Here is a 111,381-nt window from a genome sequence, read left to right as displayed (position 1 = left end):
CCGCCCACCAGCCCGGCGGCTTCGTCGGACAGGATGTCGCCGAACATATTGGTGGTGACCACGACGTCGAAGTTGTGCGGGTCGCGCACCAGGCGCATGGCCATGGTGTCGACGATGACCTCGTTGACGGTGACGTCGGGGTAGTCCTTGGCGGCCTTGTGGCACTCTTCCACAAACATGCCGCAGCCGAGCTTGAACACCGTGTTCTTGTGCACCAGGGTCAGCAGCTTGCGGCGCGAGCGCGCCAGCTCCAGCGCGACGCGCGCCACCTTCTCGCTGGCGGCGCGCGTGATGACGCGCACCGACAGCGTGATCTCGTCGGTGGGCCGGAACTCGCCGGTGCCCAGCAGCATGTTGCGGTCGGGCTGGAAGCCCTCGTTGTTCTCGCGCACGATGATCAGGTCCACGTTGTCGTAGAGGCAGCCGATGTCGGGGTAAGAGCGCGTGGGCCGCACGTTCGCGAAAAGGTTGAAGTGCTTGCGCATGATGGGGTGCGGGTTGATGGCGCCCGCCCCCTTGGGGTAGTCGCGGTGGCCTATGGGCCCCAGCACAAAGCCGTCCATCTTCTGCAGCGCCTCCAGCGTGCCCTCGGGCAGGGTGGAGCCGTGCGTATCGAGTGCCCTGCGGCCCACGGGCATGGGCCGCCAGTCAATGCTGAGCCCTTGCAGGGCGGCGGCGGCGGTCGCCACTTCCACCGAAGCCGGAACGATTTCATGGCCGATGTCGTCGCCGTTCAGGGCGCCGAGGACGAGGTGGGGTTTGTTTGTCATGCGGGCTTTGTCTCTGGGTGACCCGGCTGAGCGCGCGCTTGCCAGGCTGTTTTGGAAAGGCCGGGGGCCGGCCGGAGTGCCCGATGATGCTTGAGCACTTTGTCTATGTAAATTGCAAAGATGCTGAAGTTTGATGCAGCGCGCGCATCAACCCCGGGGCGCCTTGGGCGCCCGCAAGCTCAGGCTTCGAAGCCGCAGGCCCGCCGTGTCGCGGCGTTGCCGGGGCTGGCCAGCATGGCGATGAGCTCACCTGCGGCCTGCGCGTTTTGCGAAGCGGTGCATACCGCCGCCGTGTAGACGGTCGCCAGTTCAAAGGCCTTGGGCAGGGCGGCCACCAGTTCCACGCCGGGCGTGAACAGGATTTCGGTGACCTGGGTGCAGCCGAGCAAGCCGGGCTCGTTGCAGTCCGCCATGGCTTTCATGGCGGCCGCGCCGTTGGGATAAGGCCGCAGCCGGCCGGCCAGTTCGGCATCCAGCCCCAGTTCCCTGAGCACTCGCATGAAGTGGATACCGGCCGTGGCCTTCATCGGGTCGGGAAAATAGAGGCCGCACGCGGCCTGCAGTGCAGCCTTGAGGGCGGCGGCGCTGCCCACGTCGACCGCGGGCTCACCGGTCTTCACGGCCACGCCGGTTTTGACGGCGCCCAGCGGGCGCTCGCTGGCCGCCTGCACATGCCCGCTCTCCGCCAGTTGCGAAATCAGTGCCTGGCTCAGGATGATCACGTCACAGGGCTTGCCTGCCAGCAAGCCGTCCTTCATCAGGCCCACGGCCCCGAAGGTGCCGGCGATCTCAAAGTGGTGTTGCGAGCGAAAGCGGTCCTGCAGTTGCGTGACCAGCCCTTGAGCGGCGCCGCCGCTGAGGAGGTGCAGTATGGAAGGGGAGGGATGCGCCATCGAGCCGCCCTCAATCGACGGTGATGTGGGCGGCCTTGATCACGCCCGCCCATTTGGCGATGTCCTCGCGGGTGTATTTGTCAAAGGCTTCGGGGCTCATCACCATGGGCGTGGCGCCCTGTTTTCCCCAGAGCTGCCTGATCTCCGGCTGGCCGGCGATTTTCGACACGGCCTCGTTGAGCTTGTCGACCACCGCCTTGGGCGTGCCGCGCGGCGCCATCAGGCCCAGCCAGATCGTGGCCTCGTAGCCGGGCACGCCGGCTTCGTGCAGGGTCGGCACATCGGGCAGCACCTCGGAGCGCTGCTTGCCGGTGGTGGCCAGCGCTTTCACCTTGCCGGCCTTGACCTGTTCGGCCATGGTGGTGACGGCGTCGAACATCACGTCGACCTGGCCGCCGATGACGTCGGTGCGCGCGCCGCTGCTGCCGCGGTAGGGGATGTGTACCAGGTACACGCCGGCCATGCTCTTGAAAAGCTCGCCGGCCATATGGTAAGGCGTGCCAGGGCCGGACGAAGCGTAATTGAGCTTGCCGGGCCGCGCTTTGGCATCGGCAATCAGCGCCTTCAGCGTCGAATCCGGCAGCGCCGGTGTGGCCACCAGCACCAGGTCGGAGTAGTTGATGGGCGCCACCGCCACAAAGTCGCGCATCAGCTGAAAGGGCTTGCTGGCGATCAGCGTTTCATTGACAGTGTGCGCATTCGACATCAGCAGCAGGGTGTAGCCGTCGGGCGCGGATTTCGCCGCCGCGTCGGTGCCGATCACCGAGCCCGCGCCGGGCCGGTTGTCCACCACAAACGATTGCCCCAGCGCGTCCTGCAGGCGCTGCGCCATGAAGCGCGCATAGACGTCGGCCGGCCCGCCCGCGGCAAAGGGCACGATGATGCGCACCGGTTTGGCCGGGTAGCTTTGCGCCAGGGCCGGCGTGAGCGCGGCCGTGGAGGCCAGGCCGAATGCGAGAAGAAGGCCGCGAAAGAAGTGCTTGCTCATGGACGTCTCCCAGGATGAAAGAAGCTACTCGACCTTGCCTATGCGTTTCACCACGTCGGCCATGCGCTTTGCGTCGGCCTGCACATACTTTTCAAAGTCCGGGCTGTCCTGGTACAGCACCGGGCTGCCGGCGCCCAGGATCACTTCCTTGACCTTGGCATCCAGCGCGGCGGCTCTGGCCGCGGCGCGCAGGCGCTGTGCGATAGGCTCCGGCGTGCCGGCGGGGATGAAGAGGCCCGACCACTGCGCGTATTCCGCATTGAAACCGGCATTCTTGAGGCTGGGCACCTCGGGCATGGAGGGCAGCACGTCGCTGCCCCAGTGCGCCAGCACGCGCAGCTTGCCGGCCTTGACCTGCTGCAGCACGGTGGCCGGGCCTGAGGACACCGCGTCTATCTGCCCACCCAGCAGCGCCACCACGGCCGGGCCGGCGCCGGTGAAGGGGATGTGCGTGAGCTTGATGCCTGCGTTCTGCGCCAGGATCTCCATGGGCACGTGCATGGTGCCGTAGTTGCCCGACGAGCCGTAGTTGATCGCGCCGGGGCGCTTTTTGGCATCGTCGACAAACTGCTGCACCGTCTTCCAGGGTGCGTCGGCGCGCACCGCGAGCACGGTCGGGTCGGCGGTGTAGCGCGCGATGGGGCGCAGGTCGGTGAGCGCGAACATCGGGGCACGGCCCAGCAGCGCGTCGGCTTCGGGGATCACCGTGAGCGAGGAGAGTGCCATGACAACGGTGTAGCCGTCGGCTTTGGCCTTGGCGGTGTAGCCCATGCCGATGCCGCCGCCCGCGCCGGCCTTGTTTTCGATCACGACCGGCTGGCCGAGGTCGCGCGACATGGCTTCGGCCACCGGCCTTGCCACCAGGTCGGCCAGGCCGCCGGGCGGAAAGGGCACGACCATGGTGATGGGTTTGGCCGGCCAGGCGGATGGGGTGGATTGGGCGGCGCACCAGCCGTGGGATGCCAACAGCAGGGCGGCCAGCAGAAGCGGGCGGGATTTCATGCATTGTCTCCAGACGTGCCGCCGTCAAGGTGCGGGGCTGCTGGAGATACTAGCGACGAGCGGCCGGTTCAGCCTCATCGCAATCCCTATGTGTACGTAGTACCTATCCGATTTATCCGGCTTTACACGACCAGCGGCGTCTCCTGCATGGCCTCGGTCTGCTCTTCGAGCATGTCGACCTGGCCTTTCCAGTAGTCGCTGGAGCCGAACCAGGGGAAATTGATCGGGAAGATGGGGTCGTGCCAGCGCTGCGCCAGCCAGGCGCTGTAGTGCACCAGGCGCAGGGTGCGCAGCGGCTCGATCAGCGCGAGTTCGCGCCGGTCGAATTCGCGGAACTCCTCATAGCCGTCCACCAGCGCGCCCAGCTGCCGGGTGGACTGGGCCCGGTCGCCGGAAACCAGCATCCACAAATCCTGCACGGCCGGGCCGCTGCGGGCGTCGTCGAGGTCGACAAAATGCGGTCCCGCCAGCGGCAGGCCTTCGGGTGTCCACAAGATGTTGCCGGGGTGGCAGTCGCCGTGCAGGCGCAGGGTGCGCACGTCGCCCACGCTTTCAAAAACGGTTTGCGCCACCAGCATGGCTTCGTCAAAGGCCTTGCGCCAACGCGACTCCATGTCCAGCGGGATGTAGCCGTGGGCACCTGGGCCGCCGCCCAGCAGGATGTCGCGCGGGGCAAAGCCGAAAGTCTGCAGGTTGAGTGCCGGGCGATGGGTAAAAGGCTTGGCGCTGCCCACGGTGTGGATGCGCGCGAGGAAGCGGCCAATCCATTCCAGCACCTCGAGGTTGTCGAGTTCGGGCCGGCGCCCGCCGCGGCTGGGCGAGACGCTGAAACTGAAACCGCCGAAGTGGTGCAGTGTGGCGCCGTCCAGCACCAGCGGGCCGACGACGGGAATTTCAGCGGCCATCAGCTCGGCGGCGAAGGCGTGTTCTTCGGTGATCTGCGCGTCGCTCCAGCGGTCGGGGCGGTAGAACTTGGCGACGACCACGTCGCCGGCCAGGTCGGCATCACCCACCGGGCTTTCCAGGTGCACCTGGTAGACGCGGTTTTCGTAGCTGGACAGCGCCATCAGGCGGCCGTCGCCCAGCAAGCCCACGCTGGCCAGCGCGTCGAGCACGCGGTCAGGGGTCAGCGTCTCGTATGCATGCAGCGCGGCGCTGGCGGGGGCTTGGCTTTTGTCGGTCATGCCCTGATTGTCGGCGCAGATGCCGGCCCCAGCCAGCGCGGCTTGTAAACGCCTGTGCGGGCGGGGGCTGCGCGCCGCTCAGGGCTGCAGGATGTGGCCGGTGCGCGGGTCGCCCTTGCCGGTGAGCACTTCGCGGTACACCGCCTCCAGCGATGCCTGGCCGGCATGCCGCTGGGGAACCAGCCAGGGCGGCTGTGCGCCGGTCACTTGCAGCGTGAAGTCCTGCCAGGCTTGCGCCAGTTGCCGGCCGAAGGCTTCGGCGCCCCAATCGGCGACGCGTTTTTTGACCTGGGCCGGCGCGAAAAACAGCACAGGCCTGGGGCCCGGCAAATCCCGGCTGCCGCCCTTGGCCGCCAGTTCGTCGACATGGGTGCCGCCTATGGAGCAGTTGTAGCGGAGCTGGCCAAATCGGCCGTGGATGCGCTGGCGCAGCCCGGCATTGCCCGCGAAGTCGACGTAAATACAGGGCGTATCGGCGGCGATGCCGTCCAGCTCTTCATACGCCAGCACGCGGTGGTAGCAGCCCAGGCTTTCACAAAAGGCCTTGTTGCCCCGCGAAGTCAGGCCCACAACCTCCAGGCCAGTCCGCCTGGCGAGCTGGAAGGCCGTGCCGTAAGCGGTCTTGCTCGATGCGCTGGACAGCAGCAGCGTGGTGCCCCCGCCGAAGAAATCGTTGTCCGCCAGGAAATCGTCAATCAGGAAGGAAGTGATGAACAGCGGGCGCAGCAGCGACTGCACGTCCTCGGTGGCCGCGTCGTAAAACGGGTCCGTGCTGCAGCGCATGTACTGGTTGTAGACCACCGGCAGCGCCTGCCGGTGCGCGGCGCCGTCAAAGAAACCTGAGGGCGTGACGCGTGCCGGTTGCACCACCAGCTCGCTGCCCATGGGGTAGTAGCCGTAAAACTTTTCCCCCACGGCAAGGCCTTCGCATAAGGATTCCGTCACCACGGCGAAACCCCAGACCGGGATGCAGCCCCAGCCCTCTTCGCCGGTCGGGAAAAACTGCCAGTAATTCATCGCCTCGCCGAAAGCCGCGTAGGTGATGTTGTTGGCGGTGAGGGCGAAGGACTCAATGCCGAGCCGCGCCTGGCCGGGCGCCAATGGCATGGGTGCGGTGGCTTGCCAGCGGGTTTGGGACAAAGCGTCTTTGCGGACCTGGAATGTGCTGGTGGTGACTGCGGTGTTCATGCACGACACCGTAAATGAAACGGCCCGCCGGTTCAACACCGGCGGGCCGCTTTGGTGACAGCAAGTTGCCTTGCCCGTCGGTTTGATTACTTGAGGGTAATCGTGACGTCGATGTTGCCGCGGGTCGCGTTGGAGTAAGGGCAGACTTGATGCGCTGCGTCGACCAGGGCCTGGGCGGCGGCGCGGTCCATGCCGGGCAGGGTCACGTCCAGGCGCACGGCGATGCCGTAGCCGTTGGGGATCTTGCCCAGGTCAACGCTGGAGTCGATGGACACGTCGGCGGGCACGTCGATCTTCTTCATGCCGCCGACAGCCTTCATCGCGCCGATGAAGCAGGCTGCGTAGCCGGCCGCGAACAGCTGCTCAGGGTTGGTGCCGGTGCCCGAGGTGCCGGGCGAGCTCAGCGTGACGTCCAGGCGGCCGTCGTCGGTCTTGGATTTGCCGTCACGGCCGCCGGTGGTGTGGGCGTGGGCGGTGTAGAGAACTTTTTCGAGCGTGGTCATGGTGGCTTCCTTTGGAGATACCCCGGTTCGGGGCGGGTTAAAAATCAGTGAGAGGGTGAAAGGGATCAGGCGGTGAGGCGCTTGCGGAAAGACTGGACCTGCTGCGTCAGCGACACGAGTTCCGGGATCGAGCATTGCGTGGCGCTCAGGATGCAGCCGGGGATCTTTGCGGCCTTGGCCTTGAGCTTGCGGCCCTCGGCCGTCAGCGTGATGTGCACGCGGCGCTCATCCTGCACGGCGCGCAGGCGCGAGACCAGGCCGGCGGTTTCCATGCGTTTGAGCAGCGGGGTCAGCGTGCCTGAATCCAGGTACAGGCGTTCGCCGAGTTCGGAGACCGTGAGGCCGTCCTGCTCCCACAGCACCAGCATCGCGAGGTATTGCGGGTAGGTCAGGCCCAAGTCCTCGAGCAGCGGCTTGTAGAGCTTGGTCATGGCCAGCGAGGTGGAATACAGCGCGAAACACAGCTGGTTGTCCAGCTGCAGCATGGCGTCCACGGTGTCGGTTTTGTTTGGCATGGGTTGAATTGTAGCTCACAATTAAATTGTGTGCAAGTTAATTTGTTGGAAGATGTTTCAAGCGTTTCTGGCGTGCCGGGACTCGGCTATCGGTACAGGGCGGAGCCCCAAAAGAAAAAGGCCTCAAAACCGGAGTTTTGAAGCCTTTCGGGCTTTGCTCAGCGCGAAGCTGAGAGAGCGGGTGTACAGCGGCATCTCTGCCGCTGACGGGGTTTGCAGGGCTTAGTAGCCGCCGCGGCCGCCGCCACCACCGCCGTAGCCGCCACCGCCGCCGGAACGGCCACCACCGCCGCCGCCGTAGCCGCCACCGCCGGAGCGATCGCCACCACCGCCACCGCCGCCGTAGCCGCCACCACCGCCGCCGAAGCCGCCGGTACGGGGAGGACGTGCCTCCATCGGACGGGCTTCATTCACGGTGATGCTGCGGCCGCCGAGGGACTGGCCGTTCATGCCGGTGATTGCAGCTTGCGCTTCGGCATCGTTGCCCATTTCGACAAAGCCAAAGCCCTTGGAGCGACCGGTGTCGCGTTCCATCATGACTTTAGCGCTGGTGACAGCGCCGAATTGACCAAAAGATTGTTGCAGATCTTCGTCGCGAACCGAGTAAGGCAGGTTGCCGACGTAAAGTTTGTTGCCCATGGAGGGACTCCTCAAAAACACATAAAAACAAAAAGCGATGGGGTCCCGAAAGCACAACAAACCAAAAAGTACCGCCGTAGCGCGCGAAACTGACCGATCACCAACTTGTACGGGTTTTTGCAACCCGAACTGGTGGATTATGCGCCTATAACAGGCTGAGCGCCTTTTTTCGTCGTTTTTTGGCTGTTTCCGCTTCCCTCGCCCTCTGGGAGAGGGCGTCATGGCCGGTCAAAAGGCTTTTGCACCGCCTGGGATAAGGCCCTGCAGCGCCCCACTAAACTTGGGGCCATGCAGACCCCCAGCACCGCGCGCGCCGCAAAACCTTCAAAAAATGCCGGAAAACCCGCACCCGCCGCCCAGGCCATTGAAGAGCTGCGCCCGGGGCAGTCGATCGAGCTGCTGAAAGAGCTGCACATCCTCACGCGTGAGGGCAAGCTCAACCAGGACACCCGGCGCAAGCTCAAGCAGGTCTATCACCTGTATCAATTCATAGAACCCCTGCTCAATGAAGTCGCGGCCCAGAAATCAAACTTCACGCTGGCCGACCACGGCGCCGGCAAGTCCTACCTGGGTTTTATCCTTTACGACCTGTTCTTCAACGTGGCGCACGCAGGCGAGCCCATGGCCGGCCATGTTTACGGGATTGAGACTCGCGCCGAGCTGGTCGACAAATCACGCAGCCTGGCCGCGCGCCTGGGTTTTGCGCGCATGTCTTTCCTGAACTTGACGGTGCAGGAGGCCACAACGTCGACCGAGCTGCCGCCCACCATCGACATCGTCACCGCGCTGCACGCCTGCGACACCGCCACCGACGACGCAATCGCCTTCGGTTTGGCCAAAGGTGCGCGCCACATGGTGCTGGTGCCCTGCTGCCAGGCCGAGGTTGCCGGCGTGCTGAAGAAAAGCCGCGCCCTTTCGCTGGCCAAGACCCCGCTGGCCGAACTTTGGCGGCATCCGCTGCACACGCGCGAATTCGGCAGCCAGATCACCAACGTGCTGCGCTGCCTGCAGCTTGAAGCCAACGGCTACCAGGTCACCGTGACTGAGCTGGTGGGCTGGGAGCATTCGATGAAGAACGAGCTGATCCTGGCCAGCCGTCCCACCCAAGCCCAGGCCGGCAAAACCCGCGCGGCGCAAGCGCGCTTGCGCGAGGTGCTCGACGAGCTGGGCCTGGGCGAGCTGACGGCGCGCTTCGCCGTCACAGCCGAAGCCGCCTAGGCCAGGCTGCGGCGTTCCGCGGCCAATTGCCGGATATTCGCGATCAAGGCCTGCTGCGCTGTCGTAGGTGCCATGTCGGCGCGCAAGGTCAGCCCCACCAATTCCTCCGTCCCGGCCATGCTCATGGGCAACTGCAGCAGCGCACCGCTGTCCAGGTCCGGCCGTACCGCGCCCAGCGGCGAGACCCAGACCGCGTCGCTTTGCAAGGTGTAGCCGCGCGCAATCGACACCGATAGCGTCTCGATGGTGCGCGCCGGCAAGGCCAGGCCGCGCGTCAGGAAAAACCCGTCCGCCGTGTGGCGGATCGCCGTGCCCTGTGTGGGCAAGATCACCGTGAAGGCCTGCAGCCCCGCCAGCAGATCGATTTTGGGGGCGCCTTGCGCCTGCAGCGGATGGCCGGGGCGCACTGCCAGCACCAGCGGGTCGGCATACAGGTGCTCAAAACTCAGGCCCAGCATGTGGGCCGGCTCAGCAAAGCGGCCTATGACCAGGTCCAGTTCGCGCTGCCGCAGCCGCGCCAGCAGTTCGGGGTTGGCGCCGGTGTGTATGCGCAGGCTGGTGTGCATGTCCGCCTGGGCTTCGGCATCCTGCCGCAGCAGCAGTTGCGGCAGCAGCCAGGGCGCGACCGTGGGCAGCACGCCGATGGCGACCACGGCATTGCCCTGGCGCCGCGTTTGCGCCACGCTGGCCACGGCTTCGCGCAGCGCACTCACACTGGCGCCGGCGTGGCGCAAAAAAGCCTCGCCCTCGCGCGTAGTCACCGCGCCCCGGCGCCCGCGCTCAAACAGGCGCACGGCCAGCAGGTCTTCAAGTTCTTTCAGGGTTTTGGAGACGGCCGGTTGGGTGATCGCCAGCACGTCGGCCGCCTTTTGCAGACTGCCATGCTGCGCCACCGCCAGGAAACACTGCAAATGCCGGTATTTGATGCGTTCATCGACCATGCCGAGATTTAACCACCATCGGCCAATTTGGTTATGGATAAGCCGAAAAAATGTCAATATACATAACCATTCGGTGCGATTAAAGTGGCTCCAGCGCCGGAAGTCGCCGCCTAAGGCATCCAGGCAGCCCATCTGACCCACGGAGACACCCACCATGAAACCCGACCTGAACACCAGCTTTCTCGCCCCGCGTGACTGGACCAGCCATTCGCCCCATATCTACCCGGGCTACAAGTCCACCCTGCTGCGCGGCCCCAAACAGCCGCTGGTCCCGATCAAGCAGGCGCTGGCCCAGCTCAATGCGCCGGTCTACGGCATCGAACAGTTTGGCCCGCTCGACAACGACCTGACGAAGAACGCCGTCATGAACGGCGACCCGCTGGGCGAACGCATCATCGTCACCGGCCGTGTAATGGACGAAGACGGCCGGCCCGTACGCAACACACTGGTCGAAGTCTGGCAGGCCAACGCGGCCGGCCGCTACGTGCACAAGGTCGACCAGCACGACGCGCCGCTGGACCCCAACTTCCTGGGCGCCGGCCGCTGCATGACCGACAACGAAGGCCGCTACAGCTTCAAGACCATCAAGCCCGGCGCCTACCCCTGGGGCAACCACCCCAACGCCTGGCGGCCGCAGCACATCCACTTTTCGCTGTTCGGTGATTACTTCGCGAGCCGCCTGGTCACGCAGATGTATTTCCCCGGCGATCCGCTGCTCAGCTACGACCCCATGTACATGGGCGCGCCCGAAGGCGTGCGCGATCTGATGGTCTCCAAATTCAGCCTCGACGTGACCCAGCCCGATTACGCGCTTGGGTATGTGTTCGACATCGTGCTGCGCGGCCCCAAGGCCACGCGTTTTGAATAAGCGGCAGGAAGACATCACCATGAGCCAACTCAAACAAACCCCTTCGCAAACCGTCGGCCCCTTCTTTGCCTACGGCCTCACGCCCACGCAATATGGCTACGACCTCAAAAGCCTGTTCACGCCCGTGCTGGCCCAGCCCAACGCGCAGGGCGAACACATACGCATCACCGGCCAGGTGTTTGACGGCGCCGGCAACGCCATCATGGACGCCATGGTCGAGATCGCCCAGCCCGACGGCAGCGGCCAGCCCATCACCTCGGTGGCGGATGCCGAAGCGCGCGGCTTCACCGGCTTCGGCCGTTGCGGCACCGGCACCCTGCCGCAAAGCCACTACGAATTCTTCACCGTCAAGCCCGGCGTGGCGGCGGTGGGCCAGGCGCCCTTCATCAATGTCTGCGTGACCATGCGCGGCCTGCTGGTGCATACCTTTACGCGCATCTACTTTGAGGATGAGGCGCAAGCCAACGGCAAGGATGCGGTGCTGGCGAGTGTGCCGGCGGCACGGCGGGGGACCCTGGTGGCTAAGCGTGCAGTGACGGGTGCCGGGCCGCAGTACCGCTTTGACATCCATATACAGGGCGACAGGGAAACGGTGTTCTTCGACCTCTGAGCGCGTGGGGACTTGTGAGGCCCCGGTGTGACAGGCCGGGTGCGAAAGGGCTATAAAAACGGTTTCCCCCAAGGGAGACCTGCATGACGATTGAACTCGACCACACCATCGTTTCAGCCCGCGACAAGGTGGCCTCGGCCCGGCAGCTCGCGGAACTGCTGGGCGTGCCCTGGGCGCCCACGGCCCTGGGACCCTTCTCCGCCGTCTACGTCAACGAAGGCCTGACACTGGACTTCATCGACACGGACGAGGACTTTCCCGTCCAGCACTTCTGCTTTCGTGTCAGCCCGCAAGAGTTCGACGCCATCCTGGGCCGAATCCAGGCGGCCGGCATTCCCTATCGCAGCACGGTGCGCGGCCCCATGGACAGTCAGGTCGACACGCAGTTCGGCGGCAAGGGTGTTTACTGGAACGAGCCCGAGGGCCACCAGTGGGAAATGCTGACAGTGAGTTATGCCCGGCAGTGAAGGGGCTCAATCCTCGCCGTAATCATGGTCCGGGTGATTGACGGTGCCCAGTTTCCAGTAACCGCGGCCCACAATGCGGCTGCGCTCCACGCCGAGTTCTTCAATCAGCAACTGGCGTAAGCGACGCATGGCCGCGGCCTCGCAAGCCAAATAGATACGCGCATCGGCCGCGGGCGCGCCGGTCTTGCGTAGGGCGGCTTCCAGCGCGGTGCCGGCCTGGGTGTTGTCGGCGCCGCGCGCCACCCAGCGGGCGTCCACCTTCGCGGCGCTTTGCAGCAGCCGCTCTTCGGCAGCATCGACCACTTCGACCAGCACCTGCGCCTGCGCACTTGCGGGCAAGGCGGCCAGGATGGTTTCAAACGCGGGCAGGGCGCTGTCGTCGCCTATCAGCAGGTGCAGGGGCGCATCCAGCGCGAGTTTGTAGCCGGGGCCTGGCCCCATCAAAAACAGCACCTGGCCCGCCTGAGCCTGCGCGGCCCAGGTGGAGGCGGGGCCGTCGCCGTGCAGCACAAAGTCGACGTCGACCTCGTGCACGTCGGCGCGCACGGCCAGCGGCGTGTAAGTGCGCATGGACTTCGGCCTAGGCCCGTCGGGCAACGGGCGATCCGGCTCTGTCTGGCCGGGCTCGGGAAAAATCAGCTTCATATAGCTGGCCGGGTCGTTGACCTCAAAGCCTTCAAGTTCCGCGCCTTGCAAGGTGATGCGGCGCATCAGCGGGCTCAAAGTCTGCACACGGGTGACCTGCACGCGGCGCGGCGGACGGCGTTTGCGCGGGGCGGCCTCGGGTGCGGGAGCGGATGGGGAAGCGGGTAGGGTGGACATACGGGTCTTTCGGGTGGCGGCACATCAAGGCCGCTGGAGGTGAAGTGTTCTAGTTGAGAATAATTATCATCTGACGGCAATATCCGGTCCTGGGCAAGGGCAAACGTCCTACCCAGGCGCGCGGGGCCGGTGCAGTAAAGTAAGCCCAGGTGCCTGCCATTGCCGTCGCCTTTCCCACTTCCCTCTTCAGCGCTTACCCATACCTCTATCTATGACAACTTTCGGAACCCCCTTGTCCCCCCATGCCACCAAAGTCATGCTGCTCGGCTCCGGCGAGCTGGGCAAGGAGGTGCTGATCGCGCTGCAGCGACTCGGTGTGGAGACCATCGCCACCGACCGCTACGAGAACGCGCCGGGCCAGCAGGTGGCCCACCATGCGCGCACCATCACCATGAGCGACCCGGCCCAGCTCAAGGCTCTGATTGAAAAAGAAAAACCCGACCTGGTCGTGCCCGAGATCGAGGCCATCGCCACGGCCATGCTGGAAGAACTCGAAGCCGCCGGCACGGTACGCGTGATCCCCACGGCCCGCGCCGCGCGCCTGACCATGGACCGCGAGGGCATACGCCGCCTCGCCGCCGAAACCCTGGGCCTGCCGACCAGCCCCTATGTGTTCTGCGATTCGCTGGAGGAATTGCAGGCCGCCATCGATTCGACCACCGGCTACCCCTGCATCGTCAAACCGGTGATGAGCTCCTCGGGCAAGGGCCAGAGCAAGATCGCCGGGCCGGCCGACGTGAAAAAAGCCTGGGACTACGCCATGGCCGGCGGCCGCGTGAGCCACGGCCGCGTGATCGTCGAAGGGTTTATCGACTTCGACTACGAGATCACCCAGCTCACGGTGCGTGCGATGGGCGCCGACGGCAAGATTGAAACCCACTTCTGCGAGCCGATCGGCCACGTCCAGGTCAGCGGTGATTATGTGGAAAGCTGGCAGCCGCATCCCATGCGCCCGGCCGCGCTGCAAAAAAGCCGCGACATCTGCAAGGCCGTGACCGACAACCTGGGTGGACAAGGCCTGTTTGGCGTCGAACTGTTCGTCAAGGGCGAGGACGTCTGGTTCAGCGAAGTGAGCCCGCGCCCGCACGACACCGGCATGGTCACGATGTGCACCCAGTGGCAGAACGAGTTCGAGCTGCACGCGCGCGCCATCCTCGGCCTGCCGGTCAACACCGCGCTCAAGAGCCCGGGCGCCAGCGCCGTGATTTACGGCGGCGTCGACGCCGAGGGCATTGTGTTCGACGGCGTGGCCGAGGCGCTGCGTGTGCCCAACTCCGACATCCGCCTTTTCGGCAAGCCCGAGAGTTTTGTGAAACGCCGCATGGGCGTGGCGCTGGCTTTCGACGCCGACGTGGAGACGGCGCGCATCAACGCCAAAACCGCCGCTGCCCTGGTGCGGCCGCGCAAGGCCGGCTGACACGGGAGGCAGAGGGCATGACCGGAACCGTCGCGCCATGAATTTCGGTGAACTCCGCCTTCTGGAGGACGCCGCCTGGCGCGTGCTGTTCTCGGCGGTGGTGGCCGTGGTGCTGGCCTTGGTGGTGCACCGCGTCGGCGCGGCGGTGATCTGGCGCATCACGCGCAAGCTGCCGATTTCCAGCGCGGTGGCGCGCCGCAGCTGGCGGCCCACGCGTTTTGTGCTGCCGCTGATCGCGCTGCAGGCCGTCTGGCAGGCAGCGCCCGACGCGCTGCCGCTGATTTCGCAGGTGCGCCACGGCAACATCCTGCTGCTGCTGGCCACCATCACCTGGCTGGCGCTGCGCGCCATCGACGGCGTGGCCCAAGGTGTGGTCGGCCAGCATTCGGTCGAGGTGGAGGACAACCTCAACGCGCGCCGCATCCATACCCAGACGCGGCTGCTCGCGCGCACGGCAGGCTTCATGGTGCTGATCGCGGGCCTGTCAATGATGCTGATGACCTTCCCCGGCGCGCGCCAGCTGGGTGCCAGCCTGCTGGCCTCGGCCGGTGTGATCGGCATCGTGGCCGGTATCGCGGCCCGCCCGGTGTTCAGCAACCTGATCGCCGGCCTGCAGCTCGCGCTGGCCCAGCCGCTGCGCATCGACGACGTCCTCATCGTGCAGGGCGAATGGGGCCGCGTCGAGGAAATCACCGGCACCTACGTGGTGCTCAAGATCTGGGACGAGCGGCGCATGATCATCCCGCTGCAGTGGTTTATCGAAAACCCCTTCCAGAACTGGACGCGCAACAGCGCGCAGATCATAGGCACCGTGTTCGTCTGGGTGGACTACCGCATGCCGCTGGAGCCTTTGCGCCAGGCCGCGCGCCGCGCCTGCGAAGCGGCGCCCGAATGGGACAGGCGCCTGTGCCTTTTGCAGGTGGTGGAGGCCGGCGAGCGCAGCATGCAGCTGCGCCTGCTTGTCACCTCGGGCAACTCCGGCCTCAACTGGGACTTGCGCTGCAAGTTGCGCGAGGCGCTGGTGGACTTCATGCAGCGCGAGTACCCGCAGTTTTTGCCGATGATGCGGGCCGAGATCACGCAAGCCGGCGAAGGCTCGCAGGGTTCAAAAGCCACCGGCGAACTGCCCACGCAGGCCTGAATCCAGAAGCTTTTTTTCAGGCCGCCGCATCCAGGCAGCCGGCAAACACCGCGCTGCTGACCAGTTCGAACTCCTTGGCTTCCGGCAACTGGTAATGCCACCACTCCATGGGGTGGTGCACAAAACCGGCCTCCAGCATGATGGTCAGCAGCTTCATGCGGTTGAGCTGCACCGCGGCCGGCAGGTCGGCATAGAAGTGGTGCGAGGCCGCCGTCATGGTGTCGACCGGCGTGCCCATGTCCAGCTCCTGGCCGTTGGCGTCCAGCAGGGTCAGGTCCACCGCCACGCCGCGCGTGTGGTTGGAGCCCTTGGCGGGGTCGGCCACATACCCCGGCACCGGCAGCACCGCCCAGAGCGCTTCCTGCGCCTCGTGCGGGCGGAAGGCGTCGAAAATCTTGAGCTTGTAGCCGAAGCCGCGTGCGCCGGCCACCGCGCGGCGCAGGCAGGCTTCGGCCTCGGGATGCAAAAAGCAGAAGCTGTGGCCGTAGATCACCTGGCCGGTGAAGTTGTCGGGCCGCGCGTACATCATGTCGATGACGACGTCGTGCGTGGCTTCCCTGATCTGGACGAGGGGCGCTGGGCTCATGGCGGCCGGGTCTACTGGAAGGCCACTTCCGAGAAGCTGCGCAGCTTGCGGCTGTGCAGCTGCGTGATGCCCTCGGCGCGCAGCAGCTCGATGGCGCGTATGCCGATGCGCAGGTGCTGGTCCACACGTTCGCGGTAGAAGTGGTTGGCCATGCCCGGCAGCTTGATCTCGCCGTGCAGCGGCTTGTCGCTCACGCACAGCAGGGTGCCGTAGGGAACGCGAAAGCGGAAGCCGTTGGCGGCGATCGTCGCGCTTTCCATGTCCAGCGCCACCGCGCGGCTCTGGCTGAAGCGGCGCTGCGGCTGGTTGCCGGGCAGCAGTTCCCAGTTGCGGTTGTCGGTGGAAGCCACGGTGCCGGTGCGCATGATGCGCTTGAGGTCGGGCCCGACCGCATGGGTCACGTCGGCCACGGCTTTTTCCAGCGCGACCTGGATCTCGGCCAGCGCCGGGATGGGCACCCACAGCGGCAGCTCTTCGTCCAGCACGTGGTCCTCGCGCACATAGCCGTGGGCCAGCACGTAATCGCCCAGCTGCTGGCTGTTTCGCAGGCCCGCGCAGTGGCCCAGCATGATCCAGGCGTGCGGGCGCAGCACCGCGATGTGGTCGGTGATGTTCTTGGCATTGGCCGGGCCGACGCCGATGTTGACCATGGTGATGCCGCTGTGGTCGGCGCGCAGCAGGTGGTAGCCCGGCATCTGCGGCAGGCGCGGCGGCGGCACGCCGAGCTCGTCGCCCTCGGCGGCGGGCAGGCCGGTGCGCCGCGTCACCACATTGCCGGGCTCGACGAAGGCGATGTACTCGCTGTCCGGGTCGGCCATGGCCTCGTGGCCCAGGCGCACGAACTCGTCAATATAGAACTGGTAGTTGGTGAACAGCACGAAGTTCTGGAACCAGTGCGGCGAGGTGCCCGTGTAGTGGCGCAGGCGCTGCAGCGAATAGTCGACGCGCGCCGCGGTGAACAGAGACAGCGGCTGTGGCTCGCCGGGCAGGGGCTCGTAGGTGCCGTTGGCGATGCCGTCGTCCATGGCGGCCAGGTCGGGCAGGTCGAACACGTCGCGCATCAGCATGCGGCGTGCCGCCGTCATATTGCCTTCGATGTGGTCGTTTTCCGCGAACGAAAAGTGGATGGGGATGGGCTGCGCGCTGGTGCCGATCTCGAGCTCCACGTCATGGTTCTGCATCAGCAGGCGGAACTGTTCGAGGTAGTAGTTGCCGTAGAGGTCGGGGCGGGTCAGCGTGGTCTCAAAGCGGCCGGGCCCGGCGACAAAACCAAAGCTCAGCTGCGAGATGTCCGGTGTCTCCAGGATGGCGCGCGCCACCGTGTCGGTGTGGATGCGCACAAAAGGGTAGCAGGCGCGCACGTGGCCGGGCAGGGTTTCGCCGGCCACATAACGCTGCATCGCGTCACGCAGGTGGGCGATCTGCTGGTCGTAAATCGCGCGGACCTGGGCCAGCGCGGCGGCCGGGTCGCTGTAACGGGTGGGGGCGATGAAAGGGGGGAGGTAGGGCATGAAAAGGGGGCCTGTCTTTCTACGTATGGCCCCATTGTGCGGCAACTCCCCGGCACCTGCTCTTCATCTCCAGACCCTAGAATGCATCGATGAACCATTCCAAGCCCTTCGGGCCATTGCGTGCATTGCTGGGCGCCCTTCTGGGCGCGCTTTGCCTTCAGGCCGCTTACGCCCAGACCCCCGCGCCGGCACGCGGCGCCCCGGGCGCAGCCCCTGCCGCGGCGCCGGCCCAGATCTCCCGCGACGCCCAGCGCGCCTATGAAACCACCCGCGACAAGCTGGTGCAGATACGTACCCTGCTGCGCAACTCCAACACCCAGGCCAGCGTCGGCTCGGGCTTTTTTGTCTCGGCCAACGGGCTCATCATCACCAACTTCCACGTGGCCAGCCAGCTTGCGCTGGAGCCCGAGCGCTACCGCGGCGTCTACGTGCCGGTGGACGGCAAGGAGGCCGAGGTCGAACTGCTGGCCTTCGACGTGCGCAACGACCTGGCCCTGCTGCGCGTGAAGGCGCCCGCCACGGGCATGCCGCAGCTGGCCTTTCGCGGCGCCGACAGGCCGCTGGCGCGCGGCGAGCGCATCTACTCGCTGGGAAACCCGCTGGACATCGGCTTTGCCGTGACAGAGGGCACTTACAACGGCCTGGTGCAGCGCAGTTTTTACCCGCGCATCTTTTTCGGCGGCGCGCTCAATCCCGGCATGAGCGGCGGCCCGGCGCTCGACGACGCGGGCCAGGTGGTCGGCGTCAACGTCTCCAAGCGGCTGGACGGCGACCTGCTGAGCTTTTTGATCCCCGCCGAGTTCGCCCAGGCCCTGCTGGCCAAGTCCGCTACGGCCCAGCCCATCACCAAGCCCGCGCATGCCGAAGTGGCGCGCCAGCTCGGCGAACACCAGGCCCTGCTGACGCAGCGCTTCACCGCCGCGCCCCTGACCGCGCAAAAGCACGGCGGCTACAGCGTGCCTGTGCCCGACGACGCGCTGGCCCGCTGCTGGGGCCGCGGGCGCGAGCCCGACTTCAAGGCATTCGACCTGGAGCGCACCGACTGCCAGATCGACAGCCATGTGTTCGCCGGCGACTTCAACACCGGCTACATACGCCTGCGCTACGAGGCCTACAACGCGCCCAAGCTCGGGCCCCTGCGCTTTTCCGCGATGTATTCGCAGAGCTTTGCCAATGAATATTTCGCCACGCGCGGCTCGCGCAAGGCCACGCCCGCCGAATGTTCGGAACGCTTCATCGAGACCGGCGGCATGCCCATGCGCGCCGTGGTCTGCATGAGCGCCTACCGCAAGTTGCCCGGCCTTTACGACGTGTCGGTGCTGACCATGTCGGTCAACCAGTCCACGCGCGGCGTGCAGGGCCGCATGGATGCGCAGGGCGTGAGTTTCGAGAACGGCCTCAAGCTGGTCTCGCACTACCTCGCCGGCTTCAAGTGGGAGGCCGCCAAATGAGCGCCACCCCCATCCTGGGCCTGCTGCAGGCCACCGACCGCAACGGCGCCACGGTTGCCCGGCTCGATATTCGCCACTGGCCCGTCACCGTGGGCCGTGCGCTCGCGGCCGACCTGGTGCTGGACGACAGCCACGTGGCCGGCGAACACCTGCGCATCAGCCGCACGCCCGAGGGCGGCGTCAGCGTGCAGGTGCTGGACAGCGTCAACGGCGTGGCCCTGGGCCGCGCCCGGCATGGCCGCGGTGCGCAATTCGACTGGCCCGCCGGCGAGGCGCTGGTTTTGGGACGCCTCAAGCTGGGCCTGCGCCTGGCCGAAGCGCCCGTGCCGGCCGAAGAGTTGTTGCCGCACTTCCCCTGGCGCACCACCGGCTGGACGCTGCTGGCCCTCGCCGGCATGCTGGCCCTGGTGCTGGGCCAGTCCTGGCTCACGTTGACCGAGCCCTCGCAACTCGCGCGGCAGCTGCCCGGCCTGCTGGGCGCGGTGGCGCTGGGAATCACCATCTGGGCCGGGCTGTGGGCGCTGGCCACCAAGCTGTTCACCGGCCACCTGCAGTTCTGGCGCCACGTGCGCATCGCTTGCTTCAGCACGCTCGCGGTGCAGGTGGTGTCCACACTGGCCGGCCTGCTGGCCTTTATGTTCTCGCTCGAAAGCCTGGCGCGTTTTGAAGGGCTGCTGGTGCTGCTGGGCGGAGCGGCCGCCATCTATGTGCACCTCACGGTCATCGTCCCGCAGCGCCGCCGCGGCCTGGCCGCGCTGGTGGCCGGCATCGCCGTGCTCGGCACGGTCGCGATGCTGGGCACCAACTGGCTGCAGAACAAGCGCCTGTCCAACAAGCTCTACCTGTCCACGCTGTACCCGCCTTCATTGCGCATGGCACCCGCGGTGCCGGTGCCGCAGTTTCTGGAGGAGGCTGGTTCGATTCGCAAGCGGCTGGATGAGCGGCTCAAGGATCGAGAGCCCGATGCCGATACGCCCGAAGATCCCGACGCGGACTGACGCCACAAATCCGCCGAAAAGGACGAACCAGACTACCTGGCTTTCAATCTGTGTAAATCTGCGTAATCTGCGGATAAAGAGATTCATCCACAGATTACGCAGATTGACGCAGATGAAGACAGGGATCAAGTCCTCAGTACAAATGCCTTCTCGTCAATCTGCGTTTATCTGCGGATAAATTCAGATCCACAGATGGCTGCATCAATAGCGTGAACAGGCCTAGTCTTTGACCGGTTCCCGCATGGTGACGAATTCTTCCGCCACCGTGGGGTGAATCCCGATCGTGCTGTCAAAAATTGCCTTGGTCGCTCCGGCCTTCATGGCCACGGCAAAACCCTGGACGATCTCGCCGGCATCCGGACCCACCATGTGCAGGCCCACCACGCGGTCGGTGGCGTCCTCGACCAGCAGCTTCATGAGCGTGCGCTCGGTGCTGCCGCTCAGCGTGTGCTTGAGGGCCTTGAAGTCGGCGCGGAACACTGTGACCTTGCCGAACTTCGCGCGCGCATCGGCTTCTGAATAACCGACCGTGCCGATGTTGGGGTGGGTGAAGACGGCCGTCGGCACAAACTCATAACTCATGTTGCGCCGCTTCTTGCCGGCTGCCGGGCCGAAGAGCTGGTCCACCACCACCATGGCTTCGCCCAGCGCGACGGGCGTCAGCTGCATGCGCGCCGTCACGTCGCCCAGCGCATAGATGGACGGCACCGAGCTTTGGTAGTGTTCGTTCACTTGTATCGCGCCGGCCGCGTTCACCGCCACACCCACGGTTTCCAGCCCTATGCCGTTGGCGTTGGGCACGCGGCCCGTGGCATAGAGCACCGCGTCCACTTCCAGGCCGGCGCCGCCCCCCTTGAACGCGATTTGCAGGCCGGTGTCCGTCTTGGTGATGGACTCCACTTCGGTTCCCAGCTGCAGCTTGACGCCGGTCTTGCTCATCTCGGCGGCGATAAAGCGGCGCACGTCTTCGTCAAAACCCGTGAGCAGCATGTCGCGGCGGTGCACCTGCGTGACCTCCGCGCCCAGGCCGTTGAAGATGGAGGCGAATTCGCAGGCGATGTAGCCGCCACCCACCACCATCAGGCGTTTCGGGAAAGGATTGAGGTCGAACATGTGGTCCGAAGTCAGCACATGCTCACGGCCCGGCAGCGCGGGCACGGTGGCGGTGCCACCGGTGGAGACCAGGATGTGTTTGGCCGTGAATTTCTGGTCGTCGACCTCGACGGTGTGTTCGTCGAGCAGCCGGGCCCAGCCCTTGATGATCTTCACGCCCGCGCTTTCAAGCAGCTGCACATAGATGCCGTTGAGCCGCGCGATCTCGCGCGCGCGGTTGGCCTTCAGGATGTCCCAGTCGAAGACAGGCTTCTCGCCGGTCCAGCCGAAGCCATGCGACTCTTCAAAGCTGTCGCCGTAGTGGGCGGCGTAGCTGTAGAGTTTTTTCGGGATGCAGCCCACGTTGACGCAGGTGCCGCCCATGGCCGCGAACTCGGCCAGGCCGACACGCGCACCGCGCTGGGCGGACATGCGCGCGGCGCGCACGCCGCCGCTGCCGCCGCCGATCACAAAAAGGTCAAAGTCAAAAGTCTGCATGCGCTGTGTTCCTTGTTTTCTTATCTGGTGCCTGAATGCCGGCCCTCAAGGCTGGAACTCCTGGAGTTCCGTTTTCATCCACTCAATGAACACCCGCGTGCGCATGGGCAGCAGCCGGGCGTGCGGGTAAACGATGTTGATCGGCCGGGGCGGCGGCTCGAAATCCTCCAGCACGGTGCGCAATTGTTTGGTCTTCAAAAACGGCGCCACCTGGTAGGAAAAAAACGAGCCGAATCCCGCGCCCGCCGCGCAGGCCGCCACGGCCGGTGCGATCTGGTTGAACTCCAGATTACCACTGACGGCGAGCCGAAGCGGCCGGCCCCCGTCATTGAACGGGCCCCATGTGGGGGAATGGTCGGTGATGCGCACGCAGTTGGCCTTGAGCAGGTCCTTCGGGTGTTGGGGCACGCCGTGGCGGCGAACCCAGGCCGGGCTGGCCACCACCAGGCGCCGGATGCTGCCCACCTTCTGCGCCACCAGGCTGGAGTCCTCGGGCTCGCCTATGCGTATGCCCACGTCTATGCCTTCCTCCAGCAAATTGACCACGCGGTCCAGCAGCACCATGGAGCAGCGCATCTTTTCGTGCTGCTGCACAAAACGCGTGACGGCCGGCGCCACGTGCATCTGGCCGAACAGCATGGGCGCGGTAATCGTCAGGTGGCCCGCAGGCTCGGCCGCGTCGGCCGTCAGCGCCGCCTCGGCATCGGCCAGCGCGGCCAGCAGCTGGCGGCAGCTCTCCAGGTGGCGCCGGCCTTCCTCGGTCAACGAGATACGGCGCGTCGTGCGGTTGAAGAGGCGCACGCCCAGCTGCGCTTCAAAGCCGGCCAGCGTGCGCACCATGGCCGGCAGCGACGACTCCATGACCTGGGCCGCGGCCGTGAGGCTGCCTTGTTCGGCAATGTGAATAAAGGCCTGCATGGCCCGGAGTTTGTCCATGGCGACATGCTACGCCTGTTGCCGGGATTCATCCAGTTAATGGATTAGTTAAATGTCTTGAAAGCCATTTATTCAAAATAACGGTTCAAACAGAATCCATTCCGAGAGCCCTCTTTCATTCAATTTTTTCAACCTGACGAAAGCCCGACCATGAGCACACCCGCCGCCAAAGCCCAGCCCGCACAGCCCATACGCCTGTACCGCGTCGCCATTTCCGGCCATTCGCACAGGGTGGAACTGTTCCTCTCGCTGCTAGGACTGCCCTTCGAGCGCATCGAGATCGACCTGGCCACCAAAGGGCACAAGACGCCGGCCTTCCTGGCCATGAACGCCTTCGGCCAGGTGCCGGTGATCCAGGACGGCGAGGTCACGCTGGCTGACTCCAACGCGATCCTGGTCTACCTCAACGCACGCTATGCACCGGATGCCGAGCAATGGCTGCCGCGCGACCCGCTGGCCGCCGCGGCGGTGCAGCGCTGGCTGTCGGTCGCGGCCGGGCAGCTCGCCTACGGCCCGGCCGCCGCGCGCGTGATCCAGCTGTTCAAGCGGCCGGAAAGCCCCGAAGCCATTGAGCGCGCGCACGCCCTGTTCGCGGTGATGGAGCAGCAACTGGGCCAGTCGGCCTTTCTCGCGGGCAGCACGCCCACGCTGGCCGACATCGCCAACTACAGCTATTCGGCCCATGCACCCGAGGGCAAAGTTTCACTGGAGGCGTACCCGCGCATACGCGCCTGGCTGGCCCGCATCGAGGCCTTGCCGCGCTTTGTGCCCATGGTCAGGACGCCCATAGGGCTGGCCGCATGACTGCCGCCACCTTCCATGAAGGCGAGCGCGCGGTGCAAGCCCGCGTGGGCGCTGCGGTGCGCGCGCGCATGGCGGAAATCGGCCCGCGCGTGATTCGCGACTTCATGCCCGACCAGCACCGCGAGTTTTTTGAGCAGCTGCCTTTTGTGGTCGCAGGCACGGTGGACGCGAACGGCCAGCCCTGGGCCTCGGTGCTGGCCCAGCCGCCGGGGTTTATCCACTCGCCCGACGCGCGCCACCTGCTGCTGCGCGCACAGCCACTGGCAGGTGACCCCCTGCAAGCCACGCTGGCAGACGCCGCCGCGATAGGCCTGCTGGGCATAGAGCCGCACACGCGCAGGCGCAACCGCATGAACGGCATTGTGCGCGGCGTCAATGATTCGGGCTTTGCGGTGGAGCTGAGCCAGAGCTTCGGCAACTGCCCCAAATACATCCAGGCACGCGAGCCGGTGTATGTGGAGCGTCCCGTGCCCGCAACCGGGCCGGTGCTGCATGCGTCGGCGCAGCTCAATGACGCGGCGCGCCGCATGATTGAGCAGGCCGACACGCTGTTCATCGCCACCGCCTATGCGGGCGACGGCGAACAGGCCGGCCGTGCCGGCGGCGTTGACGTCTCGCACCGCGGCGGCAAGCCCGGCTTTGTGCGTGTGGAGTCCGACGGCACGCTGACCGTGCCCGACTTCGTCGGCAACTACTTCTTCAACACCCTGGGCAACCTGGTCGTCAACCCGCGTGCCGGCCTGCTGTTCATCGACTTCGACACCGGCGACCTGCTGTACCTGGCCGTCACGGCCGACATCATCTGGGACGGCCCCGAGGTGGATTCCTTCGCCGGTGCCCAGCGCCTGATGCGCTTCAAGGTGCAGGCGATGCGGCTGGTGGAATCTTCCTTGCCGCTGCGCTGGGGTGAGGCAGAGCTGTCCCCGGTGCTGGAAGCTACGGGCAATTGGAGCAGCCGGCCCTAGCCTATGGCTTCGAGCGCAAGTTCGCGCTCCAGCCAGGCACGGAATTTCTGCACCGCTGGCCGGTCCGTGCTGTGGGCCGAAGTCACGATGCGGTAGGCCAGGCCGTCCACCGTCTGGCCCGGCAAGACCACCGTGAGTTGGCCGCTGCGCAGCTGCGGCAGCATCAGCGGCGTGCGGCCTATGGCGATGCCGGCGCCCTGCACGGCGGCGGTCAGCACGTGTTCGTATTGCGAGAAATACAGGCAGGGCTGCTGCGCCGACTGCTTGAGGCCCAGGCGTTCATACCAGTCCGGCCACGACATCCACGGAAACCGCGTGGCCGGGTCGTAGTAGACCAGCAGCGGCGTGTGCAGGATGTCGGCCGCTGAATGGATGCGTGCCGCGACGGCAGGCGCGGCCACCAGCAGGGCCTGCTCCTGCAGCAGGGGCGGCGGGCCCTCGTCGCCCGGCTGCACCCGATAGAGCCGCACGGCCAGGTCCATGCCTTCGCGCTCCAGGTTGACCCGGTCTTCCGAGGCGTCGACACGCACGTCGATGGCGGGCTCCAGCAACTGGAATTTTGCAAGCTTGGGCGCCAGCCACAGCGCGGCGAAGGAGGGCGTGGTGGTGACCGCCACCGAGACCCTGTCCACCGCCAGCAGGCGATCCACAGCCGAAGCCAGTTGCGCCAGTGACGCGCGGGCCGCCTCATACAGTTCACGGCCTTGGGGCGTGAGGCTCAGGCCCTTGCCGCCGCGCAGGAACAGCGCCGCACCCAGTGCGTCCTCCAGGCCTTTGACCTGTTTGCTGACCGCCGACTGCGTGATGCACAGCTCCTCGGCCGCCGCGGTAAAGCTCAGGTGGCGCGCCGCTGATTCAAAGCCGCGGATCGCGTCCAGCGACATGGCGCGCAGCGCGTGGGAGGAAGAAGGGCTCAGCATGGCATGAACAACATGAATGGCATGAACGGTGGGAATACCCCGGATGACAAACCATCCGGCCGCGCGGGCCGGGACCAGGGAAGAATCAAACCACACTTTTGAAAGGCGTGGCCATGAACATCCCACAAACCCTGCAAACCCCACAAGCTTCATTGACGCTCGGGTCCGTCCCCCGGCCCCTGCGCCTGCCGCGCGGCCAGGTCCTGGCCTGCACCGGGGGCTGCCTCTGGATCACCAGCGATGCGCTGGCCGGGCGCCGCGACAGCGACATCGTGCTGGAGAGCGGCCAGTCCTTTGTCACGCCGCAAGCCGCGACTTATTTTGTCGGTGCCCCGCGCGGTAGCGGCGTGCTGTCGTTTTCGTCCCTCGACACCCCTGTTTGATTCCCTGGAGACAGCATGCTGATAGAAAGCGAACGCCACGGCCAACACGCGGTGCTCATCCTGAACCGCCCCGAGAAACTGAACGCGCTGAGCTACGAACTGATAGACGAACTGATGGACAGGCTCAATGCCCTGGAGCTTGACGACAGCGTGCGCTGCCTGGTGTTGACCGGCGCGGGCGAAAAAGCCTTCAGCGCCGGCGCCGACATTGCGGGCTTCGCACCCGACATTGCCGCCTCGCCCGAAACCGCCTGGCGCAATTTCGTGATGCGTGGCCAGGCCATGACGCGGCGCATCGAGAACTACCCCAAGCCTATCATCGCGGCCGTCAACGGCATCGCCTTCGGCGGCGGCTGCGAAACCATGGAAGCCTGCAGCATCGCCATCGCGGCCGAACACGCGAGCTTTGCCAAGCCTGAGATCCGGCTTGGCTTTCCACCGCCCTTCGGCGGCACGCAGCGCCTGCCGCGCCACATAGGCCGCAAGCGCGCCAACGAAATGATCCTGACCGGCGACGCCATCAGCGCCGAGGAAGCTTTGCTGATCGGCCTGGTCAACCACGTGGTGCCGGCCCATGAGCTGCTGCCGGCCTGCCTGCGCATGGCCGACCGCATCGCCGAAAACTCCGCCGTGGCCGTGGCAGCCTCGCTGCGCGCGGTGACGCGCGGGCTCAACGTCTCCATCGACGAAGGCCTGGCCATGGAGGCCGCGCAGTTCATGGTCGCGGCCGCTTCGCGGGATGTGCGCGAGGGCACGGCTGCGTTTGTGGAGAAACGGAGGGCGGTTTTTGAGCACCGCTGAAGCAGTGTTGCACCGCCATGCGCGGCGGCTTGCACGTCGAAGCCGGCCACTTTAGATCCGGCGTGTGCAGTCTTCCGGCCGCACCGAAGCCATGATGGCGTCGATGAGGTGCCGTGAGAACGCGTCGCCCAGCGCGGACAGCGGTGACTTCTCCAGCGAGGCGATACCCAGCTGGTAGGCGATGCGGGGGCGAAACGGGCGGCTGCTGAAATTCATGTCGCGGCAGTAGCTGGCCAGCAGCGCGTTGACGATGGACACGCCCAGGCCCTGCGCGACGAAAGCGCAGGCCACGCCGACAGAATGCACTTCGGCGCCAATGCGCGGCATCACGCGAGCCTGCCGGAACGCCATGTCGATCTCGTGGCGGATCAGCCGTTGGCGGCCCAGCAGGACCAGCGAGACACCGGCCAGGTCCAGCACGCCGACGGTTTCCAGTTTCTCCAGGGGGTGGCCCCGGGGCATGATGCACACGGCCTCGGCTTCCAGGCTGGCTTTGGCCTGAAGGCCTGCCATCTCCATCGGCAGCCTGACCAGCCCCATATCAGCCTCACGGCTCAACACGGCGCGTTCCGCATCCGAATACGAGCCGGACAGTACCTCAAGCACCGCACCCGGATGCAGCCGCATAAAGCTGTCCACCACCGACGGCATGAGTTGCTGGGACAAGGTGCCGGGCACGGCGACCTTGAGCAACTGGCGGTTGAACCCGCCCAGGCGCAGCTGTTCGGTGTGGCGGCGAAAACATTGTGCGGCGTCGACCAGCCCCTGGGTGTCCTGGAGCAGGGCCTGGGCTTCGCGCGTGGGAAGCAGCCGCCCCTTTTCACGCACGAAAAGGCGCAAGCCCAGGTCTTCTTCAAACTGCGCCAGCAGCCGGCTGACCGCCGACTGCGACAAGTCCAGCCGCTGCGCCGCGCCCGTGGTCGAGCCGGAGGCCATGACCGCCTGGAAAACCTCGAGTTGCTTGAAATTCATGGCATGGGGCCCGATTGGAGATGCATGTCACCGGCCATCTGTTCGTGCTGTCCGGGCCATGCTATTGCGTTGGCGGACACACCGCCAGTTCTTTGTGAATCGCATAGCCCAATGCGGATTCATCATACTGTTGCGGGCCTCGAACCCGCGCACCAGAATCCCGTCGCAGCGGACCTGAGCAACACCTGTGCCACACATCTGCAACGTTTCAATCTAACGACGGGAGATTTTTTTTATGAACCTTCATGCGTGCGCGATCCTTCTCGGCGGCCTCCTGCTCGCCGCGGCCGCTGTGCCGGCGGCCGGCCAGAACCTCATCTATGGGCAGGTGCGCCTGACCCTCAACAGCACCAAGGCCGCTCCCGCGGGAGAGGTGACGGAAATGCGCGACAACGCCTCGCGCCTGGGTATCCGGGGCGCCGAAGACCTGGGCGGCGGCATGGCGGCCCTGTTCGGGATGGAGATGGGAATCGAAGCGGATACCGGGGCCGCTACCGTTCCGGCCTACCGCAACAGCTACGTCGGGCTGCGCGGCGGCTGGGGCGCCGTGGCGCTGGGACGCCTGGATTCCGCCAACCCCACCGGCTCGCCCCTGTATTCGCAGGTGACCGCCATCACCAGTTTTGCCGCCAACGATGCCGGCGCCACCGCCATCGGCACCTCGATGCTGAACGCGCGCAACCGTACCTCCAATGCCGTGGGTTACGCCAGTCCCAAGCTCTCGGGCTTTGACTTCCGTGCCCGCTACTACTTGCGCGGCGCGGTGGCCACACCCGATGTCGAGGACGGCTCCAAATCGCTGGACCTGGGGCTCAACTATGCAGACGGGCCGCTGAAGGCCGGGATCGGGTTCGGCAAAGACACGCGCCCGTCGGGCTTGCTGGCCAATGAGTTTTCCGGCAAATGGCAAGCCGGTGCGCGCTATGACTTTGGTGCCATCGAACCCTATGTGCTGGCAGGCCAAGACAAATACCAGAATACCGCGCTCACGCGCCGCTACGTGAACTACTGGATAGTGGGCGCCAAGTACAGCCAGGGCGCCCATGCACTGGTGTTGAATCTGTTGCGGCGGGATGTACAGGCTTCACCGTCCGGCGTTCGCAGGCGCCACCAGCTGGCCTATACCTACGCCTTGTCCAAGCGAACCGAACTGCAGGCCTTCTATGACCGGGATGGAGTTGATTCAAGCAAGGTCAACGCAGCCATTCGCTCGGTGGGTGCCGGTATCCGCCACGATTTCTGATGCCAAGGGCTGTGAGCCCGATGTTTCCTGCACCTTTACATCCCTACGTCCCTACACCCTTACGTCCTCTTCTCCCGGAGAATACTTTCATGCGCAAACGCTTCTTCCTGTTGACCGCTGCTTTCTTCAGCCTGGCCCTGGCCGTAGCGGGGGCCGCCAAGGCCGCCGGCTACCCCGACAAGCCCGTGCGCATCATCGTCCCGTTTCCACCGGGGGCCGCGGCGGACAACGCCATGCGCGTGGTCACGCGCAAGCTCTCGGAATACTGGGGCCAGCCCGTCATCGTCGACAACCGACCGGGCGTTCCGGGCATGCAGGCTGCTGCTGCGGCGCCTGCGGACGGCTACACCCTATTGCTGGGCGCCGGTTCCGGCATCGTGACCACCCCGCTTTTGAACAGCAAACTGCCCTACAACCCATCCCGGGATTTCACGCCCGTGGGCAAGGTACTCACCAACACCCCGGTGCTGACCACCCATCCCTCGGTCGGGGTGAAATCCGTCAAGGAGCTGATCGCGCTGGCAAAAAGCAGGCCGGGGCAGCTCAACTACAGCTCCAGCGGCACAGGCGGCCCAAACCACCTGGCCATGGAGATGTTCCTGGCGATGACCGGGATCGAGATGGTCCACGTGCCTTACAAGGGCGCCGCGCCTTCCGTCACTGAACTGGTCGGCGGGCATGTCCAGCTGGGCATCAACGCGATACCCAGCGTGGCCCATCAAATCAGCACCGGCAAGCTCACGGCCCTGGCTGTGGCCAGTCCCAGGCGTTCCCCATTGCTGCCGCAACTTCCCACCATGGCCGAAGCGGGCGTGCCCGGTTTTGAGTACGACATCTGGTATGGCTTGTTTGCGCCGGCCCGTACGCCGGCCGCGCTGGTGGAAAAGGCCAGCGCGGACTTGCAGCGGGCGCTGCGCGACCCCGAAGTGATCAGGCAGCTGGTGGCGCAGGGCAGCGAGCCGGCATCCGGCAGCGCGCAGGATCTGGCCCGCTACATCCGGGAAGACACGGCGCGTTGGACCAAACTGATCGCCGAGCGCAAGCTCAAGATCGACTGAGCGGGGAAGCGCGACATGAACGATTTGAAGCAAGGGCCGCAAGCGGCTCCCGACGCTTCGGCGCCACCTGCCGCAGCGGATCATGAGGTGGCAAGCCGGCGTGACGTCATGGTGATGATGCGCGACGGCATACACCTGGCCACCGACGTGTACCTGCCGGCTCGCGATGGCCGGGCGCTGCCGGGTCCGTTTCCGGTGCTGCTGGAGCGCACGCCCTACGGCAAAAGCAACGAAACCGTCCGCGAGCGCACGGCGCGCGATCCACGTCCCGTTTCGCGCGCGGAGGTCGCGGTGAGGTTCGCGCGCCGCGGCTACGCGGTGGTCTTGCAGGACTGCCGCGGGCGCTTCGCGTCGGAAGGCGTCTTCACCAAATACCTGGGAGAGGCCAACGACGGCCATGACACCATGGCCTGGGTTGCCGCGCAGCCCTGGTGCAACGGCCGCATCGGCACGCTGGGCTTGTCTTACGCTGCGCACACACAAACCGCGCTGGTGAGCCAGCGCCCGCTGGGCCTTGCGGCGATGTTCCTGGAGGCCGGCGGTTTTGCCAATGCCTACCGCGGCGGCATTCGCCACGGCGGCGCGTTTGAACTCAAGCAGGCGACCTGGGCCTATACCAATGCCCAGCGAACCGGCCCCGCGCAGCGCGACCCCGTCATCCGGGCCGCCCTGGCCGCCGAGGACATCGCCGCCTGGTTCACCGCCATGCCCTGGAAGCGCGGGCATTCGCCGCTGAAATGGGTGCCCGAATACGAGAACTACCTGTTCGACCAATGGGAACACGGCTGCTTCGACGCCTACTGGCGCCAGCCCGAGCTTTACGCCGCCGGGCACTACGACAGCTTTGACGGTATTCCCACCTTGCTGATGTGCGGTTGGTGGGACCCCTATGCGCAAACCACCACCGACAACTACCTCGGCATTTCACATCGGAAGAAGGGCATTGCCCGCCTGGTGCTTGGGCCGTGGACCCACGGCGAGCGCAGCGTCACCTTCGCCGGGGACGTCGATTTCGGCCCGCAGGCCACGCTCGATGGAACGCTGGCCGAGGACCACCTGGCGTTTCGCCTGGCCTGGTTTGACCGTTGGCTCAAGGGCGATGTCAAAGGCGATGCCTCGCAGGGCACCGGCTGCGCCGCGGACGATCCGGCGGTGCGCTATTTCCGCATGGGCGGCGGCTCGGGGCGCCGCACCGCAAGCGGCCGGCTCGACCACGGCGGCCGCTGGTGCGTGGCTGGCGACTGGCCGCTCCCCGGCACCGAGTTCCGGCCCTATTACCTGCATGCCGATGGCACGCTGCAAACGAAAATCCAGGCCCGGGAAGCCCCTGAGGCGGTGCTGGCATTTGACTTTGACCCGGCGCACCCGGTGCCGACCATTGGCGGCTCCATCACATCGGGCGAGCCCTTGATGACAGCCGGTGCGTATGACCAGCGCGCCCATCAAGGAATTTTCGGTGCCCAGCCTCCTTACCTGCCGCTTGCCGCGCGGCCGGACATCCTGGTGTTTGAGACGCCCCCGCTCGTAGACGATATGGAGGTGACGGGCCCGGTCGTCATCAAGCTGTGGATTTCTTCAAGCGCGCCGGATACCGACTTCACCGCCAAGCTGATCGATGTGCATCCGCCCAATGCCGACTATCCGCAGGGCTATGCCATGAACCTCACTGACGGCATCCTTCGCTGCCGCTACCGGCGCTCCTGGGAAAACCCGGAACTGCTGGCGCCCGGCGAAATTGCCGAGATCACCATCGAGCCCATGCCCACCTCCAACCTCTTCAAGAAAGGGCATCGCATCCGCCTTGACATCTCCAGCAGCAACTTCCCGCGCTTTGATGTGAACCCCAACACAGGGGCGCCCGAAGGTCGTTCGCAGCGCCGGCAGGTAGCCGTCAACCGGGTGCATCTGTCAGCGGACAGGCCCTCGCTGCTGCTGCTTCCCATCGCGCCGCGGCCAGGGGCAGAGGGGCCTTGAACACCATGCGCCGATAATGGGGGATGAGCTCCTCCCCCGCATCCTCTCCTTCTTCCTCCAATACCGACTTCGCCAGCCTGCCGCTGACCCCCGCCACGCTGGCCAACCTTCAGCAGCTCGGCTACCTGAACATGACGCCCATCCAGGCCGCCAGCCTGCCGGTGGCGCTGCTGGGCAAGGACCTGATCGCCCAGGCCAAGACCGGCAGCGGCAAGACAGCCGCCTTCGCCATTCCGCTGCTGGCCAACCTCAATGCGCGCCGCTTTGCGGTGCAGGCCATGGTGCTGTGTCCCACGCGCGAGCTGGCCGACCAGGTCGCGACCGAGATCCGCCGCCTGGCGCGGGCCGAGGAAAACACCAAAGTCGTGGTGCTGTGCGGCGGTGTGCCGCTGCGCAACCAGACCGCCAGCCTGGAAAACGGCGCACACATCGTGGTCGGCACACCCGGCCGCATCATGGACCACCTGGCGCGCGGCAACCTCACGCTCGAGGCGCTGAACACCCTGGTGCTCGACGAGGCCGACCGCATGCTGGACATGGGCTTCTTTGAAGATATCGTCACCGTCGCCAAGCAGTGCCCCAAAGAACGGCAGACCCTGCTGTTCTCGGCCACCTATCCCGAAGGCATTGCCAAGCTCAGCCAGCAGTTCATGAAGGCGCCGCAAACCATCACGGTCCAGGCGCAGCATGAAAAAACCAAGATACAGCAGCGCTGGTACCAGGTGCCCGACAGCGACCATGACGAAGCCCGCCTGGGCGCCGTCGCGCAGGTGCTGCGGCACTTCCGCCCGGCCAGCACGCTGGCCTTCTGCAACACCAAGTCGCAGTGCCGCGCACTGGTGGCCTATCTGCAAGACCAGGGTTTCAGCGCGCTGGCCCTGTTCGGTGAACTCGAGCAGCGTGAGCGCGACCAGGTGCTGGTGCAGTTTGCCAACCGCAGCTGCTCGGTGCTGGTGGCCACCGACGTGGCCGCGCGCGGCCTGGACATCGCGCAACTCGCGATGGTCATCAACGTCGACGTCACACCCGACGCCGAGGTGCACATCCACCGCATAGGCCGCACCGGCCGCGCCGACGAAGAGGGCTGGGCCATCAGCCTGGCCAGCATGGACGAGATGGGTTACGTCGGGAAAATCGAAGTGCTGCAGAAAGCCGAGTCCGAGTGGCACAAACTGACGGAACTCACGCCCGCAAGCAATGAGCCGCTGCTGCCGCCCATGGTGACCCTGCAGATCGTCGGCGGCCGCAAAGAAAAAATCCGCGCCGGCGACGTACTGGGCGCCTTGACCGGCGAGGCCGGTTTCACGCGCGAGCAGGTCGGCAAGATCAACGTCAACGAGTTTTCTACCTATGTTGCGGTGGACCGCCGCATCGCGAACGAAGCGCTGAACAAGCTCTCCACCGGCCGCGTCAAGGGAAAGAGCGTGAAGGTGCGCTTGCTCGAGGACTGAGGCCTGGAGGGCGCTCACTGCCTTCAGTGAGCCCGCACCTCCATCGCGGGTGAATTTCAAACTCGGCCACCGGCCGCGCATCTCGCGCGGCTTTTTTTTGCCTGAAATTTGTCCGCAGAAAAACGATGCGCCTGGCCAAAACCAGTGTCGTGGCGCTGTTTTTTTGTTCTCCGATTTTCGCATTTGGTGCCTCATGGCGTCGCCGGCCCTCTGCATTTAATCCCACCGTTTCCCTCTGAATGCGCGAGCCGCGCAGGCCGTTCATGGGTGTTTGGGTCTGTGTCCACGCTCGTGTTTGTGTCCATTCTCTCTATGAGAGATGCGTATGCACGGATGTTTAAACGCTATTGGCGTCTTTGCCGGCATCTCCTTACAGTCCAGCGACTAACACAAAAGCAAAAAAAGGAGAGGGCATGTTTTATATCGGATCAATCGGCGACGGCATGGAAAGACATGCTTGATCCCCGTTCAAACAAAAGCAAGCGATGAAAGAGTTTTTCTTTCTCGTCGTGATTGCGGCATGGGTCGTTGTGTGTGGCTGGGCGGTTGAAAAGATCGGCAACCTGATACCTGACCGGTCCATGCGCCTGCTGACCAAATTCCTGCTGTTTGCGCTCTTCACCACGATGCCATTGCTCCATATGGCGGCAAGAGCTGCCGAATCTGGTGTACCTGGGAAGCGGGGCAAACAGAACGCCCAGCAGGGGGCTGTTCCGAGTGGCAACGCCGAAAACCGCAAGGGGCTGCCATGAATTACTTCAGGAGGCTGCTGCAGCTTTCGATGGCCTTGTGTGTTGCACTGCAATTGGCCGCTTGCTCCAACACCGTTCAATGGGACGAAGAGGTCAAGCTCAACGATGGGCGCGTCATCGTGGTGACCCAGAAGAGGCGTTGCGAAGGCGGCGATTACACAGCCAAAACGAATGCCAGTTGCATTGCCCGAGAGTCCTGGATGACGATCAAGTTGCCTGAGTTTTCGCACAAAGAAATTGTCTGGCATGAAAGCCTCAAACCGATGGTCGTCAATGTTCATCAAAGTCGGCTGTATGTCGTTGGCCGCGCCCCAACCACGCTGGAGTTTCGAGCCTACGGCGCAAGCAATCCTCCCTATTTTGGATTTGTTTGGAGCGATGGAAAGTGGAAGCGCATTCCATTTATAGAAATTCCGGAGGCCCTTTACGACGGGAACATGCTTATTGAAAGCATCCCAAAAAACACAACGGGGTTTCTGTCACTCGAACGAAAGGGGAGTGAAGCAGAGAACGGGGATCCACGCTATCCACTCCCCCTTCGCCGTGTTGATCCCAACCATACATCGTCAGCTTACTGATCGCCGAAGGAGACCAATATGGTCACTAAACAAGAATATTCGCTGCTGTCTGCCGCCGTCTATAACGACGCAAGAGGTGATTTCAACAAGCTGAACGTGGTCCCGCTAGGATGGACCATCCTAAGTGGCGAAGGCGGATCCACTGGCGGCGTATTTTCCAGCGGACTGTCCATCAACGCCTACAAAAAGGGCAATGAAATAGTAGTTGCCTGCAAAGGCACGGATTTCCTGCTGGGCACCAACAACCCCCAGACATACAGCGACCTGATCGCCGATTTTGGCCTGGGTGGCAGCCTGGGGTTTAGCTCTTCCCAGTTGTTCCAGGCTGCGCTGTTTTACCAGCGAGTCAAAGAGCAGAACCCGGGCGCCACCATGACCTTTACGGGGCATTCATTAGGGGCTGGGCTGGCGTCCATTCTGTCGGTATGGTTTGACAAACCGGCCCTCATTTTTGCCGATGCGCCCTTTGAATTCACCGCACTCAATCCACTTGTACAGGCCTATGTGGTCAACCCCTATTCGTATTCGTCGGTCCAGGCGTGGAATCCTGTATTTGGCATCAACGCTCTTGCGCAAGTCCAGTTTGACCCCGTCGGCACGAACCAGTGGGTCAATGGCGCGCAAACCTGGATTGACCTCTCAAGCCCCGACCCCGATGTCATTGCCGCCGGCGCAGGCGACGACACCGTGTTCGGCTCGAGCTACGACGATCTTGTTGCCGGTGACGCGGGTGACGATGTGTTGTGGGGCATGGAAGGCACCCTCATTGGTGGAGACGAGGACGACCTGCTCGACGGAGTGACTGGGGATGATGCTTCCACGGTATGGATGACGGTGATGGGCGACAGCAGCGCGGTCTATTACGTGTATGGAAGTCCTACCGTCTCCCTCACGATAGAAGACGGCCTTGTCCCTTGCGTCATGGCCGGCGGGTCTTTGAGGTTTGAGGGTGGGATCGGCAGTTCGGCCAACATTTATGTCACACCGGGTAGCCATGTAGACATCGGCAACGTGGATATCAACGTGGGCAGCGTCCACCTGAGCGGGAAATTTTCCGATTACAGCCAGACAGTTGACCAGAACACGGGCATCTACAGCTTCAGCCGTGAACTGCCAGAAGGGCAAAGCGAGCGCCTGGACATAAAGGTGTTCGGCGTGGATTCGCCGCTGTACTTTTCCGACGGTTATTTCGCGCTCAACAGCAATGACAGCCGCGTGGTGTCCGTGACCGGCGACATGAACTCCTGGGAATGGAATATGAACTCCTGGGAATCGAATATGAACTCCTGGGACTGGAGTATGAACTCCTGGGACTGGTGGGGCTATGAGAACTGGCATTTCTCTCAGGAGACCCGCGTCTTTGAACCGATCCAGGAGGCCTGGTTGACGGCAGGCGAGCAGGCCTGGCCTGTTGATATTCCCGTGCTCACCCAGGGTGCCGACCGGCTTGTGGGCGGCCTTGGCAACGACCTCTATTTTGTCGATGAAGCGGGCGATGTGGTGGTCGAGGATGCTGAAGAGGGTACTGACACGGTGCAAAGCTATCTGCCCAGCTACACCTTGGGGGCCAATGTGGAAAATCTGACGCTGCTGGGCAATAGGAATACCAACGGCACCGGGAATACCCTGGCCAATGTGCTGAGCGGCAACGCCGGCAACAACATCCTCGCAGGGGGTCATGGCGGCGACACCTACCAGGCTGACCGGGGCATGGGGCAGGACCGCATCGTGGAAGACGACGCAACGTCGGGTATCAACGACGTGCTGTCTTTCGGCGCTGATATCAGCCACGGGCAGCTATGGTTTCGCCACCTGGGCAATGACCTGGAAGTCAGCATCATCGGTACCGCGGACAAGGCGACGATGCAAAACTGGTATCTGGGCAGCCGGTACCACGTCGAACAGATCAAAACCGATGACGGCAAGCTGCTGCTCGACTCTGACGTCGAGAGCCTGGTGCAGGCCATGGCCGCTTATACGCCGCCGGCCATGGGCCAAATGGACCTGTCGGCAGCTTATGCGGCGGCGCTGGCGCCGGTGATGGGAAGCGCCTGGCATTGAGCCGCCCGCGCCGCGCCAGGTTTAACGTGCAGCCAGCGCCGCGCGATTCGACGCGAGCACGTTGTTCTTCTCCAGCCGTCCACGCGCCTCGATGGCGTTGATCCATGCATCGGTAGACCCGGCGGCGGCAAAGCGCGAGTGGAACACCACGCTGAACACGCGGTGGATTTCCTCGGCGCTGGCGCTGCCGGCTTCGTTGGTATAGGGCAGGGCGCCGGTGGCGTCTGTCAAAAATTCGACGTGCAGGCCGCGGTGCGTGGCTTCAAAAATCGTGGAGGCGTCGCAGTTGTGCGTCATGTAGCCGATCACGGTGAGGGTGTCTATGCCGTGCTGTTCCAGCCATGATGCAAAGTCGGTTCCGGTGTAGACGCTGGGCCAGGCTTTCTCGATGTAATGGTCGCGCGGGCGGCTGGCCACGGCCTCGTGCAGTGCCCAGGTGGCCGAGCCTTTGGCGAACACCGGTGCGGCGGCGGATTCGCTGTGTTGCACCACGACTGTTGGAATGCCGGCCGCGCGCGCGGCGTCCATGGCGCGGGCGATGTTGGGCAGGGTTTGGGCCACGGGTGGGTATTCGATGAGCAGGCCGCCGTTGAAGTATTCCATCTGCACGTCGATTACGACGAGGGCGCGGCGCGGGGCTTTGGGGGGGGTGGTGTTGCTGGTGGTCATGAAGTTTTCTGTGCTTGAAGCGGTTGTTGTTGGTGATGGATGAATTGTTGGCGTGAACGGGTTTACAAGCCAGTGGCCCGAATGACAATGCACGATAGAATCGGGCCATGTCACCACGACCCCTGCATTCAGCCCGCAAAGCCGCCGCCAGGCCCGAAAAATTTGCCGCGCACCCGGACGGCAGCGTGGCCGTGGTCGCCTTTGACGGCATCAGTCCTTTTCATCTGTCGGTGCCCTGCATGGTGTTCGGCAACGACTTTTCGGCGACGGACCAGCCGCGCTTCAAGCTCGTGGTGTGCGCTGAAAAACCCGGCACGCTGCGCACCACCTCGGGCTTCGGCATCCAGGTGGACAAAGGCCTGGGCGCGCTCGCGAAGGCGCAGACCATCGTGGTGCCGTCCTGGCGCGACGCGATGGAGCGCCCGCCCGAGGCCTTGCTCAAGGCTTTGCAGGCCGCGCACCGGCGCGGCGCGCGCATCGTGGGCCTGTGCCTCGGTGCGTTTGTGCTGGCCGAGGCCGGCCTGCTCGACGGGCGCCCGGCGACCACGCACTGGGCGCTGGTGCCGGCCTTTGCCGCGCGCTACCCCCAAGTGCGCTTGCAGCCCGACGTGCTGTATGTGGACGACGGCGACGTGCTGACCTCGGCCGGCACGGCGGCCGGCATCGACTGCTGCCTGCACGTGCTGCGCCTGGACTACGGCGCCGAGGTGGCGAACCGTGTGGCGCGCCGCATGGTGGTGGCGCCGCAGCGCCAGGGCGGGCAGGCCCAATATGTCGAGCAGCCCTTGCCGGCCACGGGCGCCGACCACCGGCTGTCGGCCATCCTGGCCTGGGTGCAGAAAAACCTGGGCCAGCCGCACAGCCTTGACGCCCTGGCGGCGCGCGCGCTGATGAGCCGGCGCACCTTCACGCGGCATTTCCGGCAGGTCACGGGCACCACAGTGGGCCAGTGGCTCACCAGCCAGCGCCTGGGCCTGGCGCAGCGCCAGCTGGAGTCGACCGACCGTTCCATGGAGCAGATCGCCGCCGACGCGGGCTTCGGCTCGGCGGTGTCTTTGCGCCAGCATTTCGCGGCAACGCTAGGCACGTCCCCATCGGCGTACCGGCGCGAGTTTCGCGCTACCTAGTTTTTTGTAGGCGCGGGCGACGCGGGCCTGTCGGCTTCGAAGGCCAGGGCTTCCCCGAAAACTTCGCCAACAGTCGATGGGGACCTGTTTTGCGCGCCTAATGGGTGCTGATGGCGAACGGTTCCGGTCGCCGCGGATACACCGGCTCCCTGTTTGGGAGCCAACCCCCAAAGCAAAGAAAGCATCCCATGGTCAGGCTTGAGTTTTCCACCGTGCTGGGCTACGAGGTGATGGCGCCTGGCGCCGACTTCATCTTCAATATCCAGGCAGCCTACACGCCGCGGCAATTGGTGGTGAGCGAGTCACTGGGCTTGAGCCAGCCGGTGCCCACCAGCAGTTATACCGACCCGGCCACGCAAAGCCGGTTCCTGCGCCTGCATGCCGCGCCGGGCACGTTCACGTTGAGCTACACGGCGGTCGTAGACCTGGTGCATTTCGAGTCGCAGCCGGGCTCGCTGCCTGAACTGAGCCCGCTGGCCTTGCCCGGCGAGGTGCTGCCTTACCTGTACCCCAGCCGCTACTGCCAGTCGGACCGATTGCTGACACTGGCCAACAGCCAGTTCGGCCACCTGCCGCTCGGTTATGGCCGCGCGCGGGCGATTTGCGACTGGGTGCAGCGGCATGTGAGTTTTCAGGGCAATACCAGCAACAGCACGACGTCGGCCATCGACACCTTGATAGAGCGGGTGGGTGTGTGCCGCGATTTTGCGCATTTGATGATCGCCTTGTGCCGCGCGGCCAGCCTGCCGGCGCGCATGGCCAGCGGCATGGACTTTGGCGCCGACCCCGCGCTGGGCCCGCCGGATTTCCACGCCTACGTCGAGGTCTACCTGGGTGACCGCTGGTACATCTTCGACCCTTCGGGCACGGCGATTCCCATGGGCTTTGTGCGCTTCGCTACGGGGCGCGACGCGGCCGACATTGCGTTTGCCACGATTTTTGGCAGCGTGCAGGCGGCGCAGCCGCTGATCCATATCGAGGCTGTGCCCAACGGACAGGGGCAATTGGTGCTGCCGCAGCATGTGAATTACGCGCTGTCGACGGACGGGCCCTGACCGCCTGAATCTTGGCTTGCCCATAAAAAAAGCGCGCAGGTTCTGCGCGCTTTTTTGTTGGCGAAGCGGCCGCTCAGGCTTGCTGCGATGCCGCCTTGGCGGCATTGCGGCGGCGCTCCAGGAAGGCCTGCAATTCGCCGATCACGCCCTTGCGGAAGGCCAGCACGCACAGCACAAAGATGGCGCCGATGATAACGGTGACCCAGGAGCCGACCTTGTCGGCCAGCAGGTTCTGCAGCGCGATCACGATGCCGGAGCCCATGACCGGGCCGAAGAAGGTGCCGACGCCGCCCAGCAGGGTCATCAGGATGACCTCGCCGGACATGGACCAGTGCACGTCGGACAGCGTGGCAAAACCCATGACCAGCGTTTTCATCGAACCGGCGAGGCCGGCCAGCGAGGCCGACAGCACAAAGGCCAGCAGCTTGTAGCGGTCGACGTTGTAGCCGAGCGAGATGGCGCGCGGTTCGTTCTCGCGGATCATCTTGAGCACCTGGCCGAAAGGCGAATGCACGATGCGCGAGATGAACAGGAAGCAGCCCACAAACACCGCCACCACCACGTAATACAGCGCAATGTCGGATTCGAGCGGGAGCAGGCCGAACAGCTTGCCGCGCGGCACGCCCTGCAGGCCGTCCTCGCCGCCGGTAAAGCTCGCCTGCAGGCAGACGAAGTAAACCATTTGCGCGATGGCCAGCGTGATCATGGCGAAATAAATGCCCTGGCGGCGAATCGCCACCAGGCCGACCAGCAGGCCTATCAGGCCGGCCGCCACCGCGCCGGCCAGCAAGGCCAGCTCGGGTGTCCAGTTCTGCGACTTGATGAACCAGCCGGTGACGTAAGCCGCCGAGCCGAAGAAGGCCGCATGGCCGAAAGACAGCAGGCCGGTGAAACCCAGCAGCAGGTTGAAGGCGCAGGCAAACAGCGCGAAGCACAGCAGCTTCATCACAAACACCGGGTAGAGGCCCAGGAAAGGCGCGACCAGCGCAAAGGCCAGCAGGACAAGGTAGGTGATGCGCAGCAATTGTTTTGCGTTATTCATTCAGATATCCATCGAACCAAACGGCGAACACGGGATTCCAGTGCCAGCAGGGGCCGCAGGCGCAGCACCCCCTCGGGGGGCAGCGCATTACGCGAAGTGAAAAGCGTGGGGGCCGACATTCCTAGGCTTCCTTTCCGAAGAGGCCGGCTGGGCGGAACATCAGCACGATCACCATAATGACAAACACCACGATGTTGGAGGCTTCAGGGTAAAAAACACGGGTCAGGCCTTCGACGATGCCCAGGCCCAGGCCGGTGATGACCGAGCCGAGGATGGAACCCATGCCGCCGATCACAACGACGGCGAAGACCACGATGATCAGGTTGGAGCCCATCAGCGGATTGACCTGGATGATGGGCGCGGCCAGCACGCCGGCGAGGGCCGCCAGCGCGGCGCCGGCGCCGTAGGTCAGCATGACCATCATGGGCACGTTGACGCCGAAGGCCTGCACCAGCGGCGCGTTTTCGGTGCCGGCGCGCAGGTAGGCGCCCAGCCGGGTGCGTTCGATCAGGAACCAGGTGCCCAGGCAGACCACCAGCGACACCACGACCACCCAGGCGCGGTAAATCGGCAGGCGCATGAAGCCGAGGTCCATGGCGCCGGCCAGCAGGTCGGGCACGTTGTAGTTCTGGCCGGAGACACCGTAAATTTCACGGAAGACGCCTTCGAGCACCAGCGCCAGGCCGAAGGTCAGCAGCAGGCCGTAAAGCGGGTCCAGCTTGTACAGGTGCTTGAGGAAAAGCCGCTCGATGATGACGCCGAGGATGCCGACCGTCAGAGGCGCCAGCACCAGCGCGAACCAGTAGTTCATGCCGAACTGGTCCAGCATGATCCAGGCGGCGAAGGCGCCCAGCATGTAGAGCGCGCCGTGCGCGAAGTTGACGATGCCCAGCAGGCCGAAAATCACCGCGAGCCCCAGGCTCAGCATGGCGTAGAAGGCACCATTGACCAGGCCCAGCATCAGCTGGCCCATAAACGCTTGCAGGGGAATACCGAAAATTTCCATGGGAACCTGTCAGGACACCGATACCGTTAGTGGTGGCGGGAATGGGAGGGCTTCATTAAAGATGCAGCCGGCCATCCCTGCGGATGACCGGCTGGATCAAACCCCTCGTTCTTCTCCGTTTTTTTGCCGTCAGTTCAAGGCTTGCGCCATGACGCCATTACTTCTTCACAGCCGCGCACTTGGACTCGGCCACCGTGGTGAAGGCCTGGTCGCCGGGTACCTTGGCGATGGTCTTGTAATAGTCCCAAGGCGTGCTGGAATCCTTGGCGCTCTTGACTTCATAGAGATACATATCGTGGATCATGCGGCCGTCGGCGCGGATCTGGCCCTTGTTGTAGAAGTCGTCGATCTTCATGCCCTTGAGCGTGCTCATGACCTTGTCGGTGTCGGTGGTGCCGGCGGTCTGCACGGCCTTGAGGTAGTTCATGGTGGCGGAATAGTCGGCCGCCTGCAGGCTGGAAGGCATGCGCTTGTACTTGTCGAAGAAGCGCTTGGCGAACTTGCGCGAGGCGTCGTCCTGGTTCCAGTACCAGCTGTCGGCCAGCTGCAGGCCTTCAGTGTTGGCCAGGCCCAGGGAGTGAACGTCGTTGATGAACACCAGCAGGCCGGCGACCTTCATGGTCTTGCCGATGCCGAACTCCTTGGCGGCCTTCATGGCGTTGGTGAAATCGCCGCCGGCGTTGGCCAAGGCCAGGATCTGCGCCTTGGACGATTGCGCCTGCAGCAGGAAGGACGAGAAGTCGGAGGCGTTCAGCGGATGGCGCACGGTGCCGGCGACGGTGCCGCCGTTGGCCTTGACCACGGTGGAGGCGTCGCCTTCGAGCGAGTAGCCGAAGGCGTAGTCGGCGGTCAGGAAGTACCAGCTCTTGTTGCCGGCCTTGACCAGCGCGGAGCCGGCCACCTTGGCCAGCGACACCGTGTCGTAGGCGTAGTGCACGGTGTAGGGCGAGCAGTCTTCATTGGTCAGGCGGGCCGAGCCGGCGCCGATGGCGATGAAGGGCTTTTTCTTTTCGGTGGTGACTTTGGACATGGCCAGCGCCGTGCCGGAGTTGGTGCCGCCTATCAGCATCTGCAGGCCGTCCTTGTCGATCCACTCGCGTGCCTTGGACGATGCGACGTCGGCCTTGTTCTGGTGGTCGGCGCTCAGCACCTCGATGGGGCGGTTCAGGACCTTGCCGCCGAAATCCTGTACGGCCCACCTGAGCATTTCGGCTCCGGCGGGTCCGTCGATGTCGGCGTACAGGCTGGACATGTCGGTGATGATGCCGATCTTGATCGGGCCGGTGTTTTGCGCGAAGGCGGCGCCGGTGAGGCCGAGGGCGAGTGCGGCAACAAGTGCTTTGAGTTTCATGGTGTCTCCTGTTATTGAGGGGTGAAGGTTTAGGACTGAAAAGAAGGTGGCGCTCCCGGCGTCAGACGCCGAGGTATTCCTGCAGCATGCCCATGTTGCCGGCCAGCTCGCTCTGCGCGAACTGCTTGACGATGCGGCCGTGCTCCATGACGTAGAAGCGGTCGGCCAGCGGCGCGGCGAAACGGAAGTTCTGCTCTACCAGCACGATGGTGTAGCCCTTGGCCTTGAGCGTGAGGATCATCTCGGCGAGCTTCTGCACAATGACGGGCGCCAGGCCTTCGGAGATTTCATCGAGCAGCAGCAGGCGCGCGCCGGTGCGCAAAATGCGCGCCACGGCCAGCATCTGCTGCTCGCCGCCCGACAGGCGCGTGCCGGGGCTTCCGGCGCGTTCCTTGAGGTTGGGAAACATCGCGTAGATTTCGTCCAGGCTCATGCCGCCCGGGCCTATGGTGGGCGGCAGCATCAGGTTTTCTTCGGCCGTGAGGCTGGCGAAAATGCCGCGCTCTTCGGGGCAGTAGCCCACGCCCAGCCGGGCCACCTTGTGCGGTGCCAGCTTGATGGCTTCCTCGCCGTTGATCCTGATCGAGCCCTTGCGCGCGCCCGTCATGCCGACGATGGCGCGCATGGTGGTGGTGCGGCCGGCGCCGTTGCGGCCCAGCAGCGTCACGACTTCGCCTTCGTTGACCGTGAGGTTCACGCCATGCAGGATGTGCGACTCGCCGTACCAGGCGTGCAGGTCTTCAATTTTGAGGAGCTCCTTCGACATCAGTGGGCTCCTTGCAGCTCGGTGTTCGCGGTACCCATATAGGCTTCGATCACCAGTGGATTCTTCGCCACTTCGGAATACGGGCCGTCGGCGATGATGGCGCCGCGCTGCAGCACGGTGATGCGGTCGGCGATCGAGGACACCACGTTCATGTTGTGCTCGACCATCAGGATGGTGCGGCCGGCCGAGACTTTTTTGATCAGCTGCGTCACGCGGTCCACGTCCTCGTGGCCCATGCCCTGGGTGGGCTCGTCCAGCAGCATCAGCTCGGGTTCCAGCGCCAGCGTGGTGGCGAGTTCCAGCGCGCGCTTGCGGCCGTAAGGCAGGTTCACGGTGAGTTCGTCGGCAAATGCGCCGAGGTCGACCTCGGCCAGCAGCTCACGGGCGCGGTCGTGCAGGTGGAACAGGCTGTCCTCGGGCTTCCAGAAGTGGAAGGACGTGCCCAGGTTGCGCTGCAGCGCGGCGCGCACGTTTTCCAGCACCGTCATGTGCGGGAACACGGCCGAGATCTGGAAGGAGCGCACGATGCCGCGCCGCGCCGTCTGCGCGGGCTGCTCGAAGGTGATGTCGCTGCCGTTGTAGACAATGCTTCCGCGCGTCGGCGTCAGGAACTTGGTGAGCAGGTTGAAGAAAGTGGTCTTGCCGGCGCCGTTGGGCCCGATCAGCGCATGGATATGCCCGCGCTGGACTTTGAGGTCCACGTTGTTGACGGCCACGAATCCCTTGAATTCCTTGGTCAGCCCTCGTGTTTCGAGAATGAACTCCACGGACAAATTGCTCTCCGGCTGGTGGGGGGTTGAAATCACGGGGCGCGAAGGCCGCCGCGGCAGGTATGCAGCCGCGGGCATAGGCCCGTGAAACACAGGTGGTCATCCTAGCTAGCCACCTTCCCAGGCGATACCGGGCAGACCCTTAGGTAGTTTTGCGTGATCCCCTAAAGCCCCCACGCTCCCCACTGCGTGTGGTTCGCTGCCCCCCGAGGGGGCGCTGCGCCTGCGGCCCGGCAAAGCCGGTTCCGCGGCCCCTGCTTGATGAAAGAGTGCCGCACTTCGGTAAAAAACCGGTCCCCGTCATTGGTTTTTTATTGCTCTCGGTTGCGGCCTGGGCCGCCTTCGCCGCGTTGGCCGCGCGGATTGGTGGCGTCTGCCTGGCGGGCGGGCTTGTCGGGGGTGGCGTCGCGCTGTGACTGCTGCTGTTGCTGCAATTGCTGTTGGCGGCGTTGTTGCTGTTGCTGCTCCTGGGCCTGGCGCTGCTGGTCCTGCTGTGCACGTTGTTGCTGTTGTTGCAAATGTTGCTGCTGCTGTTGCTGTTGCAGATGTTGCTGCTGTTGTTGCTGCCTTTGCGCGGCCTGCTGCTGGCGGGCGTTTTCGTGGTCGCGCTGGGCTTGCTCGCGCAGGGCGCGCTGGCCTATGGATTCTTCACCGGAACGGCGCTGCTGTTCGAGCTGGGGCGCCTGAAGTTGTTCCTGGCGCTCTCTTTGCTGGCGCTGCTGTTCGCGCTGGGCTTGTTGCTGGCTGCGACTGGCCTGTTCGGCGGCTTGGCGATCGGCATTGGCGCGTGCATCGGCATTGGCATTCGCGGCCTGGGCGCGTTCCTGCGCCTCCTGGCGGGCCCGGGCATCACGCTGGGCCTGCTCGCGCAGGGCGCGCTGGCCTATGGCTTCCTCGCCCTGGCGGCGTTGCTGTTCCAGTTGCGGGGCTTGCAACTGTTCCTGCCGCTCCCTTTGCTGGCGCTGCTGTTCGCGTTGCATGCGCTGGCTGGCCTCGAGGGCGCTGTGGTCCGGTGCGGGCGCGGGCCGTGCAGCCGGCGCTGCGCCGACAGGCGCGGCGGGAGAAGCGGGAACGGCTGCTTGTGGTCGGGCATCGCGGTCCCTGCCAGTGGCGGGCCGGCGGTCGTCCCGGTTGTTGTCATCGCGCCGGCCGTCGCGGCGATCATCCCTGCGGTCGTCACGCCTGTCTTCGCGGCTGCTGACCACCGGCCGTGTGGCCACGGCGGGCGGCGGCAGTGCGGCGGCGGCCACGGGGCGCAGCCGTTCGCGAAGCTCCGACGGATTCGGGCGCTGCGGCAAGGCGCCGCGGTCGGCCACGAGTTGCGCGCGGCCCAGGTCGGCGCTGCTCAGCCGGTGGGGGTTGCCGTGCACCGGCCGGCCGCGCTCGAAGTCCTCGCGGCTGACGGCCGTGACGGCGGCGGGCTGGCGCTGGTAGCGGTAAACATTCGTGACGTTGACGGTGTTGTTGACCACGATGTTGTTGTTCACCCGCGTGACGTAACGCGGGCTCACGCGGTAGGCCGGGCGGAAGGCTTCGCCGGGCGCCAGCGGGAACCAGCCCACGCCGGGGCGCGCGGCGCCGCCGACGGAAATGTTCCAGCTCACGCCGCCGCTGCTGCCGCCGACAAAGGCGACCAGCGCGGGTGCGTACACCGGGCGCGGCGCCAGCCGTCCCGGTACCCAGGCCCAGCGCGGGCCTATCTGCGCCCAGCGGCCGTAGTGGAAAGGCGCGAAACCCCAGGGCGCGTCGTCGACCCAGGTCCAGCCCCAGGGCGAGACCCAGGCCCAATGGCCCATGCGGTAGGGCGCCCAGTTGGCGGGCACGGCGCGCGGTATCCAGACGGCGCCATAGGCCGGGTCCTGGCTCCAGTTGCCGTAGCTGTCGAGCTGTTGGTAACCGACGGTTTCGCGCGGCACATAACGCGCCGACACCGACTGGTTCTCAAGACGGTCCCGGTTGGCGGCCCACAGGTCGAAATCGTCCTGCCGCGTGGCGGCCGGCCCCGCCGGCACCAGTTGCGTGCCGCCGAAATTGGCCTGCTGGCCGCCGGCCAGGTTCACCGAGGCCGAACCGTCGCCGTAAATCACGCCGGCGCCGGACTGCGCGATCACGCGCGTGGTGTTGCCGGCCGGGTCCACGTCGAGGCGGTAGTCGCCGGGTTGCGACACCACAAAAGCCAGGTTGGGCGTGTCGACTTCCAGGCGCTGGCCCTCAAACAGCTGGCGCACGCGCAGCCTGAGCGTGCCCTGGGCCAGGCGCAGCTGGGTGGTGTTGTCGTCCAGCGCGAGCAGGTCCAGGCTGGTCTGGCCGTTCATGCGCACGGCGGTGGAGCCGGCGTAGAGTTCGGCGCGCGCCTGCGGGCCCGTCCACAGCCTGTCGCCGGCGGTCAGCGGCCGGTTCAGCACGGCAGGTGTCCAGGCATCGGCCGCATCGCCGGGTGCAAAACTCACGGCGCCTTCGGCCAGGTTGAGCCGCGCCACGCTGCTGGGCGGGTCCAATGCCTCGCCTTGCGGCGCGGGCTGCTGCGCCCAGGCGACGGGCTGCAGCAGGGCCAGCACAAAGGCCACGGCCAGCAGCACGAGGTACCAGTAAAGATCGGAAAAGCGAAAGTCCCGGAAAGCATGGCCGGGGTCGCTGCGGGATAGTTCGGTGTCGTTGGAGGTCATGGTGCGCGCTTTCTTCCTGTCGTTGCGGGCTCATCCTTGATGAAGGCCTCGATGGAGGAGGTGGCCCTGTGAAGACCACCATACCCATGACAACGTGCCTGAAGATGGATGGAGTGCTAACAAGCAGTAAAGATTGCTTGATTCGCGGGTGCGATGAAACAGGATGTAATGGATGCGTCCCGTCAACGATGTGAGACGATGTCGCCCATGCAAAACTTCTGGCCTTCGAGCGGCTTCGAACAACTCCAGCCCACGGCGCGCGGCTGGCTCCAGCCCACCGACGATTACCTGCGGCTGTTCCTGGCGCGGCCCGAACTGGCCCTGGTGCCCGAGTCCTGCGAGGCCGAATGCGCCCTGCACGCCGCGCTGGCGGCTTCACCGTCGAGGCCGGTGGCGCCCGGCGAATTGCAGGCGCTGCAAGACGCCGATGCGCGTGACAACTACGCCTTGTTTTTGCGTTTCCGCGACGGCCTGCTGGCCGCGGGCACGCTGGAGGCTTATTACCTGGGCCTGTTTCCGCGCGACGGCACGGGCCGCGTCGACATACCGCCGCTTTTCATTGACCTGATCGTGCAGGCCATCCTGCGTAGCTTGCTGGCCGACTCCACGGATGCCTACGAAGTGCGCGCCGCCGAAATGCTTTTTCGGCCCCAGCGCATCAGCACCGAAGGGGGCAGGGTGCTCAGCGGCGACCTGGTGGTCATCGACATGTTCCATGAAACCGGCGGCGTGGGCGACTTCGGCCGCTTCCTGGCCGAGGCGGGTGCGCCGGTGCGCGCCATCGAATTGCAGGTGCTCAATGACGGCAACGCCGCCGCGTACTGGCAAGAGACCGAAGAGGCCGAAGGGACCGGCCGCCACCGTTTTTTGCTGGACCTCACGCATGAGGTGAACAATGAACTGGGCCACGGCCTGGTGCTGACCCTGGTGCGCGCGCGTTCCGGCCTCAAGGCGCTGGCAGGCGTGCTGCAGAAATGGGTAGCGCATTTCCTCTGCATTGCCGTCACCATCCGTCCCGTGCAAAAGGTCGACGACGAGGCCTGGCGCTGGCACCTGGGCCTGGACGTGGAGGCGACGGCCCTGCTCAATGATCTGTATGAAGGCCGCGAGGTGGAGCCGGCGCGCCTGCAGCGGCTGGTCAGCCTGTTCCGGCTGGACTTCGCCGACCCCCGCGAGATGCGCGCCGACGTGGCGGGCAAGCCGGTGTACCTGGGGCTGATGATGGACGCCGGTGGCGTGCTCAGGCTCAAGCCGCAAAACCTGCTGGTCAACCTGCCGCTGCCGCCGGCGGCTTCCTAGAAGGCCAGGCCTTCAGTCGCTGCCCTCCACTTCCACCACCAGCACGCGGGCTTCGCCCACCGGCGAGGCGATGTGCTCGGTGCCCGCACTCGCGAAAAAGATGTCGCCGGTTTCCAGCATCACCGAGCATTGGCCGCAGTTGTCGCGGTAGCGCATCTCGACGCGGCCGTCGAGCACGGCAAACACTTCTTCGCCTTCGTTGATGTGCCATTTGTAGGGTTTGTCGGTCCAGTGCAGCCGGGTCGTGATGCCCTGCATATTCGCCACCGTCATCGCGCCCCAGGCGCGTGTCGCGGTGAAATCCTTGCTTCGGATGATCTTCATGTCGGTCTCCATGGGGTGGGCGCCATCGCGCAATGAAAGCCAGGCCATGCTACGTCGCGGGGCTGCATGAAACATGAATTCTTCGGCCTGCATTGATTCCATAAGCGCATCACTGAATGCCCCCCGCCCGGCTCCGCGGCGCTAAGATGATTCGCATGAAAACCGTATTGCTGCCCGGCGGCGAAGCCGTCCCCGCCCTGGGCATGGGCACCTGGAACATGGGCGATGCGCGGCCTCGCCGCGCCGACGAACTCGCGACCTTGCGGCTGGGCCTGGACCTGGGTTGCACGCTGGTCGACACCGCTGAAATGTATGGCGAAGGGCTCTCTGAGGAACTGGTCGGCGAGGCGCTGCAGGGCCGGCGCGACGAGGCCTTTATCGTGAGCAAGGTGTACCCGCACAATGCCTCCATGGCTGGCATGGTGGCCGCCTGCGAGCGCAGCCTGCGCAGGCTGCGCACCGACCGCATAGACCTCTACCTGCTGCACTGGCGCGGCTCGGTGCCGCTGGCCGAAACCCTGCAGGGCTTCATGGCACTGCAAAAGGCCGGCAAGATCCGGCACTACGGTGTCAGCAATTTGGACTTGGCCGACATGCAGGAACTGTGGGACCTGCCCGGCGGGCAGGAGGTGCAGGCCAACCAGCTGCTGTACAACCTCACGCGGCGCGGCATCGAATGGGACCTGCTGCCCTGGCTGCGCGAGCGGCGTGTGCCCGTCATGGCCTATTCGCCGATAGAACAGGCGCGCCTGTTGCGCCATACAGGCCTGGCCCGCTTCGCCAAAAGCCACGGCATGCCGCCGGCCCAGGCCGCGCTGGCCTGGCTGCTGGCGCAGGAAGGTGTGATCGCGATTCCCAAAACCAGCCATCCCGACCGCCTGCGCGAGAACGTCGCGGCGGCCGGCATTCAACTCAGCCCTGAGCAGTTGGCCGAGTTGGACGCGCTGTTCAAGCCTCCTTCCCGTGCCACCCCGCTGGAGATGATCTAGGCGTATCGACCGCGAGCGTCAACGCGTCAGCCACACCCCCAGCGCCAGCAGGGCGGCCTGGACGGCCATGGCGATGTAGAGGGGCTTGCGGGAAGGCGTGGCGGCGTCCTGCAAGGTTTCGCCGATACGCTGCGCGAGCAGTGCGCGCAAGGCCGGATCGGGCGCGCCCGGCGCGGGTGCGGCGGCAGTTTCCGCGGCACGGCCTTGCTGCCATTGCGCCATCAGATCAGCCAGCGGCAGGCGGTTCAGCACAAAATTGACCATGCCGCGCACGGCGCGGCCCTGGCCCAGCACCGGCGCCAGTTGCTGGACGATGGCATCGGCTGACAGCACGTCGGCCACGCGCTCCAGCGCGCCTTTGGTGCGCGGCATGGCCTCGATGCGTCCGGCAATCACCTCCGTCAGGCGCTGCGCCATGGCTTCCCCATGGTTCATCACGATGTGCTGCACCGCCCGGCTGCGGCCGCGCGCCACGCCCAGCATCAGGTAGATGGGCACAAAGGCCAGCAGCAGAAAACCGACCAGCAAGGGCGGCGAAAACAGCAAGGCGAGGACGGCACCGGCACCGCCCGCGTGCGCCGCGGCGGGCATGCCGGGGCCGGACAACCGGCTCAGGTAAAAGAAGAACACGCCGCCGCCGAGCAGGACAGCCAGCAAAAATCCCGTGGCGACGGAACCGGCAAACGCCACACCGGCTTTGGCGCCGGTGCGCACCATGGAGGGCGCGGCGGAAGAAGTTGATGGCATGCAAAGCCTCCCTGAATTTTATTGAGGGCCTGATCATAGGTGGCCCGGGCCGAGGCCATCGCCGATCGAGACGCCCGCCCCCGCGCATCACGCTAGAGCCGCGCGGCACCGCCGTGTTGTATAGACAGGGCGGCGAATAAAATCGGGGGTCAAAAACCGGCTGCATGCGGGGTGTTTTTTCATTCGCCTTATGCTTGGCAGACCCCATCAGGAGACTTTTCCCCATGCTTCGCAAAATTCTGTCTTTTATCGCCCTCGCGTTGGTGCTCTGCGCCGCGCAGGCCCAGACCTACCCGGCCAAACCGATACGCCTGATCGTTCCCTTCCCGCCCGGCGGCGGCACCGACATCCTGTCGCGCCTGGTGGCCAACAAGCTGACCGAGGTCAGCAAATGGACGGTGATCCCCGACAACCGCGGCGGCGCCGGCGGCACCATCGGCATCGCCGAAGCCGTGCGCGCCGCGCCCACCGGCTACGACATGGTCATGGGCCAGAAGGACAACCTGGTCGTCGCGCCCTGGCTGTACAAAAACCTGAGCTACGACCCGACCAAAGACCTGGTGGCTGTGGCCCACGTGGCTTACACGCCGGTGGTCATCGTCACCGGCGTGCAGTCGCGCTTCAAGACCCTGGCCGACGTGGTGGCAGCCGCCAAGGCCGCGCCCGACAGCATCACCTACGGTTCACCCGGCAACGGCACGACCATCCACCTGGCCGGCGAGATCTTCAACAGCGCCGCCAACATCAAGCTGCGCCACGTGCCCTACAAGGGCTCCAACCCGGCCATGATGGACGTGCTGGCCGGCAACGTGGACCTCATGGTGTCCTCGCTGCCCTCGGCCATCGCCCAGATCAAGTCGGGCAAGCTGCGCCCGCTGGCCGTCACCTCGGCCCGCCGCAGCACCTCGCTGCCCGAAGTGCCCACCGTGGCCGAACTCGGCTACAAGGACTTTGACGTCAGCACCTGGTACGGCCTGTTCATGCCGGCCGGTACTTCCAAGGACATCGTCGCCACCGTCAATGCCGAGGTCAACAAGCTGCTGGCCACGCCCGAGATGAAGGCCGCCATCCACGCCCAGGGCGCCGAAGTGCAGAACATGACGCCCGAGCAGTTCTCCAGCCTGCTCAAGACCGACTATGTGAAATGGAAGAGCATCGTGCAGGCTTCCGGCGCGACCATCGAATAAGCGGTCTACGCTTTCACCGCACAAAGGCGGCGCCCAGACGGGCGCCGCCTTTTTTTATGGACCGCAGCGCTCCGTGTAAACCCTAGGAAGCAAAAGTCCGGGTGCATGACATGATCTAGTCATCTATAGGACTAGATCAATATGACTGCACCTACCCTCACCGTGGTGCCCGCCGAGCCGGGCCAAAGCCGTTATGCCGCGCTGGCCGCCGCCTTGCGGGCGCGCGTGGTGGCGGGCGAATGGCCGCCGGGCAGCGCCTTGCCGGCCGAGCAGACCCTGGCCGCCGAGCACGGCGTGGCGCTGGGCACGCTGCGCCGTGCGCTGGAACTGCTGGCCGACCAGGGGCTGATAGAACGCATTCACGGCCGCGGCACCTTTGTGCGCGCCGGCATTACGGGCGGCACCATGATGCGCTTCTTCCGCTTTGGCGAGGGCACGGGCGAAGTGCCGGCCTCGCACATCGTGTCGCGCCAGCTGCTGGTCGCGCCCGCCGAGGTGGCGCGCCGCCTGGGCCTGGCGCGCGGCGACATGGCGCTGCGCCTGCAACGCGTGCGCTCGCTCTCGGACCAGCCCTGTGTTTATGAGGAAATCTGGCTGCCGCCGGCCTTGTTCGCCGGGCTCGCCGAGGGCGATACAGGCACCTGGGGCGATCTGCTCTACCCCATGTTCGCCGAGCGCTGCGGCGTGCATGTGGCCCGCGCGGTCGATGAAATCGGCTTCGGCGCACTGACGGCGGCGCAGGCCGGCCGCCTGGCCCTGTCGGCCGGCCATCCCTGTGCGCTGGTCACGCGCTGCGCCTACGACCTGGCCGGCCATTGCGTCGAAGTGCGCTACACGCGGGGCGACGCCCACGCCTTTCACTACACCGTCACCATCACCTGAACACCCCAGGCCCATCACCGAAACCGGAGAAAACCATGTCACACCCAAGCAACCGCCCTGCAAGCAAAGCGCAACCCCTGAACCCCTCGCGCCGCCTCGTACTGCAAGCCGCGGGCGCGGCCGTCGCCGCACCCTGGACCTTTGCCGCCCATGCGGCGGGCCAGATCGCCGGCGGCAAGCCGATCACGCTGGTCGTCTCCTATGCCGCGGGCGGCGGCGCCGACCTGATGGCGCGCCTGATCGCGCCGCGCATGGCCGAGTTCCTGGGCCAGCCCGTGCTGGTCGACAACAAGCCCGGCGCCGGCGGCCAGATCGCCGCGACGCAGGTGGCGCGCGCCGTACCCGACGGCACGCAGCTGCTGGTCGACGCCTCGTCCTTCGCCGTCAATCCCGCGCTGTACCCCAAGCTGCCCTATGACACCGACACGGCTTTCGCGCCGCTGGCCGTGCTGGCGCAGTTCCCCAACGTGCTGGTCTGCACCCCCGGTTTTGAGGCCAAAAGCGTCAAGGACCTGATACGCCTGGCCAAGGCCAAGCCGGGGCAGATCGCCTATGCCTCCTCCGGCAACGGCTCGGCGCAGCACCTGGCCGGCGCGCTGTTTGAGGACCTGGCCGGCGTCAAGCTGGTGCACGTGCCCTACCGCGGCGGCGGCCCGGCCATGAATGACGTGATGGCCGGCCAGGTGCCGCTGTTCTTTGCCAACGTGGCCTCCTCGCTGGGGCAGATCCAGTCGGGCCGCTTGCGCCCGCTGGCGGTGACCAGCCGGCGCCGCACGCGTTCGCTGCCCGACATGCCGACCATGGAAGAAGCCGGCGTGCCGGCGTATGAGGTGCTCGAGTGGAACCCGGTGCTGGCGCCCGCCGGCATAGACGCCAAATCGAAGGCCGCGCTGGTCGCTGCCATCCGCAAGACCATGGCCGATCCCGAAGTGCTGGGCCGCATCCGCAGCCTGAGCGGCGAAGCCTTCCCCGAGGGCCCCGAAGCGCTGACCCAGGCCTTCCTCAAGGCCCAGCAGCTCAAATGGGGCCGCATCATCAAAGACCGCAAGATCACCACGGGTTGAGCGGTGCAGAGTTCCACGCCTGACCTGGTGGCGCCCGGCTGGGACAGCCACGTCCATGTGTTCGATGCGCAGGCGCCGGTGGCCGGGGGCCACTACCGCCCCGCGCACCGGCCGCTGGCCGACATCGAGCAGCTGGCGCAAAGCCATGGCTTCGGCCACCTGGTGCTGGTGCAGCCCAGCGTCTACGGCACCGACAACACGGTGCTGCTGGACGCCTTGCGCGCCGGCGGCGGGCGCCACCGCGGCGTGGTGGTGCTGCCGCCTTCCGTCGACGATGCGGCGCTGCAAGCCATGCATGCGCTTGGCGTGCGCGGTGTGCGCTTTAACCTGGTATCCCCCGTCGGGGACAGCCTGAAGGCCGGGGAGGGCCAAGGCGCCCGGGACAGCTTCCAGGCCCTGGCGCCGCGCCTGCGCGCGCTGGGCTGGCATGTGCAGTGGTATGCCGCACCCCAGGACCTGCCCGTGATCGCGGCCCTGCACGCGGCCAGCCCGGTGCCGGCGGTGCTGGACCACCTCGCGGGCCTGCACGCGGGCGTGGCCGCGGGTGACCCGGCCTGGCAGGCGCTGGAGCAGCTCGCCGCCCAGGGCGCCTGCGTCAAGCTTTCGGGCTGGTACCGCCTGGGGGCGCAGGCGCCTTACGAGGCGCTGGACGGGGCCATACGCAAGGTCGCGGGGCTGTTCGGCCGGCGCCTGGTCTGGGGTTCCGACTGGCCGCACACCGCCTTTGCGCCCGACGCGCTACCCGCCTACGCCAGCACCTGGGAGCCCGTGGCGCGCACGCTGGCGGCGGTCCAGGCGCGGTGCGCCCGGGAGCAGGCGCCGTCTGCCTTGTACGCCTGATAAGCCCGGCGGGGGCCGGCGGGCCCGGAGTGGCTTAAAATCACGGGCTACGCCATTTTTAACCCGGAGTCTTCCATGTCCAAGAAAATCAGAGTCGAAGCCGACATCTGCGCCCCCAAGCCAGTCCCTCCCAAGGGCTACACCATCACGACCGGCCGCGGCCAGAAGATCAGCCTGGAGCGCGGTTCGCACACCCGCAGCAAAAAGAACCCAGGCAAGCGCCCTCACCAGGGTTGAGCCGGTTTGCCGATGCGGCCCCTGAGGCCGCATCCAAAAAAGGCGCCCTGGAGGCGCTTTTTTTATGCCGTTTTGGGATCGCTCACCTGAATGACCAGGATGGACGCGGCGCCTCAGGCGTGTTTCAGGTCTCGAGTGCTGCCGCCATGCGGTGCGGCATGAGGCGTTCGCGTGGCGCTGCGCCGCCCCACAGGCTCAGCATCAGGTCCACGATGACCGGTCCGAAATCCTGGTGCGGAATTTCGACCGAGGTGAGCCACGGGGCGAGCCAGGCATTGATCGGGTTGCCGTCGATGCCGACCAGCTCGCAATCGCCGGGCACCCGGATCCCGCTCTCGCGGGCCACGCGGTGCAGCCCATAGGCGACCTGGTCGCTGATGCACATCGCGCCACGCGGCCAGGCACCGGGCGCCGCGAACTGGGCCCCGGCGGCGTAGCCGATTTCCAGGTGCGAGATGCCCGGGGCCTCCACCCGACGGATCCGGTCGGCCGACAAGCCTCTGGCGCCGGCCCGCTCGCAGAAGCCCTGCACGCGTTCCCGGGTCGTGGACGATCCGCGCGACGGAAACACCACGGCCGGCGCGTCGATGCCGCGGTCGAGCAGGTAGTCTGCGGCGGCGGCGCCGGCCGCCAGGTTGTCCGGGCCCACGAAGGAACATGTGCCGAAGGGGCTGCGCCGGCTCACGAAGACCATAGGCGCACCGCGCTCCACGAAGTCGCGCAGGCCGTCACTGGGCTGGGCCGCGACCATCACGTAGCCCTGCACGACCTGCGAACGCATGGCGTTGAGATAGTCGTCCTGCAGCTCCGGCCGGTCGTGCGTGTCGCACAGGATCATCGTGTAGCCGGCCTCGCGCAGCGCGGCCTCGGTGGAGGCGGCCAGCGTGGCCATCACCGGGTTGTCGAGGTTGGCGGCCAGCATCGCGACCAGGCGGCTCTCGCGGTTGCGTAGCGCGCGCCCCAGCTGGTTCGGGTGGTAGCCCACGGTCTTGATCGCCTCGCGCACACGCGCCAGGGTTTCCGGCGAAGCCCGCCGGGTCTCGCCGTTCACGATGCGCGAGACGGTGGAGATGGAGACGCCGGCCTGCACGGCGACTTCGCTCAGCGAAACCGGGCCGACGCCCTTGCGCCTGCGCGGGGTGTCGTCGGTCATCGGTGCGGGCGGCAGGCCTGCTGGGACCGGGCGCTGCAGCGAATGTCGGGTTGGCGCGAAGGCCGGTCATGCGGATGGCGAGGCGGGAGTCCGGCGAGTGGAAAGCGAAGCATCGATGGGTCGTATTTTGGGAAAACAGGGGCCGAGGGCGGTGGCCGACCGGTGGCCCGATTAGTGCGGGCCAAGACAAAACATATAACCGAGAAAACCGCAGCTGACAAGTATGGCAAACGATTGCCAAACGTTGGCAAACGTTTGCCATAATAGTCAAAACCGATAACGATCGCAAACCAAACGGCACAGGACGACATGGTTTTCACCTCTAGCGGCACGCACACCGGCGGCAAGTCCCTACCGGTGCTCTTGCTCGATCCGCCTCCGCGCACCGGGGAAATGCTGCCCAGCGGTGGAACGGATGCCGCGCGGCGTTCCGTCGCGCGCCTTGAATTCCATTTCTACAGCGCCGCGGCCACCCATGCGGGCTGGGCGCTCCTTGCGCCGGCGGCCAACGCGCATTCCTGAAGCCGGCGACCGATCGGCCCACCTTCCTTTTTTCCAGAAAGAGACAACCATGAACTTCCAGCTTCGTTTTCTCGCCAGGCGCGCCACGCGCGCCGGCCTCCTGGGCGCCGCCGTTGCTACGCTGGCTACCAGCGCCTTCGCCGACATCCGCGTCATGTGCTACCAGGACGGCAATGAATGCGATGTCACGGCCGACCTCATCAAGCGTTATGAAGCCCAGAACGCGGGCGCCAAGGTGATCCTCGACGTGGTGCCCTACAAGACGGTGGTCGAGCAGCTGCCCGTGCAGCTCGCGGCGGGGCAGGGGCCCGACATCGCGCGTGTCGCCGAGATCGGCGGCCTGTCGAAGAACTACATCGACATCAGCGCCTATGTGAAGGACCGCAAGTACTGGGAAGACAACTTCGGCAGCACCTTGCCCTGGATGCGCAACAAGGCAGGCGACAAGGGCATCTACGGTTTCCTGTCGCAGATGACCATGACCGGCCCTTTCGTCAACAAGACCTTGTTCGAGCAGGCCAAGGTGCCCATGCCCGGCCCCAAGGCCACCTGGGAAGAGTGGGCCGATGCGGCGCGCAAGGTGGCCAAGGCCACGCAGACCCCGGCCGCCATGGCCTGGGACCGTTCGGGCCACCGCTTCGCCGGCCCCGCCGTCAGCTATGGCGCGAAGATTTTCGACGCCAAGGGAAACCTCACGGTGGACGCCGGCTACAAGACCGCCGTGGGCAAGTTCGTCGCCTGGCACAAGGACGGCACCATGCTGAAAGACGTCTGGGGCGGCTCGGGCGGCTCCAGCTATGCCGATGCGGTGGGTGAGTTCAAGAACGGCCGCGTGGTGATGATCCTGTCGGGGTCCTGGCAGATCAACCGCATGCAAAAGGAAATCGGCAACGCCTTCGACTGGGTCGCCGTGCCGAATCCCTGCGGTCCCGCCGCCTGCTCGGGCATGCCCGGCGGCGCGGCCTGGGTGGCACTGAAAACTACCAAGTCCCCGAAGGAAGTGGGCCGCTTCCTGGACTTCATGGCGCAGGAGGCCAACGTCGCCGAATTCGCTTCGCGCACCAACAACATCCCGGCGCATGCCGGCGTGGCCAAAAAAGGCGTGAGCTATCCGACCGCCGGCCCCGCTGCACAGGCCGCGCTGGGGGTTTTCAGCAGCGGCACCGCCACGATTGCGCCTCCTGCCTACGCGCTGCAAGGCTACAAGTACAACCGCGCCCTGATGCTGCCGACCGTGACCCGCGTCACCCAGGCCATCGTGGGGGAAATCAGCGTGGACGAGGCCGTGACCAAGATCGGCACCGACATGGCCGAGGCGGTCAAACAAGCCGAGAAATAGGCGCACCCCCGTGGCGCGCACTGCGTGCGCGCCTCCCCCCTTGCAGGGGGCGACATCTGCGGCCTGGCAAAGCCAGTTCCGTGCTGTCCCTGGTGTAAGACTGGGGCGCAGGCGGTGTTTTGACAGTAGATCGGAGTCGGTATGTCGGTTTTTTCAGCCTTCCTGGGCTTTTTGTTCAACCTGTTCGAGCCGGTCTTCCGGCTGGGCCAGAAATGGCTGGGTGCTTCGCGCATAGGCTGGTTGTTCGTCGGGCCCAACCTGGTGGTGATCAGCCTCTTCACCTTTTTGCCCATCGTGGTGAACCTGGTGTATGCGGTGACCGGCGGGGTGAATTTGCTGCCCACGCAGCGGCCTTTCACGGGGCTGGAAAATTTCGCCATCCTGCTTGAATGCCGCGACTACACCGACCTGCAGACCTGCCGCACCGACATCTTCTGGCGCTCCATCGCCAACACGATGAAGTTCAGCCTGATCCAGGTGGCCTTGATGGTGTTCTTCTCGCTGGTGACAGCCCTGGTGCTGAACCGCAAGATCATAGGCCGCGGTTTCTGGCGCGGCGTGTTCTTCTACCCGGTGCTGCTGTCACCGGTGGTGGTGGCGCTGATCTGGAAATGGCTGCTGCAAAGCCAGGGCGTGTTCAATGCCGGCCTGGTGGCCATGGGCGCCTCGCCGATGGACTGGCTGCTGGACCGGCACTGGGCTTTTTTCTGGGTGGTGGTGGTGTCGATCTGGGCCCACATGGGCTTTTACACGCTCATTCTGCTGGCCGGCCTTCAGGCCATCCCGAAAGACGTGTACGAAGCCGCCGAGATGGATGCCGCGCCGCCGTGGCGCGTGCTCAGGCGCATCACGCTGCCGCTGCTGATGCCCAACCTGATCGTGGTGCTGGTGCTGGTGATGATCCGCGCGGTGCAGAGCTTTGACGAAGTGTTTGTGCTCACCGGCGGCGGCCCGGGCTCGGCCACCACCTTCATCGTGCAGTACATCTACCAGACCGGTTTCGCCGAACAGATCCACCTCTACGGCTTGGCCGCCGCGGCCTCGCTGATCCTGGCCGCCGGCCTGATGGCCCTGACCCTCGCGCAGCTGCGGCTGTCCGGCGCCGGCGAGGCCGGAAAACCCAAAAAGTAAGGACGCAGCGATGGCGAATTTTTTCACCCGCACCAAGGGCCGCAAATACGGCGGCACCCGCCTGCATTGGACCGACTGGGTCTCTTACGCCTACCTGCTGGCCGGCCTCATCGTGATGTTCGGCCCGGTGCTATGGCTCGTGATGTCGTCCTTCAAGACCGAAAGCGCGCTGAGCCAGTTCCCGCCGACCTTTCTACCCTACAGCCAGAAGGAAGCGGTGGTGGCCGGTTACGACAAGCCCCTGCCGCTGTTCCGTGCCAAGGACGAGCAGGGCAACATCCGCGAACTGGCGCAGGTGCGCCGTATCGGCCTGGTCGCCACCATGGTCGACCCCGCCGCCCCGCAGACCGAGATCCGCATCGACATCAACGACCGCAAGCCGGTGAATGAACTCAAGTTCGCCGGCGGCAACTACACCGAGCTGTTCGGCAAGTTCGCCTTCGGCACTTACTTGTGGAACAGCGTGTTCATCACCGTGGTGGCCACCCTCCTCACGCTGCTGTTCAACTCGATGGCGGCTTTCGCGCTGTCCAAGTACCAGTTCACCGGGCAAAAGACGGTGTTCGTGCTGATCATCGCCACACTGATGATCCCGCCCACCATCATCCTGGTGCCGGCCTTCCTGGTGATCTCGGAACTGAACCTTCTGAACAACCTCTGGGGCGTGATCCTGCCTGCCGTGGCCACGCCGACGGGTGTGTTCCTGCTGCGCCAGTACATGCTGACCATTCCCGACGAATTGCTCGAAGCCGCGCGCATGGACAACGCCAGCGAGTGGCGCATCTACTGGAAGATCATCCTGCCGCTGGCCGCGCCGGCCATGGCGGTGCTGGCCATCTTCTCCTTCATGTGGCGCTGGAACGACTTTCTCTGGCCGCTGATCGTGCTGTCCAAGTCGGAGCACTTCACCCTGCAGCTGGCGCTCAATGCTTTCCAGGGCGAACTCAACACGCAGTGGCATTACCTGCTGGCGATGACGGTGATCACCCTGATCCCGATCACCCTGGTCTTCGCCTTCCTGCAGAAATACATCGCCACCGGCATCGCCAGCGCCGGCGTCAAATAAACCAAGGACTCTCCCGTGGCCACTCTTGAACTCGCCAGCGTCGTCAAAACCTTCGACAAAGCTACCATCATCCATGGTGTGGACCTGACCGTTTCCGACGGTGAATTTGTGGTCTTTGTCGGCCCCTCGGGCTGCGGAAAATCCACGCTGCTGCGCATCATCTCGGGGCTGGAGCCCGCCAGCAGCGGCGACATCCGCATCGATGGCCAGCGCGTCAACGAGGTCAGCGCCGCGCACCGCGGCTGTTCCATGGTGTTCCAGTCGTATGCGCTGTACCCGCACATGAGCGTCTACGACAACATGGCTTTCGGCCTGGAGAACCTGGGCGTAGCCAGGCCGGTCATCGAAAGCAAGGTCAACGCCGCCGCCGCCCTGCTGCAGCTCACGCCGCTGCTGCAGCGCAAGCCCACCCAGCTTTCCGGTGGCCAGCGCCAGCGCGTGGCCATAGGCCGCTCCATCGTGCGTGAACCCAAGCTCTTCCTCTTCGACGAGCCGCTGTCCAACCTCGATGCCGAGCTGCGCGTTTCCATGCGTGCCGAGATCCGCGACCTGCATGCCCGCCTGGGCGCGACCATGATTTACGTCACCCACGACCAGGTCGAGGCCATGACCATGGCCGACAAGATCGTGGTGCTGCGCGCCGGCCGCATCGAGCAGGTCGGCTCGCCGCTGGAGCTCTACAACCGGCCCTGCAACCAGTTCGTGGCCGGCTTCATCGGCAGCCCGCGCATGAACTTCGTGCCGGCGGCGCAAATGCCCGGCGCCAAAGCCGGCGCCCAGACCGTGGGCATACGGCCCGAGCACGCGCAGCTGTCGGACGACGGCCCGTTGCAGCTGGCGGTAACCCAGGTCGAGCAGCTCGGCAGCACCAGCATCCTGCACGGCAAGGTGGTGCCCGACGCGCCTTTTGAACTGATCCTGAACGGCCAGACCACGATCAAGCGCGGCGACACCGTCAAGGTCAGCGCGCCCGCGGAGCAGCTGCATTACTTCGACGCGAACGGCCTGCGCCTTTGAGCGCCATGCCCGGCTGACCCCATTCCCTTTCGACTCCCCCACCATGCGCCTGGACCATCCCCCCGTATTCGCCCTGCAATCCCGCAACGACAACCACCTTGTACTGGCCAGCGACGGCGGCGCCGTGGCCCACATCTGGGTGCTCGAAGAAGACATCGTCCGCGTGCTGCTGCTGCCGCAAGGCCGGCTGCAAATGCCGCGCAGCTGGACGGTGGCGCCCGGCCTGGAAAACCTGCCCCTCGAAGGGCGCGACCGTTTTGACGTGAGCGGTTTTTCGCTGCCCGCGTTCGAACTCAAGGAAGAGGGCGAACAGCTGCAGCTCACTACCGGCGCCGTGCGCCTGACCGTCGCGCTCAAAGGTTTTTTCTGCCGCTGGGAAAGCCGGCACCAGGGCCGCTGGCAGGCCAGCGCCGCCGACCGTTCCACGCAAAGCTACAACTTCGGCTGGTGGGACGAAAAGGTCTACCACTACCTGCAGCGTGATCGCGGCGAGGCCTATTTCGGCCTGGGCGAGCGTGCCGGCGACGCCAACCGCGCCGGCCAGCGCTACCGCATGTGCAACCTGGACCCCATGGGCTACAGCGCGCGCAGCACCGACCCGCTGTACAAACACATCCCGTTCTACATCACACGCAAGGGCGGCGAGCAGGACGCGGGCCTGTGCTATGGCCTGTTCTACGACACCCTGTCCGACTGCAGCTTCGACATGGGCCGCGAGATGGACAACTACCACGGCCACTACCGCTACTTTGTGGCCGACCACGGCGACCTCGACCTGTACTACATCGCCGGCGACGGCCCGGCAGCCATCACGCGTCGCTACACCTGGCTGACCGGCCGGCCCATCTTCCCGCCGCGCTACGCGCTGGGCTATTCCGGCTCGACCATGAGCTACACCGACGCGCCCAACGCGCAGGAGCGCATGGGCGATTTCCTCGAGCGCTGCGAAGAGCATGACATCCCCTGCGACTCCTTCCACCTCTCGTCGGGCTACACATCCATAGGCAACGGCCGCTACGTCTTCAACTGGAACCGCGAGAAGTTTCCCGATCCCGCGCGTTTTGTGAAGAGTTACCTGGACCGCGGCGTGCGCCTGGTGCCCAACATCAAGCCCGCACTGCTCAGCAACCACCCGCGCTTTGAGGAAGCCAGGCAGGCCGGCCTGCTGGTGCAAGACTCCGACGGCCAGCCCACCGCCATCCAGTTCTGGGACGGCACCGGCGCCTACCTCGATTTCACCAACCCCGCCACCATCGCCTGGTGGAAAAAACAAGTCACCGAGCAGTTGCTCGAATACGGCATTCCCGCCACCTGGAATGACAACAACGAATACGAAATCTGGAGCGACAAGGCGATGGCCCACGGCTTCGGCGCGCCGCGCCCCGCGCGCGAGGTACGCCCGCTGCAGACCCTGCTGATGATGCAGGCCTCGCACGCCGCGCAGTCCGGGTTTGCGCCCGCGGAGCGGCCTTACCTGGTGTCGCGCTCAGGCGCCGCCGGCATGCAGCGTTATGTGCAGACCTGGTCGGGCGACAACTACACGGCCTGGGAAACCCTGCGCTACAACATCCGCATGGGCCTGGGCCTGGCGATGTCCGGCGTGTCCAACACTGGGCACGACATCGGCGGCTTCTCGGGCCCGGCGCCGGGGCCCGAGCTGCTGCTGCGCTGGGTGCAGCACGGCATCTTCCTGCCGCGCTTCAGCATCCACTCATGGAACGACGACAAAACCGTCAATGAACCCTGGATGTACCCCGAGGTGACGCCCCAGGTGCGCGAACTGATACACCTGCGCTACCGGCTCATGCCTTACTTCTACGACCTGGTGTGGCGTTATCACACGGCCTACGAGCCCATCATCCGGTCGACCTGGCATGACTTTCCCGAAGACGCGCGCTGCCTGGAAGAAAACGATGACATGCTGCTGGGCGCCAACTTGCTGGTGGCTTCGGTGGTCGAGCCCGGCCAGACGCAACGCCGCGTGTGGCTGCCCGGCACCGGAGGCTGGTACGAAGTGCACACGGCGCGGCATTTCGATGCCGGCCAATCGGTGACGCTGGAAGCGCCGCTGGACGGCCCGCCCCCGCTGCTGGCGTGCGAAGGCTGCGCCATCCCGCTGAACCTCGGCGAGGTCCATTTCGCAAAGGTTGAAGACCTGCGCGGCTTCCAGCTGTTTCCCTTCAAGGGCGAGGGCAGTTTCGAGGCGAGCTGTTTTGAAGACGACGGCCATAGCCAGGCCTGGCGCAGCGGCGCTTATGGGCAGTGGCGCTTGCGCGTCGAGTCCACCGCGCAAGGCCTGCATATCGCGGTTTCCCGTGAGGGCGCGCGGCCACCTGTGCAAGACAGTCTCGTCCTGTTGTTGCCGGCTTCCGAGCGGCGCCCGCTGAGTTTTGCCGGTGGAACGCTGGTGCAGGACCAGCTGGAAGGCGGCTGGAGGCGGTTGACCCTGAAGCTCTAGCGGAGGAAGGACAAGGCTCTAGCCCGCATGGCTTTGAACCTTATAGACCTGCCAGGACCCCGGCTTCTGCTTGCGCAGGTAAAAACGAACCGAACAATCGAAAAAGTCCACGCTGACCTCCGCGGGATCCGGATCCAGATTGCCGGCCAGGCGCCGGAGGCGATTGCCGTTTGTCTGGAAGGGTGTGAATGCGGTCGGTTCGACGCAGCGATGCAGGCGGGCTTTCCAGCCGGCGTCAGTGTCCACGCCTTCGATGTAGGCATGGGTTGCGGCGATGGCCTCTGCGGGGCGGTGTTCACGCTTGACCCAGAAGGCCAGCAGGGCCGCAGCGGCGAGAGACGCGGCGGCGATGGCAATCCTGGCTTTGTGCATGGCAATTCCCGGCTGCAGCCGCTGATTCAGGGAAACCCGGGTGAGGCTTCAGCGCAATTCAACACGTTTGGCCTCGCGCCATGCCACCGGTGTAGCCCCCACCTCGCGCCGGAACACGGCGTTCAGGTATTGCACCGAGCGAAAGCCCGAGGCCTGCGCAATCTCGGCGATGCCGGTGTCGGTGTGGGCCAGAAGCTCGAAGCAGTGTTCCAGCTTGCGCTGCAGGATCTCGTCGTGCACGGAGCGCTTGAGGTCGCGGCGGAAATACATCTCCAGCGACGAGCGCGACATGCCCATCATCTCGGCCACCTGCTCGGTCTTGATGCCCTGGCAGGCGTACTGGCGTATGTAATAGAGCCCCCGCATCACCGCCGGGCTGTGCTTGACGTCGCGTGCGGTCGAGGCCCGGCTCTGGACACCGGCCGGCGGGACTACCACGCGGGTGCCGCGAACCGGCGAGCCGCTCAGCGCCTGGTGCAGCAGTTGCGCCGCGCGGCGGCCCATCTCGGCCGTGCCCTGGCTCACGGAGCTGAGTTCGATGCGGGTGAGGTGCTGCCCCAGTGTGTCGTTGTCGATGCCGATGATCGCCACTTCGTCGGGCACGGCGATGTCGGCGACGATGCAGGCCTGCAATAGCTGGCGCGCGCGCGCATCGGTGACGGCGACGATGCCGATCGGCTTGGGCAGGCTGTCCAGCCAGGCGATCAGCTTCTTGGTGGCGCTTCCCCAGGTGGGGGCGCTGGTGGCCAGGCCGCGGTGGATCTCGCCCGAAGCGCCGTTGCGCTGCAGCCATGCCGAGAAGGCCCTCTCGCGCTCCTGCGCCCAGCGGTTGAGCGGGGATTCCGGGAGGCTGTAGCACGCGAACCGCGTCATGCCGGCTTCCACCAGGTGCTCGAGCGCGCGCGCGACCAGCAGCTGGTTGTCCGTGGCCACGTAGGGCACCTGGCCCGGGTAGCTGGCGGGATCTTCGTACGAGCCCCCGATGGCGATGACCGGCACATGGGCGCCGGTGAGCGCCCGCGCGACGGCGGGGTCGTCGTAGTCCGCGATGATGCCGTCGCCCTCCCACTCGTGGATGCCGTCCAGGCGGAAGCGGAAGTCCTCTTCCAGGAACAGGTCCCAGGCCACGCGCGTCTGTTTCACATAGTCGCCGATGCCGATGAGGATCTCGCGGTCGTAGACCTTGCTGGCGTGGAACAGCAAAGCCACGCGCAGGACCGCGGGGCCGTTGGTCCGGCCGGGCCGGCGCGGGGTCGGGCTTTTTGTCATGGAGGGCCGATCTTGGCACATTGCGCCAATTGCTGCGATGCAGAAAGAAATTTCGTAAGCCGCACTCGGCAATTTCGCAAGCCACCATGTAGGTGTACCCGCTAGCATCGCCACTCTGGTGATTGCGGTGCGGACAAACCGGGTCCCATCGCGCGGTATCGCGGCTGAACAAAAGACGGAAGCCGGCGCTTGAAGGCGCCGCTTTCAAGCGCGCGAGACAGAAAAACGGCTCCCGGGGAAACCAAAGAGGAACTCGATGACTGAGGAAACCCGCTACCCGAGTCTTGACGGCAAGAGCGTGCTCATCTCCGGCGGCGCTACGGGGATAGGCGCGGCCCTTGTGGAGCATTTCGCCAGGCAAGGCGCCAAGGTGGGCTTTCTCGACATCGACACGGAAGGTGCCCAGGCCTTGCTGGCCAGGCTCGAACGTCAAGGCCTGCGCGGCGTCCATTTCGAGGAATGCGATGTGACGGACATCCCCCGCCTGCGCAGCGCGGTGGGCGCGCTCCGCGAGCGCATCGGTCCCATCCAGGTGCTGGTAAACAACGCGGCGAATGACGAGCGCCACTTGATTGAAGAGACCACGCCCGAGTCATGGGATGCCGGCGTGGCAGTAAACCTCAAGCATTACTTTTTCGCCGCGCAGGAGGTTTTCAAAGACATGAAAGCCCTGGGCGGAGGCTCCATCATCAATTTCGGCTCGGTGAGCTGGATGGTCAAGGTGGGCGGGATGCCTGTGTATACGACCTGCAAGGCCGCGGCCCAGGGCCTCACCCGAAGCCTTGCGCGCGACTTCGGTCCGCATCGCATTCGCGTCAACACGGTGGTCCCGGGATGGGTCATGACCGAAAAGCAGATCCGGCTGTGGGTGACGCCGCAAGCGAAGATCGAACTGGCAAAAGCGCAGTGCCTGCCCGGCGAACTGGCGCCCGGGGACCTCGCGCGCGCCGTGCTCTTTCTCGCCTCCGATGACAGCAGCATGATGACCGCGCAGGATCTGGTCGTCGACGGTGGCTGGACATGAACGCTCCGGCGGCGCGCGATCTCATCCTGGTGACGGGCGCGACCGGCAAAGTCGGGCGGGCCTTCATCGAGCGCCTGCTGGGCGATGCGCGCTACGACAGGTTCCGGCTTCGCGCGCTGTGCCACAAGCGGACCTTGCCTCCGCATCCCCGGGTCGAATCGGTGCAGGGCTCCATCCAGCACCGGGACGACGTGCGCCGCGCGCTGGAAGGCGCAACGCACGTGCTGCACCTGGCGACCAGCAAGGAGACGCCGGACGATGTGATGGACGTGGCGGTCAAGGGCATGTTCTGGCTGCTGGAAGAATGCCGCGCCAGCAGCACATTCCGCCAGTTCCTGCTGGTGGGTGGAGACGCCTCGGTGGGCCACTTCTACTACCCGCATCCCGTTCCCGTCGTTGAGAGCCAGCCGCACAGCGCCTACCCGGGGTGCTATGCCTTGTCCAAGGTGCTCGAGGAAGTGATGCTGGAGCAATACCAGATCCAGTACGGGCTCAACGGCTGCTGCCTGCGCGCGCCCTGGATCATGGAAAAAGACGATTTCCGCTATACCTTGACCTTCGGTGACGACGTTTTCGGCGGTCCCCGCTGGCATGAGCTGGTAGGGGCGGTGAAGGCGCGCGAATACGTGGCCTCCAAAGCCGTCCCGGTGATGCTGGATCCGCAAGGCAAGCCGGTGAAGCGCAACTTCGTGCATGTGGACGACCTGGTGGAGGCGCTTTTGCTGGCGCTCGATGCGCCGCAAGCGAAGCACCAGCGAATGAACGTCTGCATGGATGAGCCCATCGATTACGGCGAACTGGGCGACTACCTGGCGCACACGCGTGGAACGCCGCTGGTTCCCGTGCCAACCCCCTACCACTCGACATGGCTGGACAACAGCAAGGCGAAATTTCTCCTGGGCTGGCGGCCCCGGTACGACATGGCGCGGCTGGTGGAGGCCGCCTGGACCTACCAGCGTTCGGCCGAAGAGCCCCGGGTCGTCTGGTATCCCGGATAGGAATACGAACACCTGCCTCGCCCGTTGCCGCACCGGGAGAAGCAGGGAGGGAAAGCTCGAGTGCCGGCGCGCTTTGACTTTGACCAAACCAATATCAGGAGACAAGACATGAGACTTCTTAAGCGACGCACATTCACGGCAGCACTGGCCGCCGCCAGCCTCGCGCTGGCATGGAGCCCGTTTGCCCAGGCCCAGGCAGGCAAGAAGCTGGTGATCGGCTTTGCCCAGACGGGCGCCGAGAGCGAGTGGCGCACCGCCAACACCGATTCGGTCAAAGCCGCTGCCAAGGCGGCCGGCCATGAGTTGAAGTTTTCCGACGCGCAGCAGAAACAGGAGAACCAGATCAAGGCGATCCGCTCCTTCATCACCCAGAAGGTGGACGTCATCATTCTGGCGCCGCTGGTCACTACGGGCTGGGATACCGTGCTGAAGGAGGCCAAGGCCGCGAAGATTCCCGTGATCCTGGAAAGCCGCAACGTGGTGGTGAAGGACCCGTCCACCTGGACCACCTTCATCGGCTCCGACTTCGTCGAGGAAGGCCGCCGTGCGGCGAAATGGCTTCTCGACAACACCAAGAGCACCACGGGGCCCGTCAACATCGTCGAGCTCCAGGGAACAGTCGGTTCCGACCCCGCGATCGACCGCAAGAAGGGATTCGACGAAGTCATCAAGGGGAACCCGCGCTACAAGGTCATCCGCTCCCAGACCGGCGACTTCACGCGCGCCAAAGGCAAGGAAGTGATGGAGGCCTTCCTGAAGGCCGAGGGCAAAAAGATCAACGTTCTTTACGCGCACAACGACGACATGGCCATAGGCGCGATCCAGGCGATCGAGGAGGCGGGCCTCAAGCCCGGCAAGGACATCCTCGTCATCGGTGTCGACGCCGTGAAGGGCGCCTTCGAAGCCATGATCGCCGGCAAGATGAATGTGAGCGTGGAGTGCAATCCGCTGCTGGGGCCGCAGCTGATGGAGGCGGCGGCGAAGGCTGCCGCCGGCCAGCCGCTGGAGCGCTGGATCAAAACCATCGAGGGTGTATTCCCGGCCGAAATCGCGGCCAAGGAGTTCCCCAACCGCAAGTACTAGCGAACGTACTGGCGAAAGGCCAGCGAACCGGTTTTGCATTCGTAGGGCGACTAGAAAGCGGCTGGCCTGGAAGCCGCGGCCCATTACGACCCACCCGCGCGGTTTTGCGATCGCGCGCATGCCGCCAGGCCGGCAAAAAAACGATCAGGAGACAGCAATGCATACAAGACGAGACCTCCTTGCCGCAAGCGCCGGCGCAGCACTGGCCGGTATTGCGGGGCGCGCGGCGGCGCAGACCTATGAACCCGCCTGCTTCAAGCCTTTTGCCGCCGGCACCAAGACCATCCAGTACCCCGCCAAGAAGGGCCCCTACCGCATCGCCCTGGCCAACGGCTACGCGGGAAACAGCTGGCGCATCCAGATGATCAAGTCGCTCAAGGCCTACGCGGCGACGCCCGAGATGAAGCCCCACATCAAGGAGCTGAAGGTGGTCTCCACCGGCACCGACGTCGCCGCGCAGCTGGGTGCCGTCGACAACTTCATCAATGCGGGCTTCGACGCCATCCTGACCATCGCGGTGTCGCCCACGTCCTTCAAGCCGGTGATCAAGCGCGCCAAGGATGCGGGCGTGGTCCTGATCCCCTTCGACAACGTGCTGGACACCGACGAGGTCATCCAGGTCAACGAAGACCAGCTCGAGATGGGCCGCCTCATGGGGCGGTGGCTGGAGAAAAACGGTGTCACCAGCGGCAAGGTGCTCGAAATCCGCGGGCTGCCCGGCAACTCGGTCGACCGCGACCGGCACCTGGGCTTTCGCGAGGTCATGGAAAAGCACAAGGGCGTGCAGATCGTCGAGGTGGTCGGCAACTGGGATGACGGCACCTCCCAGAAGGTGGCGGCGGACGCCATCGCCGTGCACGGCCGCTTCAACGGCATCTACACCCAGGCCGGCTCCAACGGCACGGTGCGTGCGCTCATCGAGGCCAAACATCCTTTCGTGCCCATAGGCGCCGAGGGGGAGAACGGCTTTCGCAAGATGGTCTACGCGCACCACAAAGACGGGCTCAAGGGGGCTTCGGCAGCGCAGTCGCCGGGCCTGGTGGCCGTGGCGCTGAAGGCGGCCATCGCCGCGCTGCAGGGACAGAAGCTGCCCCAGTACATCTCGGTGCCCATCCCCTATGTGGAGTACCAGCAGATGGCGCCGGGCAAGAACTTCTACCCCGACCTGCCGGACACCTTCTATGTGGCCAATGAGTTCCCGCCGTGCAACATCAACATCACGGCGCCGGACATCATGAAGCAGAGCGAAGGCAACACCTGAAGGAACGCGCATGCCCGAGGCCTTGTTGCAACTCCAGGGAATCTCCAAGCGCTATGCGGGCGTGCGCGCGCTGGACGGCGCGGACCTCACCTGCCATGCGGGTGAAATCCATGCCGTGCTCGGTGAAAACGGCGCGGGCAAGTCCACCCTGATCAAGACCATCGCCGGGGTGGTGCAGCCCGATGCCGGCCGTATCCTCATGGAGGGGGCCGAGCTGCGCCTGGCGTCGCCGAACGTGGCCCGCGACCACGGGATCGCCTGCGTGTTCCAGGAGCTGTCCCTGGTGCCGGACCTCTCGGTGGCGGAGAACATCTTCCTGGCGCGGCCGCCGCGCCGGCACGGGTTGATCGACGCCAGGGCCCAGCAAGAGCAAGCCCTCGCCTTGCTGGACAGGCTGGGCTGCGGCGACATCCATCCCAAGGAGCGCGTGCGCGACCTGCCGCTTTCCAGGCGGCAGCTGATCGAGATCGCCAAGGCGCTGAGCCTGCAGCCGCGGCTGCTGATCCTGGATGAGGCGACCTCCGCCTTGAGCGGCGAGGACGTGGAACGGCTTTACAAGCTGCTGTTCCAGCTGCGGGCGAGCGGTGTGGGCAGCTTGTTCATTTCACACCGCATGCACGAGGTCAAGGCGCTGGCCGATACCTGCTCGGTGTTTCGCAGCGGCCGGCGCGTGGACACCTTCCCTGGCGGAAGCCGATCCGATGAGGAGGTGGTGCAGCTGATGATAGGCCGCGATGTCGCCAAGTCCTATCCGCCGAAAACCGGTCCCGCGCCCTGGGCCCAGCCCGCCATCAGCGTGCAGGGCCTGAGCTGGCCCCCCGCGCTGCACGACATCTCGCTGGAGATCAAGGCCGGCGAAATCGTCGGGCTGGGAGGGCTGGACGGGCAGGGACAAAAGGAATTGCTGCTGGCCCTGTTCGGTGTGCTCAAGGGCGTGCAGGGCAGGGTAGAGGTGTTCGGCGAGCCGCGCGGCCTGGCGCCGCACAGATGCAGGGATCCGGAGCTGGGCATCGCGCTGATTCCCGAGGACCGCAAGACCGAGGGGCTGATCCTGCCCATGAGCATCCGCGAGAACATGAGCCTGGCCAACCTGCCGGCGTTCGGGCGCCTGGGCGTCCTCAGCGCGGCGGCGGAGCGTTCCGCCGTGGCGCGCATGGTGGAGCAGCTGCGCATCAAGATCGGCTCCACGCAAGACGCGGTGCAGACCTTGTCGGGCGGGAACCAGCAGAAGGTGGTGATCGCCAAATGGCTCATGACCCAGCCGCGCGTGCTGCTGCTCAACGACCCGACCCGCGGCATCGACGTGGCCACCAAGCAGGAGCTGTATGCGCTGCTGCGCCGGCTCGCCGCCGAAGGCGTGGCCGTGCTGCTGTATTCCACCGACTACGAGGAACTGGTCGGCCTGGCCGACCGCGTGCTCATCATGTACGAGGGCCGGATCGCCCGCACGCTGGCCGGCGGCGAGATCAGCGAACACGCGATCGTGGCCTCCTCGCTCAATGTGTCGCTCAACGACTCACCCAACGTTCCCTCCGGCGGCGGGGAGGCCGCCGTGGCATGACCCGGCGCGGCGAATGGGCCATGGCATTGCGGCGCAACGGCGGGCCGCTCGCCGCCCTGGCGGTGTTCGCCCTGATGTTCGCGCTGTTCCTGATGCAGCACCCGCGCTCGATCTCCGTGGCCATCGTGACCACCGCCTCCAACAAGGCGGTGCTGCTGGCCATCGTGGCGATGGCGCAGACCCTGCCCGTCATCACCCGGGGACTGGACCTTTCCGTCGGCATGGTGATGGTGATGACCGGCTGCCTGGCCTCCACGGTGGTGAACGGCGCGCCCTGGCAGGTGGCCCTGGGCGTTGTGCTGGTGCTGGCCTGCGGCGCGGCGGCGGGTGCCATCAATGGCGCCATCGTGGTGTTCGGGCGCCTCCAGCCCATCATCGTCACGCTCGCCACCGGCGCGGTGTACTTCGGTTTTGCGCTGCTGCTGCGGCCCGCGCCGGGCGGCGAGGTCAGCGAGGGGCTGGCGGACGCCCTGACCGGCCGGCTGTTCGGGGTGGTCCCCGCCACCCTGGTCCTGCTGGCCGCGCTGCTCGTGCTGGGATGGATGCCTTTCAGGCGCACAGTGACAGGGCGCGCATGTTATGCCGTCGGCTCGTCGGAGCAGGCCGCCTACCTTTCCGGCGTTCCGTCCGACCGCGCCAAGTTTCTCGCCTACACCATCGCCGGGCTGCTGTCGGGTGTCGCCGGGCTGCTGCTGTCGCTGATCGCGCTGTCGGGTGAGGCCAGCGGCCCGCAGGCGGGGCTGTACACCCTCAACTCCATCGCGGCGGTCGTGATAGGCGGCACCTCGCTGTATGGCGGTACCGGCGGAATGGTCGGCTCCATCCTCGGCGCCTTCGTGTTGCGCACCATCGGCGACCTGCTGTTCGTCTTCAACGCGCCGGCGCTTTGGCAGCCGCTGTTCGAGGGCCTGATCCTGCTGGGCGCCGTGTGCATAGGCGCGGCGCGCGTGCTGCGTGTCAGAAACCGCCTGGAGCTGTTCTGATGAGTGCCAGCGAACTGACCGCCGCCCAGCCTTCCCAGCCTTCGCTCGGGCCCGAGAGACGGCCAGTGTGGCTTCTGCGGCTTCTGCGGCGGCTGCTGCTGAACCCGCCCGCCGTGGTGGCGTTGTGCTGCCTGGCGCTGCTGTTGGCCGGCAGTGCCGTGAACCGCAACTTCCTGATGCCCACCTACCTGCTGCAGCAGCTGCAGATCGCCGCTTTCCTCGGGCTGGCCGCGGCGGGGCTGATGGCCGTCATCCTGCTGGGCCACATCGACCTGTCAGTGCCGTGGACCATCACCACCGGCGCCATGATGGCCGCCGCCGCGGGAGCGGCCTTCGGGCCCGGCTGGGCCATTCCGGCCGGCCTGTGCTGCGGCGCCCTGATCGGGTTGGTGAACGGCCTGGGTGTGGCCTTCCTGCGGATTCCCTCGATGATTTTCACGTTAGGCGCGAATGCCGTGCTGCAGGGCCTGATGGTGCTGTACACGGGCGGCCATGCGCCCCAGGACGCGGCCACCCCGCTGATGCGCGACCTGGCCGTCGGCAGGACCGCGGGCCTGCCCAACGCGGTGCTGGCCTGGGCAGCCGTCTCGCTGCTGGTGTACCTGCTGCTGACGCGCACGGCGGCGGGCCGCTATGTCTACGTGATCGGCAACAGCGAGCGCGCTGCCTACCTCAGCGGCGTGCGCACCGCCGTAATGACGGTCGCCTGTTTCGTCGCCTGCGGCATGCTGTCTGCGTTCGCGGGCGTGCTGCTGGCCGGGTATTCGGGCAATGCCTACCAGGCCATGGGCGACCCCTACCTGCTGCCGGCGATCGCGGCCGTGGTGCTGGGCGGCACCAACATCCTGGGTGGGCGCGGCAGCTACCTGGGAACGGTCGCCGGTGTGGTGTTCATCGTGCTGCTGCAAAGCATGCTGGCGGTGCTGCAGATGCCCGAAGCGGGCCGGCAGATCATCTACGGCGCGCTGATCCTGGCCATGCTGATGCTGTACGGAAGATCGGCCAAAGTGAGGTAAGGTGAGGTGAGTATGAGTGAACACTACGGCATTCGCGGCGAGTTCCGCCTGCACGACGCGCGCTTTCGCGGCGTGGTGCCCCCCAACGGCTTTGTCGAGAAGCTCTACACCGGCGCGCGCTGGGCCGAAGGGCCGGTGTATTTTCCCGCGGGCGATTTCCTGCTGTTCAGCGACATCCCCAACAACCGCATCCTGCGCTGGGTGCCCGACGGCGCCGGGCCCGGATGCGTCGTGGAGTTCCGCAAGCCCGCCGATTTCGCCAACGGCAACACGCGCGACGGCGAGGGCCGCCTGCTCAGTTGCGAGCACGGCACGCGCTGCGTCAGCCGCACCGAGCACGACGGGCGCCGCACGGTGCTCGCCTCCTCGTTCCAGGGAAATAAGCTCAACTCGCCCAACGACCTGGTGGCCGGGCCCGACGGGGCCGTGTGGTTCACCGACCCGACCTACGGCATCCTTTCCGACTACGAGGGTTACACGGCGGCGCCCGAGTATGGAGGCCGCTACGTGTTCCGCATCGATCCCATCACCGGCCGGGTGGACGCCGTCGCGACCGATTTTGTGCAACCGAACGGGCTGGCCTTCTCGCCTGACGGAAAGCGGCTGTACATCGCGGACTCGGGTGCTTCGCACGATGCCGAAGGGCCGCACCACATCCGTTCGTTCGAGGTGGCGGAAGGCCGGCTGCGCGGAGGCGAGGTGTTCGCCACGCTGGACGCCGGCATCCCGGACGGGCTGCGCGTGGACGTCCTGGGCAATGTGTGGACCAGTGCCGGCGACGGCGTCCATTGCTTCACGCCGCGGGGCGAGTTGCTGGGCAAGATACTGATCCCCGAGCCGGTGGCCAACATCGAGTTCGGCGGCCCTCGAGGTAACAGATTGTTCATCACGGCGACGACCTCGCTGTATGCCTGCTACCTGGCGGTGTCCGGCGCCGGCACCCGCGCAGCGCAGCCAGGCTGAGCCCGCGCGCCGCGCCGGTTCGCACCCGAGTTGCGCCAATTGCTGCAATGCAGAAAGAAATTTCACAAGCCGCGCTCGCCAAATTCGCAAGCTTGCGCGGCGGCACAAGGGCTAGCATCGCGTCTTTGATTGTTCCGGCGCAGACATGATCTCTTTCGAATCCCTACCCCCGGTCCGCTATGAGGGCCCGCAGTCGACGAATCCACTGGCCTACCGCCATTACGACGCCAAGGAGCGCGTGCTCGGCAAGACGATGGAGCAGCACTTGCGGCTCGCCGTCTGCTACTGGCATACCTTTGTGTGGCCGGGTAGCGACGTGTTCGGGCAGGGGACCTTCGCACGGCCCTGGCATGTGCCCGGCGACGAGCTGACGCTGGCGCGCCGCAAGGCCGACGCCGCCTTCGGCCTGATCTCGCGTCTGGGTGTGCCCTTCTACACTTTTCACGATACCGACGTGGCACCTGAGGGCACGAGCCTGGCGGACTACCGCAGCAACCTGTCGGCGATGGTCGACGTGCTGGCGCAGAAGCAGCAGGAGACGGGCATCCAATTGCTGTGGGGCACGGCCAACCTGTTCAGCCATCCGCGCTACGCCGCGGGTGCCGCGAGCAATCCCGACCCCGAAGTCTTCGCCTATGCCGCGACCCAGGTCTTCAGTGCACTCAATGCCACCCACCGGCTGGGCGGCGCCAACTACGTGATGTGGGGCGGCCGTGAAGGCTACGACACGCTGCTCAACACCGACCTGCGGCGCGAGCGTCGCCAGCTCGGCCGCTTCATGCAGATGGTGGTGGAGCACAAGCACAAGATCGGCTTCCAGGGCCAGCTGCTGATCGAGCCCAAGCCGCTGGAGCCCACCAAGCACCAGTACGACTACGACAGCGCCACGGTCTATGGTTTCCTCAAGGACTTCGGCCTGGAGCACGAGATCAAGCTGAACATCGAGGCCAACCACGCCACGCTGGCGGGCCACAGCTTCCAGCATGAGATCGCCACGGCCGCTTCGCTGGGCATCTTCGGCAGCATTGACGCCAACCGGGGCGATCCGCAAAACGGCTGGGACACCGACCAGTTCCCCAACAGCGTGGAAGACCTGACCCTGGCGATGTACGAAATCCTGCGCGCCGGCGGCGTCGGCAGTGGCGGCTTCAACTTCGACGCCAAGGTGCGCCGCCAGAGCATGGACCCGGAGGACCTGCTGCATGGCCACGCCGGCGCCATCGACGCGCTGGCCCTGGCGCTCAAAAGCGCCGCGCGGCTCATCGAGGCCGGTGAGCTTGAGCGCTTTCGCGCCGAGCGTTATGCCCGCTGGGAGGGCGACCTGGGCCGCGGCATTCTGGGCGGGGACATGAAGCTCAGCGAGGTCGCCGAATACGCCTTCGTCCAGGACATCAGGCCCAAGCCGGTGAGCGGGCGGCAGGAGTGGCTGGAAAATCGCGTGAACGCCGCGATCTTCGATCCGGTTGCTTGAGGTACCGGCAGGAGCGCCCAGCATGAACCCGGCCGTCGGCTTTCAGCAGGTGACAAAGCGCTTCGGTCCCGTGCAGGTGCTGCACGGCGTGAGCTTCGCCTTCGCGCCCGGCCGCGTGTACGGCGTGCTGGGTGAGAACGGCGCCGGAAAGTCCACGCTGATGAAGATACTGGCCGGCTACGAACAGGCCAGCGAGGGTTCGGTGGAGATCGCCGGCCAGGCCGTGAGTTTTCGCGGCCCGCGCGATGCCGAAGCCGAAGGCATCGTGATGATCCACCAGGAGTTCAACCTCGCCGACGACCTGACCATCGCCCAGAACATCTTCCTCGGGCACGAGTTGATACGCCATGGTTTTCTGGACGAGGCGGAGATGGCGCGCCGCGCCGAGGCGGCCATGCGCTCGGTGGGGCTCAGCTGCAGCCCCGGCCGGCGTGTGCGCGACCTGATCGTGGCCGAGAAGCAGCTGGTGGAGATCGCCAAGGCGCTGAGCCGCAATGCCCGCGTGCTGGTGATGGACGAACCCACCGCCACGCTCACGCCGTCGGAAACCGAGCGCCTGTTCGGCCTGATCGCGCAATTGCGCGACCGGGGCGCCACCGTGCTGTACATCTCGCACAAGCTCGATGAAGTCGAGCGCATCACCGACGAAGTGCTGGTCATGCGCGACGGCCGCCTGGTGGCGCAGCGCCTCACGGGCAGTGTGAGCCGGCACCAGATGGCCAGCCTCATGGTGGGCCGTGAACTCAGCGACCTGTTCCCCCCGCGGCAGCCCGTGCCGGACGGCACACCCGTGCTGCTCAAGGTTGAAGGCCTGCAGGTGCCCGGCTGGGCGCAGGACGTGAGCTTCCAGGTGCGCTCCGGCGAGATCCTGGGTTTCGCCGGGTTGGTCGGCGCCGGGCGAACCGAGTTGTTCGAGGGCTTGCTGGGCCTGCGCCCGTCGAGCTGCGCGGCGGTGGAGATCACGGGCCGCCCGTGGACGCGGCGCAGCCCGCGCTCGGCCGCGCGCATGGGGCTGACCTACCTGAGCGAAGACCGCAAGGGCCGCGGCCTGCACCTGCGCATGGGCCTGGCGGAGAACCTCACGCTGATGGCGCTGGAGCATTACGCCCGGCCCTGGTTAAACCCCGCGGCGGAGCGCGCGGCCCTGAAGCAGGCCAGCGAAGCCTTCGGCATCCGCGCGTCGGCCGGTGTGCCGGCCTCGGCGCTGTCTGGCGGCAACCAGCAAAAACTGGCGCTCGCGCGCGTGCTGCAGCCGCAGCCGGAAGTCGTGGTCCTTGACGAGCCCACCCGCGGCGTGGACGTGGGCGCCAAGCGCGACATCTATTTCCTGATCCAGCGCCTGGCCGCCGAGGGCCGCGCCGTGGTCATCGTCTCGTCCGAGCTGCTGGAGCTCATCGGCCTGTGCCACCGCGTCATCGTCATGCGCCAGGGCAGGCTGGCGGCCGAGCTGCCGCAGGACCAGCTCACCGAAGAATTGCTGATTGCCCATGCAACTGGAACCCACTAAGCCCATGGCCGGCGCACCGGCTGCACCGATGACCGCGCGCCGATGGACCGGCCTGCGCAGCGGCGGCCCGCTGGCGGGCCTGGTCCTGGTGTGCCTGCTCGGCGCCATGCTGAATGAGAACTTCGCCAGCCTGGACAATGTCATGAATGTCCTCACGCGCACGGCCTTTATCGGCATCATCGCCGTGGGCATGTGCTTCGTGATCATTTCCGGCGGCATCGACCTTTCCGTGGGCTCGATGGCGGCATTGATCGCGGGCACCATCATCCTGCTGATGAACGCCGCCGCGGGCGCCGGCTGGCCGCCGCTGGCCGCCATCCTGGCCGGCATGGCCTGCGCCATCGCGCTGGGTGCGCTGTTCGGCCTGGCCCATGGCCTGCTGATCACCAAGGGACGCATCGAGCCCTTCATCGTGACCCTGGGCACGCTGGGCATCTTCCGCGCCTACCTGACCTACTTTTCCAACGGCGGCGCGATCACGCTGGACGGCACGCTGGCCAGCGCCTACGGACCGGTGTACTACGGCAGCTGGCTGGGCGTGCCGGTGCCGGTATGGGTATTCATCGTCGTCGCGCTGCTGGGCGGCCTGATCCTGAACCGGACCGCCTACGGCCGCTACGTGCAGGCCATAGGCTCCAACGAACAGGTGGCCCGCTACGCGGCCGTGGACGTGGACCGCGTGAAGGTGCTCACCTACATGTTGTTGGGGATCTGCGTGGGCGTCGCCACCGTGCTCTACGTGCCGCGCCTGGGGTCGGCCTCGCCGGCCACGGGCCTGCTCTGGGAACTCGAGGCGATCGCGGCGGTGATCGTCGGCGGCACGGCGCTCAAGGGCGGCGCCGGCAGCATCACCGGCACCGTGATCGGCGCGGTGCTGCTTTCGGTGATCAGCAACATCCTGAACCTCACCAGCATCATCAGCGTGTACCTGAACGCCGCGGTACAGGGCTTCGTGATCATTGCGGTGGCGTTCTTCCAGCGCGGGCGCAAATGATGAGTTTCACCACCGGCACTGCCGTTTTTCAGCCAACCCAAAGAGGAGACAAACCATGAAACCGATCACCCAACTACTGGCGGCAGGCGCCGCCGTCCTGGCCTTGTTCGGCACCGCGCCGGCGGCGCTGGCGCAGAACAAACCGCACATCGGCGTGTCCATCCCGGCCGCCACCCACGGCTGGACGGGCGGCGTGGTGTACTGGGCCAACCGCACCAAGACGGAGCTGGAAAAGCAATACCCCGGTCTCAAGGTCACCGTCAAGACCGCCGGCTCCGCCGCGGAGCAGGCCAACCAGGTCCAGGACCTGCAAACGGCCAACAAGATCGACACGCTGGTCATCCTGCCCTTTGAGTCGGCCCCGCTGACGCAGCCCGTGGCCCAGGTCAAAGGCAAGGGCGTGTACGTGACGGTGGTCGACCGCGGCCTGACCGACCCCGGCGCCCAGGACGCCTACGTCGCGGGCGACAACCCCGGCTTCGGCAAGGTGTCGGGCGAATACCTTGCCAAGGCACTGGGCGGCAAGGGTAACGTCGTCGTGCTGCGCGGCATCCCGACGGTCATCGACAACCAGCGCGTGGACGCGTTCATGGCCGTGATGAAGAACCAGCCGGGCATCAAGGTGCTGGACGCCAAGCACGGCAACTGGAACCGCGACGACGCCTTCAAGGTGATGCAGGACTTTCTGACGCGCTTCAAGCAGATCGACGCCGTCTGGGCTTCCGACGACGACATGGCCGTCGGCGTGCAGAAGGCCATTGAGCAGGCCAAGCGCAGCGACGTCAAGCTGGTGCTGGGAGGCGCAGGCTCCAAGGACTACATCAAGAAGGTGATGGACGGCGACAAAATCGTGACGGCCGACGTCACCTACTCGCCCAGCATGATCGCCGACGCGATGAAACTCACCGCGGCCGCGCGCGTCAAGGGCGAGAAGCTGCCGGCCTCCACCATCATCCCCTCGGTGCTGGTGACCAGGGACAACGCCAAGCAATACTATTTCCCCGACTCCCCGTTCTGAGGCAGCCATGGCCAGACCCGTCACACTTTTTACCGGACAGTGGGCCGACCTGCCGCTGGTCGAACTAGCACCCCTGGCGCGCGGCATGGGCTATGACGGGCTCGAGCTGGCCTGTTGGGGCGACCATTTCAACGTGCAGGAAGCGCTGGCAAGCGAAAGCTATGCGAAGGACAAGCGCGCGCTGCTGGAAAAGCACGGCCTGCGCTGTTTCGCCATCGGCAGCCACCTGGTGGGCCAGGCCGTGTGCGACCTGATCGATGAACGCCACAAGGCCATCCTGCCCGCGCACGTTTGGGGCGACGGCGATCCGGAAGGGGTGCGCCAGCGCGCCGCGCGCGAGATGCAGGACACTGCCCGCGCGGCCGCCGGGCTGGGCGTGAAGGTCGTCACCGGCTTCACGGGCTCGTCGGTCTGGCATTCGCTGTACGCCTTTCCGCCGACCTCGCAAGAGTACTGGGAGCAAGGCTTTCGCGACTTCGCGCAACGCTGGAAGCCCATCCTGGACACCTTCGAGTCCGTGGGCGTGAACTTCGCCCTGGAGGTCCACCCCACCGAGATCGCTTTCGACACCGCCTCGGCGCAACGCGCCGTCGAAGCCGTGGCGGGCCACAAGCGCTTCGGCTTCAATTTCGATCCCAGCCACCTGGGCTACCAGGGGGTGGACTACGTGAAGTTTTTGCGCACCTTCCATGACCGCATCTACCACGTGCACATGAAAGACGTGTGGTGGGGCAAAGGCGACGGCACCGTCGGCGTGTTCGGCGGCCACACCAGCTTCGGCGATGCGCGCCGCCACTGGGACTTCCGCAGCGTGGGCCGCGGCATGATCGACTTCGAATCCATCATCGTGGCCTTGAACGACATCGGCTATGCCGGGCCGCTGAGCGTGGAATGGGAGGACAGCCGCATGGACCGGGTGCACGGCGCCACCGAGAGCGCGGCCTATTCCAAACGGCTGGACTTCAAGCCGGCGGCCGGCGCCTTCGACGCGGTCTTCGACAAGGCCAAGCAAGGCGGGATGGCAGGGTCATGAAAAAGCTGCGTTATGCCATGGTGGGCGGCGGGCAGGGCGCTTTCATCGGCGCCGTGCATCGCAAGGCCATGGCGCTGGACGGGCAGATGGAACTGGTGGCCGGCGCGCTGTCGTCCGACGCGGGGCGCGCCCGCGCGTCCGGCGAGGAGCTCGGCCTGCGCGCGGACCGCAACCACGGCCGCTGGCAGGACCTGCTGGCCGACGAGCTCAAGCGGCCGGCGCAGGAGCGCATCGACTTCGTCTCCATCGTCACGCCCAACCACGTGCACTTCCCGGTGGCGCTGGCCTTCGCCGAGGCCGGCATCCACGTGGTCTGCGACAAGCCGCTGGTGCACAGCAGCGAAGAGGCCCAGGCGCTGGAGCGCGCCGTGCAGCGCAGCGGCTGCGTCTTCGGGGTGACCTACAACTACACCGGCTATCCCATGGTGCGTGAAGCCCGCGAGCTGGTGGCCAAGGGCGCGATCGGCGAAGTGCGCAAGGTCATCGTCGAATACAACCAGGGCTGGCTTGCCACGAACCTCGAAGCGACCGGCCAGAAGCAGGCCGACTGGCGCACCGACCCCGCACGCAGCGGCCTGGCCGGCGCCATCGGCGACATCGGCTCGCACGCCGAGAACCTGGTGGCGACCGTCACCGGGCTGGAGCTGGACAGCCTCTGCGCCGACCTGACCGCCTTTGTGCCCGGCCGCCGGCTGGACGACGACGGCAATGCGCTGCTGCGCTTCAGCAACGGCGCCCGGGGCGTGCTCATCGCCTCGCAGATCGAAGTGGGGTGCGAGAACGACCTGCGCCTGCGGGTGTTCGGCACGCAAGGCACGCTGACCTGGCACCAGGAAGAGCCGAACCGGCTTATTCACTCGCCCATCGACGGGCCCGCGCGCGTGCTGACCCGCGGCTCGCCCTGGCTGGGCGAGGCCGCGCGCCGCGCCACGCGCCTGCCGACCGGCCATCCCGAGGCCTTCCTCGAAGCCTTCGCGAACGTCTACCTCGGCGTGGCCGCGCATATCCGCGCGCTGCAGGCCGGCCAAACGCCGGATCCGCTGGATGCCGACTATCCCCGCCTGGCCGATGGTGCACGCGGCGTGCGCTTCATCGAAAAAGTGGTGGAGTCCGCCGGCAGCCAGGCCAAGTGGACGCCGATGCGCTGACGCATGTTCCTCGGCATCGATCTCGGGACCTCCAGCGTCAAGGCTGTCGTGCTGGACCGCCGGCACCAGGTGCTGGCCGTCGGCACGGCGCCGCTGGCGGTCGACCAGCCGCAGCCGCTGTGGCGTGAGCAGGACCCGGGCGCCTGGTGGCAAGCTTGTGATGGCGCCGTCCGGGAAGCGCTGGCCGGCCTGGTGGCGGCGGGGCACAGCCCCGGCGACGTGGCGTGCATCGGCCTGACCGGCCAGATGCACGGTGCAACCCTGCTCGATGCGCAGGACAAGGTGCTGCGGCCCTGCATGCTCTGGAACGACGGGCGTTCCGCCGCGGAATGCGAGATGCTGGAAAGCCAGGTGCCCCGCTCGCGGCAGATCACCGGCAACATGATGATGCCCGGCTTCACCGCGCCCAAACTCTTGTGGGTGGCGCGCCATGAGCCGGCGGTGTTCGAGCGCGTGCGCCGCGTGCTCTTGCCCAAGGACTGGCTGCGCTGGCGCATGACCGGCGAATACGCCAGCGACATGTCGGATGCGGCCGGCACGCTGTGGCTTGACGTTGCCAGGCGCGACTGGAGCGACGAACTGCTGGCCGCCTGCGGTCTGTCGCGCGAGCATATGCCAACGCTGCACGAAGGCCCCGAGGCCACGGGCATGCTGCGCGTTGACCTCGCGCAGCGCTGGGGCTTGCGCCCCATCCCGGTGGCCGCCGGAGCGAGCGACAACGCCGCCGGCGCGCTCGGTGCCGGCGTGTTCCGCGCTGGCGACGCGATGCTGTCGCTGGGCACTTCGGGCGTGGTGTTCGTCGCCACGCGTGAATTCGTCTCCAACCCCGCGCAGGCCGTGCACAGCTTCTGCCATGCCTTGCCACAGACCTGGCACCTGATGTCGGTCATGCTGTCGGCGGCTTCATGCCTGGATTTCACCGCTTCGTTGGTCGGCGAACCCGACGTGGAACGGCTGCTGGCCGAGGCCGAGGCGCGCGGCTTGCGGTCGTCCACGCCGCTGTTCTTGCCCTACCTGAACGGGGAACGCACACCGCACAACAACCCCCACGCGCAGGCCGTGTTCTTCGGCCTGAATGCCGGCACCTCGCGTGCCGACCTGGTCAATGCCACGCTGGAAGGCGTGTGCCATGGGCTGGCCCAGGGCATCGCGGCCTTGCAGGCGACCGGCGCCGGGCTAGCGCAGGTCAGCCTGATCGGCGGCGGCTCGCGCAGCGCTTACTGGGCCCAGATGCTGGCCGACGCCACGGGGCTGGAAGTGATACGGCGCGAGGACTCCGCGGTGGGCCCCGCCCTGGGCGCGGCCCGGCTGGCCTGGCTTTGCGCGGACAAGGCCGACGCGCAGGACGTCCTCAAGGCGCCCGCGGCATTGGACAGTTTTGCGCCCCGGCCCGCCGAGCAGGCACGATGGAGAGAGCGCGCGGCGCGTTTCGCGTCGCTGTACGCCGGTGTTGCGCCCTTGTACGGTTAGAGCGCGGCGCTTGATTGAGTGCTTTTTTTCGAACCCTTCTCAAAAAAGCGATTGACCGATACGTGAACATTCACGTTCATCGTGCGGAGGTGGCGGTCACACTGTCAGCCTAGAATCGGTCCGCCGGCTCGGGTCCCGGCTTTATCGGGCTGGAAGAAACTCGGAATGAACAACAAGTCTTTAATCACAAGCGCACATGAATGACGCGTTGATGCAGCGGTTGGCGCTTTTCCTCGAAAAGCACGAAACCCTGCGAGGGAAACCCGCCCGCGACGAGGAGATCAAAGCCGCGGAAGAAAAACTCAATGTCACGCTTCACGCTGACTACAAGGACTTCATCAAGCGTTTTGGCGGCGCTTATGCGGGAATGAACATTCACGCCTTCTCCAATGGAAGTTCCCTTGGCAAGGAAACGCTTGTCGAGTTAACGCTAGGCGCCAGAGAGAGCTACGCCGGAGATGAACGGGCTGTTGAGTTGAACAAGAGCTATGTGATCTCTCTCACCGGTACCGGCGATCCCGTCATCATCAACCCCGCTGGCGAAGTCGTGGTTCTCTACCATGACAGTGATGAACGTGAAGTCCTGGCGGCTTCTTTTGAGGTCTTGCTTCAGAAAGGGTTTGTAGAGTGGTAACTGAATACCTTACCTTCAGGATTTACCGATGAATGAGCTTGTTGCCGAATATCGGGCCATGCCCTGGGCCACCGATCACTTGCCGGATTCAGGCTTGAACCATCGCAAATGCGAAATCATTCGGGCGCTTGATTCGGACGCGAACCAGGACGATGTTTCCCAGCTGCTACTTGACGTGCTCCGGGAACCCCTGGAGTTTGACCTGGCGCGGGTTGAAGCCATTCAAGTTGTCGGGCTCTACGTCGATGAGGGCAGCCCCTTGCGCAATGAACTCTTCACCGAAGTCATCCGCATATTCAACAGCGAAGACGAGGATGAGATGCTTCAAGGTTGGGCCGAGCGGTACGTGGAGCGCCTGGAGCAAGCTCTGAAGAATACTGGGTAGTCTATGAGCCTACAAACCGATGGCCGTAGCTGGGCCGGCGATTCATTCATGCCGGAACCGCTTGGCGGCGCGGCTAACTCAGGTGTCAGGCCTCAATGAGAAATCACGTATTACCGCCGGTCATTCGGCTCATGGCGTTTATGACGCCATTGTTCCTTCTGCACCTTTACGCACGAAGCGCGTTTGAGTATGCGCGCACACAAGAGCGCCACGGGGACACTGGCCTGGGGATTGCCGTTCTTCTTGGGTTCATCACCTTGGTCATGCTGGGCGCGTTTCTGGTTGACCTCATCATCCAGATCCGAAGGAGAAGGCCTCTGAGCTATTTGACCAGCGCTTTCATCGTGCTGCTACTCCTCATGCCGTTTGGCTGGTTCGCGTGCAATTGGTTTGGACTTCACCAAAGTCTTGCTTGCAGGGTTCCCATGGTGGTTTTCGGTCAGGTTCTAGGTTGGCTTCATTTGTGAGCCCAGAGGACCCCTTTTTTACCTTTTACCTTTTACTTTTTACCTTAGGCCTCCATGCGTACGCTCGAAGAACTGACAAATCACGACGACCCGGCAATTCCGCTGGTTCGGCAATGGCTCGCTGAAAGCAGCAGGCCGGTCGAGCTTCTCCCGCCTTCAGAGCGCAACGGCGAAGTTCTCGTCAACCTCCAGGTGACAACTCGCTCGCCGATGGGTGCGATAGCCTATGAGACTGGCGGCATCCTGGTCGACAAGGGCTGGCTGCGCATTCTCGGGTCTGGCCATCCCCGGCTTCCACGAGACATCGCTGAATGGAACGCTGGGCGCTCATCCGGTTATCTGTTGGTCGCCGATGACGTGGCCGGCGGCTTCTTTGCGGTCAACGGGGGCAACCTGGGAGACGATCCCGGCTCGGTGTACTACTGGGCACCCGACACCTTGAAGTGGGAGTCGCTGGGTCTCGGGTATACGGATTTTTTCTGCTGGGCGCTCAGCGATAGACTGACTGCGTTCTACGAAGGATTGCGGTGGAGCAACTGGGAAGCCGACATGCAAAAGGTAGATGGCGGCCAGTGTTTCAGCTTTTACCCACCCCTCTGGACCGCAGAAGGGACTGCTGAATCCAGCTCCCGCAAACCGGTCAGTGTTGCGGATCTGTACGCGCTCAGTATTGAGGGCTTCGGCCAGGCGCAATGAACCGGAGGCCCAACCCTTCCATCGCGAGGGCGCCGTCCGGAAAGGCGGGTCATGCCTCTCATCTCAAACACTAGACCTCTATTCCTATGAGCAGTACCACGGAAGAACATCACCCGGATGAATTCAAACGAAAAGTAGTCACGGAGGCGTACTGCGCTACGCCTCAGGGTGGCTACCCTGAAGTTGCGGCCAGGTATGGACTCGAACCCCGGCTGATTTTTGATTGGGTTCGTGAATTCTTTCCTCCTCCACCGGCCCCGTTCTCATCAACACATGTATGGATTGGCACGACGGCTCAATCCCTGGAAGAATTCAACCGCTACTTCTCGCATGCTGATGATTACTGGGATGAGGAGGATAGAGATGCGCTCAGTCCCAGTGCAACAGGGTGCGGATTTTGTATTGATCTGGACACTCAATACCTGTACGACGGCGACCTGATGTACCACCAGTACTTTGCAAGCGCGGTTTCGGTGCAGACGTTGGTGAAAGAAGTGCCCTTGAGTACCCGTGCCGCTGCAGAAAGCATCCTGGAAGCCTGTGAGAAACGAGGCATTGTTTCAGCCAACGCGGCCATGTCATACGCGGACCCGACGCAGCTGGTTCGAGACCCCGACAAGCTATACAACGGCTTGGTTTATCTTGGTTTGTTCAAGGACCGCGACGCCTAAGACCCTTATCGGTTAATGAGAATAATCTGTAGCGACAAGGAGGTTTACGCCCTATGACATCAGGCCGGATTACGTTCCTGGACAACCCGTGGCCTGAAGGCCATGCCCTCAAGCAGTTTCGGTGGTCCGCCGAGCGCAGGGGTGGCGACGTCTGGTTTCACTTCCATCTGGAAACCGAGAATTACGACGCCGAAAGAGACATCGAGGAAGAGGAGGACGAGGACCATCCTTCGGCTTGGGAGGCGCCGGGGGTCTGGTGCAACTACGGCAGTTGCACCGTCTCCTCCGACCAGTGGCATCGGGGCGGCTTTCGAGGCGGCTCCCTCGCACAGTTCGCGCCTGGGACTGTCGACGGACTTAGTCTCCACGTGGACGGGCCTCCCTATGACCTGACGGAAGACTACGAAGCTCGCGCATTTCATGTCTATCTGCTCGGACATGATTCCGTGGTGGATCACACAATTGCCTTTTCCCGTGTGGAGGGTACGGAGCTGTTCGATATCACCTGGGAAGGCAAGATTGCCCTGACCTACGTGGGTAACTTTGAGCCGAAACATGGCTTTCTTGCCGAGATCAAAGGCGTTCCGTTTCCAACGGTCACGGAGGGCGCCTTATGACACCGGCCACCTCACTCGCGGCATTTGAGCAGCGCCTCTTGCTTGGCGGCCGCCCTGCGGCGGCACTCACAGCCTCCGAAGGTGTGGAGGCCATGCTGGCCTTCTACGCCGCCGAACGATGCGATGGATGCGACCTCGAGGAAGACGGAGACATGCTGCTCTTTCAATGGGGCACCTATAGCTGGGGCGGCTCGACGCACTTTGAGCTCAACATCACTCGCCAGCTTATGCCGGGTGGTGGCGATGAGGATGAAGATGATGACGAGGGCATCCTTCAGCTGTCCCTGACTTTTCGTTTCCCTCCTGCGGCAGAACTCCAGGCCCTGGGAAGCGGCAATGAATGGTGCGCTACGCCGTCTGGCCTGCCTGCATTTCGGGCCCACATTGATGCCTGCCCTGCTTTCGAACGGGTCGATGGCCAGGTCCCTTCCGAGGTGGTGCTTCATCTCGGCTCGGTGTGATCGCCGCAGCACCGGTGCCGAACTGGCGCAGGCAGCAGAGCACGCGTGCAGCGTGAACTGGGTCTTTGCTCTTGCTGCCGTCGTGTACGCCGAGGATGCCTGACCTTGGACACACAAAGTTACTAGCCACTTCGTTGCTTCATTGTTTTAGCAAGGCTCGTGTCAGCGTCACGCTGGACTATGGGCGGTTTTTTCACGCAGGCCACGCATGACTGTTCATGCGTGGCCTCTCATCAATAATAATTTCTGGGGGGAATGTCATGTCTACGATGTCCATCGTTGTTTTAGTCGCATGTGTATTTGCTGCGTACTTTGCGGTGCTTTTTGTCTATATGAAGCGAAAAAAAGCACGCCAGCTCGACGAATTCAAGTCAAAGCACTCCGGCAACCCACTGGATGAAAAACAAAAAAGAGCTTTGGCATTTGGCGGAATCCTGTTTAGCAACCGCTTCGAAAAAATCCTGACCATTCTTCCAGAAGATAACTTGAACACCTACATTGCCGGGCTCAAGAATCAATGGGAAATTGAGAATTCCAGCGACGCCAAAGAGGCGCTCGAAAACCTGCTCAATCTCACCAAAAGCAAAGACATTGATGCATTTGTCGCAGGCTCCCCAGAGCAGGTCAAGGCCGCTCAAAAAGAGATTTCAAAGGAACTGGGAATTTCCCTGGCGTCCGTGGAAGCGACGCGGTCGACTTTTGGCTGGGACACCATGAGGGCGGTGTCACTGGCCAGGTGGTGCTATTGGGCGGGCTATCTCACGGAACAGGAAACCTGGGAGTTCATCCACAAAGCCGCAGATATCGCCAGCACGCTCGGCAAAAATTGGGAAGACTATACGGTTTCGTTCCTCTTGGGCAGAACCATTCACGGATTTGACCTGGAAGATATTGGTTCAATGGCCAAGTACATCCTGAATGGGAAAACACGAGGCGATGAGAATACCGATATTTATTTGAAGTATTCGTACAAATAAAACAGCTTGCCTGACTTGGCGCCGGAACTTAGAAGGAGCGTCGGTGCATATCCCGCTTCTTGTCCAACTCCCCGTCAGTCAACGACAGTAAGGCAATTCGTGCGCAATACTTGCATCGCGATAGCGGTGAGTTCAATTCTGGCTGCTTGCGGTTCGCACAATCCCCAGCCGCCGGAGCAAACGCCACCCGCGCCTGTTGCCACCAACACGGTGGCACTGCCGCCCGTCGTGTACGGGCATTACCGGGGTCGCCAGATGTCCGAGTCGGATGATGCGTGCGGTGTGCCTGACCCATTGCGTCAAGCTGTGCAAGACCGGTTGAAAGCGCGGCATGAAGTTGTGCTTCCCGCGTCGGGTGCCGGCAGAGCGGCGGCCCCTTTGCTGAAGATCGAAATCATGGACATCGTGACCGTCAGCGCCGGCGGGCCCACGATCGTGCTCATCCATGCTGCGCTCGAACGGCCGGGACTGCCGGCTGTGCACTTCAAAGGCATGCGCCAGATGCACATTCAGCATTCCAATATCAAGGCGGACACCACCGAGTGCAGCGCAATGGATGCAGTGATTCAGGGCTTGGGGGCGGACCTTGCGAAATGGATGCTCAAGCCGGTGGACGGGGTGTCGCTGGTGAATGGAGTGTGAGTCCCGTGCGTGGGACCCGGTTTCTTTCACAGCCTGTTAGGCCAAAACTTACTTTCATGCCCACACACCTCGAATTAGTCGCGCAGGCAGCGCAGGCAGTCGCGAACACAGACCCGGATGCGATTGCGCAAGCCTTCGTTGGCAGCCTGTCAACGCGTAATCTGCCGGCGCGCTCTGCGTTTGGGAGCTACGTCGTGCTTCAAAACTTTGTGGCCCATGAATTCAGAAGCTCTGAACAGTTCTCCAAGCTTGGCTGCTTTTACTGCGGCCTGAGCCAGGAGACCAAGCGAGTAGAGACCGAAGAACGTGTACTGAACTATCCGAGTCAAACCCACCACACCAGCATTCAGTATTCGGCCTACGACTTGTCCAGCTTCGAGCGTCGACATATTGACAAACCGGGCCCCAAGGATTTACAGATGCTGCGTGATATCTTTGCCTCGCTCAGGTCGCTTCCGGCAGAAGCCCAGCTGGCAGACATGATCAAAAGTTTGCAGGGAAAACTACCAGGCAACAAGCTTGAACGAATGAAACTTCTGGAGACTTTCGGCTACGCCGGCATCCTCTGCCCTCGGGACCATGACCATTATTCAGGTGGGTTTGTCACCTCCGACGATGCCAACTCTAGGCAGCCGGGGGAGTTTTACAAGCGCGAGTGGGCTTACCCCGTGCGTTTCTGGACAGGAAGAGACGGGGTCAACGAAAGCCTTGTCACGAAGTACTTTGGCAAATACTTGTAGGTGCTCGTGATATTTGACCAGCAACTTTTGAACGTTAGGTGCGTTGCCAGCTGGCAAACCTTGACCCAGCTCTCCAAACAAACACCCGACTGCGCTGACTAAGTCAAAACCGTCAGACACCTGGAACACCCACGATGAGAACGCTATCCATCAGCAGCATTGATTTCACCGAGACTCATGTCGGCCTGACGCTGGGCGATGGCCGGATTCTTCACGAGAAGCTTTCGCGCAATCCGGACCTGCTAAAGGCAAGTCCCCAGCAGAGACTTGAATGGAAACTGCTGGACGATGGCCTGGTGTCTTGGCCTCACCTGGGTGACCAGGTAACGCTTGACGCGCGTTGGCTGCTTTGGGAGGAGCTGTGCAAGCAGGCCAACGACGAGGCAAAGGCCAAAGGCTTCAAGCTGGATGAGCTTCCACCTCGCTCGCAAGAGATTGTTGCTTTGTGGCGACTTGAAGCGGATGGATACAACGGGGGGTTCATGCAGTTTTTCTGCAACTGGGGCGAAGCGAACTGTCGCATCGCCTTGTCGGCGCTACAGGCTATCGGGGCCGATGCCACCTATGCAATCGTGGCACGCCAGCGAGAAATATTGGAAAGGCCCAAGGATCACCCTGAGCTCAAGTCGTATGACGATATCTGGAATCTCCTGACCAAGGAAGAACAGCACGAAATTGGCGGCAAGCTGGATCCCGAGTTTTGGGAGGCGGGAGACGAGATACCAAGACTGGCGGCTTTGCACTACTACGAGGGATAGGTGGCTGGCAACGTATGGGGAGTCTCGACGTTTTATCGCGCAGAAAGAGCTAAATCTTGTGGAAATAGCTGAGCGTCACATGGCAAAGAATCAGCGTCTCGCGCAGGCCTTGGCAGTGTTGGTTCTGGCCGCATGGCTTGATTTTCTCGCCACGATTGAGTGGTCCTATCCGTATTGCATGCATCCGTCGGATGGCCCAGCCTATCCGGCTGCAGGCTTTCCTTTTCCGTACGCGGTGGCCAGCCATGCCTCGTCTCTGGAATTTCTGTTCATGCCGCATGTGCTTGCACTCAATCTTTTGTTGATAAGTGCCGCGGCATACCCTTTGGTTCGATTCCTGAATCGAGCGGTTGTGGCCGGGTCCGGACTTCGTCGGCTCCGGCTGGTGGCTCTTGTTGTCCTTGGAATTGGCATCTTCGTAATTCGCGGCTTGTCTCTCACGGTTGCTCATCCCGTTCTGTCGATAGGCGATGGGAGCTACCTGGCCTACAGCGATCTCAGGCCTGTTGGGATCACGTCATCGGGTGTGGTGCTCAGCAAGAGAGCGTGCCAGGCATCAGGGTTCTGGTTTCCAGATGGTTGGAGTCGCCGGTGAAGGGAACGCAGATGCGCGAGCAAATGGCGTTCGGTCTCGTGAATTGGCCTATGCGAATTTCACTGCGCGTCCTCAAGGTTGATGATTTAGAAAGGAATTTATGAAATCCCCAAAATTCAATGACGAAGGTGTTGACGAACTCAGCTTTGCACCCTTTGTGCTGGTGAATGCCCTCGATACCGAGTATCAGGATGTCCGATTGTCTTTCAGTGACTGGAAATGGCTTCATGAAAAGCATGGCCAGGGGCAAAGCATGGGGGATCAGTACCTAGGTGATTACTACTTGAATGGCTATGGGGTAGAGGCGCTGGTTAAATCACTGCTGTTCAAAAATGGTTTTGATGTTGAGGGTGACGACCCGGAATTTGATTCGGAAGGCGACACCTGCTACATCCATTTTAAAAACCTGGAGAAGGCCGTTTCCGCGGCTGAATTGGCATCAGCCATGATTTCTGATATCCATGAAATGGAACGAATGATTCAAGTCGCCAGGGATGAAGGATTTGACGACTGACTGGTCTGGGACAACGAGGGGCGTGGGGCGCAAAGGCCCTGTTCTTTTAAAGCAAGCGTGGATTTTCTTTCGACCCCATCTGGCTTGCCGCTTTGGCTGCGCCGGCTTGCGGTTCCCGCTCAGCCCTTGCCCAGCGGCGGCTTTCCAAACAAGGTTGAGGCGTTGCTGATAGGCCCCAGCTCCGCGCTCGCCGCCTGCAGCGCCGGCGCCAGTTCATGCATGCGCTCGCTGGTGAGGCGGGTGCGTGGCCCCGCGATGCTGATGACGCCGATGGCGGCCTTGCGGTGGATCACCGGCACGGCCATGGCCGACATGCCCGGCGCAAACACTTCGTCGATCATCGCGTAGCCGCGCACGCGCGCGGCGTGCAGGAAGCCGAGCAGCGCCTTGAGCGTGGTGGGCGCCTTCGGCCCGTATTCCGCCGGTGTGCCGAAGCCCTGCTTGCTGACGAGCTCCAGCGCGCGTTCATCGCTCAGCGTCATCAGCCAGGCGTGCCCGGACGAGGTGCATGACAGGCGCACGTCCATGCCCATGTCCGGGTCGTAGCGCAGGCCCGACTGCCGCTGGCCCTGCGCCTTGGCCACAAAGGTGAGGCGGTCCTCGTCGACGATGGACAGGCGCACCAGTTCGCCGGATGTCTGCGCCAGCCGTTCCAGCAGCGGCTCGGCGATGTTGACGATGCCGGCGCTGCTCAGAAAGCCCAGCCCCAGCGACACCACCTTGGTCGTGAGCATGTACTCGCCCTGCTTGCGGGCCTGGCGTACATAACCCAGGCGCTGCAGGTCCGCCAGCACGCGATGGCAGGCGCTCAGCGGAATGTCCAGCTCGGTCGCGATCAGCGACAGCGGCGAGCCCTGCGGGTAGTGCGCCAGGTGCTCCAGCACGGTGAAACCACGGTCAAGGGCGTTGCTCATATCGTCATATGGAAAGGGTTTCCAGTCTGGAAAGATTGTGGCACAGCGGGGCAAGAATCGGGTCGCGCCATGAAAGCGCCCTACCAGGAATGCAATGCAAGCGAAAGTGATCTACGTTTTGAACGGCCCCAACCTCAACCTGCTGGGTGTCAGGGAGCCGCATCTTTATGGCAACACCACGCTGGCCCAGGTGGAACAGCTGTGCCGCCGTGTCGCGGACGAGCTGGGCTTCAGCTGCGAGTTTCGCCAGACCAACCATGAGGGCGTGATGGTGGACTGGGTGCAGGAAGCGCGCGAGAAGGCGGCTGCCCTCGTGATCAACCCGGCCGGGCTGTCGTTTCGTTCCATCCCGGTGCTGGACGCGCTCAAGACGCTGGACCAGCCGATTGCCGAAGTGCACGTCACCAACATCCACCGGCGCGATGCGCTGTACCAGAACTCGCTGGTCTCGCTGGCAGCCATGGGCGTCATCTGCGGCTTCGGCCCGTTTGGCTACGAGCTGGCGCTGCGGGCGCTCGCGCAGCGCCTGGCCGGCACCTAGCGCCCGATGGCCTTACCTGAAAATTCCGCGTCATTTCATTCAATACATCAAAGGAGACAAACATGAACCCATTCATCCAAGGCCCCATCGCCCGGCGCACGCTGCTTGGCGCGGGCGCCGCGCTGGCCGCCGCCACCGCCCTGCCGGCCTGGGCCCAGGCCCCCACCACCATCCGCTTCGCCGCGGTGTTCTCCGACAAGGACATCCGTGCCGAGATGATGAACCAGTTCGCCAAAGAAGTCGCCGCCGACTTCAAGGTCGAGATGCACCTGAACTCCACGCTGTTCCGCCAGGGGACCGAGCTGGTCGCGCTGCAGCGCGACAACCTGGAGATGGGCAACATCGCGCCGCAGGACATCTCCAAGCAGGTGCCGGCCTGGTCCATCCTGACCTCGGCCTACCTGTTCCGCGACGCCAACCACCTCAACACCTTTTTCGCCAGCGAGCAGGGCGCGCAGATGAAAAAGATGGTGGAAGACCAGCTGAAGGTGAAAATCCTCGGCCCGACTTTCTTCGGCACGCGCCACGTGGGCCTGAAGGGCAAGAAGAAGATCAACACGCCCGCCGACCTGGCCGGTGTGAAGCTGCGCATGCCCCCCGGCGACGCCTGGCAGCTGCTGGGCCGTTCACTCGGCGCCAACCCCACGCCCATGGCCTACGCGGAGACCTATACCGGCCTGCAGACCGGCGCCATCGACGGCCAGGACAATCCGCTGCCCAATGTGCAGAACATGAAGTTCAACGAGGTGATGGGCCAGCTGGTGCTGACCTCGCACCTGGTGGGCTTTGACGTGCTCACGGTCAACCTGAAGACCTGGGCCGGCATGTCGCCGGCCAAGCAGCGCGCTTTCCAGGCTGCGGCCGACAAGGCCATCGCCTGGAGCACGGCCGAGCACCAGAAGCGCGAGGCCGAGCTGGCCGAGAGCTTTCGCAAGGGCGGGCTCGATGTCTACGTGCCCAACATCGCCGCCTTTCGCGAGCATGCGCAGAAGGTCTACCTGGCGTCCGACGAAGCCAAGGCCTGGCCGGCCGGCCTGCTGGCGCAGATCAACGCCATGAAGTGAGCCGCGGCCCATGCTGACCCGCGTGTTGAAAACGCTGCACCGTTTCGCCGAAGCGGTGGCCGCCGGCCTGCTGGCCGTGATCTTCGTCGCCTTCCTGGTGCAGATCGTCATGCGCTACCTGTTCAACTGGCCCGTGGGCTGGACCACCGAGCTGTCGCTCGCGGCCTGGCTGTGGCTGGTGCTGTGGGGCGCGGCCTTTGTGCTGAAGGACGACGAGGAGATCCGCATCGACATGATCAGCGCGCGCGGAAGCTACCGCACCCGCCGGGTGGTCGGCGGGGCCGTGGCCATCGCCATCATCGTGCTGTTCGGCATGTCGCTGCCCGGCGCCTGGAGCTACGTCACCTTCATGAAAGTCGAGAAGAGTTCCTACCTCGGCGTCCGCATGGACATCACCTATTCCATCTACATTGTCTTCGTCGTGGCGGTCATCCTCCGCGCGGTGCGCCAGCTGATACGCGGGCCTGAAAAAGCCACCCGCGACATGCCGTCCTCAGCGTCCGCCCTATGAACCTCACAAGCCCCTTTTCGCTGGCGATCATCGCCATCGTCGCCCTGAGCCTGCTCGGCGCGCCCATCGGCCTGGCCATGATCGCCGGCTCCGTGCTCTATCTCTACATGAAAGGCATGGACGTCGGCGCCGCCGCCGAGCAACTGCTCAACGGCACCTATTCCAGCTTCCTGCTGCTGGCCATTCCGCTGTTCATCCTGGCCGCCACCTTCATGAGCACGGGCAGCGTCATGGACCGGCTGCTGCGCTTTTGCAATGCCATCGTCGGCCGCTTCCCGGGCGGCCTGGCGCAGGTGAACGTGCTGCAGAGCGTAGTCTTCGCCAGCATGTCGGGCTCGGCCCTGGCGGATGCCGCCGGTTCGGGCAAGGTCATGCAGGTGATGATGACGCGCGAGGGCAAGTACACGCCGGGCTTCGCCGCGGCGCTGAGCGCCGTGTCGTCGGTGATAGGGCCCATACTGCCGCCGTCCATCCCCATGGTGCTGTATGCGCTGGTGTCGGGCACGTCCATCGGCTACCTGTTCATCGGCGGCGTGCTGCCCGGCCTGCTGCTGGGTGTGGTGCAGATGGTGCTGATATGGTTCCAGGCCAAGCGGCGCGGCTTCCCGGTGGAGGAAAAGGTGCCGCTGTCCGAGATGCCGCGCATCACCAAAGAGGCCTTCCCCGCGCTGATGCTGCCGGTGATCCTGCTGGGCTGCCTGTACAGCGGCATCACCACGCCGACCGAGGCCGCGGGTGTCGCGGCCGCCTACGCGCTGCTGATCTCCGCCGGCCTGTACCGCAGCATGGGCTGGCCCGACATCTACGAGTCGCTGCTGTCCAGCGCGAAGATGAGCATCTCCATCGGCATGCTGATCGCCGGCGCGCTGGTGTTCAACTACGTCATCACCTCGGAGAACATCCCCACCCACCTGAGCGGCATGCTCAAGGGCCTGGAGATGACGCCCCTGACTTTCCTGCTGCTGGTCAACGTCATCCTGCTGTTGCTGGGGGCCTTCCTGGAAGGCTCGACCATCATCCTGATCATCCTGCCGGTGTTGCTGCCCACCGCCGTGGCGCTGGGCATAGACCCCGTGCACTTCGGCGTGATGGCGGTGCTCAACATCATGATCGGGCTGGTGACACCGCCGTATGGGCTGCTGCTCTTCATGATGATGAAGATCGCCGACGTCTCGTTTTCCGAGCTGATGGCGGAGGTCTGGCCCTACCTGCTCGTCATGCTCGGCGCATTGGCGCTCGTGACCTTCTGGCCGGGCATGGTGCTGTGGCTGCCGCGCATGGCGGGGTATACGGGGTGACTACATATTCCGCCGGTACTGCCCACCCACCTCGAACAGCGCATTGGTGATCTGCCCCAGCGAGCAGACGCGCACGGCCTCCATCAGGACCTCGAAGACGTTGAGGTTTTCGATCACCGCCTGTTGCAGGCGCTTGAGCATGGCCGGTGATTCGGCCGCGTGGCGGCGGTGGAAGTCGTCCAGGCGCTGGAGCTGGCTTTGTTTTTCTTCTTCGGTGGAGCGGGCCAGTTCGAGTTTGTCCTGTACCGCGTCGCCGTGCGGGTTGCGGAAGGTGTTGACGCCGATGATGGGCAGCTCGCCGGTGTGCTTGAGCATCTCGTAGTGCATGGACTCGTCCTGGATGCGGCCGCGCTGGTAGCCGGTCTCCATGGCGCCCAGCACGCCGCCGCGCTCGGCGATGCGTTCGAACTCCAGCAGCACGGCTTCCTCGAGCAGCTCGGTAAGCTCCTCGATGATGAATGCGCCTTGTGAGGGGTTCTCGTTCTTGGCCAGGCCCCATTCGCGGTTGATGATGAGCTGGATGGCCATGGCGCGGCGCACCGATTCCTCGGTGGGCGTGGTGATGGCTTCGTCAAACGCGTTGGTGTGCAGCGAGTTGCAGTTGTCGTAGATGGCGATCAGCGCCTGCAGCGTGGTGCGTATGTCGTTGAACTGGATCTCCTGCGCGTGCAGGCTTCGCCCAGAGGTCTGGATGTGGTATTTGAGCTTCTGGCTGCGCTCGTTGGCGCCGTATTTTTCTTTCATGGCCACGGCCCAGATGCGGCGCGCCACGCGGCCCATCACGGTGTATTCCGGGTCCATGCCGTTGCTGAAGAAGAAACTCAGGTTGGGCGCGAAGTCGTCGATATGCATGCCGCGCGCGAGGTAGGCTTCGACAAAGGTAAAACCGTTCGACAGCGTGAAGGCCAGCTGGCTGATGGGGTTGGCACCGGCTTCGGCGATGTGGTAACCGCTGATGGAAACGCTGTAGAAGTTGCGCACCCGGTTGTGCACAAAGTACTGGGCGATGTCGCCCATGACTTTGAGGCTGAACTCGGTCGAGAAGATGCAGGTGTTCTGGCCCTGGTCTTCTTTCAGGATGTCGGCCTGCACCGTGCCGCGCACGTTTTCCTGCACCCACTCGCGTATCTTGGCGGCCTCGGTCGCGGTCGGGTCGCGGCCGTTGTCCTTTTTGAACTTTTCGATGTTCTGGTCGATCGCCGTGTTCATGAACATCGCGAGGATGGTCGGCGCCGGGCCGTTGATGGTCATGGAGACCGAGGTCGAGGGGTTGCACAGGTCAAAGCCGTCGTACAGGACCTTCATGTCGTCCAGCGTGGCGATGGACACGCCCGAGTTGCCGACCTTGCCGTAGATGTCGGGCCGCAGCGCCGGATCGTTGCCGTAGAGCGTGACCGAGTCGAAGGCGGTGGACAGGCGCTTGGCGGCCATGCCTTCGCTGAGCAGCTTGAAGCGGGTGTTGGTGCGGAAGGGGTCGCCCTCGCCGGCGAACATGCGGGTCGGGTCTTCACCCTCGCGCTTGAAGGCAAAGGTGCCGGCGGTATAGGGGTAGCTGCCGGGCACGTTGTCCAGCATCAGCCACTTGAGGATTTCGCCGTGGTCTTCGTATTGCGGCAGCGCCACCTTGCGAATCGTGGTGCCCGAGAGGGACTTGGTTGTCAGCGCGGTGCGGATTTCCTTGTCGCGGATTTTGACCACGTATTCGTCACCGGCATAGGCGGCCTGCATGTCGGGCCATTGGGCGAGCAGGGCGCGGGCATCGGCGTCCATGCGGGCCTTGCGGTGGCCGGCCAGGTCCAGCGCGGCTTCTGCGGCCGGTGCGCGGTCGGGCTTGTCGATCTTGAGCATGGCGGCGGCGGCTTTGAGCTGCTGCACTTCGCGCGCGAGCTGGGCCTGCGCGCGGGCGCGCTTTTTGTAGCCGCGCACGGTGTCGCTGATTTCGGCCAGGTAGCGTGTGCGCGCCGCCGGCACCACGGGCGTCTGGTTGGTGCTGTGGCGCACCTCGGCGGCGGGCAGCACGCCGCCCTCGAGCGCCAGGCCCAGGGCGGCCAGGCGCGGCTTGAGCGCCTGGTAGAGCGCGGTGACGCCGTCGTCGTTGAAGCGTGCGGCCATGGTGCCGAAGACCGGCATCTTGTCGGCCGGCGTGCCCCAGGCTTCCTTGTTGCGCTGCACCTGCTTGGAGACGTCGCGCAGGGCGTCGAGCGAGCCCTTGCGGTCGAACTTGTTGATGGCGATGAACTCGGCGAAGTCCAGCATGTCGATTTTTTCAAGCTGGCTGGCCGCGCCGAATTCGGGTGTCATTACGTACATGGGCACGTCGACGTGAGGCACGATGGCGGCATCGCCCTGGCCTATGCCCGAGGTCTCGACGACGATGAGGTCAAAGCCCGCGCATTTGCAGGCGGCGATCACGTCGGGCAGGGCCTGGCTGATCTCGGAGCCGAAGTCGCGTGTGGCCAAAGAACGCATGAACACGCGTTGGCCGCTGTCGGGGTTCTTCTGGCCGGCGACGGGCACTGTCCATGGGCTGATGGCGTTCATGCGAATGCGGTCGCCCAGTAGCGCACCGCCGCTTTTGCGGCGTGAGGGATCAATACTGATGATCGCCACGCGCAGCCTGTCGTTCTGGTCCAGGCGCAGGCGGCGAATGAGTTCGTCGGTCAGCGAAGACTTGCCGGCGCCGCCGGTGCCGGTGATGCCGAGCACGGGGATCTTGCGGGTGGCGGCCTGGGCGCGCACCTTGTCGACCAGCGCGGCATCGGCTTTTCCGTTCTCGAGCGCGGTGATCAGCTGGGCCAGGGCCCGCCAGTTCATCTCGCCATGGCCTTCGATGGCCTTGACGTTTGTGGGCGCAAAGCCGGTCAGGTCCTTGTCGCAGCGCATGACCATCTCGCCGATCATGCCGGCCAGGCCCATCTTCTGGCCGTCTTCGGGGCTGTAGATGCGGGTGACGCCGTAGGCATGCAGCTCACGGATTTCGGGCGGCACGATCACGCCGCCGCCGCCGCCGAACACCTGGATGTGCTCGCCGCCGCGGCTTTTGAGCAGGTCGACCATGTACTTGAAGTACTCGACGTGCCCGCCCTGGTAGGAGCTGATGGCGATGCCCTGGGCGTCTTCCTGCAGGGCGGCCGTCACGACTTCGTCGACGCTGCGGTTGTGGCCCAGGTGGATGACCTCGGCGCCCATGCTTTGCAGGATGCGCCGCATGATGTTGATGGCCGCGTCATGGCCGTCGAACAGGCTGGCCGCCGTGATGAAGCGCACCTTGTGGGTGGGGCGGTAGCTGGCGAGCGCTTTGTATTCAGCGGACATGTCGGTCATGCGTGTCTCCGGGAGGGGCGGGGGTGCCGCCGGCCTGTGGCTTGTTGAATTGACGTTTACGTAAACGTCAATCTTAGCCGCTAAGCCGGGGCCGATCAAGTGTGCGCCTTGGGAGCGGCGGCACCCAGGAAAAAGGGCGCCCTGGGGCGCCCTTTTTGTGCAAGCCGGGGCTGTTTACCCGTACAGGTATTTCGGCAGCCAGAGCGTCAGGCCCGGCCAGACGTACATAAAGACCATGCACAGGATCACGATCAGCATGTAGGGCATCATGCCGGCGAAGATCTGGTTGATGGTCACATGCGGCGGCGACACCCCCTTTAAATAGAAAGCCGACATCGCGACCGGCGGCGACAGGAAGGCCGCCTGCAGGTTGACGAAGACCAGCACGCCCCAGAGGATGGGGTCGATCTGGAAGTGCTGCAGCAGCGGCAGGAAGATGGGCACGAAGATCACGATGATCTCGGTCCACTCGAGCGGCCAGCCGAGCACGAAGATGATGGCCTGCGACAGCAGCAGGAACTGCAGCGGCGAGAGGTTCATCGAGAGCACCCACTCCTCGACCACGCGCTGGCCGCCCAGCAGGGCGAACACCGCCGAGAACAGCGCCGAGCCGACGAACAGCCAGCAGACCATGGAGGTGGTCTTGCAGGTCAGGAACACCGCTTCCTTGATCTTCTGGAAGTCCAGCGTGCCGGCATGCCAGGCCATCAGGAAGGCGCCGGCCGCGCCGACGGCCGCGGATTCGGTGGCGGTGGTGATGCCGAACAGGATGACCCCCAGCACGACGATGGTCAATATGGCCAGCGGCATGACGGAGGACACCAGCATCCGCAGGATCTCGAACTGCTCGGCGTCGAAGCGCCGGTAGTACCAGAGCAGCAGCCCCGCCATCAGCACGCAGGCGACGGCAAAGCCCGTGTAGAAGGACTCCGGTACGGGTGCGGTCTGCGGCCCCGCGCCCGAGGGTTCGCCGATCTCCTGCAGCGGTGCGTCGGCCGCGGCGGTTGCCGGCTTCGCATCTTCCGATCCGGGCGGCGCCTGCAGGCCACCGGCTTCGGCCGGTTCCGTGGCCGCCGCGTCGGTGGGTGGTTCTTTCAGCCCTTCTTCCGCAGATGGTTCCTTAAGGCTCCCTTCCGCGGCAGGCGGCTCCTTCACGCCGGTGTCCACCGGTTCCTGGACCCCGCCGGTGGCTGCAGGCCCCTGCAGGCCTCCGCCTGCCGGCGCCGCGGCCTTGGCGGCGCGCGCCGCCGCCACCTGGGCGATGTTGTCGGCCTGCGAATGGATGACCACATACCACCAGGTGCCGCCCAGGGTCACCAGCGCGAACAGCACCGGCACCAGGGCTGTGCCCAGGCTGCGCAGCAGGAAGCCGCGGCTGACCTGGGCGCCCGCCTGCAGCGCCTTGCCCGGAGCCGCAACGGCCATGGCCAGCGCAGGTAGCGCCCTGCGCGAATAGACGGTGGTCACCTGCTGCAGCCAGGGCGGCACGGGCGCGCGGTTCTGCTCCGGCGGCAGCTTGGGCGCGATCTTGGGGTTGAGCATGACCCAGCCGACGATGTAGACCAGGTAGAGCAGCGCCAGGAAGAAGCCGGGGAACATGGCCGCCGCGTAGAGCTTGACCACGGACTGGCCGGCGACGGCGGCGTAGACGATGATCATCACCGAGGGCGGGATCAGGATGCCCAGGGTGCCGCCGGCGGTGATGACCCCCGCGGCCAGCCGCGTGTCGTAGCCGGCGTTGAGCATGGGCCGCATGGCGATCACGCCCATCAGCACCACGACCGCGCCCACCAGGCCGCTGGCGATGCCCCAGAAGGTGCAGATGATCAGCGTGGTGACGGCCAGCGAGCCGGGCACGCTGCGAAAGGCCAGCTGCACGCTGTGGAACATCTTGTCCACCAGCGCGCCGCGCTCCATCACGTAGCCCATCAGCACAAACAGCGGGATGGACAACAGGGTCTCGTTGGTCATCGCGCCGAAGGCCCGCTGCACCATCAGGTCGAAGATCCGGTTGTCCCAGAAATGGACGGCCGGATCGTAGAAGGCGACGAAACCGAACACCATGCCCAGGCCCATCAGCGTGAACGCCGTGGGAAAGCCCATCATGATGACGATCACGATCAGGCCGAGCATCGTCATGCCGAGTACTGCATTGCTCATGATCAACCTTTCAAGCCGGCGGATTTTTCGATGGCCAGGCGCTTGGCCTCTTCATCGACGAATTCGCTGCCGGCCAGCTGCTGCGCGACCACGTCGGATTCCTGGGCGTCCTTGAGCCGCGGTGTCCAGATACCGGTGCGGATGCAGACGACGCAGCGCAGGATTTCGGACAGCCCCTGCATCAGCACGATGGCGCCGGCGACCGGGATCACGAATTTGAAGGGGTAGAGCGGGATGGGGGTGGCGTTGAAGGTCTGTTCGCGCATGGCCAAAGATTCGTTGAAGTAAGTCCATCCGGCCCAGGTCAGCGCCACGATGCCGGGCAGGAAGAAGACGATGTAGAGCACCAGGTCCAGCCAGGCCTGGGTGCGGGGTTTCATGTTGCCGTAGAAAAAGTCGCCGCGCACATGGCCGTCATGCGCCAGCGTGTAGGCGCCCCCCAGCATGAACAGCGTGCCGTACAGCATGTTGTTGACGTCGAAGATCCAGGCGGTGGGCGCGTTGAGCGCGTAGCGCTTGAAGACTTCCGCGCAGACCACCAGCATCAGGACCACGATGAGCCAGGCGGCCGCTTTGCCGACCCAGGTGCTGATGTGGTCGGCCGTGTGCAGGATTTTTTGTGTATTCATTTTGAAACGGTGTGCCCATCAAAAAAGGCCAGCCATCCAGAGTCGGAGGGCTGGCCGGCTTGGCCCGAAACTGGCAGGGTCAGGCCTTCTTCTTGCCGAAGGAATGGTTGTAAGCCATCTTGAAATCGACCATGTAGTCGTTCTGCCAGGGGATGGTGCGCGCGGCGTAGGCCTTTTGCGAGTCGATCACCTTCTTGAACAGCGGGTTGGCCTTGGCCTTGTCCTCGATGATCTTGTCCCAGGCTTCCAGCTGTGCCTTGAGCACGGCGTCGGGCGTCTTGTAGAACTTGATGCCCTGCTTCTTCATCTCGGCGTAGTCGGTGGAATTGCGGTCTATGGCCTTCCAGCTCATGTCGGCGCTGGCGGCCTGTACGCCGTAGTCGATGATCGCCTTGAGCTCTCCCGGCAAGGCGTTGTACTTGGCCTTGTTGAACAGGATCTCGAATTGTTCGCCGCTCTGGTGGAAGCTCTGCAGCATGCAGTTCTTCACCACATCGGGAAAGCCCAGCACGCGGTCGGAGCTGGCGTTGTTGAATTCGGCCGCGTCGATCAGGCCGCGGTCCAGCGCCGGCACGATTTCGCCGCCGGGCAGCGGGTTCACCGAGGTGCCCATGGCGGTGAAGATGTCGACCGACAGGCCGACGGTGCGGAACTTCAGACCCTTCATGTCAGCCACCTTGGCGATCGGCTTCTTGAACCAGCCCAGCGGCTGCGTGGGCATGGGGCCGTACAGGTAGGACACCACATCCATGTTGATGGACTTGTAGATTTCCTCCAGCAGGGCCTTGCCGCCGCCGTAGTTGTGCCAGGACAGGACCATGTTCGGGTCCATGCCGAAGGCCGGGCCCGAACCCCACAGGGCCAGGGCGTTGTTCTTGCCGTAGTGGTAGGCCACCACGCCGTGGCCGCCGTCCAGCGTGCCTTTGTTGACGGCTTCCAGCAACTGGAAGGCCGGCACGACCGCGCCCGAAGGCAGCACCTCGATCTTCAGGCGGCCGCCGGCCATGTCATTGACCTTCTTCGCGAAGTCGTTGGCGTACTCATGGAAGATGTCCTTGGCCGGCCAGGTGCTCTGGAAGCGAAAGGACGTTGTCTGCGCCATGGCGACCATAGGGGCGGACAGGGCGCCCGCGGCGATCGCGGCGCCTTTCAGCAGGCCGCGCCTGCGGGGGCTTTTGCTCTCGGTCATGACTTGTCTCCTGTTGTTTGAAAAAACGTAAGAGCACTCATCATTCCGCCTTGCCGGTTGCTGACAAAGAGGGTTTCCACCAACGCAAGCAGCTGATTGGCGTTTCGATTACCTCTGATCCGGGTGAAACTGTTTTGGCCTCACAGGCGGGAATCCCCGGTGACCCTCGGCCCTAGCGGACTGTTAATCCTTTGAGCGCGGGGTCGCCGGGCGGAAAGCGCAGGCCCAGCTGCACCAGCGTGGCGCGCACCACGGTGGCGATCATCAGGTTGCGGTGGGTTTTGGAGTCGGCGGGCACCACCGTCCACGGCGCCCAGGGCGTGCTGGTGGCGCGCAGCAGGTCTTCGTAGGCCTTTTGGTACTGCTTCCACTGCTTGCGCGCCTCCAGGTCGTCCATGTTGAATTTCCACTGTTTGGCCGGGTCCTCGAGCCGCGCCTGCAGGCGTTCGCGCTGCTCATCGCGGCTGATGTGCAGCATGAACTTGAGGACCACGGTGCCGGTCTGCGCGAGCAGGCGCTCGAAATCGTTGATGTGCCGGTAGCGCTCGGCGGTCTGCGCCGGCGTGATCCAGCCTTTGACGGGCGGCACCAGCACGTCTTCATAGTGGCTGCGGTTGAAAATGGTGATTTCGCCGGCCGCGGGCACCTGCTGGTGGATGCGCCACAGGTAGTCGTGCGCGCGCTCCGCTTCGTTGGGCGCCCGCCAGCTCACGGTGTGCACGCCCAGCGGGCTGATGCGGCCGAACACGCCGCGCAGCGTGCCGTCCTTGCCGGCGGTGTCGGTGCCCTGCAGGATGACCAGCAGCTTGAAGCGCTTGTCGGCGTAAAACAGGTTCTGCAGCTCGTCAAGGTCGGCCGCCAGGGTGTCGACCAGCGTTTTGTCCTGGAGCTTGTCGCCGCTGGAAAAAGGCTTGGCGGCCGGGTCCAGGTCGGCCAGCGCCCAGGCCTTGCCCGCTTTTTTGCCGGACGGCGGCAGGCCGTAGTCATCGGTCTGCGGCGGCTGCCACCGGGTCAGCAGTTTGGCCAGGGTTTTGAGGTCCGCCTTGCCGGCCGAGGTGTCGGGAAAAAGGGGCGGGTCTGTGCGGGGGGTCGGCATGGATGTCTCCGGTCGGCGATGGCGGGCTTGCCTCTGTGATTGTGCATGGCGCGCGGCCCTTGCGGCGCGGCGGTTTTGGCCTTTGTCCCTGCTGTTGCCGGGGCGGCGGCACGGGAATAAACTTGTTTGGGCGGTTTCATCCGCCGTCGGCCCCCTCCATCACTCACATCGCACACAGCCAACAACATGACAAGCCCTACATCCCCGGACACTTCCGCCCCGCTTCAAGTCCGGCCGGCCGCCGGTTACGCCGGGGACATACCGGCGCGCCTGGCGCTGCAGTGGGTGCAGTCGGGCGAGGCGGTGCTGGTGGACGTGCGCACGGACGCCGAGCGCGAATGGGTGGGTTATGTGCCGGGCGCCGTGCCCCTGGCCTGGAAGCAATGGCCGGGCATGGCGATGAATGCGGGTTTTGACGAGGGCTTGAAAGCGGCTGTGCCCGCCGGCAAAAAAGCTGTCTTGCTGTGCCGCAGCGGCGTGCGTTCGGTGGCGGCGGCCAAACGTGCGGCGGAACTGGGTCTTGAGGCCTACAACATCCTGGAAGGTTTTGAAGGCGATGCCGACGAGCAGGGGCAGCGCGGCCGCAAGGGCGGCTGGCGTTTCCAGGGCCTGCCGTGGAAGCAGGGCTGAAGCACTGGAAACGCTGTTGTTTTTCGGGGGGATTCGTACCTTTCGTAACTTCAGCCTGTAAGGGAATGGGGTAAGGACGGCGGAAAAATGAAGTGAATAGTTCACAACACAGCACCTGAAATATGTTGTATGAGGTTACCCCCTGTCAGTTCTGACAGGGGGTAACACGTATCAATTTGTTTGAGCGCTTTCAATGGGGTTCTTCTTTCTAACGGAGCTCCCATGCAAGTACTCGAACGCGAACTACCTCCCGCCGTCAAGGCGCCTTCCAACCCCGCTCTCGGATCCCGGCTGAGCGAACGCATCGCGCGTGATTTCAAGCCGCGCTGGGACCAGCAATGGGGCGGAAAATTCATGCTCCATGGCCGGACGCCGGACTCCAATGCCATACGCCTGGACGGCAACGACTACCTCAGCGTGACCGGGCATCCGCAGATCGTGCATGCCCAGGTCGAGGCGCTGCGCAAGGAGCAGGAGTTTGTCGTCCAGTCCGGCGTCTTCCACCTGAACCAGCATCCGACGCACACGCTGGAAATGGCGCTGGCCGGCTGGGTCGGCAAGGACGACGGCTTTATCTGCCAGTCGGGCTATGCGGCCAACGTCGGCCTGCTGCAGGCGATTGCCGATGCCGAGACGCCCGTCTACCTGGACACCCTGGCCCATGCCTCGCTCTGGGAGGGTGCCCACGCGGCGCGCGCACCGGCGTTCGCCTTCCGCCACAACGACCCGGTCCACCTGGCGCGCATGATCGCCCGCAACGGTCCCGGCATCGTGGTGGTGGACTCGGTCTACAGCACCACCGGCGCCGTCTCCCCGCTGGTGGAGATCGTGGACGTGGCCGAGCAGAATGGGTGCATGATCCTGGTCGACGAGTCCCACTCGCTGGGTACGCACGGGCCGCAGGGCGCGGGCCTGTGCGCCGAACTGGGGCTGACCGACCGGGTGCACTTCATCACCGCCAGCCTGGCCAAGGCCTTCGCGGGCCGCGCCGGCTTTTTCACGGCGCCGGCCCACATGCGCTACTACATCCTGTGTTCGAGCTTCCCCAACATCTTCAGCTCCAGCCTGCTGCCGCACGAGATCGCCGGCCTGGCGGCCACGCTGGAGGTGATCCGCAAAAGCGACGATGCGCGCGTGCGCCTGCACGCGAACACCCGCCGGCTGCGCGCCTCGCTGAGCGAGCTCGGCTACCCCATCCACCAGGGCACCCAGCAGATCATCGCGCTGGAAGTCGGCTCGGAAAGCGACACCATGGTGCTGCGCGACCGGCTGGAGGAGCGCAATGTGTATTCCTCAATGTTCTGCGCGCCGGCCACCAGCGCCAAGCGCGCCATGATGCGCATGACGCTGAACGCCGGCCTGACCGCCTCGGAGCTGGACCACGTGGAAGCGGTGGCCCGCGAGATCGCGCCCATCGTGAAGCCCTGGGACTGGCCGATCGCGCGGCGCGCCCGGGCCGGGCAGGCCGAGGCATGAGGGCATGGGCCACGCCGGCCCGCCACGCCCCGCGCTAGTCCTGCAGCTGCCTCTCGCCGGAGGTAGCGATAAAACGCTCGTGGCTGGTCATGAAGCCCGGGCTGAAGGGCTCGCCGATGCTGAAAAGCGCGGCGTGGAGCACGGCCTCGCCGGAAGAAATCGCAAAAGCCTGGCGCGGCTGGGGCTTCTGGCCGGCGCCCAGCGCCAGCTGCAGTTCCAGGTCTATGAGTTTTTTGCCCACGGCCACGTCCGCCACGGTGGCCGCATCCCAGCCCTGGGACTCGGCGATTTCCGCAAGTTCGCGCAGCTTGCCTGCCGGCTCCAGTTGCAGCCAGCTCGCGCTGCCCTTGCGGTCCAGCGCCAGCACGCCGAAAGGCGCGCCTATGACCACGTGTTCTATCCAGCCCTGGCGCAGCGCGAGGTTCTCGAGCTCCTGCGCGATCATGGGTTCGCACAGCAGGGCGTGCTGCTCGCGCGACAGCGTGGAGCGCCAGGTCTGCTGGTGCCGCCCGTCGGGCTGGCGCAGCAAGGCCTGGATGGCGTCGGTCAGGCGCAGCCGGATTTCGGGCGACTGCTTGGGAATGAACTGCTCGATCAGCCCGCGGTTGAAAGCCGACACGGCGAGCTGCTCGTCGGCGCGGCCCGTCAGCAGCACGCGCGCGCCCGACCAGCCCGTCAGTTCGCTGAGCACCCGCAGCCCGCTCATTGCCGGCATCGAGTAGTCCACCACGCAGACCTGGGTGAGCGCAAAGCGCGCCGTGCCGTCTTCCCGCCAGTACTGCAGGATTTGCGGGATCAGGGCCGCACCCTCGCGCCAGCGGTTGATGATCTCCTGCTGGCGCCAGGCGTCCGCTTCCCAGCGTGCCGGCTCCTTCAGCAGCAGCTCTATGCAGGCCACAGGCCGCAGGAACAGGCGCACATACCAGTCCAGCGGCATGACTTCGGCCAGCATTTCAAGATAGTCCGGGTCGTCGTCCAGAAAGACCACGCCTCCCGGTCGGCGATAGAGTGCAAAGGACATGTTTGTCGTTTTATGGAAGGTTGTCAAAAGCAGTCATACGGTCGCAAAAAACAGGCCATCAGGGCGCGATGGGCAGCTCAATGGTAAAAACGGCGCCCACGGCAAACTCGGATTTCACATGAATGTTGCCGCCTGCACTTTGTACCACTTGCTGGCAAAACGCCAAACCCAGGCCGTGGCCGGTGCCGCGGTTGCTGGAGAAAAAAGGCTTGAAAATCTGCGGCAGCAGGGCGGCGTCTATGCCCATGCCTTCGTCCGCGACGATAATGCGGCCGCGCCCCTGCGCCTGGCGTACCTCGATGCGCAGCGCGCCGCTCGGGTATTTGGAGTCGGCGGCCATCAGCGAGTGCAGGGCGTTCTTGATCAGGTTGTCCAGTACCTGCGAAAACTGGGTGGCCGAGGAACGGAAACTGAAATCCTCATGAAGGATGACCTTGACGCACTCCCGCTGGCGGCTCGACTGGTAGGGATAGGCCGCCACCACTTCCTGCACCACCTGGCTGGCCAGGACTCGCTCGGTGTAGCGCGGCAGCTGCAGCAGCTTGGCGTTGGCGATCTGCGTGTCGATCTGGTGGTTCATGTTGCGCACCAGGGCGTGCAGGCGCAAGGCGAGCTTGTCCAGCTGCTGCGCCCGCGGGTTGTCGGGCTGGCGCTGCACCTCCAGCTGGATCGCGTCGCCCAGCAGGGCCGCCGTCGACAGCGGCGTGCGCAGTTCATGCGCCATGATGCCGATGGTGGTCAGTGTGCTGGAGAGCTGCTCCCGCCGCAGGTTGGCCGAGGACAGGTTGAGCACCAGCGCGATCGACCAGGCAAACGCGAACACCACCGCGTGCACGGCGCGCTGCTCCGGCGGCAGCAAGGGAACCGCGGGCCCGATGGCCATGAAGGCCCCGAAGGCCAGCAGGCCCCCTGTGATGGTGCCCAGCGTGGCCAGGCGCCAGTCGGTCACGTGGTAGTAGATCAGCACCATGGCCGCCATGGTGGCCAGCCACACCGTGCTGCCGCTGTTGCACAGGTACATCCAGCTGAACAGCACCGGCAGCTCCACCCAGAACACCAGGCCGAAGACTCTTTGCGCCAGACGGCTGCCCGGGTCGTGGTTGACGCGCCGCGTCATCAGGCTGTAGCCCAGCAGGCTCGCGCCCACCCGCAGGGGCAGGTTTTCGTAGGGCTGGGGCAGCCAGGCCGACCAGATCCAGGCGAACAGGGCATTGCCCGAAAAAAAAGAAAGTCCCAGCCACCACAGACGCCGCGGCGATGGATGCAAAATGGGCTCCAGCGGGGCGAGTACCAGTTCTTCCCGCAGCCACTGGAGCAAGGGACGCTGTGCCAGCCACGCATGAAAGCGGGCGCTCCTCACTTTAGAAATCTCTCCAGCACAACAGGGAACCTGACCGATGATGCATTTGACATGTGACTGTATTGTCCCGGTTCTTTTTCCGTCAAGCTAATGCTGTTACCTGCCAACTTTGACAGCGTGAGCCTGGACGGCGTCATCAGCGACTGGCTGTGCGCCCTGCGCGAGTTCTCCGTCGAGGCCCTCATGGTGCTCGGCCCCGACCCTTTTGCGGGCCAGGAGGACCGGCTGGTGCTGGCCATCCACCCGCCCCGCCTGCTCGATGCGGCCGAAGCCCTGGCGGAAAGCCGCGACTTCGGCGCGCCCTGGCGCGACTCCGACGCGCCCCTGGTGGCCTGGCAGGACATTTCCAAGTCGGCCTTCGAAAACCTGGGCCGCTGGCGCCGGCTCTGGCTGGCCCACGGCTACCAGAGCGTGGTCCGCATCGCCTTCCCCGTCACCGTGGGGCGCGCCTTCGAGTGCTACCTCTTCAGCCCGCGCCAGTGGCACGACCGCAGCGAAGCGGCCCTGCTGGCCTGGTCGGCGCTCAACATCTGGCCGCTGCTCAAGCGCGCGCTGGCCGAGGCGCGCAGCCCGCTGAGCCCGCGCGAACTCGAATGCCTGAGCCTGGCCTTCCAGGGCATGACAGCGCGCGAAACCGGCGAGCTGCTGGCCTGCAGCGAACGCACCGTGAACTTCCATCTTTCCAATGCCATGACCAAGCTCCGGGTCGACAACAAGCTGGCCGCCATCCAGCGCGCCTGCTGGTTTGGGCTCATTTGAACGGGTATTTGCCCCAAAGCCCTACTGGAAACCCCTAGGCAGCCGGCCGGGGCCGTGCGCCAAACCTGTTCATAATCCGCCAAATGACCTTTCTAGCGCTTGACGTGGGTAACACCCGCCTGAAATGGGCCCAGTACGAGGCGCCCGCGGCGGGTGCCCGGCTGCTGGCGCAGGGGGCGGTGTTCCTGGAGAACATCGACAAGCTTGCGGAAGAGGAGTGGAACGCGCTGCCCGTGCCCACGCGCATCCTGGGCTGCATCGTCGCCGGCGACGCCATCAAGCGGCGCGTGGCCGAGCAGATGGAGCTCTGGGACGTGGCGCCGCGCTGGGTCGTCTCCAGCCCCCAAGAGGCGGGCGTGAGCAACGGCTATGACCATCCGGCCCGCCTGGGCGCCGACCGCTGGGTCGCCATGATAGGCGCGCGGCACCGGCTGCTGGCGCGCGGCGTGCAAAAGCCCTGCGTGGTCGTCATGGTCGGCACCGCGGTCACCGTCGAGGCCATAGACGCTTCCGGGAAATTCCTGGGCGGCATCATCCTGCCGGGCCACGGCATCATGCTGCGCGCGCTCGAGTCCGGCACGGCCGGCCTGCACGTGCCCACCGGCGAGGTGCGCGACTTCCCCACCAACACCAGCGACGCGCTGACCAGCGGCGGCACCTTCGCCATCGCCGGCGCGGTGCAGCGCATGGTGGAAAACATCACGCGCCATTGCGGCGAGACGCCTGAATGCATCATGACCGGCGGCGCGGGTTGGAAGATGGCGCCCAGCATGTCGGTGAAGTTTGAGCTGGTGGACAGCCTGATTTTTGACGGCTTGCTCGAGATCGCTTCCCGCCGCTTCGCTCCCTAGGGCGGTGATACCAAGCCACTCAAACCCGGCGAAGCGGTTCTGGCTGTGAACGAGCTGCGGTATCTCGTGCGCCGCTGGCCCTCACCCTAACCCTCTCCCAGAGGGAGAGGGGATAAAGATTTCCTGCTTCCTCGCCTCTGTGGGATGAGGTAAAGACTTCTTACTCCCTCTCCCCCTGGGAGAGGGCAGGGGTGAGGGCCGAGGGCCTGTGCCTGGCGCTGCGGAGAGTACACGAGCACGGCAAGACGGCGCAACAACGCCGAGAGGGTTTTATTGAGTGGCGCTCACTCTCCCCAAGGCAGCATCAGCGTGACGATGGAGAGTTTTGCGAACTCAGGCACAAACTCATCAATGATGCGCTGAGGTTCCGGGCACAGCGTGCTATCGGTGATCACGCCGAACTGCACGCCGCCGCCGTAACTCAGGATGGACACGCCCAGGCCCACGTCGCCCGACTGCGGCACCCAGAACATGCTTTGCTCCAGCGTGGAACCGCAGAACTTGAGCTTTTCGCGCGGTCCCGGCACATTGGTCATGACCGCCGTGGTCTTCTTGGCGAAGAGGTTGAGCATCACGTCCTGCGCCGGCTTGATCAGCAGGCCCGCCACCGCCAGCAGGCTGAAGGCCAGCAGCGGCTGGTAGCTGCCCTTGAGCGCGGCCATGCGGCGGCGCACCTCGTAGACGCGCTCGATCGGATTGTCCACGCCTATGGGCAGCACCAGCGGCACCAGGCCGAAGCGGTTGCCCAGCTTGTGCGCCTGGTCCAGCGGCCGCAGGTTCACCGGCACCATGGCGCGGATTTCCTGGCCCGCCACCTCGTCGCCGAAAGTCTTCAGGTACTCGCCCAGGGCGCCGGCCACGCAGCTGAGCAGCACGTCGTTGATCGAGCAGTTGAGCGCCTTGCCCACGGCCTTGACCTCGTCCAGCGGGATCGGCTGGCACCAGGCCACCTTCTTGGCGCCGCCGGGCTTGCCCTTGAGCCGGGTTTTGGAGTCGTCGGGCATCAGGGCCAGCGCGGCGCCGTCCTTGAGCACCTGCATCAGCACCTTGGCCATGTCGAAGGAGCCGCTCATGCCCTGCTCCATGCCTTTTTTCGGGTCGCCCAGCATGCCCAGCGAGCGCGCCGCGCCTTCGCCCACCGCACCGAGTGCCTTGACCGTGATGTCGGTGAAAGGCTTGAGCAGCGTGTCGGCGATCCAGTCCTCCGTGCCTGCGGCCGCCGCGGCTTTCTTGCGCCGCTCCGGTGGCGGCGCGCCGCCGTCGACCAGCGACATGGTCACCGAGATCAGCGCGATCCCGTCGGCGATGCAGTGGTGGATGCGCACGATCATGGCGCTGCCCTTGATGCCGTCGGGACCGGTGTAGTCCTCGATCAGGTGGATTTGCCACAGGGGGCGTTTCGGGTCCAGGCGCTGGGTGGCCAGTTCGGCCACGTGGTCCTGCAGGGCCTGCTCCTGGTTGGCCGATTTGGGCAGTTTCTTGGGTACCACGTGGTTGGCCAGGTCGAAGTTGCGGTCCATCACCCAGGTGGCACCGGCCGCGTCTTCCATCACGCGCTGCTTGAAGCGGTCGTACTTGAGCAGGCTGTTTTCAATGCGCTCGCAGACCGCCGCATGCTTGACGCCCGGCGCCAGCTGCCACACGCCGACGATCATCATGAGGTTGGCGTCGTTGTCCATGCGCAACCAGGCCGTGTCGACCTTGCTCATGCGCTCACCCGAAATGCCCAGGGTTCCCGAGACGGCCCGCTTGACGTTCTTCTGGACGTTTTTTGCCACTTTCCGGCCGGCGGCCTGGGCGGTAACGCGTGTAACCATGAGCACTCCCAAATGCAAATCTGCTGCGAATCCACCCCGGATGGGGTAAGTTCCCTATTTTGCGGGTAACCGCCTCGCTAAGATACCGGGCAGTTACCCCAAGCACCGTCATTGGTGACCCACTTCTAAAAAACGGAGATCCCCTTATGTCAGACCTGAAAGCCGCCTTCGACAAAGCCATGGCCGATTCGAAAAACCTCAGCGAGCGTCCTGACAACGCAACCTTGCTGAAGATCTACGCGCTCTACAAGCAGGGCAGCGTTGGCGACAACGCGGAGAAAAAGCCCGGCTTTGGCGACATGGTTGCGCGGGCCAAGTGGGATGCGTGGAATAGTCTCAAGGGTACTTCGCAGGATGATGCGATGCAGCAGTACATAGACCTGATTGCTGATTTGAGCTGATCTGTGTTTTGCATAGGGTGGCTGGCCGGGGGTTGCCCGGCGGCAACTCACTTTTCTTTTGCTTCGCCAAAAGAAAAGTAAGCAAAAGAAAAGGCGACCCTGGTT

At 64.9% G+C, this 111,381-nt stretch carries 108 protein-coding genes (1 of these 108 only partly in view); 70 read left to right on the top strand and 38 right to left on the bottom strand.

The features are described 5' to 3' along the window. The 9 genes from ACSQ27_RS18035 to ACSQ27_RS17995 form a co-directional block, all read right to left on the bottom strand. Window positions 1-770, bottom strand: the 5' portion of a protein-coding gene (locus ACSQ27_RS18035; RefSeq protein WP_436156872.1) for an isocitrate/isopropylmalate dehydrogenase family protein. It extends 307 nt beyond the left edge of the window; the window shows 770 of its 1,077 coding nt (coding positions 1-770); the start codon lies at window positions 768-770; its stop codon lies beyond the left edge, outside the window. Window positions 771-949: 179 nt separating this feature from the next. Further along, window positions 950-1,663, bottom strand: coding sequence for a molybdate ABC transporter substrate-binding protein (locus ACSQ27_RS18030; protein ID WP_436156871.1), 714 nt, complete (start codon window positions 1,661-1,663; stop codon window positions 950-952). Window positions 1,664-1,673: 10 nt separating this feature from the next. Next, window positions 1,674-2,651, bottom strand: a complete 978-nt coding sequence (locus tag ACSQ27_RS18025; RefSeq protein WP_436156870.1) for a tripartite tricarboxylate transporter substrate binding protein — start codon at window positions 2,649-2,651, stop codon at window positions 1,674-1,676. A 24-nt stretch (window positions 2,652-2,675) separates the two neighbouring features. Next, the gene (locus ACSQ27_RS18020) at window positions 2,676-3,653 is read right to left on the bottom strand and encodes a tripartite tricarboxylate transporter substrate binding protein (RefSeq protein ID WP_436156869.1); all 978 of its coding nucleotides are present in this window, start codon (window positions 3,651-3,653) and stop codon (window positions 2,676-2,678) included. Between the two features lie 122 nt (window positions 3,654-3,775). Next, window positions 3,776-4,837, bottom strand: a complete 1,062-nt coding sequence (locus ACSQ27_RS18015) for a serine/threonine protein kinase (protein ID WP_436156868.1) — start codon at window positions 4,835-4,837, stop codon at window positions 3,776-3,778. Between the two features lie 78 nt (window positions 4,838-4,915). Continuing rightward, on the bottom strand, window positions 4,916-6,025 hold the full coding sequence (locus ACSQ27_RS18010) for a DUF2855 family protein (RefSeq protein WP_436156867.1): 1,110 nt from the start codon (window positions 6,023-6,025) through the stop codon (window positions 4,916-4,918). A gap of 86 nt (window positions 6,026-6,111) precedes the next feature. Next, on the bottom strand, window positions 6,112-6,528 hold the full coding sequence (locus ACSQ27_RS18005; protein ID WP_007865659.1) for an organic hydroperoxide resistance protein: 417 nt from the start codon (window positions 6,526-6,528) through the stop codon (window positions 6,112-6,114). Window positions 6,529-6,593: 65 nt separating this feature from the next. Next, on the bottom strand, window positions 6,594-7,043 hold the full coding sequence (locus ACSQ27_RS18000) for a MarR family winged helix-turn-helix transcriptional regulator (RefSeq protein ID WP_436156866.1): 450 nt from the start codon (window positions 7,041-7,043) through the stop codon (window positions 6,594-6,596). Between the two features lie 222 nt (window positions 7,044-7,265). Further along, on the bottom strand, window positions 7,266-7,682 hold the full coding sequence (locus ACSQ27_RS17995) for an RNA recognition motif domain-containing protein (RefSeq protein WP_436156865.1): 417 nt from the start codon (window positions 7,680-7,682) through the stop codon (window positions 7,266-7,268). Between the two features lie 288 nt (window positions 7,683-7,970). Between ACSQ27_RS17995 and ACSQ27_RS17990 the strand changes: the two genes are divergently transcribed. Then, complete coding sequence (locus ACSQ27_RS17990; RefSeq protein WP_436156864.1) at window positions 7,971-8,900, top strand: class I SAM-dependent methyltransferase; 930 nt, start codon at window positions 7,971-7,973, stop codon at window positions 8,898-8,900. Here the strand turns inward: ACSQ27_RS17990 and pcaQ are convergent. Further along, window positions 8,897-9,841, bottom strand: a complete 945-nt coding sequence (pcaQ, locus tag ACSQ27_RS17985; RefSeq protein WP_436156863.1) for a pca operon transcription factor PcaQ — start codon at window positions 9,839-9,841, stop codon at window positions 8,897-8,899. The two genes, ACSQ27_RS17990 and pcaQ, sit on opposite strands and share 4 nt — an antisense overlap. Before the next feature lie 154 nt (window positions 9,842-9,995). Between pcaQ and pcaH the strand changes: the two genes are divergently transcribed. From pcaH to ACSQ27_RS17970, 3 genes are all read left to right on the top strand, one after another. After that, window positions 9,996-10,709 carry a protocatechuate 3,4-dioxygenase subunit beta gene (gene pcaH / locus ACSQ27_RS17980; protein ID WP_436156862.1) on the top strand — a complete coding sequence of 238 codons (714 nt, stop codon included), beginning with the start codon at window positions 9,996-9,998 and terminating at the stop codon, window positions 10,707-10,709. 19 nt (window positions 10,710-10,728) lie between these two features. Further along, on the top strand, window positions 10,729-11,319 hold the full coding sequence (pcaG, locus tag ACSQ27_RS17975) for a protocatechuate 3,4-dioxygenase subunit alpha (RefSeq protein ID WP_436156861.1): 591 nt from the start codon (window positions 10,729-10,731) through the stop codon (window positions 11,317-11,319). 83 nt (window positions 11,320-11,402) lie between these two features. Continuing rightward, complete coding sequence (locus tag ACSQ27_RS17970; RefSeq protein ID WP_436156860.1) at window positions 11,403-11,786, top strand: VOC family protein; 384 nt, start codon at window positions 11,403-11,405, stop codon at window positions 11,784-11,786. A 6-nt stretch (window positions 11,787-11,792) separates the two neighbouring features. Here the strand turns inward: ACSQ27_RS17970 and ACSQ27_RS17965 are convergent, their stop codons facing one another. Continuing rightward, entirely contained in the window at window positions 11,793-12,608 is an 816-nt protein-coding gene (locus tag ACSQ27_RS17965) for a siderophore-interacting protein (RefSeq protein WP_436156859.1), read from the bottom strand. Between the two features lie 211 nt (window positions 12,609-12,819). Here ACSQ27_RS17965 and purT point away from each other — a divergent pair, with 211 nt between their 5' ends. Together purT and ACSQ27_RS17955 are read left to right on the top strand one after the other, a co-directional pair. Then, window positions 12,820-14,025 carry a formate-dependent phosphoribosylglycinamide formyltransferase gene (gene purT / locus ACSQ27_RS17960; RefSeq protein WP_436156858.1) on the top strand — a complete coding sequence of 402 codons (1,206 nt, stop codon included), beginning with the start codon at window positions 12,820-12,822 and terminating at the stop codon, window positions 14,023-14,025. Window positions 14,026-14,062: 37 nt separating this feature from the next. Then, window positions 14,063-15,166, top strand: a complete 1,104-nt coding sequence (locus ACSQ27_RS17955) for a mechanosensitive ion channel family protein (protein WP_436156857.1) — start codon at window positions 14,063-14,065, stop codon at window positions 15,164-15,166. A gap of 16 nt (window positions 15,167-15,182) precedes the next feature. Here ACSQ27_RS17955 and ddpX read toward each other — a convergent pair whose 3' ends face one another. After that, window positions 15,183-15,752, bottom strand: coding sequence for a D-alanyl-D-alanine dipeptidase (gene ddpX / locus ACSQ27_RS17950; RefSeq protein WP_436156856.1), 570 nt, complete (start codon window positions 15,750-15,752; stop codon window positions 15,183-15,185). A gap of 11 nt (window positions 15,753-15,763) precedes the next feature. Continuing rightward, window positions 15,764-17,263 (bottom strand): AMP nucleosidase, encoded by a 1,500-nt coding sequence (locus ACSQ27_RS17945; RefSeq protein ID WP_436156855.1) that lies wholly within the window; start codon window positions 17,261-17,263, stop codon window positions 15,764-15,766. A gap of 89 nt (window positions 17,264-17,352) precedes the next feature. On the opposite strand from ACSQ27_RS17945, the gene ACSQ27_RS17940 reads away from it, so the two are divergent. Both ACSQ27_RS17940 and ACSQ27_RS17935 read left to right on the top strand, forming a co-directional pair. Then, window positions 17,353-18,714: a S1 family peptidase gene (locus tag ACSQ27_RS17940; protein WP_436156854.1), complete on the top strand. Its 1,362-nt coding sequence runs from the start codon at window positions 17,353-17,355 to the stop codon at window positions 18,712-18,714. Beyond that, on the top strand, window positions 18,711-19,712 hold the full coding sequence (locus ACSQ27_RS17935) for an FHA domain-containing protein (RefSeq protein ID WP_436156853.1): 1,002 nt from the start codon (window positions 18,711-18,713) through the stop codon (window positions 19,710-19,712). Before ACSQ27_RS17940 ends, ACSQ27_RS17935 begins: the two co-directional genes overlap by 4 nt. Window positions 19,713-19,931: 219 nt before the next feature. On the opposite strand, the gene gorA is transcribed toward ACSQ27_RS17935, so the two are convergent. Next, a complete protein-coding gene (gorA, locus tag ACSQ27_RS17930; protein ID WP_436156852.1) occupies window positions 19,932-21,302 on the bottom strand; it encodes a glutathione-disulfide reductase in 1,371 nt (456 codons plus the stop codon). A 45-nt stretch (window positions 21,303-21,347) separates the two neighbouring features. Further along, window positions 21,348-22,238: a LysR family transcriptional regulator gene (locus ACSQ27_RS17925; RefSeq protein ID WP_436156851.1), complete on the bottom strand. Its 891-nt coding sequence runs from the start codon at window positions 22,236-22,238 to the stop codon at window positions 21,348-21,350. Between the two features lie 150 nt (window positions 22,239-22,388). On the opposite strand from ACSQ27_RS17925, the gene ACSQ27_RS17920 reads away from it, so the two are divergent. Together ACSQ27_RS17920 and ACSQ27_RS17915 are read left to right on the top strand one after the other, a co-directional pair. After that, window positions 22,389-23,042: a glutathione S-transferase family protein gene (locus ACSQ27_RS17920; RefSeq protein WP_436156850.1), complete on the top strand. Its 654-nt coding sequence runs from the start codon at window positions 22,389-22,391 to the stop codon at window positions 23,040-23,042. After that, the gene (locus ACSQ27_RS17915) at window positions 23,039-24,007 is read left to right on the top strand and encodes a pyridoxamine 5'-phosphate oxidase family protein (RefSeq protein WP_436156849.1); all 969 of its coding nucleotides are present in this window, start codon (window positions 23,039-23,041) and stop codon (window positions 24,005-24,007) included. Before ACSQ27_RS17920 ends, ACSQ27_RS17915 begins: the two co-directional genes overlap by 4 nt. Here the strand turns inward: ACSQ27_RS17915 and ACSQ27_RS17910 are convergent. Continuing rightward, window positions 24,004-24,927, bottom strand: a complete 924-nt coding sequence (locus ACSQ27_RS17910) for a LysR substrate-binding domain-containing protein (RefSeq protein WP_436156848.1) — start codon at window positions 24,925-24,927, stop codon at window positions 24,004-24,006. The two genes, ACSQ27_RS17915 and ACSQ27_RS17910, sit on opposite strands and share 4 nt — an antisense overlap. 113 nt (window positions 24,928-25,040) lie before the next feature. Between ACSQ27_RS17910 and ACSQ27_RS17905 the strand changes: the two genes are divergently transcribed. Then, window positions 25,041-25,310: a DUF2917 domain-containing protein gene (locus tag ACSQ27_RS17905; protein WP_436156847.1), complete on the top strand. Its 270-nt coding sequence runs from the start codon at window positions 25,041-25,043 to the stop codon at window positions 25,308-25,310. A gap of 15 nt (window positions 25,311-25,325) precedes the next feature. Beyond that, on the top strand, window positions 25,326-26,111 hold the full coding sequence (locus ACSQ27_RS17900; protein WP_436156846.1) for a crotonase/enoyl-CoA hydratase family protein: 786 nt from the start codon (window positions 25,326-25,328) through the stop codon (window positions 26,109-26,111). Between the two features lie 51 nt (window positions 26,112-26,162). On the opposite strand, the gene ACSQ27_RS17895 is transcribed toward ACSQ27_RS17900, so the two are convergent. Next, window positions 26,163-27,083, bottom strand: a complete 921-nt coding sequence (locus tag ACSQ27_RS17895; RefSeq protein ID WP_436156845.1) for a LysR family transcriptional regulator — start codon at window positions 27,081-27,083, stop codon at window positions 26,163-26,165. Between the two features lie 235 nt (window positions 27,084-27,318). Here ACSQ27_RS17895 and ACSQ27_RS17890 point away from each other — a divergent pair, with 235 nt between their 5' ends. The 7 genes from ACSQ27_RS17890 (at window position 27,319) to ACSQ27_RS17860 (ending at window position 36,200) form a co-directional block, all read left to right on the top strand. Further along, window positions 27,319-28,326 (top strand): porin, encoded by a 1,008-nt coding sequence (locus ACSQ27_RS17890; RefSeq protein WP_436156844.1) that lies wholly within the window; start codon window positions 27,319-27,321, stop codon window positions 28,324-28,326. 89 nt (window positions 28,327-28,415) lie between these two features. Then, a complete protein-coding gene (locus ACSQ27_RS17885) occupies window positions 28,416-29,384 on the top strand; it encodes a Bug family tripartite tricarboxylate transporter substrate binding protein (RefSeq protein WP_436156843.1) in 969 nt (322 codons plus the stop codon). Window positions 29,385-29,399: 15 nt separating this feature from the next. Next, entirely contained in the window at window positions 29,400-31,358 is a 1,959-nt protein-coding gene (locus ACSQ27_RS17880) for a CocE/NonD family hydrolase (RefSeq protein ID WP_436156842.1), read from the top strand. Window positions 31,359-31,381: 23 nt separating this feature from the next. After that, window positions 31,382-32,809, top strand: a complete 1,428-nt coding sequence (gene dbpA, locus ACSQ27_RS17875) for an ATP-dependent RNA helicase DbpA (RefSeq protein ID WP_436156841.1) — start codon at window positions 31,382-31,384, stop codon at window positions 32,807-32,809. 485 nt (window positions 32,810-33,294) lie between these two features. Continuing rightward, entirely contained in the window at window positions 33,295-33,561 is a 267-nt protein-coding gene (locus ACSQ27_RS17870) for a hypothetical protein (RefSeq protein WP_436156840.1), read from the top strand. Then, on the top strand, window positions 33,558-34,139 hold the full coding sequence (locus ACSQ27_RS17865) for a hypothetical protein (protein WP_436156839.1): 582 nt from the start codon (window positions 33,558-33,560) through the stop codon (window positions 34,137-34,139). Before ACSQ27_RS17870 ends, ACSQ27_RS17865 begins: the two co-directional genes overlap by 4 nt. Before the next feature lie 18 nt (window positions 34,140-34,157). Then, window positions 34,158-36,200 carry a calcium-binding protein gene (locus tag ACSQ27_RS17860; RefSeq protein WP_436156838.1) on the top strand — a complete coding sequence of 681 codons (2,043 nt, stop codon included), beginning with the start codon at window positions 34,158-34,160 and terminating at the stop codon, window positions 36,198-36,200. 21 nt (window positions 36,201-36,221) lie between these two features. Here ACSQ27_RS17860 and ACSQ27_RS17855 read toward each other — a convergent pair whose 3' ends face one another. Then, window positions 36,222-36,869: an isochorismatase family protein gene (locus ACSQ27_RS17855; RefSeq protein ID WP_436156837.1), complete on the bottom strand. Its 648-nt coding sequence runs from the start codon at window positions 36,867-36,869 to the stop codon at window positions 36,222-36,224. 107 nt (window positions 36,870-36,976) lie between these two features. On the opposite strand from ACSQ27_RS17855, the gene ACSQ27_RS17850 reads away from it, so the two are divergent. Then, complete coding sequence (locus ACSQ27_RS17850) at window positions 36,977-37,996, top strand: GlxA family transcriptional regulator (protein ID WP_436156836.1); 1,020 nt, start codon at window positions 36,977-36,979, stop codon at window positions 37,994-37,996. Window positions 37,997-38,184: 188 nt separating this feature from the next. Beyond that, window positions 38,185-39,051, top strand: a complete 867-nt coding sequence (locus ACSQ27_RS17845) for a transglutaminase-like domain-containing protein (protein WP_436156835.1) — start codon at window positions 38,185-38,187, stop codon at window positions 39,049-39,051. A 73-nt stretch (window positions 39,052-39,124) separates the two neighbouring features. On the opposite strand, the gene ACSQ27_RS17840 is transcribed toward ACSQ27_RS17845, so the two are convergent. From ACSQ27_RS17840 to ACSQ27_RS17815, 6 genes are all read right to left on the bottom strand, one after another. Then, window positions 39,125-40,093: a branched-chain amino acid ABC transporter permease gene (locus ACSQ27_RS17840; protein WP_436156834.1), complete on the bottom strand. Its 969-nt coding sequence runs from the start codon at window positions 40,091-40,093 to the stop codon at window positions 39,125-39,127. Between the two features lie 121 nt (window positions 40,094-40,214). After that, complete coding sequence (locus ACSQ27_RS17835) at window positions 40,215-41,099, bottom strand: branched-chain amino acid ABC transporter permease (protein ID WP_436156833.1); 885 nt, start codon at window positions 41,097-41,099, stop codon at window positions 40,215-40,217. Between the two features lie 157 nt (window positions 41,100-41,256). Further along, the gene (locus ACSQ27_RS17830) at window positions 41,257-42,450 is read right to left on the bottom strand and encodes an ABC transporter substrate-binding protein (protein ID WP_436156832.1); all 1,194 of its coding nucleotides are present in this window, start codon (window positions 42,448-42,450) and stop codon (window positions 41,257-41,259) included. 61 nt (window positions 42,451-42,511) lie between these two features. Beyond that, on the bottom strand, window positions 42,512-43,216 hold the full coding sequence (locus ACSQ27_RS17825) for an ABC transporter ATP-binding protein (protein ID WP_436156831.1): 705 nt from the start codon (window positions 43,214-43,216) through the stop codon (window positions 42,512-42,514). Then, window positions 43,216-43,989: an ABC transporter ATP-binding protein gene (locus tag ACSQ27_RS17820; RefSeq protein WP_436157253.1), complete on the bottom strand. Its 774-nt coding sequence runs from the start codon at window positions 43,987-43,989 to the stop codon at window positions 43,216-43,218. Before ACSQ27_RS17820 ends, ACSQ27_RS17825 begins: the two co-directional genes overlap by 1 nt. 308 nt (window positions 43,990-44,297) lie before the next feature. After that, window positions 44,298-46,652, bottom strand: a complete 2,355-nt coding sequence (locus ACSQ27_RS17815) for a DUF6600 domain-containing protein (protein ID WP_436156830.1) — start codon at window positions 46,650-46,652, stop codon at window positions 44,298-44,300. 207 nt (window positions 46,653-46,859) lie between these two features. Here ACSQ27_RS17815 and ACSQ27_RS17810 point away from each other — a divergent pair, with 207 nt between their 5' ends. After that, window positions 46,860-47,951, top strand: coding sequence for a DUF6352 family protein (locus ACSQ27_RS17810; RefSeq protein WP_436156829.1), 1,092 nt, complete (start codon window positions 46,860-46,862; stop codon window positions 47,949-47,951). A gap of 12 nt (window positions 47,952-47,963) precedes the next feature. Here ACSQ27_RS17810 and ACSQ27_RS17805 read toward each other — a convergent pair whose 3' ends face one another. Further along, window positions 47,964-48,275 (bottom strand): cupin domain-containing protein, encoded by a 312-nt coding sequence (locus ACSQ27_RS17805; RefSeq protein WP_413330334.1) that lies wholly within the window; start codon window positions 48,273-48,275, stop codon window positions 47,964-47,966. A gap of 155 nt (window positions 48,276-48,430) precedes the next feature. Between ACSQ27_RS17805 and ACSQ27_RS17800 the strand changes: the two genes are divergently transcribed. After that, window positions 48,431-49,264, top strand: a complete 834-nt coding sequence (locus ACSQ27_RS17800; RefSeq protein WP_436156828.1) for an aldo/keto reductase — start codon at window positions 48,431-48,433, stop codon at window positions 49,262-49,264. 18 nt (window positions 49,265-49,282) lie between these two features. On the opposite strand, the gene ACSQ27_RS17795 is transcribed toward ACSQ27_RS17800, so the two are convergent. Next, window positions 49,283-50,011 carry a hypothetical protein gene (locus ACSQ27_RS17795; RefSeq protein ID WP_436156827.1) on the bottom strand — a complete coding sequence of 243 codons (729 nt, stop codon included), beginning with the start codon at window positions 50,009-50,011 and terminating at the stop codon, window positions 49,283-49,285. 224 nt (window positions 50,012-50,235) lie between these two features. On the opposite strand from ACSQ27_RS17795, the gene ACSQ27_RS17790 reads away from it, so the two are divergent. The 5 genes from ACSQ27_RS17790 (at window position 50,236) to ACSQ27_RS17770 (ending at window position 54,221) form a co-directional block, all read left to right on the top strand. Next, a complete protein-coding gene (locus tag ACSQ27_RS17790; protein ID WP_436156826.1) occupies window positions 50,236-51,198 on the top strand; it encodes a Bug family tripartite tricarboxylate transporter substrate binding protein in 963 nt (320 codons plus the stop codon). A gap of 141 nt (window positions 51,199-51,339) precedes the next feature. Beyond that, window positions 51,340-52,080: a GntR family transcriptional regulator gene (locus tag ACSQ27_RS17785; RefSeq protein ID WP_436156825.1), complete on the top strand. Its 741-nt coding sequence runs from the start codon at window positions 51,340-51,342 to the stop codon at window positions 52,078-52,080. 35 nt (window positions 52,081-52,115) lie between these two features. Beyond that, a complete protein-coding gene (locus tag ACSQ27_RS17780; protein WP_436156824.1) occupies window positions 52,116-53,144 on the top strand; it encodes a tripartite tricarboxylate transporter substrate binding protein in 1,029 nt (342 codons plus the stop codon). Window positions 53,145-53,147: 3 nt separating this feature from the next. Continuing rightward, window positions 53,148-53,984 carry an amidohydrolase family protein gene (locus ACSQ27_RS17775; RefSeq protein ID WP_436156823.1) on the top strand — a complete coding sequence of 279 codons (837 nt, stop codon included), beginning with the start codon at window positions 53,148-53,150 and terminating at the stop codon, window positions 53,982-53,984. 75 nt (window positions 53,985-54,059) lie between these two features. Then, on the top strand, window positions 54,060-54,221 hold the full coding sequence (locus tag ACSQ27_RS17770) for a hypothetical protein (RefSeq protein WP_293405752.1): 162 nt from the start codon (window positions 54,060-54,062) through the stop codon (window positions 54,219-54,221). Between the two features lie 124 nt (window positions 54,222-54,345). Here ACSQ27_RS17770 and ACSQ27_RS17765 read toward each other — a convergent pair whose 3' ends face one another. Next, window positions 54,346-55,374, bottom strand: a complete 1,029-nt coding sequence (locus ACSQ27_RS17765) for a LacI family DNA-binding transcriptional regulator (RefSeq protein WP_436156822.1) — start codon at window positions 55,372-55,374, stop codon at window positions 54,346-54,348. A 309-nt stretch (window positions 55,375-55,683) separates the two neighbouring features. Here ACSQ27_RS17765 and ACSQ27_RS17760 point away from each other — a divergent pair, with 309 nt between their 5' ends. From ACSQ27_RS17760 to ACSQ27_RS17735, 6 genes are all read left to right on the top strand, one after another. Next, entirely contained in the window at window positions 55,684-55,896 is a 213-nt protein-coding gene (locus ACSQ27_RS17760) for a hypothetical protein (protein WP_436156821.1), read from the top strand. Between the two features lie 49 nt (window positions 55,897-55,945). Next, window positions 55,946-57,235, top strand: coding sequence for an ABC transporter substrate-binding protein (locus tag ACSQ27_RS17755; RefSeq protein ID WP_436156820.1), 1,290 nt, complete (start codon window positions 55,946-55,948; stop codon window positions 57,233-57,235). A gap of 141 nt (window positions 57,236-57,376) precedes the next feature. Continuing rightward, window positions 57,377-58,366 (top strand): carbohydrate ABC transporter permease, encoded by a 990-nt coding sequence (locus tag ACSQ27_RS17750; protein WP_436156819.1) that lies wholly within the window; start codon window positions 57,377-57,379, stop codon window positions 58,364-58,366. Between the two features lie 10 nt (window positions 58,367-58,376). Next, window positions 58,377-59,432, top strand: a complete 1,056-nt coding sequence (locus tag ACSQ27_RS17745; protein ID WP_436156818.1) for a carbohydrate ABC transporter permease — start codon at window positions 58,377-58,379, stop codon at window positions 59,430-59,432. A 15-nt stretch (window positions 59,433-59,447) separates the two neighbouring features. After that, window positions 59,448-60,449, top strand: coding sequence for an ABC transporter ATP-binding protein (locus ACSQ27_RS17740; RefSeq protein WP_436156817.1), 1,002 nt, complete (start codon window positions 59,448-59,450; stop codon window positions 60,447-60,449). A 43-nt stretch (window positions 60,450-60,492) separates the two neighbouring features. Then, entirely contained in the window at window positions 60,493-62,907 is a 2,415-nt protein-coding gene (locus ACSQ27_RS17735) for a TIM-barrel domain-containing protein (protein ID WP_436156816.1), read from the top strand. Window positions 62,908-62,925: 18 nt separating this feature from the next. Here ACSQ27_RS17735 and ACSQ27_RS17730 read toward each other — a convergent pair whose 3' ends face one another. After that, window positions 62,926-63,279, bottom strand: coding sequence for a hypothetical protein (locus ACSQ27_RS17730; protein WP_436156815.1), 354 nt, complete (start codon window positions 63,277-63,279; stop codon window positions 62,926-62,928). A 48-nt stretch (window positions 63,280-63,327) separates the two neighbouring features. Beyond that, the gene (locus ACSQ27_RS17725) at window positions 63,328-64,548 is read right to left on the bottom strand and encodes a XylR family transcriptional regulator (RefSeq protein ID WP_436156814.1); all 1,221 of its coding nucleotides are present in this window, start codon (window positions 64,546-64,548) and stop codon (window positions 63,328-63,330) included. Between the two features lie 256 nt (window positions 64,549-64,804). Here ACSQ27_RS17725 and ACSQ27_RS17720 point away from each other — a divergent pair, with 256 nt between their 5' ends. The 27 genes from ACSQ27_RS17720 to ACSQ27_RS17590 all read left to right on the top strand — a co-directional run bounded on the left by ACSQ27_RS17720 (window position 64,805) and on the right by ACSQ27_RS17590 (window position 90,235). After that, window positions 64,805-65,572 carry an SDR family NAD(P)-dependent oxidoreductase gene (locus tag ACSQ27_RS17720; RefSeq protein ID WP_436156813.1) on the top strand — a complete coding sequence of 256 codons (768 nt, stop codon included), beginning with the start codon at window positions 64,805-64,807 and terminating at the stop codon, window positions 65,570-65,572. Then, the gene (locus ACSQ27_RS17715) at window positions 65,569-66,570 is read left to right on the top strand and encodes an NAD-dependent epimerase/dehydratase family protein (protein ID WP_436156812.1); all 1,002 of its coding nucleotides are present in this window, start codon (window positions 65,569-65,571) and stop codon (window positions 66,568-66,570) included. The genes ACSQ27_RS17720 and ACSQ27_RS17715 overlap by 4 nt, the downstream gene beginning before the upstream one ends. A 108-nt stretch (window positions 66,571-66,678) precedes the next feature. After that, the gene (locus ACSQ27_RS17710; protein ID WP_436156811.1) at window positions 66,679-67,653 is read left to right on the top strand and encodes an ABC transporter substrate-binding protein; all 975 of its coding nucleotides are present in this window, start codon (window positions 66,679-66,681) and stop codon (window positions 67,651-67,653) included. Between the two features lie 157 nt (window positions 67,654-67,810). Then, on the top strand, window positions 67,811-68,914 hold the full coding sequence (locus tag ACSQ27_RS17705; RefSeq protein ID WP_436156810.1) for a sugar ABC transporter substrate-binding protein: 1,104 nt from the start codon (window positions 67,811-67,813) through the stop codon (window positions 68,912-68,914). Between the two features lie 10 nt (window positions 68,915-68,924). Further along, window positions 68,925-70,475 carry a sugar ABC transporter ATP-binding protein gene (locus ACSQ27_RS17700; protein WP_436156809.1) on the top strand — a complete coding sequence of 517 codons (1,551 nt, stop codon included), beginning with the start codon at window positions 68,925-68,927 and terminating at the stop codon, window positions 70,473-70,475. Beyond that, window positions 70,472-71,458 carry an ABC transporter permease gene (locus ACSQ27_RS17695; RefSeq protein ID WP_436156808.1) on the top strand — a complete coding sequence of 329 codons (987 nt, stop codon included), beginning with the start codon at window positions 70,472-70,474 and terminating at the stop codon, window positions 71,456-71,458. Before ACSQ27_RS17700 ends, ACSQ27_RS17695 begins: the two co-directional genes overlap by 4 nt. Beyond that, complete coding sequence (locus ACSQ27_RS17690; protein WP_436156807.1) at window positions 71,458-72,474, top strand: ABC transporter permease; 1,017 nt, start codon at window positions 71,458-71,460, stop codon at window positions 72,472-72,474. Before ACSQ27_RS17695 ends, ACSQ27_RS17690 begins: the two co-directional genes overlap by 1 nt. Window positions 72,475-72,486: 12 nt before the next feature. Then, window positions 72,487-73,437 carry an SMP-30/gluconolactonase/LRE family protein gene (locus ACSQ27_RS17685; RefSeq protein WP_436156806.1) on the top strand — a complete coding sequence of 317 codons (951 nt, stop codon included), beginning with the start codon at window positions 72,487-72,489 and terminating at the stop codon, window positions 73,435-73,437. Between the two features lie 145 nt (window positions 73,438-73,582). Continuing rightward, window positions 73,583-74,908, top strand: coding sequence for a xylose isomerase (xylA, locus tag ACSQ27_RS17680; RefSeq protein WP_436156805.1), 1,326 nt, complete (start codon window positions 73,583-73,585; stop codon window positions 74,906-74,908). Window positions 74,909-74,930: 22 nt separating this feature from the next. Continuing rightward, on the top strand, window positions 74,931-76,415 hold the full coding sequence (locus tag ACSQ27_RS17675) for a sugar ABC transporter ATP-binding protein (RefSeq protein ID WP_436156804.1): 1,485 nt from the start codon (window positions 74,931-74,933) through the stop codon (window positions 76,413-76,415). A gap of 4 nt (window positions 76,416-76,419) precedes the next feature. Then, the gene (locus ACSQ27_RS17670; protein ID WP_436157252.1) at window positions 76,420-77,409 is read left to right on the top strand and encodes an ABC transporter permease; all 990 of its coding nucleotides are present in this window, start codon (window positions 76,420-76,422) and stop codon (window positions 77,407-77,409) included. A gap of 55 nt (window positions 77,410-77,464) precedes the next feature. After that, the gene (locus tag ACSQ27_RS17665) at window positions 77,465-78,427 is read left to right on the top strand and encodes an ABC transporter substrate-binding protein (RefSeq protein ID WP_436156803.1); all 963 of its coding nucleotides are present in this window, start codon (window positions 77,465-77,467) and stop codon (window positions 78,425-78,427) included. A 7-nt stretch (window positions 78,428-78,434) separates the two neighbouring features. Beyond that, a complete protein-coding gene (locus ACSQ27_RS17660; protein WP_436156802.1) occupies window positions 78,435-79,460 on the top strand; it encodes a sugar phosphate isomerase/epimerase family protein in 1,026 nt (341 codons plus the stop codon). After that, a complete protein-coding gene (locus ACSQ27_RS17655; RefSeq protein ID WP_436156801.1) occupies window positions 79,457-80,608 on the top strand; it encodes a Gfo/Idh/MocA family protein in 1,152 nt (383 codons plus the stop codon). Before ACSQ27_RS17660 ends, ACSQ27_RS17655 begins: the two co-directional genes overlap by 4 nt. A gap of 3 nt (window positions 80,609-80,611) precedes the next feature. Next, window positions 80,612-82,078, top strand: a complete 1,467-nt coding sequence (gene xylB / locus ACSQ27_RS17650) for a xylulokinase (RefSeq protein ID WP_436156800.1) — start codon at window positions 80,612-80,614, stop codon at window positions 82,076-82,078. A 196-nt stretch (window positions 82,079-82,274) separates the two neighbouring features. Next, the gene (locus tag ACSQ27_RS17645) at window positions 82,275-82,712 is read left to right on the top strand and encodes an SMI1/KNR4 family protein (protein ID WP_436156799.1); all 438 of its coding nucleotides are present in this window, start codon (window positions 82,275-82,277) and stop codon (window positions 82,710-82,712) included. 28 nt (window positions 82,713-82,740) lie between these two features. Further along, window positions 82,741-83,097, top strand: a complete 357-nt coding sequence (locus tag ACSQ27_RS17640; RefSeq protein WP_436156798.1) for a hypothetical protein — start codon at window positions 82,741-82,743, stop codon at window positions 83,095-83,097. Between the two features lie 521 nt (window positions 83,098-83,618). Then, entirely contained in the window at window positions 83,619-84,260 is a 642-nt protein-coding gene (locus tag ACSQ27_RS17635) for a DUF2625 domain-containing protein (protein ID WP_436156797.1), read from the top strand. Window positions 84,261-84,346: 86 nt separating this feature from the next. After that, the gene (locus ACSQ27_RS17630) at window positions 84,347-84,931 is read left to right on the top strand and encodes an immunity 22 family protein (RefSeq protein WP_436156796.1); all 585 of its coding nucleotides are present in this window, start codon (window positions 84,347-84,349) and stop codon (window positions 84,929-84,931) included. A gap of 53 nt (window positions 84,932-84,984) precedes the next feature. Next, window positions 84,985-85,548: a hypothetical protein gene (locus tag ACSQ27_RS17625; RefSeq protein ID WP_436156795.1), complete on the top strand. Its 564-nt coding sequence runs from the start codon at window positions 84,985-84,987 to the stop codon at window positions 85,546-85,548. Continuing rightward, window positions 85,545-86,009, top strand: a complete 465-nt coding sequence (locus ACSQ27_RS17620) for a hypothetical protein (protein ID WP_436156794.1) — start codon at window positions 85,545-85,547, stop codon at window positions 86,007-86,009. Before ACSQ27_RS17625 ends, ACSQ27_RS17620 begins: the two co-directional genes overlap by 4 nt. Window positions 86,010-86,269: 260 nt before the next feature. After that, complete coding sequence (locus ACSQ27_RS17615) at window positions 86,270-86,986, top strand: DUF1266 domain-containing protein (protein ID WP_436156793.1); 717 nt, start codon at window positions 86,270-86,272, stop codon at window positions 86,984-86,986. Between the two features lie 396 nt (window positions 86,987-87,382). Beyond that, window positions 87,383-87,628: a hypothetical protein gene (locus ACSQ27_RS17610; protein ID WP_436156792.1), complete on the top strand. Its 246-nt coding sequence runs from the start codon at window positions 87,383-87,385 to the stop codon at window positions 87,626-87,628. A gap of 56 nt (window positions 87,629-87,684) precedes the next feature. Then, window positions 87,685-88,368, top strand: coding sequence for a hypothetical protein (locus ACSQ27_RS17605; protein ID WP_436156791.1), 684 nt, complete (start codon window positions 87,685-87,687; stop codon window positions 88,366-88,368). Between the two features lie 134 nt (window positions 88,369-88,502). Continuing rightward, window positions 88,503-89,126 (top strand): DMP19 family protein, encoded by a 624-nt coding sequence (locus ACSQ27_RS17600; protein ID WP_436156790.1) that lies wholly within the window; start codon window positions 88,503-88,505, stop codon window positions 89,124-89,126. 79 nt (window positions 89,127-89,205) lie between these two features. Then, a complete protein-coding gene (locus ACSQ27_RS17595) occupies window positions 89,206-89,721 on the top strand; it encodes a hypothetical protein (protein ID WP_436156789.1) in 516 nt (171 codons plus the stop codon). Window positions 89,722-89,821: 100 nt separating this feature from the next. After that, complete coding sequence (locus ACSQ27_RS17590) at window positions 89,822-90,235, top strand: hypothetical protein (RefSeq protein ID WP_436156788.1); 414 nt, start codon at window positions 89,822-89,824, stop codon at window positions 90,233-90,235. Window positions 90,236-90,354: 119 nt separating this feature from the next. On the opposite strand, the gene ACSQ27_RS17585 is transcribed toward ACSQ27_RS17590, so the two are convergent. After that, the gene (locus ACSQ27_RS17585) at window positions 90,355-91,149 is read right to left on the bottom strand and encodes an IclR family transcriptional regulator (protein WP_436156787.1); all 795 of its coding nucleotides are present in this window, start codon (window positions 91,147-91,149) and stop codon (window positions 90,355-90,357) included. A 94-nt stretch (window positions 91,150-91,243) separates the two neighbouring features. Here ACSQ27_RS17585 and ACSQ27_RS17580 point away from each other — a divergent pair, with 94 nt between their 5' ends. The 4 genes from ACSQ27_RS17580 to ACSQ27_RS17565 all read left to right on the top strand — a co-directional run bounded on the left by ACSQ27_RS17580 (window position 91,244) and on the right by ACSQ27_RS17565 (window position 94,563). Then, a complete protein-coding gene (locus ACSQ27_RS17580) occupies window positions 91,244-91,690 on the top strand; it encodes a type II 3-dehydroquinate dehydratase (RefSeq protein WP_436156786.1) in 447 nt (148 codons plus the stop codon). Between the two features lie 62 nt (window positions 91,691-91,752). Next, on the top strand, window positions 91,753-92,754 hold the full coding sequence (dctP, locus tag ACSQ27_RS17575; protein WP_436156785.1) for a TRAP transporter substrate-binding protein DctP: 1,002 nt from the start codon (window positions 91,753-91,755) through the stop codon (window positions 92,752-92,754). Window positions 92,755-92,764: 10 nt separating this feature from the next. After that, on the top strand, window positions 92,765-93,265 hold the full coding sequence (locus ACSQ27_RS17570) for a TRAP transporter small permease (RefSeq protein WP_436156784.1): 501 nt from the start codon (window positions 92,765-92,767) through the stop codon (window positions 93,263-93,265). Further along, window positions 93,262-94,563 (top strand): TRAP transporter large permease, encoded by a 1,302-nt coding sequence (locus tag ACSQ27_RS17565; RefSeq protein WP_436156783.1) that lies wholly within the window; start codon window positions 93,262-93,264, stop codon window positions 94,561-94,563. Before ACSQ27_RS17570 ends, ACSQ27_RS17565 begins: the two co-directional genes overlap by 4 nt. On the opposite strand, the gene icmF is transcribed toward ACSQ27_RS17565, so the two are convergent. The 5 genes from icmF to ACSQ27_RS17540 all read right to left on the bottom strand — a co-directional run bounded on the left by icmF (window position 94,564) and on the right by ACSQ27_RS17540 (window position 102,961). Beyond that, window positions 94,564-97,887 (bottom strand): fused isobutyryl-CoA mutase/GTPase IcmF, encoded by a 3,324-nt coding sequence (gene icmF, locus ACSQ27_RS17560; protein ID WP_436156782.1) that lies wholly within the window; start codon window positions 97,885-97,887, stop codon window positions 94,564-94,566. Between the two features lie 174 nt (window positions 97,888-98,061). Beyond that, entirely contained in the window at window positions 98,062-100,047 is a 1,986-nt protein-coding gene (locus ACSQ27_RS17555) for a TRAP transporter large permease (protein WP_436156781.1), read from the bottom strand. 2 nt (window positions 100,048-100,049) lie between these two features. Then, window positions 100,050-100,676: a TRAP transporter small permease subunit gene (locus ACSQ27_RS17550; protein ID WP_436156780.1), complete on the bottom strand. Its 627-nt coding sequence runs from the start codon at window positions 100,674-100,676 to the stop codon at window positions 100,050-100,052. A 79-nt stretch (window positions 100,677-100,755) separates the two neighbouring features. After that, entirely contained in the window at window positions 100,756-101,865 is a 1,110-nt protein-coding gene (locus tag ACSQ27_RS17545) for a TRAP transporter substrate-binding protein (protein WP_436156779.1), read from the bottom strand. Window positions 101,866-102,037: 172 nt separating this feature from the next. Beyond that, entirely contained in the window at window positions 102,038-102,961 is a 924-nt protein-coding gene (locus ACSQ27_RS17540; RefSeq protein WP_436156778.1) for a PPK2 family polyphosphate kinase, read from the bottom strand. Between the two features lie 186 nt (window positions 102,962-103,147). Here ACSQ27_RS17540 and ACSQ27_RS17535 point away from each other — a divergent pair, with 186 nt between their 5' ends. Together ACSQ27_RS17535 and cqsA are read left to right on the top strand one after the other, a co-directional pair. Then, on the top strand, window positions 103,148-103,591 hold the full coding sequence (locus ACSQ27_RS17535; RefSeq protein WP_436156777.1) for a rhodanese-like domain-containing protein: 444 nt from the start codon (window positions 103,148-103,150) through the stop codon (window positions 103,589-103,591). A 222-nt stretch (window positions 103,592-103,813) separates the two neighbouring features. After that, the gene (gene cqsA / locus ACSQ27_RS17530; protein WP_436156776.1) at window positions 103,814-105,067 is read left to right on the top strand and encodes an alpha-hydroxyketone-type quorum-sensing autoinducer synthase; all 1,254 of its coding nucleotides are present in this window, start codon (window positions 103,814-103,816) and stop codon (window positions 105,065-105,067) included. A gap of 34 nt (window positions 105,068-105,101) precedes the next feature. Here the strand turns inward: cqsA and ACSQ27_RS17525 are convergent, their stop codons facing one another. Both ACSQ27_RS17525 and ACSQ27_RS17520 read right to left on the bottom strand, forming a co-directional pair. Then, window positions 105,102-106,088, bottom strand: coding sequence for a response regulator (locus tag ACSQ27_RS17525; protein WP_436156775.1), 987 nt, complete (start codon window positions 106,086-106,088; stop codon window positions 105,102-105,104). 58 nt (window positions 106,089-106,146) lie between these two features. Continuing rightward, window positions 106,147-107,448, bottom strand: coding sequence for a sensor histidine kinase (locus tag ACSQ27_RS17520; RefSeq protein ID WP_436156774.1), 1,302 nt, complete (start codon window positions 107,446-107,448; stop codon window positions 106,147-106,149). Window positions 107,449-107,538: 90 nt separating this feature from the next. Between ACSQ27_RS17520 and ACSQ27_RS17515 the strand changes: the two genes are divergently transcribed. Further along, the gene (locus tag ACSQ27_RS17515; RefSeq protein WP_436156773.1) at window positions 107,539-108,207 is read left to right on the top strand and encodes a helix-turn-helix transcriptional regulator; all 669 of its coding nucleotides are present in this window, start codon (window positions 107,539-107,541) and stop codon (window positions 108,205-108,207) included. An 83-nt stretch (window positions 108,208-108,290) separates the two neighbouring features. Next, on the top strand, window positions 108,291-109,058 hold the full coding sequence (locus ACSQ27_RS17510) for a type III pantothenate kinase (RefSeq protein WP_436156772.1): 768 nt from the start codon (window positions 108,291-108,293) through the stop codon (window positions 109,056-109,058). Between the two features lie 284 nt (window positions 109,059-109,342). Here ACSQ27_RS17510 and ACSQ27_RS17505 read toward each other — a convergent pair whose 3' ends face one another. Beyond that, window positions 109,343-110,875: a wax ester/triacylglycerol synthase family O-acyltransferase gene (locus tag ACSQ27_RS17505; RefSeq protein ID WP_436156771.1), complete on the bottom strand. Its 1,533-nt coding sequence runs from the start codon at window positions 110,873-110,875 to the stop codon at window positions 109,343-109,345. Between the two features lie 146 nt (window positions 110,876-111,021). Here ACSQ27_RS17505 and ACSQ27_RS17500 point away from each other — a divergent pair, with 146 nt between their 5' ends. Continuing rightward, complete coding sequence (locus ACSQ27_RS17500) at window positions 111,022-111,276, top strand: acyl-CoA-binding protein (protein ID WP_436156770.1); 255 nt, start codon at window positions 111,022-111,024, stop codon at window positions 111,274-111,276. The last annotated feature ends 105 nt before the right edge of the window (window positions 111,277-111,381 follow it).

This window comes from Polaromonas sp. LjRoot131 (assembly GCF_964252805.1).
Lineage (GTDB): Bacteria > Pseudomonadota > Gammaproteobacteria > Burkholderiales > Burkholderiaceae_C > Polaromonas.
This window is presented reverse-complemented; position numbering and strand designations above follow the sequence as displayed.

Bases quoted from the DNA above. Each gene is read 5' to 3' on its own strand.
- ACSQ27_RS17995 (WP_436156865.1), bottom strand. From the start codon at position 7,682: ATGGGCAACAAACTTTACGTCGGCAACCTGCCTTACTCGGTTCGCGAC.
- ACSQ27_RS17910 (WP_436156848.1), bottom strand. From the start codon at position 24,927: ATGCTGAGCCCTTCTTCCTCCCACGCGCTGCGCGCCATGTCGCTGGAC.
- ACSQ27_RS17895 (WP_436156845.1), bottom strand. From the start codon at position 27,083: ATGAATTTCAAGCAACTCGAGGTTTTCCAGGCGGTCATGGCCTCCGGC.
- ACSQ27_RS17890 (WP_436156844.1), top strand. From the start codon at position 27,319: ATGAACCTTCATGCGTGCGCGATCCTTCTCGGCGGCCTCCTGCTCGCC.
- ACSQ27_RS17955 (WP_436156857.1), top strand. From the start codon at position 14,063: ATGAATTTCGGTGAACTCCGCCTTCTGGAGGACGCCGCCTGGCGCGTG.
- ACSQ27_RS17845 (WP_436156835.1), top strand. From the start codon at position 38,185: ATGGTCAGGCTTGAGTTTTCCACCGTGCTGGGCTACGAGGTGATGGCG.
- dbpA (WP_436156841.1), top strand. From the start codon at position 31,382: ATGAGCTCCTCCCCCGCATCCTCTCCTTCTTCCTCCAATACCGACTTC.
- ACSQ27_RS17825 (WP_436156831.1), bottom strand. From the start codon at position 43,216: ATGTCGAAGGAGCTCCTCAAAATTGAAGACCTGCACGCCTGGTACGGC.
- ACSQ27_RS18000 (WP_436156866.1), bottom strand. From the start codon at position 7,043: ATGCCAAACAAAACCGACACCGTGGACGCCATGCTGCAGCTGGACAAC.
- ACSQ27_RS17925 (WP_436156851.1), bottom strand. From the start codon at position 22,238: ATGGACAAACTCCGGGCCATGCAGGCCTTTATTCACATTGCCGAACAA.
- ACSQ27_RS17645 (WP_436156799.1), top strand. From the start codon at position 82,275: ATGAATGACGCGTTGATGCAGCGGTTGGCGCTTTTCCTCGAAAAGCAC.
- ACSQ27_RS18005 (WP_007865659.1), bottom strand. From the start codon at position 6,528: ATGACCACGCTCGAAAAAGTTCTCTACACCGCCCACGCCCACACCACC.
- ACSQ27_RS17640 (WP_436156798.1), top strand. From the start codon at position 82,741: ATGAATGAGCTTGTTGCCGAATATCGGGCCATGCCCTGGGCCACCGAT.
- ACSQ27_RS18030 (WP_436156871.1), bottom strand. From the start codon at position 1,663: ATGGCGCATCCCTCCCCTTCCATACTGCACCTCCTCAGCGGCGGCGCC.
- ACSQ27_RS18020 (WP_436156869.1), bottom strand. From the start codon at position 3,653: ATGAAATCCCGCCCGCTTCTGCTGGCCGCCCTGCTGTTGGCATCCCAC.
- pcaQ (WP_436156863.1), bottom strand. From the start codon at position 9,841: ATGGTCGATGAACGCATCAAATACCGGCATTTGCAGTGTTTCCTGGCG.
- ACSQ27_RS17945 (WP_436156855.1), bottom strand. From the start codon at position 17,263: ATGCCCTACCTCCCCCCTTTCATCGCCCCCACCCGTTACAGCGACCCG.
- ACSQ27_RS17835 (WP_436156833.1), bottom strand. From the start codon at position 41,099: ATGGAAATTTTCGGTATTCCCCTGCAAGCGTTTATGGGCCAGCTGATG.
- ACSQ27_RS17800 (WP_436156828.1), top strand. From the start codon at position 48,431: ATGAAAACCGTATTGCTGCCCGGCGGCGAAGCCGTCCCCGCCCTGGGC.
- ACSQ27_RS17510 (WP_436156772.1), top strand. From the start codon at position 108,291: ATGACCTTTCTAGCGCTTGACGTGGGTAACACCCGCCTGAAATGGGCC.
- ACSQ27_RS17840 (WP_436156834.1), bottom strand. From the start codon at position 40,093: ATGAATAACGCAAAACAATTGCTGCGCATCACCTACCTTGTCCTGCTG.
- ACSQ27_RS17600 (WP_436156790.1), top strand. From the start codon at position 88,503: ATGAGAACGCTATCCATCAGCAGCATTGATTTCACCGAGACTCATGTC.
- ACSQ27_RS17550 (WP_436156780.1), bottom strand. From the start codon at position 100,676: ATGAATACACAAAAAATCCTGCACACGGCCGACCACATCAGCACCTGG.
- ACSQ27_RS17605 (WP_436156791.1), top strand. From the start codon at position 87,685: ATGCCCACACACCTCGAATTAGTCGCGCAGGCAGCGCAGGCAGTCGCG.
- ACSQ27_RS17765 (WP_436156822.1), bottom strand. From the start codon at position 55,374: ATGACCGACGACACCCCGCGCAGGCGCAAGGGCGTCGGCCCGGTTTCG.
- ACSQ27_RS17790 (WP_436156826.1), top strand. From the start codon at position 50,236: ATGCTTCGCAAAATTCTGTCTTTTATCGCCCTCGCGTTGGTGCTCTGC.
- ACSQ27_RS17615 (WP_436156793.1), top strand. From the start codon at position 86,270: ATGTCTACGATGTCCATCGTTGTTTTAGTCGCATGTGTATTTGCTGCG.
- ACSQ27_RS17770 (WP_293405752.1), top strand. From the start codon at position 54,060: ATGTCCAAGAAAATCAGAGTCGAAGCCGACATCTGCGCCCCCAAGCCA.
- ACSQ27_RS17685 (WP_436156806.1), top strand. From the start codon at position 72,487: ATGAGTGAACACTACGGCATTCGCGGCGAGTTCCGCCTGCACGACGCG.
- pcaH (WP_436156862.1), top strand. From the start codon at position 9,996: ATGAAACCCGACCTGAACACCAGCTTTCTCGCCCCGCGTGACTGGACC.
- ACSQ27_RS17860 (WP_436156838.1), top strand. From the start codon at position 34,158: ATGGTCACTAAACAAGAATATTCGCTGCTGTCTGCCGCCGTCTATAAC.
- ACSQ27_RS17695 (WP_436156808.1), top strand. From the start codon at position 70,472: ATGACCCGGCGCGGCGAATGGGCCATGGCATTGCGGCGCAACGGCGGG.
- ACSQ27_RS17705 (WP_436156810.1), top strand. From the start codon at position 67,811: ATGCATACAAGACGAGACCTCCTTGCCGCAAGCGCCGGCGCAGCACTG.
- ACSQ27_RS17870 (WP_436156840.1), top strand. From the start codon at position 33,295: ATGAAAGAGTTTTTCTTTCTCGTCGTGATTGCGGCATGGGTCGTTGTG.
- ACSQ27_RS17805 (WP_413330334.1), bottom strand. From the start codon at position 48,275: ATGAAGATCATCCGAAGCAAGGATTTCACCGCGACACGCGCCTGGGGC.
- dctP (WP_436156785.1), top strand. From the start codon at position 91,753: ATGAACCCATTCATCCAAGGCCCCATCGCCCGGCGCACGCTGCTTGGC.
- ACSQ27_RS17915 (WP_436156849.1), top strand. From the start codon at position 23,039: ATGACTGCCGCCACCTTCCATGAAGGCGAGCGCGCGGTGCAAGCCCGC.
- ACSQ27_RS17630 (WP_436156796.1), top strand. From the start codon at position 84,347: ATGAGCAGTACCACGGAAGAACATCACCCGGATGAATTCAAACGAAAA.
- ACSQ27_RS17830 (WP_436156832.1), bottom strand. From the start codon at position 42,450: ATGAAACTCAAAGCACTTGTTGCCGCACTCGCCCTCGGCCTCACCGGC.
- ACSQ27_RS17885 (WP_436156843.1), top strand. From the start codon at position 28,416: ATGCGCAAACGCTTCTTCCTGTTGACCGCTGCTTTCTTCAGCCTGGCC.
- purT (WP_436156858.1), top strand. From the start codon at position 12,820: ATGACAACTTTCGGAACCCCCTTGTCCCCCCATGCCACCAAAGTCATG.
- ACSQ27_RS17595 (WP_436156789.1), top strand. From the start codon at position 89,206: ATGGCAAAGAATCAGCGTCTCGCGCAGGCCTTGGCAGTGTTGGTTCTG.
- ACSQ27_RS17505 (WP_436156771.1), bottom strand. From the start codon at position 110,875: ATGGTTACACGCGTTACCGCCCAGGCCGCCGGCCGGAAAGTGGCAAAA.
- ACSQ27_RS17665 (WP_436156803.1), top strand. From the start codon at position 77,465: ATGAAACCGATCACCCAACTACTGGCGGCAGGCGCCGCCGTCCTGGCC.
- ACSQ27_RS17905 (WP_436156847.1), top strand. From the start codon at position 25,041: ATGAACATCCCACAAACCCTGCAAACCCCACAAGCTTCATTGACGCTC.
- xylA (WP_436156805.1), top strand. From the start codon at position 73,583: ATGATCTCTTTCGAATCCCTACCCCCGGTCCGCTATGAGGGCCCGCAG.
- ACSQ27_RS17780 (WP_436156824.1), top strand. From the start codon at position 52,116: ATGTCACACCCAAGCAACCGCCCTGCAAGCAAAGCGCAACCCCTGAAC.
- ACSQ27_RS17990 (WP_436156864.1), top strand. From the start codon at position 7,971: ATGCAGACCCCCAGCACCGCGCGCGCCGCAAAACCTTCAAAAAATGCC.
- ACSQ27_RS17745 (WP_436156818.1), top strand. From the start codon at position 58,377: ATGGCGAATTTTTTCACCCGCACCAAGGGCCGCAAATACGGCGGCACC.
- ACSQ27_RS17810 (WP_436156829.1), top strand. From the start codon at position 46,860: ATGCAAAACTTCTGGCCTTCGAGCGGCTTCGAACAACTCCAGCCCACG.
- ddpX (WP_436156856.1), bottom strand. From the start codon at position 15,752: ATGAGCCCAGCGCCCCTCGTCCAGATCAGGGAAGCCACGCACGACGTC.
- ACSQ27_RS17970 (WP_436156860.1), top strand. From the start codon at position 11,403: ATGACGATTGAACTCGACCACACCATCGTTTCAGCCCGCGACAAGGTG.
- xylB (WP_436156800.1), top strand. From the start codon at position 80,612: ATGTTCCTCGGCATCGATCTCGGGACCTCCAGCGTCAAGGCTGTCGTG.
- ACSQ27_RS17670 (WP_436157252.1), top strand. From the start codon at position 76,420: ATGGCCGGCGCACCGGCTGCACCGATGACCGCGCGCCGATGGACCGGC.
- ACSQ27_RS17850 (WP_436156836.1), top strand. From the start codon at position 36,977: ATGTCACCACGACCCCTGCATTCAGCCCGCAAAGCCGCCGCCAGGCCC.
- ACSQ27_RS17855 (WP_436156837.1), bottom strand. From the start codon at position 36,869: ATGACCACCAGCAACACCACCCCCCCCAAAGCCCCGCGCCGCGCCCTC.
- ACSQ27_RS17900 (WP_436156846.1), top strand. From the start codon at position 25,326: ATGCTGATAGAAAGCGAACGCCACGGCCAACACGCGGTGCTCATCCTG.
- ACSQ27_RS17535 (WP_436156777.1), top strand. From the start codon at position 103,148: ATGACAAGCCCTACATCCCCGGACACTTCCGCCCCGCTTCAAGTCCGG.
- ACSQ27_RS17720 (WP_436156813.1), top strand. From the start codon at position 64,805: ATGACTGAGGAAACCCGCTACCCGAGTCTTGACGGCAAGAGCGTGCTC.
- ACSQ27_RS17610 (WP_436156792.1), top strand. From the start codon at position 87,383: ATGGACATCGTGACCGTCAGCGCCGGCGGGCCCACGATCGTGCTCATC.
- ACSQ27_RS17690 (WP_436156807.1), top strand. From the start codon at position 71,458: ATGAGTGCCAGCGAACTGACCGCCGCCCAGCCTTCCCAGCCTTCGCTC.
- ACSQ27_RS17865 (WP_436156839.1), top strand. From the start codon at position 33,558: ATGAATTACTTCAGGAGGCTGCTGCAGCTTTCGATGGCCTTGTGTGTT.
- ACSQ27_RS17590 (WP_436156788.1), top strand. From the start codon at position 89,822: ATGAAATCCCCAAAATTCAATGACGAAGGTGTTGACGAACTCAGCTTT.
- ACSQ27_RS17700 (WP_436156809.1), top strand. From the start codon at position 68,925: ATGCCCGAGGCCTTGTTGCAACTCCAGGGAATCTCCAAGCGCTATGCG.
- ACSQ27_RS17715 (WP_436156812.1), top strand. From the start codon at position 65,569: ATGAACGCTCCGGCGGCGCGCGATCTCATCCTGGTGACGGGCGCGACC.
- ACSQ27_RS18010 (WP_436156867.1), bottom strand. From the start codon at position 6,025: ATGAACACCGCAGTCACCACCAGCACATTCCAGGTCCGCAAAGACGCT.
- ACSQ27_RS17565 (WP_436156783.1), top strand. From the start codon at position 93,262: ATGAACCTCACAAGCCCCTTTTCGCTGGCGATCATCGCCATCGTCGCC.
- ACSQ27_RS17880 (WP_436156842.1), top strand. From the start codon at position 29,400: ATGAACGATTTGAAGCAAGGGCCGCAAGCGGCTCCCGACGCTTCGGCG.
- ACSQ27_RS17730 (WP_436156815.1), bottom strand. From the start codon at position 63,279: ATGCACAAAGCCAGGATTGCCATCGCCGCCGCGTCTCTCGCCGCTGCG.
- pcaG (WP_436156861.1), top strand. From the start codon at position 10,729: ATGAGCCAACTCAAACAAACCCCTTCGCAAACCGTCGGCCCCTTCTTT.
- ACSQ27_RS17500 (WP_436156770.1), top strand. From the start codon at position 111,022: ATGTCAGACCTGAAAGCCGCCTTCGACAAAGCCATGGCCGATTCGAAA.
- ACSQ27_RS17935 (WP_436156853.1), top strand. From the start codon at position 18,711: ATGAGCGCCACCCCCATCCTGGGCCTGCTGCAGGCCACCGACCGCAAC.
- cqsA (WP_436156776.1), top strand. From the start codon at position 103,814: ATGCAAGTACTCGAACGCGAACTACCTCCCGCCGTCAAGGCGCCTTCC.
- ACSQ27_RS17540 (WP_436156778.1), bottom strand. From the start codon at position 102,961: ATGCCGACCCCCCGCACAGACCCGCCCCTTTTTCCCGACACCTCGGCC.
- ACSQ27_RS17785 (WP_436156825.1), top strand. From the start codon at position 51,340: ATGACTGCACCTACCCTCACCGTGGTGCCCGCCGAGCCGGGCCAAAGC.
- ACSQ27_RS17675 (WP_436156804.1), top strand. From the start codon at position 74,931: ATGAACCCGGCCGTCGGCTTTCAGCAGGTGACAAAGCGCTTCGGTCCC.
- ACSQ27_RS17750 (WP_436156819.1), top strand. From the start codon at position 57,377: ATGTCGGTTTTTTCAGCCTTCCTGGGCTTTTTGTTCAACCTGTTCGAG.
- ACSQ27_RS17585 (WP_436156787.1), bottom strand. From the start codon at position 91,149: ATGAGCAACGCCCTTGACCGTGGTTTCACCGTGCTGGAGCACCTGGCG.
- ACSQ27_RS17545 (WP_436156779.1), bottom strand. From the start codon at position 101,865: ATGACCGAGAGCAAAAGCCCCCGCAGGCGCGGCCTGCTGAAAGGCGCC.
- ACSQ27_RS17795 (WP_436156827.1), bottom strand. From the start codon at position 50,011: ATGCCATCAACTTCTTCCGCCGCGCCCTCCATGGTGCGCACCGGCGCC.
- ACSQ27_RS17515 (WP_436156773.1), top strand. From the start codon at position 107,539: ATGCTGTTACCTGCCAACTTTGACAGCGTGAGCCTGGACGGCGTCATC.
- ACSQ27_RS17755 (WP_436156820.1), top strand. From the start codon at position 55,946: ATGAACTTCCAGCTTCGTTTTCTCGCCAGGCGCGCCACGCGCGCCGGC.
- ACSQ27_RS17965 (WP_436156859.1), bottom strand. From the start codon at position 12,608: ATGTCCACCCTACCCGCTTCCCCATCCGCTCCCGCACCCGAGGCCGCC.
- ACSQ27_RS17760 (WP_436156821.1), top strand. From the start codon at position 55,684: ATGGTTTTCACCTCTAGCGGCACGCACACCGGCGGCAAGTCCCTACCG.
- ACSQ27_RS18015 (WP_436156868.1), bottom strand. From the start codon at position 4,837: ATGACCGACAAAAGCCAAGCCCCCGCCAGCGCCGCGCTGCATGCATAC.
- ACSQ27_RS17920 (WP_436156850.1), top strand. From the start codon at position 22,389: ATGAGCACACCCGCCGCCAAAGCCCAGCCCGCACAGCCCATACGCCTG.
- ACSQ27_RS17710 (WP_436156811.1), top strand. From the start codon at position 66,679: ATGAGACTTCTTAAGCGACGCACATTCACGGCAGCACTGGCCGCCGCC.
- ACSQ27_RS17580 (WP_436156786.1), top strand. From the start codon at position 91,244: ATGCAAGCGAAAGTGATCTACGTTTTGAACGGCCCCAACCTCAACCTG.
- ACSQ27_RS17660 (WP_436156802.1), top strand. From the start codon at position 78,435: ATGGCCAGACCCGTCACACTTTTTACCGGACAGTGGGCCGACCTGCCG.
- ACSQ27_RS17625 (WP_436156795.1), top strand. From the start codon at position 84,985: ATGACATCAGGCCGGATTACGTTCCTGGACAACCCGTGGCCTGAAGGC.
- gorA (WP_436156852.1), bottom strand. From the start codon at position 21,302: ATGCAGACTTTTGACTTTGACCTTTTTGTGATCGGCGGCGGCAGCGGC.
- ACSQ27_RS17570 (WP_436156784.1), top strand. From the start codon at position 92,765: ATGCTGACCCGCGTGTTGAAAACGCTGCACCGTTTCGCCGAAGCGGTG.
- ACSQ27_RS17620 (WP_436156794.1), top strand. From the start codon at position 85,545: ATGACACCGGCCACCTCACTCGCGGCATTTGAGCAGCGCCTCTTGCTT.
- ACSQ27_RS18025 (WP_436156870.1), bottom strand. From the start codon at position 2,651: ATGAGCAAGCACTTCTTTCGCGGCCTTCTTCTCGCATTCGGCCTGGCC.
- ACSQ27_RS17940 (WP_436156854.1), top strand. From the start codon at position 17,353: ATGAACCATTCCAAGCCCTTCGGGCCATTGCGTGCATTGCTGGGCGCC.
- ACSQ27_RS17525 (WP_436156775.1), bottom strand. From the start codon at position 106,088: ATGTCCTTTGCACTCTATCGCCGACCGGGAGGCGTGGTCTTTCTGGAC.
- ACSQ27_RS17655 (WP_436156801.1), top strand. From the start codon at position 79,457: ATGAAAAAGCTGCGTTATGCCATGGTGGGCGGCGGGCAGGGCGCTTTC.
- ACSQ27_RS17735 (WP_436156816.1), top strand. From the start codon at position 60,493: ATGCGCCTGGACCATCCCCCCGTATTCGCCCTGCAATCCCGCAACGAC.
- ACSQ27_RS17815 (WP_436156830.1), bottom strand. From the start codon at position 46,652: ATGACCTCCAACGACACCGAACTATCCCGCAGCGACCCCGGCCATGCT.
- ACSQ27_RS17555 (WP_436156781.1), bottom strand. From the start codon at position 100,047: ATGAGCAATGCAGTACTCGGCATGACGATGCTCGGCCTGATCGTGATC.
- icmF (WP_436156782.1), bottom strand. From the start codon at position 97,887: ATGACCGACATGTCCGCTGAATACAAAGCGCTCGCCAGCTACCGCCCC.
- ACSQ27_RS17635 (WP_436156797.1), top strand. From the start codon at position 83,619: ATGCGTACGCTCGAAGAACTGACAAATCACGACGACCCGGCAATTCCG.
- ACSQ27_RS17725 (WP_436156814.1), bottom strand. From the start codon at position 64,548: ATGACAAAAAGCCCGACCCCGCGCCGGCCCGGCCGGACCAACGGCCCC.